This window comes from Acinetobacter sp. OYA S30 (assembly GCF_033599315.1).
Classification (GTDB): Bacteria; Pseudomonadota; Gammaproteobacteria; order Pseudomonadales; family Moraxellaceae; genus Acinetobacter; species Acinetobacter baumannii.
In genome coordinates this window covers 57672-166683 of the sequence record NZ_JAWVAV010000004.1, presented here as the reverse complement: position 1 = coordinate 166683, position 109012 = coordinate 57672, and the positions used below count along the sequence as shown (strand labels likewise).

92 protein-coding genes, 1 pseudogene and 1 riboswitch (1 of these 94 running past the window's edge) are annotated in these 109012 nt (G+C 39.8%); of the genes and pseudogenes, 58 read left to right on the top strand and 35 right to left on the bottom strand.

The features are described from left to right. Window position 1: 1 nt before the first annotated feature. Window positions 2-1147 (top strand): alpha/beta fold hydrolase, encoded by a 1146-nt coding sequence (locus R5R67_RS03780; protein WP_318754756.1) that lies wholly within the window; start codon window positions 2-4, stop codon window positions 1145-1147. 69 nt (window positions 1148-1216) lie between these two features. Here the strand turns inward: R5R67_RS03780 and phoR are convergent, their stop codons facing one another. From phoR to R5R67_RS03765, 3 genes are all read right to left on the bottom strand, one after another. Beyond that, window positions 1217-2575: a phosphate regulon sensor histidine kinase PhoR gene (gene phoR / locus R5R67_RS03775; RefSeq protein ID WP_000273191.1), complete on the bottom strand. Its 1359-nt coding sequence runs from the start codon at window positions 2573-2575 to the stop codon at window positions 1217-1219. Window positions 2576-2584: 9 nt separating this feature from the next. Beyond that, window positions 2585-3295: a phosphate regulon transcriptional regulator PhoB gene (gene phoB, locus R5R67_RS03770; protein WP_000650776.1), complete on the bottom strand. Its 711-nt coding sequence runs from the start codon at window positions 3293-3295 to the stop codon at window positions 2585-2587. 255 nt (window positions 3296-3550) lie between these two features. Continuing rightward, window positions 3551-4222 carry a TetR/AcrR family transcriptional regulator gene (locus R5R67_RS03765; protein WP_000224581.1) on the bottom strand — a complete coding sequence of 224 codons (672 nt, stop codon included), beginning with the start codon at window positions 4220-4222 and terminating at the stop codon, window positions 3551-3553. 196 nt (window positions 4223-4418) lie between these two features. Between R5R67_RS03765 and R5R67_RS03760 the strand changes: the two genes are divergently transcribed. Beyond that, the gene (locus R5R67_RS03760; protein WP_000787753.1) at window positions 4419-5252 is read left to right on the top strand and encodes an SDR family NAD(P)-dependent oxidoreductase; all 834 of its coding nucleotides are present in this window, start codon (window positions 4419-4421) and stop codon (window positions 5250-5252) included. Between the two features lie 55 nt (window positions 5253-5307). Here R5R67_RS03760 and R5R67_RS03755 read toward each other — a convergent pair whose 3' ends face one another. The 5 genes from R5R67_RS03755 to R5R67_RS03735 form a co-directional block, all read right to left on the bottom strand. After that, window positions 5308-6675, bottom strand: a complete 1368-nt coding sequence (locus R5R67_RS03755) for an MATE family efflux transporter (RefSeq protein ID WP_001135125.1) — start codon at window positions 6673-6675, stop codon at window positions 5308-5310. Window positions 6676-6781: 106 nt separating this feature from the next. Beyond that, window positions 6782-7936, bottom strand: a complete 1155-nt coding sequence (locus tag R5R67_RS03750; RefSeq protein ID WP_000939856.1) for a pyridoxal phosphate-dependent aminotransferase — start codon at window positions 7934-7936, stop codon at window positions 6782-6784. Window positions 7937-7963: 27 nt separating this feature from the next. Next, window positions 7964-9274: a DUF445 domain-containing protein gene (locus tag R5R67_RS03745; protein ID WP_001055481.1), complete on the bottom strand. Its 1311-nt coding sequence runs from the start codon at window positions 9272-9274 to the stop codon at window positions 7964-7966. A gap of 13 nt (window positions 9275-9287) precedes the next feature. Continuing rightward, entirely contained in the window at window positions 9288-9851 is a 564-nt protein-coding gene (locus R5R67_RS03740) for a CC0125/CC1285 family lipoprotein (RefSeq protein WP_000876371.1), read from the bottom strand. A gap of 59 nt (window positions 9852-9910) precedes the next feature. Beyond that, window positions 9911-10450, bottom strand: a complete 540-nt coding sequence (locus tag R5R67_RS03735; protein ID WP_000999587.1) for a DUF924 family protein — start codon at window positions 10448-10450, stop codon at window positions 9911-9913. A gap of 168 nt (window positions 10451-10618) precedes the next feature. Between R5R67_RS03735 and gshA the strand changes: the two genes are divergently transcribed. The 6 genes from gshA (at window position 10619) to R5R67_RS03705 (ending at window position 19430) form a co-directional block, all read left to right on the top strand. Then, complete coding sequence (gene gshA / locus R5R67_RS03730; protein WP_000082281.1) at window positions 10619-12196, top strand: glutamate--cysteine ligase; 1578 nt, start codon at window positions 10619-10621, stop codon at window positions 12194-12196. Window positions 12197-12210: 14 nt separating this feature from the next. Beyond that, on the top strand, window positions 12211-12726 hold the full coding sequence (locus R5R67_RS03725; RefSeq protein ID WP_001240041.1) for a disulfide bond formation protein B: 516 nt from the start codon (window positions 12211-12213) through the stop codon (window positions 12724-12726). Window positions 12727-12891: 165 nt separating this feature from the next. Beyond that, window positions 12892-16206, top strand: coding sequence for a type VI secretion system Vgr family protein (locus tag R5R67_RS03720; protein WP_000898349.1), 3315 nt, complete (start codon window positions 12892-12894; stop codon window positions 16204-16206). After that, window positions 16199-16762 carry a hypothetical protein gene (locus tag R5R67_RS03715; protein WP_002040406.1) on the top strand — a complete coding sequence of 188 codons (564 nt, stop codon included), beginning with the start codon at window positions 16199-16201 and terminating at the stop codon, window positions 16760-16762. Before R5R67_RS03720 ends, R5R67_RS03715 begins: the two co-directional genes overlap by 8 nt. Beyond that, the gene (locus R5R67_RS03710) at window positions 16762-18708 is read left to right on the top strand and encodes a LysM peptidoglycan-binding domain-containing protein (protein ID WP_000502517.1); all 1947 of its coding nucleotides are present in this window, start codon (window positions 16762-16764) and stop codon (window positions 18706-18708) included. Before R5R67_RS03715 ends, R5R67_RS03710 begins: the two co-directional genes overlap by 1 nt. After that, the gene (locus R5R67_RS03705; protein WP_000744395.1) at window positions 18705-19430 is read left to right on the top strand and encodes an SH3 domain-containing protein; all 726 of its coding nucleotides are present in this window, start codon (window positions 18705-18707) and stop codon (window positions 19428-19430) included. The genes R5R67_RS03710 and R5R67_RS03705 overlap by 4 nt, the downstream gene beginning before the upstream one ends. A gap of 64 nt (window positions 19431-19494) precedes the next feature. Here the strand turns inward: R5R67_RS03705 and R5R67_RS03700 are convergent, their stop codons facing one another. Beyond that, complete coding sequence (locus tag R5R67_RS03700; protein ID WP_001139637.1) at window positions 19495-20838, bottom strand: alpha/beta fold hydrolase; 1344 nt, start codon at window positions 20836-20838, stop codon at window positions 19495-19497. A 210-nt stretch (window positions 20839-21048) separates the two neighbouring features. Between R5R67_RS03700 and R5R67_RS03695 the strand changes: the two genes are divergently transcribed. From R5R67_RS03695 to R5R67_RS03685, 3 genes are all read left to right on the top strand, one after another. Beyond that, window positions 21049-21630 (top strand): YqiA/YcfP family alpha/beta fold hydrolase, encoded by a 582-nt coding sequence (locus tag R5R67_RS03695; RefSeq protein ID WP_001021728.1) that lies wholly within the window; start codon window positions 21049-21051, stop codon window positions 21628-21630. Between the two features lie 14 nt (window positions 21631-21644). Then, a complete protein-coding gene (gene parE / locus R5R67_RS03690) occupies window positions 21645-23528 on the top strand; it encodes a DNA topoisomerase IV subunit B (protein WP_000195974.1) in 1884 nt (627 codons plus the stop codon). Between the two features lie 458 nt (window positions 23529-23986). Further along, complete coding sequence (locus R5R67_RS03685) at window positions 23987-24781, top strand: SDR family NAD(P)-dependent oxidoreductase (RefSeq protein ID WP_000365662.1); 795 nt, start codon at window positions 23987-23989, stop codon at window positions 24779-24781. Window positions 24782-24884: 103 nt separating this feature from the next. Here R5R67_RS03685 and R5R67_RS03680 read toward each other — a convergent pair whose 3' ends face one another. Together R5R67_RS03680 and alc are read right to left on the bottom strand one after the other, a co-directional pair. After that, window positions 24885-25388 (bottom strand): ureidoglycolate lyase, encoded by a 504-nt coding sequence (locus R5R67_RS03680; protein WP_000605517.1) that lies wholly within the window; start codon window positions 25386-25388, stop codon window positions 24885-24887. Next, a complete protein-coding gene (gene alc / locus R5R67_RS03675; RefSeq protein WP_000212408.1) occupies window positions 25385-26395 on the bottom strand; it encodes an allantoicase in 1011 nt (336 codons plus the stop codon). The genes R5R67_RS03680 and alc overlap by 4 nt, the downstream gene beginning before the upstream one ends. A 199-nt stretch (window positions 26396-26594) precedes the next feature. On the opposite strand from alc, the gene hpxO reads away from it, so the two are divergent. Beyond that, a complete protein-coding gene (gene hpxO / locus R5R67_RS03670) occupies window positions 26595-27752 on the top strand; it encodes an FAD-dependent urate hydroxylase HpxO (RefSeq protein WP_318754755.1) in 1158 nt (385 codons plus the stop codon). Window positions 27753-27805: 53 nt separating this feature from the next. On the opposite strand, the gene R5R67_RS03665 is transcribed toward hpxO, so the two are convergent. The 5 genes from R5R67_RS03665 to puuE form a co-directional block, all read right to left on the bottom strand. After that, a complete protein-coding gene (locus R5R67_RS03665) occupies window positions 27806-28531 on the bottom strand; it encodes an outer membrane protein OmpK (protein ID WP_001176270.1) in 726 nt (241 codons plus the stop codon). Between the two features lie 121 nt (window positions 28532-28652). Then, window positions 28653-30020, bottom strand: a complete 1368-nt coding sequence (locus R5R67_RS03660) for a nucleobase:cation symporter-2 family protein (protein ID WP_001016445.1) — start codon at window positions 30018-30020, stop codon at window positions 28653-28655. A 24-nt stretch (window positions 30021-30044) separates the two neighbouring features. Beyond that, the gene (gene uraH, locus R5R67_RS03655) at window positions 30045-30368 is read right to left on the bottom strand and encodes a hydroxyisourate hydrolase (protein WP_000626018.1); all 324 of its coding nucleotides are present in this window, start codon (window positions 30366-30368) and stop codon (window positions 30045-30047) included. After that, window positions 30365-30868, bottom strand: a complete 504-nt coding sequence (gene uraD / locus R5R67_RS03650) for a 2-oxo-4-hydroxy-4-carboxy-5-ureidoimidazoline decarboxylase (protein ID WP_000477679.1) — start codon at window positions 30866-30868, stop codon at window positions 30365-30367. The genes uraH and uraD overlap by 4 nt, the downstream gene beginning before the upstream one ends. Before the next feature lie 99 nt (window positions 30869-30967). After that, window positions 30968-31933: an allantoinase PuuE gene (gene puuE / locus R5R67_RS03645; RefSeq protein WP_000004720.1), complete on the bottom strand. Its 966-nt coding sequence runs from the start codon at window positions 31931-31933 to the stop codon at window positions 30968-30970. A 252-nt stretch (window positions 31934-32185) separates the two neighbouring features. On the opposite strand from puuE, the gene R5R67_RS03640 reads away from it, so the two are divergent. The 4 genes from R5R67_RS03640 (at window position 32186) to dsbD (ending at window position 35863) form a co-directional block, all read left to right on the top strand. Next, window positions 32186-32536, top strand: coding sequence for an HPF/RaiA family ribosome-associated protein (locus R5R67_RS03640; protein ID WP_001019316.1), 351 nt, complete (start codon window positions 32186-32188; stop codon window positions 32534-32536). A 158-nt stretch (window positions 32537-32694) separates the two neighbouring features. Continuing rightward, window positions 32695-33240: an ankyrin repeat domain-containing protein gene (locus tag R5R67_RS03635; RefSeq protein ID WP_000958427.1), complete on the top strand. Its 546-nt coding sequence runs from the start codon at window positions 32695-32697 to the stop codon at window positions 33238-33240. A 12-nt stretch (window positions 33241-33252) separates the two neighbouring features. Continuing rightward, window positions 33253-34020, top strand: a complete 768-nt coding sequence (locus R5R67_RS03630) for a transporter (protein ID WP_001258752.1) — start codon at window positions 33253-33255, stop codon at window positions 34018-34020. 28 nt (window positions 34021-34048) lie between these two features. Beyond that, window positions 34049-35863, top strand: a complete 1815-nt coding sequence (gene dsbD, locus R5R67_RS03625) for a protein-disulfide reductase DsbD (RefSeq protein WP_000733818.1) — start codon at window positions 34049-34051, stop codon at window positions 35861-35863. Here the strand turns inward: dsbD and R5R67_RS03620 are convergent. Together R5R67_RS03620 and R5R67_RS03615 are read right to left on the bottom strand one after the other, a co-directional pair. Then, complete coding sequence (locus R5R67_RS03620; RefSeq protein ID WP_000702289.1) at window positions 35855-37048, bottom strand: GGDEF domain-containing protein; 1194 nt, start codon at window positions 37046-37048, stop codon at window positions 35855-35857. The two genes, dsbD and R5R67_RS03620, sit on opposite strands and share 9 nt — an antisense overlap. A gap of 172 nt (window positions 37049-37220) precedes the next feature. Further along, a complete protein-coding gene (locus R5R67_RS03615; protein WP_001025109.1) occupies window positions 37221-38132 on the bottom strand; it encodes an alpha/beta hydrolase in 912 nt (303 codons plus the stop codon). Window positions 38133-38281: 149 nt separating this feature from the next. Here R5R67_RS03615 and R5R67_RS03610 point away from each other — a divergent pair, with 149 nt between their 5' ends. Then, a complete protein-coding gene (locus R5R67_RS03610; protein WP_000717015.1) occupies window positions 38282-38719 on the top strand; it encodes a DUF2147 domain-containing protein in 438 nt (145 codons plus the stop codon). 37 nt (window positions 38720-38756) lie between these two features. On the opposite strand, the gene R5R67_RS03605 is transcribed toward R5R67_RS03610, so the two are convergent. Both R5R67_RS03605 and R5R67_RS03600 read right to left on the bottom strand, forming a co-directional pair. Beyond that, the gene (locus R5R67_RS03605) at window positions 38757-39107 is read right to left on the bottom strand and encodes an arsenate reductase (RefSeq protein ID WP_000913165.1); all 351 of its coding nucleotides are present in this window, start codon (window positions 39105-39107) and stop codon (window positions 38757-38759) included. Between the two features lie 455 nt (window positions 39108-39562). Next, a complete protein-coding gene (locus tag R5R67_RS03600) occupies window positions 39563-40387 on the bottom strand; it encodes an exodeoxyribonuclease III (protein WP_000612365.1) in 825 nt (274 codons plus the stop codon). Between the two features lie 38 nt (window positions 40388-40425). On the opposite strand from R5R67_RS03600, the gene pyrE reads away from it, so the two are divergent. Beyond that, window positions 40426-41076 (top strand): orotate phosphoribosyltransferase, encoded by a 651-nt coding sequence (gene pyrE, locus R5R67_RS03595; protein ID WP_000211304.1) that lies wholly within the window; start codon window positions 40426-40428, stop codon window positions 41074-41076. A 47-nt stretch (window positions 41077-41123) separates the two neighbouring features. Here the strand turns inward: pyrE and R5R67_RS03590 are convergent, their stop codons facing one another. Both R5R67_RS03590 and R5R67_RS03585 read right to left on the bottom strand, forming a co-directional pair. Continuing rightward, window positions 41124-43313, bottom strand: coding sequence for a TonB-dependent receptor (locus R5R67_RS03590; RefSeq protein WP_031950520.1), 2190 nt, complete (start codon window positions 43311-43313; stop codon window positions 41124-41126). Between the two features lie 229 nt (window positions 43314-43542). Next, window positions 43543-43755, bottom strand: coding sequence for a DUF1737 domain-containing protein (locus R5R67_RS03585; RefSeq protein WP_000781168.1), 213 nt, complete (start codon window positions 43753-43755; stop codon window positions 43543-43545). 160 nt (window positions 43756-43915) lie between these two features. Here R5R67_RS03585 and gshB point away from each other — a divergent pair, with 160 nt between their 5' ends. From gshB to lpxC, 8 genes are all read left to right on the top strand, one after another. Then, window positions 43916-44860 carry a glutathione synthase gene (gene gshB, locus R5R67_RS03580; protein ID WP_001265491.1) on the top strand — a complete coding sequence of 315 codons (945 nt, stop codon included), beginning with the start codon at window positions 43916-43918 and terminating at the stop codon, window positions 44858-44860. Window positions 44861-45097: 237 nt separating this feature from the next. Then, window positions 45098-46195 (top strand): undecaprenyldiphospho-muramoylpentapeptide beta-N-acetylglucosaminyltransferase, encoded by a 1098-nt coding sequence (gene murG, locus R5R67_RS03575; RefSeq protein WP_000132437.1) that lies wholly within the window; start codon window positions 45098-45100, stop codon window positions 46193-46195. Between the two features lie 11 nt (window positions 46196-46206). Further along, the gene (gene murC, locus R5R67_RS03570; protein ID WP_000075472.1) at window positions 46207-47655 is read left to right on the top strand and encodes a UDP-N-acetylmuramate--L-alanine ligase; all 1449 of its coding nucleotides are present in this window, start codon (window positions 46207-46209) and stop codon (window positions 47653-47655) included. A gap of 37 nt (window positions 47656-47692) precedes the next feature. After that, entirely contained in the window at window positions 47693-48619 is a 927-nt protein-coding gene (locus R5R67_RS03565) for a D-alanine--D-alanine ligase (RefSeq protein ID WP_000063661.1), read from the top strand. A 2-nt stretch (window positions 48620-48621) separates the two neighbouring features. After that, entirely contained in the window at window positions 48622-49476 is an 855-nt protein-coding gene (locus R5R67_RS03560) for a cell division protein FtsQ/DivIB (RefSeq protein WP_000057904.1), read from the top strand. Between the two features lie 60 nt (window positions 49477-49536). Then, on the top strand, window positions 49537-50799 hold the full coding sequence (ftsA, locus tag R5R67_RS03555) for a cell division protein FtsA (RefSeq protein WP_001287630.1): 1263 nt from the start codon (window positions 49537-49539) through the stop codon (window positions 50797-50799). Between the two features lie 164 nt (window positions 50800-50963). Further along, window positions 50964-52139, top strand: a complete 1176-nt coding sequence (gene ftsZ / locus R5R67_RS03550; protein WP_000135734.1) for a cell division protein FtsZ — start codon at window positions 50964-50966, stop codon at window positions 52137-52139. Between the two features lie 110 nt (window positions 52140-52249). Next, window positions 52250-53152 (top strand): UDP-3-O-acyl-N-acetylglucosamine deacetylase, encoded by a 903-nt coding sequence (gene lpxC / locus R5R67_RS03545; RefSeq protein WP_000240700.1) that lies wholly within the window; start codon window positions 52250-52252, stop codon window positions 53150-53152. 97 nt (window positions 53153-53249) lie between these two features. Here lpxC and R5R67_RS03540 read toward each other — a convergent pair whose 3' ends face one another. Next, window positions 53250-53690, bottom strand: coding sequence for a DciA family protein (locus R5R67_RS03540; RefSeq protein ID WP_000042455.1), 441 nt, complete (start codon window positions 53688-53690; stop codon window positions 53250-53252). Window positions 53691-53797: 107 nt separating this feature from the next. Between R5R67_RS03540 and R5R67_RS03535 the strand changes: the two genes are divergently transcribed. The 5 genes and pseudogenes from R5R67_RS03535 (at window position 53798) to R5R67_RS03515 (ending at window position 60685) form a co-directional block, all read left to right on the top strand. After that, window positions 53798-54490 carry a M23 family metallopeptidase gene (locus R5R67_RS03535; protein WP_000557460.1) on the top strand — a complete coding sequence of 231 codons (693 nt, stop codon included), beginning with the start codon at window positions 53798-53800 and terminating at the stop codon, window positions 54488-54490. A 250-nt stretch (window positions 54491-54740) separates the two neighbouring features. Further along, window positions 54741-57458, top strand: a complete 2718-nt coding sequence (aceE, locus tag R5R67_RS03530) for a pyruvate dehydrogenase (acetyl-transferring), homodimeric type (protein WP_000896433.1) — start codon at window positions 54741-54743, stop codon at window positions 57456-57458. Window positions 57459-57460: 2 nt separating this feature from the next. Next, window positions 57461-59440, top strand: coding sequence for a 2-oxo acid dehydrogenase subunit E2 (locus R5R67_RS03525; RefSeq protein WP_001166122.1), 1980 nt, complete (start codon window positions 57461-57463; stop codon window positions 59438-59440). A gap of 148 nt (window positions 59441-59588) precedes the next feature. Further along, window positions 59589-59861 (top strand): annotated as a pseudogene (locus R5R67_RS03520) (hypothetical protein). 36 nt (window positions 59862-59897) lie between these two features. Further along, window positions 59898-60094, top strand: a riboswitch (yybP-ykoY riboswitch). 15 nt (window positions 60095-60109) lie between these two features. Next, entirely contained in the window at window positions 60110-60685 is a 576-nt protein-coding gene (locus R5R67_RS03515; RefSeq protein ID WP_001154981.1) for a TMEM165/GDT1 family protein, read from the top strand. Window positions 60686-60744: 59 nt separating this feature from the next. Here the strand turns inward: R5R67_RS03515 and R5R67_RS03510 are convergent, their stop codons facing one another. After that, window positions 60745-62901: a TonB-dependent siderophore receptor gene (locus R5R67_RS03510; protein WP_000194062.1), complete on the bottom strand. Its 2157-nt coding sequence runs from the start codon at window positions 62899-62901 to the stop codon at window positions 60745-60747. A 228-nt stretch (window positions 62902-63129) separates the two neighbouring features. Here R5R67_RS03510 and R5R67_RS03505 point away from each other — a divergent pair, with 228 nt between their 5' ends. The 6 genes from R5R67_RS03505 to recJ all read left to right on the top strand — a co-directional run bounded on the left by R5R67_RS03505 (window position 63130) and on the right by recJ (window position 69841). Next, the gene (locus tag R5R67_RS03505; protein ID WP_000505318.1) at window positions 63130-63927 is read left to right on the top strand and encodes an MBL fold metallo-hydrolase; all 798 of its coding nucleotides are present in this window, start codon (window positions 63130-63132) and stop codon (window positions 63925-63927) included. A gap of 91 nt (window positions 63928-64018) precedes the next feature. Continuing rightward, entirely contained in the window at window positions 64019-64384 is a 366-nt protein-coding gene (locus R5R67_RS03500) for a YkgJ family cysteine cluster protein (protein WP_000952249.1), read from the top strand. 135 nt (window positions 64385-64519) lie between these two features. After that, complete coding sequence (gene guaB, locus R5R67_RS03495) at window positions 64520-65986, top strand: IMP dehydrogenase (protein WP_000956023.1); 1467 nt, start codon at window positions 64520-64522, stop codon at window positions 65984-65986. Window positions 65987-66135: 149 nt separating this feature from the next. Continuing rightward, window positions 66136-67473 carry a phosphoglucosamine mutase gene (gene glmM / locus R5R67_RS03490; protein ID WP_000119869.1) on the top strand — a complete coding sequence of 446 codons (1338 nt, stop codon included), beginning with the start codon at window positions 66136-66138 and terminating at the stop codon, window positions 67471-67473. 10 nt (window positions 67474-67483) lie between these two features. Further along, window positions 67484-68140, top strand: a complete 657-nt coding sequence (gene pdxH / locus R5R67_RS03485; protein WP_001286115.1) for a pyridoxamine 5'-phosphate oxidase — start codon at window positions 67484-67486, stop codon at window positions 68138-68140. Further along, a complete protein-coding gene (recJ, locus tag R5R67_RS03480; protein ID WP_000161606.1) occupies window positions 68141-69841 on the top strand; it encodes a single-stranded-DNA-specific exonuclease RecJ in 1701 nt (566 codons plus the stop codon). A gap of 44 nt (window positions 69842-69885) precedes the next feature. Here the strand turns inward: recJ and R5R67_RS03475 are convergent, their stop codons facing one another. Next, complete coding sequence (locus R5R67_RS03475) at window positions 69886-70653, bottom strand: putative porin (RefSeq protein ID WP_000731728.1); 768 nt, start codon at window positions 70651-70653, stop codon at window positions 69886-69888. 392 nt (window positions 70654-71045) lie between these two features. Between R5R67_RS03475 and prfB the strand changes: the two genes are divergently transcribed. The 5 genes from prfB (at window position 71046) to R5R67_RS03450 (ending at window position 75895) form a co-directional block, all read left to right on the top strand. Next, a protein-coding gene (gene prfB / locus R5R67_RS03470) for a peptide chain release factor 2 (RefSeq protein ID WP_096640204.1) occupies window positions 71046-72141 on the top strand; the annotation gives its coding sequence in 2 pieces (ribosomal slippage) (window positions 71046-71117 and window positions 71119-72141; 1095 coding nt in all). Between the two features lie 199 nt (window positions 72142-72340). Further along, window positions 72341-72643, top strand: a complete 303-nt coding sequence (locus tag R5R67_RS03465; RefSeq protein ID WP_000350419.1) for an ArsR/SmtB family transcription factor — start codon at window positions 72341-72343, stop codon at window positions 72641-72643. A gap of 28 nt (window positions 72644-72671) precedes the next feature. Beyond that, window positions 72672-73730 (top strand): alkene reductase, encoded by a 1059-nt coding sequence (locus R5R67_RS03460; RefSeq protein WP_000819048.1) that lies wholly within the window; start codon window positions 72672-72674, stop codon window positions 73728-73730. Window positions 73731-73898: 168 nt separating this feature from the next. Beyond that, window positions 73899-75191 carry a 3-deoxy-D-manno-octulosonic acid transferase gene (locus R5R67_RS03455; protein WP_000224860.1) on the top strand — a complete coding sequence of 431 codons (1293 nt, stop codon included), beginning with the start codon at window positions 73899-73901 and terminating at the stop codon, window positions 75189-75191. Next, window positions 75188-75895 carry a 16S rRNA (uracil(1498)-N(3))-methyltransferase gene (locus tag R5R67_RS03450; protein WP_001028409.1) on the top strand — a complete coding sequence of 236 codons (708 nt, stop codon included), beginning with the start codon at window positions 75188-75190 and terminating at the stop codon, window positions 75893-75895. The genes R5R67_RS03455 and R5R67_RS03450 overlap by 4 nt, the downstream gene beginning before the upstream one ends. On the opposite strand, the gene R5R67_RS03445 is transcribed toward R5R67_RS03450, so the two are convergent. Both R5R67_RS03445 and R5R67_RS03440 read right to left on the bottom strand, forming a co-directional pair. Further along, window positions 75875-76855, bottom strand: a complete 981-nt coding sequence (locus R5R67_RS03445) for a mechanosensitive ion channel family protein (RefSeq protein ID WP_000752853.1) — start codon at window positions 76853-76855, stop codon at window positions 75875-75877. The two genes, R5R67_RS03450 and R5R67_RS03445, sit on opposite strands and share 21 nt — an antisense overlap. A 112-nt stretch (window positions 76856-76967) precedes the next feature. Continuing rightward, window positions 76968-77543 (bottom strand): DUF805 domain-containing protein, encoded by a 576-nt coding sequence (locus R5R67_RS03440; protein ID WP_000457175.1) that lies wholly within the window; start codon window positions 77541-77543, stop codon window positions 76968-76970. Window positions 77544-77837: 294 nt separating this feature from the next. On the opposite strand from R5R67_RS03440, the gene acs reads away from it, so the two are divergent. Continuing rightward, a complete protein-coding gene (gene acs, locus R5R67_RS03435; RefSeq protein WP_001002965.1) occupies window positions 77838-79787 on the top strand; it encodes an acetate--CoA ligase in 1950 nt (649 codons plus the stop codon). Window positions 79788-79832: 45 nt separating this feature from the next. On the opposite strand, the gene R5R67_RS03430 is transcribed toward acs, so the two are convergent. Further along, window positions 79833-80375: a cysteine hydrolase family protein gene (locus R5R67_RS03430; protein WP_000806369.1), complete on the bottom strand. Its 543-nt coding sequence runs from the start codon at window positions 80373-80375 to the stop codon at window positions 79833-79835. Between the two features lie 105 nt (window positions 80376-80480). Between R5R67_RS03430 and R5R67_RS03425 the strand changes: the two genes are divergently transcribed. Next, window positions 80481-80894, top strand: coding sequence for an Lrp/AsnC family transcriptional regulator (locus tag R5R67_RS03425; protein WP_001019413.1), 414 nt, complete (start codon window positions 80481-80483; stop codon window positions 80892-80894). 91 nt (window positions 80895-80985) lie between these two features. Here R5R67_RS03425 and sfnG read toward each other — a convergent pair whose 3' ends face one another. Both sfnG and msuE read right to left on the bottom strand, forming a co-directional pair. Beyond that, a complete protein-coding gene (gene sfnG / locus R5R67_RS03420) occupies window positions 80986-82098 on the bottom strand; it encodes a dimethylsulfone monooxygenase SfnG (RefSeq protein ID WP_000192762.1) in 1113 nt (370 codons plus the stop codon). A 44-nt stretch (window positions 82099-82142) separates the two neighbouring features. Beyond that, complete coding sequence (gene msuE, locus R5R67_RS03415) at window positions 82143-82880, bottom strand: FMN reductase (protein WP_000145704.1); 738 nt, start codon at window positions 82878-82880, stop codon at window positions 82143-82145. 376 nt (window positions 82881-83256) lie between these two features. Between msuE and R5R67_RS03410 the strand changes: the two genes are divergently transcribed. Beyond that, window positions 83257-83907 carry a response regulator gene (locus R5R67_RS03410; RefSeq protein ID WP_001023261.1) on the top strand — a complete coding sequence of 217 codons (651 nt, stop codon included), beginning with the start codon at window positions 83257-83259 and terminating at the stop codon, window positions 83905-83907. Window positions 83908-83949: 42 nt separating this feature from the next. Here the strand turns inward: R5R67_RS03410 and R5R67_RS03405 are convergent, their stop codons facing one another. Next, window positions 83950-84717 carry a hypothetical protein gene (locus R5R67_RS03405; protein ID WP_001026740.1) on the bottom strand — a complete coding sequence of 256 codons (768 nt, stop codon included), beginning with the start codon at window positions 84715-84717 and terminating at the stop codon, window positions 83950-83952. A 392-nt stretch (window positions 84718-85109) separates the two neighbouring features. Further along, entirely contained in the window at window positions 85110-88607 is a 3498-nt protein-coding gene (locus R5R67_RS03400; RefSeq protein WP_001089744.1) for a PAS domain-containing hybrid sensor histidine kinase/response regulator, read from the bottom strand. Window positions 88608-88790: 183 nt separating this feature from the next. Between R5R67_RS03400 and R5R67_RS03395 the strand changes: the two genes are divergently transcribed. The 4 genes from R5R67_RS03395 (at window position 88791) to R5R67_RS03380 (ending at window position 93835) form a co-directional block, all read left to right on the top strand. Then, the gene (locus tag R5R67_RS03395; RefSeq protein ID WP_000372818.1) at window positions 88791-89123 is read left to right on the top strand and encodes a DUF485 domain-containing protein; all 333 of its coding nucleotides are present in this window, start codon (window positions 88791-88793) and stop codon (window positions 89121-89123) included. Between the two features lies 1 nt (window position 89124). Continuing rightward, complete coding sequence (locus R5R67_RS03390) at window positions 89125-90840, top strand: cation acetate symporter (protein ID WP_000871878.1); 1716 nt, start codon at window positions 89125-89127, stop codon at window positions 90838-90840. Window positions 90841-91009: 169 nt separating this feature from the next. Next, the gene (locus tag R5R67_RS03385) at window positions 91010-91702 is read left to right on the top strand and encodes an ion channel (protein WP_001256565.1); all 693 of its coding nucleotides are present in this window, start codon (window positions 91010-91012) and stop codon (window positions 91700-91702) included. A gap of 165 nt (window positions 91703-91867) precedes the next feature. Continuing rightward, window positions 91868-93835, top strand: a complete 1968-nt coding sequence (locus R5R67_RS03380) for a BCCT family transporter (RefSeq protein ID WP_001139472.1) — start codon at window positions 91868-91870, stop codon at window positions 93833-93835. Between the two features lie 58 nt (window positions 93836-93893). Here R5R67_RS03380 and omp33-36 read toward each other — a convergent pair whose 3' ends face one another. Further along, window positions 93894-94793, bottom strand: a complete 900-nt coding sequence (gene omp33-36, locus R5R67_RS03375; RefSeq protein ID WP_000733005.1) for a porin Omp33-36 — start codon at window positions 94791-94793, stop codon at window positions 93894-93896. A gap of 992 nt (window positions 94794-95785) precedes the next feature. Here omp33-36 and R5R67_RS03370 point away from each other — a divergent pair. Together R5R67_RS03370 and R5R67_RS03365 are read left to right on the top strand one after the other, a co-directional pair. Beyond that, window positions 95786-97492, top strand: coding sequence for a GGDEF domain-containing protein (locus R5R67_RS03370; RefSeq protein WP_000016110.1), 1707 nt, complete (start codon window positions 95786-95788; stop codon window positions 97490-97492). An 84-nt stretch (window positions 97493-97576) separates the two neighbouring features. Beyond that, window positions 97577-99283, top strand: a complete 1707-nt coding sequence (locus R5R67_RS03365) for a hypothetical protein (protein WP_001101472.1) — start codon at window positions 97577-97579, stop codon at window positions 99281-99283. A gap of 79 nt (window positions 99284-99362) precedes the next feature. On the opposite strand, the gene uvrA is transcribed toward R5R67_RS03365, so the two are convergent. Then, on the bottom strand, window positions 99363-102194 hold the full coding sequence (uvrA, locus tag R5R67_RS03360; RefSeq protein ID WP_000083358.1) for an excinuclease ABC subunit UvrA: 2832 nt from the start codon (window positions 102192-102194) through the stop codon (window positions 99363-99365). 296 nt (window positions 102195-102490) lie between these two features. On the opposite strand from uvrA, the gene R5R67_RS03355 reads away from it, so the two are divergent. The 4 genes from R5R67_RS03355 to R5R67_RS03340 all read left to right on the top strand — a co-directional run bounded on the left by R5R67_RS03355 (window position 102491) and on the right by R5R67_RS03340 (window position 104887). Next, window positions 102491-103093, top strand: coding sequence for a TetR/AcrR family transcriptional regulator (locus tag R5R67_RS03355; RefSeq protein WP_000826320.1), 603 nt, complete (start codon window positions 102491-102493; stop codon window positions 103091-103093). Window positions 103094-103096: 3 nt separating this feature from the next. Then, window positions 103097-104074: a zinc-binding dehydrogenase gene (locus R5R67_RS03350; RefSeq protein ID WP_001256579.1), complete on the top strand. Its 978-nt coding sequence runs from the start codon at window positions 103097-103099 to the stop codon at window positions 104072-104074. A gap of 65 nt (window positions 104075-104139) precedes the next feature. Further along, on the top strand, window positions 104140-104493 hold the full coding sequence (locus R5R67_RS03345) for a DUF1304 domain-containing protein (protein WP_000580165.1): 354 nt from the start codon (window positions 104140-104142) through the stop codon (window positions 104491-104493). Between the two features lie 52 nt (window positions 104494-104545). Next, the gene (locus R5R67_RS03340; protein WP_000263329.1) at window positions 104546-104887 is read left to right on the top strand and encodes a GlpM family protein; all 342 of its coding nucleotides are present in this window, start codon (window positions 104546-104548) and stop codon (window positions 104885-104887) included. A gap of 49 nt (window positions 104888-104936) precedes the next feature. On the opposite strand, the gene tenA is transcribed toward R5R67_RS03340, so the two are convergent. Next, on the bottom strand, window positions 104937-105611 hold the full coding sequence (tenA, locus tag R5R67_RS03335) for a thiaminase II (RefSeq protein WP_000899418.1): 675 nt from the start codon (window positions 105609-105611) through the stop codon (window positions 104937-104939). Window positions 105612-105873: 262 nt separating this feature from the next. Here tenA and R5R67_RS03330 point away from each other — a divergent pair, with 262 nt between their 5' ends. The 3 genes from R5R67_RS03330 to ssb form a co-directional block, all read left to right on the top strand. Next, window positions 105874-106956, top strand: a complete 1083-nt coding sequence (locus R5R67_RS03330) for a DUF475 domain-containing protein (protein ID WP_000680213.1) — start codon at window positions 105874-105876, stop codon at window positions 106954-106956. Between the two features lie 146 nt (window positions 106957-107102). Then, window positions 107103-108467 carry an MFS transporter gene (locus R5R67_RS03325; RefSeq protein WP_000980460.1) on the top strand — a complete coding sequence of 455 codons (1365 nt, stop codon included), beginning with the start codon at window positions 107103-107105 and terminating at the stop codon, window positions 108465-108467. A 51-nt stretch (window positions 108468-108518) separates the two neighbouring features. Continuing rightward, on the top strand, window positions 108519-109012 hold the 5' portion of the coding sequence (gene ssb, locus R5R67_RS03320) for a single-stranded DNA-binding protein (protein WP_001215080.1). It continues 88 nt past the right edge of the window; 494 of the gene's 582 nt are visible here — the first part of the coding sequence; the start codon lies at window positions 108519-108521; the stop codon falls past the right edge of the window.

Here is a 109012-nt window from a genome sequence, read left to right as displayed (position 1 = left end):
TTTGATATCTGGTTCTGCTATGGCTGCTCCAATTACAGATTTGAGTAAGCAAATTGTGAGTGAAAAACCGGGCTCAATACTTTCTATAGCACAACAAGATGTGACGGATTTATTTCCTCATGCAGATCAGCGCTTATTAGTAAATTATCGTAGTCGAGGTGTGAATAACGAGCCTATCGTTGCCTCAGCGTTTATTTTATTACCGAAAGGAACACCACCAAAAAATGGCTGGCCCGTACTAGCTTGGGCGCATGGTACGACAGGAGTAGCCGATACTTGTGCACCTTCGGGTGATTATGCCGGTGGACCAGTTCATTCATATCAGGAAGTTGCTTCAAAAGCGTTAGATGGTTGGCTTGCACGAGGCTATGCAGTAGTCGCACCTGATTATCAAGGTCTGGGTACTTTAGGTGCACATCCTTATATGAATGCAAAGAGCCAATTGCATACAGTAGTAGATGCAGTGCGGGCGTTACATATGCTTAAGCCAAAAGATTTTAATAAACAGTGGTTGGTGATGGGGCATAGCCAAGGCGGTGCTGCTGCTATTACCGTGGCGGCTTATGGTCAAAAAGATGCTCCCGAACTAGATTTAAAAGGGGCAATTGCTCTTGCGCCAGGTGGCTATCAATATGAAGGCATTGCAGAATATGTGAAAACTAATCCGAGTCCAGAACCAAGTGTGGCAGCATTTTTCCCAATTGTGTTATTGGGAGCGCAAGCAGCAGAGCCAAGTATTATTCCTGAAAATTTAGTCAGTCCAGAAATGGGCAATGTGCTGACTCAAGCACGTAGCCGCTGTTTATCTGAACTTCAATCTGATTTGAAAAAATCTCCTTCTAACATATTTCGACCTAATACAGATTTAAAACCTCTTTTGACTTATCTTAAAGAACAGTCAATTGAAAACATGGTACCGACTGTACCGTTAATGATTGTTCAAGGTACTAAAGATCATTTAGTCGACCCTAGAGGAACATACGCTTATTACCAACAGCTATGTAAATTAAAAAAACCAACCATTTATCAAACAATTGATGGTGGAGATCATCGCGATGCACTACGTCAGAGTCATACTTTTGCCACTCACTTTTTAAATGTCATAGAGAAAAAACAGGCGAAATCTTATTGTTCAAATTTTAAATAAATAGGTTTAAATGCTACAAAAAAGCCGACTTTTCATAAGTCGGCTTTTTATATTTGAAAAAAGATGATTTTAGGTCATGTTATAGAGTCTTTCTTTTGGAAAAACTGCGGTAAAGGTTGATCCTTCATTTTCTTTAGATTGCACGTCTAAGTAGGCGCCGTGTTGCATGAGTACATGTTTTACAATCGCCAAGCCTAAACCAGTTCCACCGGTTTGACGACTACGGTCGCTGTCCACACGATAGAAGCGTTCAGTCAGACGCGGCAAATGTTTAGGGTTAATGCCGATACCGGTATCTTGTACGCTAAAGTAAGCATGCTCACCGTCATCGTGCCAGCCAATGGTAATGGTTCCACCTTTTGGTGTGTACTTAATGGCATTGGTAATTAAATTACTAAATGCGCTGGCAATTTCCATGTCTGAACCGATGAGGTCACAGTGGCTATCAATATGTAAATTGAGTGTATGCCCATAATCGGCATTGTAGGCCTGCGCATCATCAAATAATTGATTCATTAAGCTCGGCATTTCAATAATCTGATTTTTTGCGATTTTCTTATTATTTTCTAAATTTGATAACAGTAGTAAATCATTAACCAACGCATTCATACGTTTGGTTTGAGATTGCATCTGGTCAAATGCACGTTTCCAGCGCGGGTTAATATCTTCTTGGTCGGTAAATGTTTCGATATAACCACTCAGGACGGTTAATGGTGTGCGCAGTTCATGTGAAATATTATCGACGAAGTCTTTACGCATTTGCTCAAGATTGTGCATACGAGTCACATCGTATGCCACAAGTAAGCGGCTTTCCCCACCAAATCGTGTGAGCTTAACCTGTACATAACGGTCATCATCAAGATTTGAATGGAGCTTAATCCCATCAGGTGCCTGATCGATATTGTTAAAATATTCAATAAAAGTTGGCTGGCGCAAAATGGTTAATAAGTTACGACCACGGTCAAGTGGACTAATTCCTAGTAAACGCTCTGCGGCTGGGTTCCACCATTCAATTTGATGTTGATCATCAATCAAGACTACCGCTTCGGCAAGTGCAACTAATGAAGATTGAGCGCGGTCAATAAGTCCTACCATTTCCGCTTGAACAATACGTTCTTGGCGCTGGGCACGGTAAACGTTAAATAATAATGCCCCCCAAATTCCGTTGAGGTTCGGAGGGACATCGTATGGATTATTGGCAATCCAGTCATTGACCAAATATAAAGAACGCAACTGAAGTGTAAAAAACACCACAAAGGCAATAAAAATACAGCTCCAGAAATACCCAATTCCTAAACCGACTAAACCTGCAATAATCAGGAAAAATAATAAAAGTCGTAAATCTTGTTTAGCAAACGTCCATAAACTACTGTAGCGGGAAAGCTTTTGTTCACGTACCTGTTCGGGGACGGGGTAGGGTTCATACATAAATTTTGGTTAACCTGCGGCTAAATCTGCACGTGTTGAGAAACGATAACCTGTACCACGTACAGTCTGAACAAATCGATCTACACCAAAAGGTTCTAAGACTTTACGCAAACGACGGATATGCACATCGATAGTACGGTCTTCGATGTATACATTACCGCCCCACACCTGATCGAGCAACTGGGCACGTGTATAGGCACGTTCCGGATGGGTCATAAAAAATGCAAGCAGACGGTATTCTGTTGGTCCCATATCTAAAATACTATTACCAAAGCTTACGCGTTGGCTTACAGGATCAAGAATTAAACCATTGGCATCAATTGTTTTTTCACCGCTTAATGCATTTGCGCGGCGTAGAACAGCTTTAATACGAGAAACCAATTCACGGGTTGAAAATGGTTTGGTCATATAGTCATCTGCACCAGCATCCAGACCTTGTACTTTGTGGTCTTCTTCACCGCGAGCGGTCAACATAATGACTGGAATTTCTGCTAAGTTTTCATCACGTTTTAAACGGCGACATAAGTCGACCCCACTTACGCCCCCGGGTAACATCCAATCGAGCAAGATAAGCGCCGGACGTTGGTCGACGATAATTTGATGAGCCTGTTTGGCATCTTCTGCCTGTAAACACTGAAAGCCTGCCATGTCCAAAGAGGTATGGATCATTTCGCGGATAGGAAGCTCATCATCGACAATTAAAATATAGTCATCTTTCACAGCGTAATACCTTGTAGATTTTAACGGTGAACCGTTTTGTAGTTATGACAGGCTTATTACAAAGATTAATTATGACAATTTCATTGCAGAAAAGTCTATAAAATCGAATTTAGCAATAATTTGTGACAAAAATACGGCAAGCGCATGACCAAATGATGACAGGTAGGTATAAATTTTCTTAAAACCATTCAGTGTGTTACAAGCTTATCTCAAACGAAGTTTTTACAACAAAAACAATGTCAAAAAACTTTAATATTATTTTGAAACTTTCGCGAGCAAAGCTAAAAAAACAATACGGCAGGCTGCTAAAACTTGCTCTAGAGACTGCTTAAACCCACCCATTACCCATCGAACGGCAATTTGTGTCACATATCCATTTAAACCAGTAGCGATTAATGAGAGTTCATTTTCGTTATGCTGGATTTGCGGCATGGTTAGCATCACAAAAGCTTGAATCATACGATCAAACTGGGCGAGAGTTTCCTGAATGGTGGCTTGATTATGTAATTCTTGGACCAAAATTGCATCGACATACACAATACGAGCCAAACGAGGGTCGTCTTTTAAAGTACTCAGTAGAGCACGTAAACCAGCATCGACCATTTGCTCAGGGTCTGGAGCCGCTTTAATGACGGCTTGCATCAAGTTTTGCTGTAATTCTTCAATCATTTTTAAAAAGATAGTCTGGAATAAATCTTCACTCTTTTTAAATGATTCATAAAAATAACGTTCGGTGAGTTTTGCTTCTTGGCAGACATCTTTTACCGTCACGGAAAAAAAGCCAAGGGTTCCATAAGTTGCAATACCGGCTTCAATGAGTTTTTCGCGGCGTGCCTCTTTGCGCTCAGACAGAGATAACCCTTTGAACTGACGTTCTTTACTCACAGTTTTTGTTTTCTTTTTACTGGTTGAGTCGTTTGTCGCCATAAATAAATGGTTTCCTAATTTATCGGTTTTTCGGCAAATATGAGCCCTATGATAAAGCCGTCAGCAGAATTGTGCCAATCTATCTGAAATTACAGTGTACTATATTGACAATGTATATTGTCAAAATTATATTGAAAGAGTCTAAATTGCACATGCAATGAACCAGTTGTGCAAATCGAAAAACAAAGGATGGACAATGAAAAATTTTAAAAACAAAGTCGCTGCAATTACGGGTGCGGGTTCTGGCATTGGGCAACAATTAGCAATTCTTCTGGCAAAGCAGGGCTGCCATCTTTCATTAAGTGACATTAATGAAAAGGGCTTAGAGAAAACTGTTGAGCTATTAAAACCCTACAGTAACATTACTGTAACAACCAAGAAGTTAGATGTTTCTGACCGTGAGGCTGTAAAGCAGTGGGCACAGGAAACTGTTCAAGATCATGGCTGTGTTAACCTGATTTTTAACAATGCTGGTGTAGCTTTAGGCTCAACTGTAGAAGGCGCGACTTACGAAGATTTAGAGTGGATTGTGGGAATTAACTTCTGGGGCGTGGTTTACGGTACTAAAGAATTCTTACCGTTCATTAAGCAAACACAAGATGGCCATATTATTAATATTTCCAGCTTATTTGGTTTAACGGCTCAGCCAACCCAGTCTGGCTATAACGCGACCAAATTTGCGGTACGTGGTTTTACTGAGTCATTGCGTCAAGAGTTAGATATTGAAAAATGCGGCGTAAGTTCGCTATGTGTACATCCGGGCGGTATTCGTACTAATATCGCTAAAGCTGCAAAAATGAGTGATAGCTTGAGTAGCTTGGGTATGGACCCAACTAAATCGATTCAAAACTTTGACAAGTTATTGCGTACCCCACCAGAGGAAGCAGCTCGTCAAATTTTAGATGCAGTTTTGAAAAATAAACGCCGTTTACTCATCGGTAGCGATGCAAAAATTCTGGATGCATTCCAGCGTTTATTCCCAACGGGATATCAACGTGCTTCAACCATTGTAACCAAATGGATGAAATAAGGTTTAAAAGAAAAAAGCCATCAATTGATGGCTTTTTTATAAGGTTTAATGCATTCTAAATAAGAACTTTGATCTTCTTTTTCTTCCAGATAAATTGATAATACAAGCCTTGAATAATACATAAACTGATAAATGCCAAGGCATAGGCGACCCAAATGCCTTTAAGCCCCCACATCGAACTAAACCAGTAAGCGCATGGCATTTCAATAAATAAAATGGCAGAGATGTTAATCAGCATTGGTACGGTTACAGTCCCACTGGCACGCATAATTGATGCAAAAATGGCACCTGCACCAAAGAATAAAATTGCCCAAAGTACAATAAATAAAAGCTGTTGCCCTAACACCACCACAGTTGGATCTGTGATGAATAAAGCCATCAAATATTTTGAAAATAGATAGCCAAGTGCAATTAAGGTACCTGTAAATAAAAAGTTCATTCCCAAAGCAGTGCGTGTAACACGTGCGAGTAGGTCCGACTTACCAGCACCAATCGCTTGTGCTGCAAAGATTGAAGCCGCGATGGAGATCGAAATCGCTGGAAATTGAATATAGTTGAGTACCTGATTCACGGCACCATACGCAGCTGTGGCATGAGCTCCGAAACGGTTCACTAAACCCACAATGACTAAACCGGCCATTGAAGTGGTAATCATTTGAATACCGGTTGGAACACCTAGGCGTAAAATGATTTTACTTAATGCCGAATTATGACGGATATGTTGCAAAAGCTGACGATTTGGCCGAAGTGGATGCTTTTTCTTATTTAGATAAATCGCAAGAAAAATTAAGATAGCAATATAACTAATAATTGATGCTATAGCTGGTGCAATAATACCGAGGGCAGGAAAGCCAAAATAACCTTTCAGCAGAATTGGCGTAATAATTACGCCGATCACGCTGGTTAAAGCCAGTGCAAGTAAAGGGGTAGTACTGTCTCCTACACCGCGTAAAATTGAGGTATAGATAATATAAACAAAGAGAAGAGGACTACCTGCTAACATCCATTGCACATAAGGCAAAGAGAGGTGCATCACCTTCGGGTCCGTACCTAAAAGTTCTAAAATGTCGTGGGCAAAAAACACACCAATGATTGCGGTAATGATACCGCCAATGATGGTCATAAATAGGGTAGAACCCACCACACTTTGAACCTTTTCTATGTCTTGTGCACCCCAAGCCTGTCCCACTAAAACAGTAGTACCCGTTGAAATACCGATAATAAACGCAAGCAGTAAAAACAAAATGGGGAAATATACAGAAACTGCAGCGATGGCATCGACCCCCATCATTTGTCCAACAAAGATGGTGTTAATGGTACCGGACAGGTTTTGCAAGATATTGGTTGCAATCAGGGGCAATAAGAAAACAAAAAATGTTTTCCAAAGATTTTGCTGATGAATTAAAGACTGTCTTGGTGGCATGTATTCTCCATCGCCCATCTCTCTGATGAGCGGGTCGGATATTCAACTTAGCATAATTGTAGGGAACTTCTTGTAGTATTTTTACAATGCTAAGTGACTAAATTTATTAACATTGATTCAGAATTTCTCCTGCTTTTTGCAGTGTTTCATCATTTTTTGCAAAGCAGAACCGTATTAGGCGTAAAGACTCTGGGGCTTGTTGGTAAAACACCGAAACAGGAATAGCCACAATCTTATGTTGCTCGGCAAGAAACTGGCACATTTCCACATCGTTTAAGTCAGGTCTAATCTGGCTGTAATCAAGGTTTTGGAAATAAGTTCCTTGCGATGGTTTAAGCAAAAAACGGCTATTGTGGATCGCCTGATTAAATCGGTCTCGTTTAGTCTGATAAAACTGTGAAAGTTCCTGAATATGTTCTGGGTGTTGCTGCATATATTGCGCAAGTGCAATCTGACATGGTGTTGTGCCACAGAAATTAACATATTGATAAATCTGGCGGAACAAACGCATTAAATCAGGTGAAGCAACACAGTAACCGGTTTTCCAGCCTGTGACATGGAAGGTTTTTCCAAAAGAACCAATCACAAAACTACGTTCTCTGAGCTCAGGGAAATGCAACGCGCTAAAGTGCTGTTGACCATCAAAAACTAAGTGTTCGTAGACTTCATCAGATAAAACTACAATATTTTTATCCTGAATTAGTTCAATGAGTTCTAACCAGTCTTGTTTGGACCAGATTGTACCTGTTGGATTGTGGGGAGTATTTACCACAATCATACGGGTTTTATCGTTAATTCGATCTTTAACTTGTTGCCAGTTCACCTTAAAGTCAGGTGCTTGCAAGGCAATATGCACCGCTTTACCACCTGCTAACTCGACAGAAGGTCCATAGCTGTCATAACTCGGGTCAAAAATAATGACTTCATCACCTGTGTTGATGCAGGCTTGTATGGCACAGAAAATTGCTATGGTTGCACCGGGCGTAATCGTGATTTGAGTTACAGGATCAAGTTGAAGATGATCACGTTGTTGAAATTGTAAAGCGAGCTGTTCACGCAGTGCGAGAATGCCATCACCAGGTGGGTACTGATTGTGTCCAGCCAAAGTTGCCTGAGATAGGGCTTCGAGCAAAGCAGGGGGTGCAGGAAAATCCGGGAAACCCTGTGAAAGGTTAAGTGCACCCAAGCGCTGTGCCATTGCCGTCATTGTACTAAAAATAGTCACCCCTTGTGCGGGCAATTTGGACTGAAGCTGTAGCATATTGTTCTCTTAAGGAAATTATTAACGTTATAAAATTGATTCAATCGCTGCTCGTATTACACCTAGAGTTAAGCCGATAAATGCACCTACCACAACGCCATTCACACGAATCATGTGTAAGTCGCCACCGACTTCGTTTTCAATTTTTCCAATCATTTCACGTGAGTCCCACTCATGAATGCGCTCACTCACATAGCGTATGATTTTATGGCTATATTGGTCCGTAAAGTTCATGGCAAGTCCTGTCATTTCTTTGTTGAGAACTTCACGTACTTTTACATTTTGGACAAGGTTTTCACCCAACTGCTGAATGGCAGCTCTGAGGTTCATTGCAATACCAGAGTCTTCTTTCATTAAATCTTCTTTAATGGCATCGCATAAAATAGTGACAGCACCACTAATGAAATTTAGAACTTGAGGACTATCTAGCAACGCATCTTTGCCACTATTTAGACGTTGGCTGGCAATACTCTCAGGGTTTGCCAACTCCAGCATGAGCGAGTGGGCAATAGTTTCAATTTCCTGTCGCCATGGGTGTTCATGGTCAGCCAGCATTGATTCTACTTTTTCAACCAATGAATCAATGGTGCGCTGCTGAACATCAATACCGATCCAGCTTGCACCTTTTGCAAGAGACCAGACACCCAGCGCTTTAAACATTTTTCTTGTCAATTCGCGAGTTTTATCCGGATTTTGTACCACCCACTCATGCGCGATATCGAGACCACGTTGCAGTACATCTTGGTGGAAATCATTTTCCAATACTGCACGCAGCATTTCACTCGCAAGTTTATTGACTTGAGTGTTACGCACCCATTGCACACTGTTGTTTTGCACGAAATTGGCAATTTGTTCTTGGCTAACAAATTCAAAAACTTTAGGTACAGTTTGCTGAATGAGTTGTACCACTTGAGTATTGTTTTGTGGACTAGCAAGCCATTGGCCAATGGCAAGACTTAAATCGGTTTTTTCTAGGCTTCGTTCGACCACCTGAGGCGACAGGAAGTTTTCTTGCACAAATCGACCCATTGATTCGGCAATACGTGCCTTATTACGTGGAATAATTTCGGTATGATCACGCAAAAACTTAGGGATGGGAAGCTTACCAAATGGGTTTCGAAACAGAACGGTAATCGCATACCAATCTGCTAGTCCACCCACTACACCAGCTTCGGCACCTAGCATTAAAATATGAATTAAGTCTGTGTACTCTGGCAGAAAGCGATTGGCGATCAATAACCCAATCCACAGCACCACCACAATAATAAGTGCCATCGTAGCGAAATATTTGCTGCGCTTCAGATTGGGTGCATGGTGTACTTCTTCTGCCATATTCATACGGTCATCCTATTCATTTTTGTTTTACTGGCGGCTCAGGTGGCGGCAACAATTCTCCTGTCGGGCTTAAACCATATTTTTGTCCGATAGATTTGAGAATTAACGTTGCATCAAAGGCATCTTGAGGAGCCTGCTTTTGATCCCGATAACATTCAATAGTATACGACACTTGAACAGGGTCGATATTGACCACTTGTGGGAAATCATAGAACGGATCATGCCAGAAACCCGGATAGCGGCGGTAGTAACCATACGGGTAAAAGCTTGGTGCAGATGGGTAAACTACAGCTTGACGCGGTGGCTTTTGGCTTTGATTACTTGGGTCGTTGAGCACTTTAAAAAAGCGGAAACCTTTTTGTACTGTAGTCTGTGCTGATTTCACCAAAGTGATTTCTTCGGCTGCTCCATAGCTCATGTTTGGATCAGCCTGAAAGCTGATTCGAAACGTTTGAGCATTTAAGGGATAGGCCGAAAACTGGCCAAGCTGATCGAAAGTTTTTGGTTTGCTGGGTACAGTTGAACAAGCACTTAAAGTTATGGCAGTGCCTAAAGCTAAACAAAGAGAGAGATATTTCATGGTGAACTCCCAGCTGAGCATAAAAGAATGGATGCGTCAGCATTAAAAATAGAGAAGTCTTAAAAACTACTGTTCGGTTCTAATAAAAATTCGGTTTCCTCTGGTGTTGAGACACGTCCAAGGATGGCATTGCGATGAGGATAACGTCCAAAGCGATCTATAATCACTTTATGTTTTTTCTCAAAGCTTAAATTAATTTCATTGCCGAGGCGTTGAAATAATTTTAAAGCAAACTCATGAATTAGCTTCGATTCACTATGCATAAATGGCATGTACAAAAACGAGCGCTGTTCTGGGTTAAGTTGTGCATCGAGTTGCAAACTAATTGCTTCTTGTGACAAGGCTAAAGCAAGTCCGTCATAAGCAAAAGATTCGGGTTGATCACGATAAATGTTGCGAGAAAACTGATCTAGCACAATAATCTCTGCAAGACGACCTTCTGGTGTTTTCCGCCAAGACCAAAGTTCTGCTCGAGTTGCCTGTCGATGAACGTCTGCAAATTGATCACGAATTTTTGCGTCAAAATCCTCACTTTTTGCAAACCAGAGTGAACGGTGTTCAGGTGAAAACCAGAAGTTTAAAATGTCTTGATCGTTCATGATATTGACAACTCTTTAGCAATTATTCTTCAATAAAATCACAATTCTTTCGTGTCTTAAATAACAAGATTGTGATAAAAATTGCCAAACTGAAATGATGTGATCATATCAATAGCCGTATCATGTCACGATTTTGTATATAGTGATCTTTTATAAGCGAGCAAATGCATGAGTCAACCCACTACACCATCTCAATCAGTTATTCCTGCTTGGGTGGATTCGTCGCTACTACAAGGCATGTTACGTGGAATAGAACGTGAAAGCCTACGTATGCAAAGTAATGGGTTCTTATCACAAGAGTTACATCCAAAGGCATTAGGTTCAGCTTTAACACATCCGAAAATCACCACAGATTATTCTGAAGCGTTGATGGAGTTTATTACTTCACCACAGCCAACCATTGGTGATGCCTTGCATGAGCTCACCGATATTCATGCGGTTGTGCACCGTCATTTAGAAAATGGTGAAAAGCTCTGGCCGTTGTCTATGCCATGTATGCTAGATGACAATGAAGAACGTATTCGTCTAGCTCAATATGGCACTTCTAATATTGGCCGTTTCAAGACGCTTTATCGCCGTGGTTTAGGTATTCGTTATGGTCGCCGTATGCAGACGATTTCGGGCGTACACTATAATTTATCTTTCCCTGATTCTCTTTTTTCTGCTTTGCAGGCACATGAAACTGACGAAAAATTAAAAGCACTTAGTCTGCAAGATTATCGTAGTCATCGCTATTTTGGACTTATCCGTAACTTTATTCGTTTAACGCCACTGGTTATGTTTTTAGTGGGAGCGAGCCCATCGGTTTGCCGTTGTTTTCTGACGGGTCATGAACATCATTTGTTGCCTTTAATCAAAGGGTCATATTATTTACCGTATGCTACAGCTCTGCGTATGGGACGTTTAGGCTACCAAAACTCGGCACAAAAAAGTTTAGGCATTCACTATAACAACTTAACTGGTTATTTGGATGGTTTACAAAAAGCAGTACATTCTCCATACCCGCCATTTAGCCGTTTAGGGTTAAATGATGCCTCTGGTGAACCATTGCAAATTAATGATCATGTTTTACAAATCGAGAATGAATATTACAGTCTCGTGCGTCCAAAACAAGTTCCTCAAGCGGGTGAAACACCGTCTCAGGCCTTGAAAAATCGAGGAGTGGGTTATGTTGAACTTCGTGCAGTGGACGTAAATCCATATTCGGCAATTGGCGTCAATGAAACAACAGCAGGTTTCCTTGAGGCATTAGCGCTTTATTGTTTATTAAGCGATAGTCCTGAACTGTTATGCCCTGAGCAAGATTTGATTGAGAAAAACCAGACAGAAGTGGTTAATCGTGGTCGAGCACCAAACGCAACCATTACTGATTTAAACGGGTCTTACCATATTGAAGATTGGGCACGTCAGCATATTTCTAAAATGCAGGATTGTGCTCGCTTACTCGATCAGACCTATGCAACAGATCTATACAGCTCGGCTTTGGCTGTGATGCAAGAACGTATTGATGAAGTAGATGAAACATTATCTGCTCATGTGATTGATGACACATTAAAGCATGGTGGAACCTGGAGCTTTGGTAGTCATATGGCACAGTTACATGCTGAAACTTATGAAAAGCATGAGATTAGTGCAGAGACTTTGCAATATTTTGAACAATTGGCTGTGCAATCTTTACAGCAGCAAGAACAACTTGAGCAAGATAGTCAGATCAGTTTTGATCAATATCTTGAACAATATAGATAAAAACGAGGTTTTACATGCGATTAAGTTACCGTTTGGTGAGTGGACTGCTTGTTCTGGCAAGCATTGTCGGCATGTCTTTTGCGTTGTATTTGGAACATGTAAAAGGGTTAGAGCCATGTCCGCTCTGTATTTTTCAACGTGTTGGCTTAATGGCAATGGGTTTTGTGGCTCTTATTGCGTTTTTGCATAACCCCGTTTCCAATGCGATTAAACGCTTTTATGCATTTTTGGCAGGCGTTGCAATTTTATGGTCAGTGGGAGTGGCGGGCCGACATGTTTGGCTACAGCATTTACCACCAGATCAAGTACCAAGCTGTGGTCCGGGTTTAAATTACCTCATTGATGCTTTACCAATGAAAACCGTTTTACAAGAAGTACTTTCTGGCTCAGGTGAGTGTGCGGCAATTGACTGGACTTTTTTAGGTCAGTCTTTACCAGTTTGGTCATTGGTCTATTTCCTTTTACTATTACTGGTTTGTTTATGGCAGTTATTCCGTTTTTATCCAGTGTTTAAGACGGCTAAAAAGTAAGTTTAAAGTAATTAAAAAAGGCTCAACTTAAGTTGGGCTTTTTTTATAACTTTCGAATAAGTGAAAATATAAAAAAATTGATAGAAATAGCGCATAATTTTGTAGACAGATAGTTCTGTTTTTTATAAAGTGCAGCCGTTTATATATCCTTATGATTATAAAAAAATGCTTTTTAATATATTTAGTGTCTTGGAAAAAATAGGGCTAAATGCTCAGAAACGTGCTATTCACGTACAATTTTCTAATGAACTACTCAATCATCAAGTATTCTTACAACGTATAGAAGGCCAACATCAGCTAAATGGTGGCCTAATGGCAGAATTGATCTGCCTTTCAACCAATGCCCAAATTGCATTGAAGCAATTTATTGGTGTTCAAGTCGCTGTTGATCAGGTCACTGATTCGGGGCAATTGTTCCGAACTACAGGTATTGTGACTGAGGCCAGTTATGGACAAAGTGATGGCGCTTTAACGCTTTATAAGCTGACTTTAGAAGATGCGACAAATTTATGGCACAAACGCCGTAATAGTCGTGTTTTTATGAATAAAAGTATCGTAGAAATTACCGAAGTTCTATTTAAAGAATGGCAAGAAAAAAGTCCACTGTTTGCTGCGAGTTTAAGTCTTGATTTGGGTGGGTTAAGTCAAAACTATGATATTCGTCCGTTCACTATGCAGCACAACGAGACTGACTATGACTTTCTCACACGTCTGTGGCGAAGTGAGGGGGTTAGTTGGCTCATTGATGAATCAGAGCTTTTTGTCCCTCATTTTACTGCACCAATACAAGCTCAAAAACTAAGATTAATTGATGACAATAACCAATACCAAGCTTTAGCGCGTCGTAGTATTCGCTATCACAGAAGTAGCGCAACCGAATATCAAGATAGTATTACAGGCTTTGTTGCAGTGCGAAGTCTGCAACCGACTGCCGTACATGTACAGCGTTGGCAGCCCGATGCGTTAGCGCAAGAAGAGGGTAATGGTTCAGTTGTTACTACTCATACACACTCAGATAACTTTGATTCGGCTACTTTAAGTCTTGAGCAAGCATGGCACGTAAGCCCCGCCTGGATGCAAGATTTAAAAGGGGAAGATCAGGCAACCGCTTCAAGCAGTAGCCAATTAGAAAAATTAAATCAGCACTTCACTGACATGCATGCGAGTCGGGCCAAATACTTTAAAGCCTACAGTAGTGTGCGCGATACCCAAGTCGGCTATTGGTTTAATCTACGCGAACACCCTGAAATTGATCAGCATGAAGGAGCAGATCAAGAGTTTCTGATTATTGCCAAAAATTTCTATAACCAAAATAACTTACCTAAAGATTTACATCAGCAAGTTAGCCAGTTATTAACCCAAAGTCGTTGGGATCAACATGGTTATGATGATATCGAACGTCAAAGTAATGAGCTGACCTTAATACGCCGTCAAATCAAAACGGCACCTGAATACAATCCAGAACAGCATCGCCCAATTGCTTACCCACAAAGAGCGAAAGTCGTGGGACCTGAGGGAGAAACTATTCATGTCGATGAATGGGGACGCATTAAAGTACGTTTTCTATTTACTCGTAGTGATGATCATGGCCATGATGGTGGCGCAGGTAGTAATGACAATGATACCGACTCGGCTTGGGTGGATGTACTGACTCCTTGGGCAGGAGAAGGTTATGGTGCACGTTTCTTACCACGTATTGGTGAAGTGGTTGTCATTGACTTTTTTGATGGCAATATCGACCGTCCATTTGTGACGGGCCGAATCCATGAAGCGCAGCGTTCACCAACTAAATTCGATGTAAAAGGGCAACTTCCTGATACTAAAAAGCTAAGTGGCATACGCAGTCAGGAAATCAATGGAAGTGGCTTCAACCAATTACGCTTTGATGACACAACTGGACAAATCAGTACTCAACTCCAAAGTAGTCATGCGGCAACACAGCTGAATTTGGGTAATTTAAGCCATCCAAAAGAACAAGAGACGAGCCAAGGCCGTGGTGAAGGCTTTGAGCTCAGAACAGATGCTTGGGGAGCTGTGCGTGCGGGTAAAGGCATGCTCATTAGTACCTATGCACAAGAGCAAGCGATTGCAGATCATTTAGAGGCTGCACAAGCACAATCTTTACTTTCACAAGGCTATGAAAGCATGAAAATGCTCAGTGAAGTTGCAGCCAAGCAACAAACTGATGCTTTAAACGTAATTAATCGCTTACCCAAATTCATCCAGTCTCTTGAGTTAAAAACCACAGGGCAGGCATTAAATAGTACGGTAAACCTATTCAAAGAAGGAATTAATAACGATCCTATCCATGCCCTAAAAGACTGCGGTGGCTTTATTCAAGACATCGGTGCACTAGGGGGAAATGCAAAAGGCATTGTAGATGAATTTAATTCTTTCTTTAGCGATGCTAAAGATGCAGTAGAAAATTTAAAAGCATTTATCGAAAACGTTGAAGAACATGGCCCTGATATTGTTAAAGGAAAACTCGCAAGTATTAAAGACCGAATTCATAAAAATCCATTTGAAAGTATTCAAGAGGTCGGGAAAGTCTTAGCAAATGTCGAGACTAAAGACTTTGATTTGATGAGTACGTGCGGAACTTTTAGTAAAGGCAGTAAATTGGAAGTATCACCTTCTAAAGCATTGAGTTCTTTACAAGGCTTTATGGAGGGTTATACCCAAGGTTTAGAAAGCAGTTCCGATACTAAACAGCAAGAGCAAGGTAAGATCTTCAGACAAGCCCTTATGTTGTTAGCATCACCAAATGGTATTGCTTTGACGACGCCTGAAAATATTATTCTACAAGCTTCGCAAGATATTGCCGAAAGTGCCAGCGGTTCAATTAATTTGAGTGCTCAGAAAAATATTATTGGGCATGCACAAGACAAAATTAGTTTGTTTGCTGCGCAAAAGGGTCTAAGTGCGTTTGCCGCTAAGGGGCCAATCAAAGTGCAAGCTCAAACAGAGGGCATTGAAATGCTCTCAAGAAAAAATATTAAAATTCTTTCTGTTGAAGATAAGATTGAAATAGTTGGACAGAAAGAAATTGTATTAAATGCTGGTGGTAGTCAATTAACTATTTCAGATAAAGGAGTTTTTATTAATACTCCTAGATTATTTCACGCTAAAGCAGGTCAGCATAAATTTGATGCAGGTGCTATTATAAATTATTCTTTTCCAAATTTACCAAGTATGTATTACGGTAATTTTAATATTAGGGATAAAAATAATAATCCTATAGGCGGTCAAAAATATAAGATGACGCTACCAAGTGGAAAAGAAATTCTAGGATTTACTGATGAAAATGGTAACACAGTTACTGGATATTCTGGTGAAGATAACCAAAATTTAAAATTAGAAATTATTGAGGATTTATATCAAGATATTTGGTATCAGCCAAACTCTACATATGAATATGAAACAATTGATGATTTAGAGTTGCCTGTAAATTTTGATAAAGAGGTTGATGAAGATGAATAAAATATATATTAGTTTACCGATGATTTTTATTCTTAATATGAGTGGTTGCGCTACAGTAGCTCAAAGTGCTCCTCTATATGAGAAATATGAATCTCAAAATTTAAAATGTGGTGAAGCTAATGTTAAAGTAATTTCTTATTGTTATGATCCTGAAAAAGGGCTTGAAGATAGAGGTAGTGGTGGTATTGTCAGAGAGTGTAAAAGTAGTGTAATTAAAATAAATAATACACAAGAAATAAATATACCAGTAATGGCAGAAAACCAAAAAAAATTATTAGAGAAACAAGGATATGATTTCTCAGGAAAACTTGAAGAAGGAAAGTGGAGCTTAGTTAGTTTTGCGTGTATTAAAAATAATCAAGATTCTTTTCTTTTATTAAATCAAGCTACCTCTAATGATATAAATATGATGGATCATAGTAAAGGATCATTGTGGGATAATCCAGTATTATTAGATCTTAAAGGTAATATAATTAAAAATGGAAATAAAGAAATATTAAAAAATAGTAAAAAAGGAAAAGCAATTTCAGCTAATGCAGTTTATGGGAATGAGTGATGGGTGATATTTATCAGTTGCTAAAACCCAAAAAGGGATATGCATATACTAAGGAACAAATAATAGATGCCTCATTAGTAAATTTACCTATACCTACAGGGAAAAAGTTAAAAGGTAATTCTAGAGTTATAGGCGATGTAGATGAGGAAACCTTCAAAATTATCGTTGATACAATTATTTCTTTATGTTCTAGATTTAATCTAGAATATCAAGAAATGGCTTATACACTATTAATTTGTTTAGCTGAATCTGGTTTCAATCCAGATGCAGCTGCTGGAACCACAAGTGCATCAGGCCTTGCTCAATATACAAGATCAACAGCAGATGCTTTTAAAGCAAGATCAAAATCAATACTAGGTTTTGAAATAGACATGAGCGGAACAAATGTCTTTGATGCAAATATAGGTTGTTATGGTGTTTTAGTCGCTTTTTTATTTAATAAGAATTTGGCTCTGAAATGGGGTTTTAAACCTAATGATGATAAATATTGGCAATTGATCTATATGCTTCATCATGATGGTCCTGGTTATTATGAAGATGACCGAGGAAAAGAACGCGCATTGAGATTTAAATGGCGAAAAGATGCTATAGATACTTATGAGCGGGTTTTTAAGAAAAATTTACTTTTATTAACTGCATTGTTAAAACAAAAAGTTGAAACAAAGTTAAAACTTACGGATCATGAAGGTAAAGCAATTGAAAATAAAAATTATATTATAGCTACAGTTAAGAGTCCTGATAGAAAAAAGCCTACTCACTTGTCAATGAATAGAAATGAAAAGAAAGAGATAAATGTAGTATTTGGCAAAACCAATTCCAATGGTGAGTCATCTCCAGTTCATTCGAGAATTGGAGACGAAATTATTACTCTTTTATTACCAGATAATTTTAAGAAATTAATTAATACAAAATCAGCGGGGAATTATGTAGTTAAAAAGGGAGATACTTTAGAAAAGATTGCAAAAAGAAATGGTACTAGTGTCGAGCAGCTTGCCAAGGATAATAATTTAAAAGATAAAAATAAAATATCTATTGGGCAACAACTTAAAGTAAACTCTGATGTAAAATATATAGTAAAGCAAGGAGATACTTTAGAAAGTATTGCAAAAAGAAATGGCACTACTGTTGAGCAGCTTGCCAAGGATAATAATTTAAAAAATATTAATAGAATAGCCATTGGACAAGAACTTAGAGTACATAAATTCCTAAGACATAAACCATCTAATAGCGCTTTAAAGGATATTTTTGGTTCTTTAGGATTAGATAATATAAATTTAGATTTAATAACATTTTCCAAAAATCATACAGCTAAGCCTAAAGGTAGTTCTAGTAATACAACTAGTAAAAGTAAATCAAATTTAATAGAGTTGAGAACACCGGTAAGTGCTGAAGCTGTAAAGCCTAAAAAACAAACTAAACCTGTTATAGAACAAAATAAAACACAATCAAACGGGAATAATAAGACTGTAAAAGTAGATGTAACAGATGGTATGGCTGTTATTTATACATTTCAAGATACTGAATATGGACCACATGATGCACCAAAGGTCGGTTATACAGTTTTTTATGATCACTTAGGTAATAAATTATACAGTTTTAAAACTGGTAGTAGAGTATCAAGTAAATCTAAAAAAAATGCAGATGGCCCTTTTAGTGGTTTCTATACATATATTGCTGGAGGAAGGCGAAATAGTAAGTTGGGAGCTGCCTATGGAACTACAAAAATTATGACCACAGATAGCCGTGCAAGATGGGTACATGGCGGGGGAAGCGGTTTAAGTGATCCATATGCTGAGAAACAAGGTTGGAGAGTCACTATGGGATGCACAAGAGCACAAAATATAGATGTTGAAAATTTGGCAAAAAAAATTACAGAATTTAAAAAGCAATATCCTAAAATAAAGATCAAATATATTCGAGATAGTAAAGGAACTTATCCTAAATGAAGAAACAACTTAAGTTTATAATTTTTACTTTTCTAATGATTGGTCCTATAGTATCTTCATATGCTGACTTTGGTTTTATTCAAGATAAGGATGGGTACGTTAATGTACGAGGAAATTCAAGTTTAAATTCTAAAGTTACGTCCAAATTAAATAATAATGAAATTGTTTCTTGTGTGATGGATGAAGAGACAAATAATTTTTGTTTAGTTAATGCAAGCAATGGTGTAACTGGATTTGTCTATAAAAATAGAGTAAATAATTTTAGTGGTTACAATTCTATTAAGCTATCTCAATATTCTCGAGAAAAAGCTGTTTATAATGATAAAAATATAATAGTAGAAGTGTATGCAAAAAAAGCTATTTTAGATCCTAAACTTTATAAAACTTTTAAAGGTGAATATAAGTATTTTAATAATAAAAAATTCTTTGGTACTGATGGTACTTTACCTAATAATGATTTTTTACAACTTGATAAAATCATTATTAAGAGTAAAGATAAGAAAATAGAAATTGGTAAAAATGATATAGAGCAATACTTTTTTCCTAAAAATGGTATAGACGGTGACAAGAACGAGCTTGCTGATTTTAAAATATATTACTTAAATAATAATATTTTTATTTTAAATACTTTTAATAATAGTGGTGCAGCAGCCTATAATATCGTTTTAAATATAAAAAATGGAAAACTAGTTGCCAATAAAGCTTGGAAGGTTGAAATTTAAAAATATTTTCTTTCTTCTACAAAAGCTAATTAATTAAAGAAGCCCAACATAAGTTGGGCTTTTTTTACGTCTCTACAATTCCTTCTAAATCTTCGAGCGTATAGTTCGGCATATCAATAATATGGGTTTGAATACCTTCTTGCACATAATCATTCACATGAGGATATAGCCAGCGAGTAATCTGTTCGGCAACACTTGAGTGATATTGAATTTCAAAGTGATTTAAGCCATAAAACACCGCTTTATGTGAGTCTGGAACTTTAAGCTGAAAACGTGGATTAGGATGTTCACCTAGTGCGCTTTTTACACTCACTAAGTAATCGCCAATCACGGTAAGCGCTTTATTACGCACCTTTTCAAACTCGAGTGTTCCTGCCACTAAAAAGGTATTGATATGGGAAGGTAGAGGAGCCGGAGCACGGTTGTCATCCATCATACCAATACGGGCATCCATGTATTCCCAGTCATCATCTCGAACACTACCATGGCGTAGGTCTAAAATCCCATTACTACGGATGTTAACCAACTGACCAATTAGGCCAACAAATGGAAAAGCGCCTAGCCGATCTTGTAGTGCAAATCCAAAACGCTCAAGTACTGCACCGTGGTGGGGAGATCCAATACAGACGAGGTTTTCGACCATATGAATCCATTGGTACATATTTTGTTTACCGTAAAACAGTGCGCTACGGGAAACCAGTCCACCCATACTATGACCAATTAAATCAATGCTGGTAATTCTTGGATTACGCTGTACTAAATCCTCTAATAAATTTGAGAAACTGCGGCCATTGGCTGAAATACGGCGGCCTGTATTGTAATTTAAATACAGCATCGTGTTGTGATCACGCTGCGCTAACAAACGCTCACCAATCCCGCCATAATGTGCATTTGACCAAGTAAGATGGTTCATGCACAAACCATGAACTAAAATTACAATACGGCCTGCAAGTTCGCCTTGTTGGATTGCACCGTAGTGGTCGTATAGAACCATTGGCAAGGCGAGGGGACTGTGCTGTTTAAGTAGATAGTCTCCGAAAATACCATTTAACACTCCTACTAAAAAATGAAGGGTTGGTGTTAATGGCTTCTCATGAAGGGTTGGAAATTTTTCAATAATGCGACGCAGCCCTGGTGCTAAAAAACAACTACCATATTTTTGTAAGGCACCATAAGAAAACTGATATGCCTTTTGGACAGAGGGCCGTTTTTGGAAATTTTTAGCATTTTGGGCACTAATACCAAAAGCATTTTTTAATACTTCAATATTAATGACTTGTATTAATTCATGTACACCATTTAAGCTGGTACTGAACAGTTGAGCTAAACCTTCTAGTACGTCGGCCTGACTAGGTGGCGTACGATCCCATTTACAATAAGTTTCATGTAACGGTGTTAAGCTCGGCATATCTTTTCCCCATTTACGTTATAACCGACGTTTTAAGCTGTACTTTTTATGAACGGCAGCTAACGTTTCCATCTTAGTAGTTTAAATAACACATGTTTTTAAAATACTGATGAATGGTAAGTTGAGTGGTTTTTCTTGTCTGACAATAGTGTTTTTATATACAAACTGAGAACAAAAATGTGAGTTTATTCTCAATTTAGAGGGAAATATATGAATATTATCTACCTCCATGGCTTTAATAGTAGCTCTTCTTCAATTAAAGGGCTCAGCCTTAAGCAGTATTGTAGCGAATTGGGCATAAATGTGCATTTGCCAGATTTAAATAGATCTCCGGAACAGGTAGTAGCACAGGTTTCAGAGCTGATTGAGTCTTTACAAGAGGTGGCTTTAGTCGGCAGTAGTCTTGGTGGATTTTTTGCGACATATTTTGTCGCGAAATATAATATTCCGGCTGTACTGATTAACCCTGCTATGCAACCATGGAAGCTGTTTGATGAGTTATTTCAAGTTGAAAGCATGCCTTATAAGGTGAATGATCAATGGTCAATTGATCATGTTCAGTTACGACAGTTAGAACAACTGGAACTGAAACAGCCTGTAAATGCTGACAAAATACTCGTCTTGTTGCAACAAGGCGACGAAATTTTGGATTATCGTCAAGCACAACGCTATTATAGTGCTGCAACACCATCCTCATTGATTTTGACGGATGCTCATGGCAATCATGCCATGGAAGATTTTGAAGAAAAATTACCCTTAGTGATCGAATTCTTTGCGCACACCATCAAATAAGGAAAACGTACAACGTGACACAATATACGGCTCAATCGCTTGAAGTTCTTTCCGGTTTAGACCCTGTTCGTCGTCGCCCGGGGATGTATACCGATACTTCTCGTCCTAACCATTTAGCCCAAGAAGTTATTGATAATGCTGTCGATGAAGCCTTAGCCGGTCATGCCGACAAAATCTGTGTCACGGTTTATAAAGATGGTTCATTGTCAGTTGAAGATAATGGCCGTGGTATGCCAGTCGATATTCACCCTGAATATGGCCAAAGTGGTATCGAAATCATTTTAACCAAGCTGCATGCTGGCGGTAAGTTTAGTACTGATAACTATCAGTTTTCAGGTGGTTTACATGGTGTGGGGATTTCGGTTGTAAACGCTTTATCTACACGTGTTGAAGTAGAAGTTCAGCGTCAGGGTAATTTATACCAGATGGCATTTGAGCAAGGTGAACCCGTTGCTCCTTTAGCGGTATTAGAAGGTAAAGCACCTAAACGTGCGACAGGAACTACTGTACGTTTCTGGCCTGAAGCTAAATATTTTGATAGCCCAAAATTTGCTTTAAAAGCACTCAAACATAATTTAAAAGCCAAAGCTGTTCTAGCTGCTGGTTTAAAAATCACTTATATCGATCAAATTAATGATGAAAAAATCGAATGGCAATTTGAAAATGGTCTTGTCGATTATTTGATGGATGAATTACAAGACCGCGAAATTTTGCCAAACCCTGCATTTGTAAGCAGTGGGCAAGCAGACCGTGCGGCATGTGAATTTGCGATTTGCTGGAATGTAGAGGGTGGCGAACAGGTTCAAGAAAGTTATGTCAACCTGATTCCAACTGCACAAGGTGGTACTCATGTGAACGGTTTGCGTTCGGGGGTGACTGAAGCGCTACGTGAATTCTGTGAGTTACGTAATTTATTACCACGTAATCTTAAACTTTCGGCTGAAGATGTTTGGGATGGCGTGAACTATATTTTATCGCTTAAGTTCCAAGAACCACAGTTCTCTGGTCAAACCAAAGAGCGTCTTTCGAGTCGTGAAGCTGCCAATATAGTTTTAAATATTGCTAAAGATGCGTTTGCGCTCTGGCTAAACCAGCATGCTGAAATTGCCATGCAACTTGCGGAAATGGCAATTTCTAAAGCAGGGCGCCGTTTAAAAGCTGCGAAAAAAGTTGAGCGTAAAAAGATTGTTTCTGGCCCGGCTTTACCGGGTAAGCTGGCGGACTGCGTGGGCCAAACGCGTGAAGAAAGTGAACTCTTTATTGTTGAGGGTGACTCTGCGGGCGGTAGTGCCAAGCAGGCGCGTGATAAGAACTTTCAGGCCATCATGCCAATTCGTGGAAAAATCTTAAATACATGGGAAGTTTCTTCAGATGAAGTACTTGCTTCTCAGGAAGTTCACGACATTGCGATTGCAATTGGTGTAGACCCAGGTAGTGATGATTTATCTGAATTACGTTACGGCAAAATCTGTATTTTGGCCGATGCCGACTCGGATGGTTTACACATTGCGACTTTGCTTTGCGCTTTATTCGTTAAACATTTTCCAGCATTGGTTGAAGAAGGGCATTTGTATGTAGCAATGCCACCATTGTTCCGTATCGACATTGGTAAAGATGTCCATTACGCGCTAGATGATGAAGAGCTTGAAACCATTTTGAAAAATGTTAAAGGCAATAAGAACCCGCAAATTACCCGATTCAAAGGGTTGGGTGAGATGAACGCAATTCAACTACGTGAAACAACAATGGATCCGAACACCCGTCGTTTGGTTCAGCTTGATCTAGATGATGCACATTTAACGGCAGGTTTACTCGACAAGCTCCTTGCAAAAAAACGTGCAGCAGACCGTAAGCAATGGCTTGAGCAGAAGGGTAACTTAGCTGATATCACTGTTTAATTAAAGTGTGCAGGATAATTTTTTATAAAATTATCCTGCACCTGACAACTCATATACTTTATTGAAAATAACTAATTTATGAGTAATTTTCTTAATTTTAGGCAATCCTTTATCTTTTGATAGCCATACTTCTAAAAAAGTTGTCTTATTCTGTTCTTTAAAGAACAAATGTTTTCCTTTGGCGGTTGTTTATCCCCTCTGCTGCTAACCATACACTTCATATAAATCATCGTTATGGTGTTTAAGTCATCTCAGTTTTTCCATGAATTTATGTAATTAATTTGCAAAACGTATTGGAACAGGATGAAAGGGAATTTAGTAATACTTTAGCTCTCTTTACATCTCATGTGGTGACTCATCGCTAATAGGCCCTTGATCCGAACTTGGCTAGATCTGGTATAGCCAAAGAATGATTAAAGCGTCTGCACACCATCTTTAAATATGAAAAGGAAAAAGCTATGGATCTCCAACTGAAAGGTAAAACAGCTATTGTAACTGCGGCAACAGCAGGCATCGGTCTAGCAATTGCGAAAATTCTGGCTAAAGAAGGATCTGATGTCATCATTACGGGCCGGACCCAAGACAAATTGGCGGCGGCGGTAGCCGAGATAGAAGCAAATGCTCCCTTGGGCAAAGTATGTGGGTTTTTAGCTGATCTTAGTACATCAGAGGGAGTTGAGACATTAATTTCACAACACCCTTACACTGATATTTTAGTAAATAACTTGGGATATTATGAAGCTAAACCATTTACTGAGATTACAGACGAAGACTGGTGGCATATGCTTAATGTGAATGTTATGTCAGGTGTGCGCTTATCTCGTCACTACTTTCCAAAAATGTTAGAAAATAATTGGGGAAGAGTGATTTTTATGTCGAGTGAGGTAGGAGCATTCACACCACCAGATATGGTGCATTATGGCGTAAGTAAATCTGCTCTATTGGCTGTATCACGTGGAATGGCCGAGTTAACAAAAGGCACAGGAGTGACGGTGAACAGTGTACTTCCTTCTGCAACACGTTCCGAAGGTATCATGGACTATTTACGTCAAACTGCTCCTCGTCCCGACATGACAGATCAGCAGATTGAAGCACATTTTTTTGAGACATATCGTCCAAGCTCATTGATTGCAAGAATGATTGAAGCTGATGAAATCGCATCTATGGTTGCGTTGTTAGCAAGTCCCTTGGGATCAGCATCTAATGGCGCAGCAGTTCGTGTTGAAGGCGGAACCTTCCGTTCCATTCTGTAATACTCAAAGCTTAGGTTGGCGTTTGAAGCGCACGACTCTGTTCTTACGCGGCCATTGGCATTTTGATCACTAAATTAAAATAGACAGATTTGTCTATTTTAATTTAGACAGTAATTTTTATAGCTTCTGGAAATTGAAAAACATCACAATTTGCGCCGTTACCAATTCGATCCACCACTGCAAAATCACTCGGCGCTTCAAAGGTAAGCAAAGGATGATGCCAAGTACCTGCCCGATAATTGATACTTTGCTTGCCATCCGAAACAAAAGCACATAGTTTTGAAATATCAGGAGTATTTTCGTCTAAAGCAGGTGCCACAATAATTAAAAATTTTTGTTGCTGTAATGGAATGAATGCTTGAGAGCCTTTCGGATGGCGCTCTAGCATTGAAATTTCCATAGGTAACACACTGGCCTTAATATTTCGGAATATACTGATTCCTGCCTTTGCTTCGCCCTCAATTTCAGTTTCAACGAGTGCATGGTAGCGTTCGGTGTGTGCATCATTAATATGAAAAAAATCATGCCCGTCACAACAAATGACTTCTCCGAAGGGCTGAAAGTTCTCAATGGTTAAAGGCTGAATTTGAACATTCTTCATGATCATGACTTGGCAATTTTTCCCCATAAACGGACACGGCTAATACCACCATCCGGAATCATATTAATACGGATATGCGAGACTTTTTCATGCTGTAAAATTTCATTCATATATTCATGAATATGGTCCATTTGCATAGGTTGGGCTTTAAGTAAGTAAGACCAAAACATACTTTGTGGAATCAGCTGTGCATCGGTTGCATTTTCAAGGTAGACCGCCTGAATAGAAACTTCAGCAGGAAAGTTACCTTTAAAATGCGCCGTATCAATTTCAATTTTTTCAATTTTTCCGCTTTTACCCAATGCAAGAATACACCAGTCATAACCTGGTGCGCGGCGGCGTTTGGTTTCCCACCCATCTCCCATGTTGACGCCACGGCCTGGGTTAATCAAATTACGTGGATGTCCAAAGTGCGCATCGCTATAAGCAATTACACGACCGCCATTTTCTAAGGCCAATAAATCGAGAGTCTGCTCGTGGTCGGTCACCTGAATATGAACGTCACCATAAACGCGTAAACGGGCAACACCACCATCTGGGAAAATATTGAGGCGTATATGCGTGAAAATTGCATCATTATTGACCATAAAAATATGATGTTGACTCGGCCCCAGCTCGGTATTTTCTAAAATACTCTGCCACTTTGCCCCAGTAAGGTCACCATTTGGTGCATAACATGCCTCTAATGAGGCAGAAGCAGGATAATTTCCTGTAAAAAACGTGGTATCGATATCAAGTGCACTGATTTTTCCACTCACACCTAGTTTCACAATACACCAGTCATAGCCTGCATGTCGCTTACGGCGGGTCTCCCAACCGTCCATCCATTTGCCATGATCATCAAATTTATCTTCAACAAAAATAGGTGCTTCAAATTGCAGCATACGCTTTGCTTCTGCAAAGAAATCATCTGAACACTCAATTACTTGTGCACCAATTCGGGCATCTGCCAAATTTGTTTTAGTATTCAAAATTTCAGGAAGTTCAAAAGCTGGAGCGTGCAATGTTGCCATAATGGGGTATCCGTATTTCTTGTTGAAAACATGATTTTTCATTTAAAACTGCACTCACACTGAGCGTGTTGAGATGAGTTTTATACATAAATATATAAGCATGGTGCATGCCAGTTTTGTGGAAAAGCTAAATAAATTTTGAACGATGGCATGTTTTTAGCATAAGCACCCTATAGGAGAATATCTATAGGAGCGTGTTATGAATGTGGTGATTATTGGTGCGGGAATGGGAGGTCTAACCACAGGCATTGCATTAAAGAAATTTGGTCACCAAGTTCGTATTTTTGAGCAAACTGAAAAGATTCTTCCGGTCGGCGCGGCAATTTCGCTGTGGTCGAATGGGGTGAAATGTCTGAACTATCTGGGATTAACTGACAAAATCGCCAAACTTGGTGGACAAATGGATGACTTGGCCTATGTAGATGGTTTAACTGGAGATGTGATGACACAATTCAGTTTACGACCATTAATTGAAGAAGTAGGACAACGCCCTTATCCGGTTGCACGTGCCGATTTACAAAATATGTTAATGGATGAGTTTGGTCGAGATCAGATTTATTTAGGCAAAAAAATGGTAGGCCTTGAAGATAAAGCTGATTTTGTAGAGGTTCATTTTGCTGATGGTAGCTCAACACAGGCTGATTTACTCATAGGGGCAGATGGTACGCATTCAATGACTCGGGCCTATGTGTTAGGTCAGCAGGTACAACGTCGCTATGCAGGTTATGTGAACTGGAATGGTCTGGTTGAAATATCCGAAGATTTAGCGCCAGCTCAGCAATGGACGACTTATGTAGGAGAGGGCAAGCGCGTGTCTCTGATGCCAGTTGCGGATGGACGTTTTTATTTCTTTTTAGATGTACCTTTACCAGCAGGGTTAGAGAATAATCGGGATGAATATAAAAAACTTTTAAAACAATATTTTGCTGATTGGTGTCAGCCAGTGCAGCAGCTTATTGAACGCTTAGACCCGCAAAAAACCAATCGGGTAGAAATCCATGATATTGAACCGTTCACACAGTTTTATAAAGGTCGTGTGGTGATTTTAGGTGATGCTGCACATAGCACGACACCTGATATTGGGCAAGGCGGTTGCCAAGCTATGGAAGACGCGATTTATTTAGCGCGGTCTTTGCAAATTAACACTTTGGGACTAGAAGATGCTTTACGCCGCTATCAAAACAAGCGTAATGAACGTGCTAATGAATTGGTGCTTCGTGCGCGCAAACGCTGTGACGTAACGCATATGAAAGATGAAACGGTCACGCAGGCATGGTATGCAGAACTACGCCGTGAACAAGGCGGACATATTATGCAGGGGATTATTAGCAATATTGTGGGTAATCCACTCGATTAAAAACAAAAACAGCAAGGAGTTTTCCTTGCTGTTTTATCTTCTAAATAAAAATTTTAGAAGTGGTATTTAACCAAAGCACTGACGTTATTTTCGTCGGCCCCTTTAATACCAAATTTGTTATTCCACACAGAGTGCTCGATACCGAGGTATAGACGTGTATCAGGAGAAATGTGTTTACCTACATTCCATTTCCATTGAGTGGTCCAGTTCAACTCGCTTGCATGGTCATCTTCAGCGGTTGACCAGTCAAGGAAACCATCTACCAAGAAATCTTCAGATCCTAATTTTAATGGGATGCCGTAAACGAATGTCATTTGATAATCGTCGTCAGTTTTCTCATTATTCGCACGGTAGAAGTTTAAATTCGCATATTGGAAATATGGGATATCTAAATCAACTGCAAAACCATAAAGGAAGTTGTCGAAGTTATTGCCGTTTTGAGAGTTACTCTCCCAAGTGGTACTAATGAGCACATCTTTAATTGGGCCGTACGCCAGTTTTTTGCCAGAAACTTCACCTAAGCTTAAACGTGGTGATAACTCAAAGTAAGTACTTTTATAGTCATCTTCGCCACGCATGCGGTCCATAAAGAAAAATACATCAGCATATTTAACTTTTGCTGCATATTCCAAAGTAATCGTAGTTTCTTTGTCATCTACAACTTCATAGTTTTCACCATAAAGTCCAGTCACGCTAAAATCTTGCCAGATTGGTTTTGCCTGAACCATGGCAGTTGCAGATAACAAGGCACAAGTCGCCGCAAGTTGCTTTAATTGCATTTAAATGATCTCCCCCCAAATAAAGCACGCTAAGGATACAGGGTCTTAAGCAAAAATGAAGCCAAATTTGATCAACGGTTAAAAAAAAGCCCACCGAAGTGGGGCGCTAAAAACTAACTCATTAATGTGTATTTCGTGTGTTTATTGTTTGGCTTAAATGAGGGGTACGCGAGCTGCGAAATGAAGGTAAGTGATTAAATAACAAATTCAATAAGATAGCAAAGATACAAGTCGAACTAATACCCGAATGGAACAAAGTTTGTACCCAAACTGGGAAATGAGCATAAAATTCATGGTTAATAATTGGAATCATCCCAGCTGATAAAGCAGTTGCCACAATAATCAAATTTTTCTGATCGTTATAATCAATTTTTGCCAATGTACGAATACCACTCGCTGCAACCGACCCAAATAAGACCAAACCCGCACCACCAAGTACTGGCATAGGAATTGCCGCAATAAGGCGGCCCATAACAGGTAATAGACCTAAAATAATCAGAATGACACCGCCTGCTGCCACGACAAAGCGGCTTTTGATGCCTGTAATTGCCACTAGTCCAACATTTTGGGCAAAAGCACTTTGCATGAATGAACCAAAGATAGGAGCAATAGCGCTTGAAAACATATCTGCACGTACACCGTTGGCGATACGTTTTGAATCGACTTCGGTTCCTACAATATCTCCGACAGCAATAATATCGGCTGTAGTTTCCGTCATAATCACCAAAGTAACGATTAGCATCGATAAAATTGCACTTAGCTCGAAAGTTGGTAAACCAAATGCAAATAAGTGTGGAAATTGCAGCCATGCGCCTGAGCTCACCTGACTAAAATCTCCAAAACCCATAAAGTAGGCAAGGATAGTACCAGCAACAATAGCCAACAAAATTGATAAACGGCGAATACTTGCTTGTGGCAGTATATTTAGAATAATCACAATGCCTAAGGTCAGCAAAGCTAAAGAGATATTCTCGACGCTACCCCAATCAGGTGCTTTGTTGTTACCACCCATCATCCAGCGAATCGCAACGGGTAACAGAGATAACCCAATAATCGTGATGACACATCCCGTCACAACAGGTGGAAAAAAACGAATAATTTTTGAAAAGTAAGGCGCAAGGCATAGTCCAATTAAAGATGCGGCAATAACCGCGCCATAGACAGCAGGTAAACCACCGCCTGTAGTGATAATAGCAACCATGGTTGCCACACCAGCAAAAGACACACCTTGCACCAGAGGTAATTTTGCCCCTAAATATTTGGTTCCGATGGTTTGTATGAGAGTTGCCAACCCGCCTACAAATAGGGCCGCTGCAATAAGCATTCCGACTTGTGCTGCGCTTAAGCCAGCTGCCGTTCCAATAATCAGTGGCGGGGCTACAATGCCCCCATACATGGTGAGCACATGCTGTAAGCCGTAAGCAAAACTTTTGGAAATTCCTAAATATTCATGCTCTGGAGAAATCGCATTCTTTTGCTGATGATTCATATTTTTCTCCTATTTATATTTGAGTTAGCTGCCGCGATAAGTGGAATAAGCAAACGGACTAATAAGTAATGGAATGTGGTAATGCTGATTGGTGTCTTCTATGAAAAATTGAATACAAACACGGGGGAAAAAAGTTTTGATTTGCTGTGATGAAAAATAAGGGGCAACTTCAAATTCAAGTTGATAAGCACCTTTACCTAAGTTTTTTATTCCAAAATCACTCACTCGCCCATCTTGGTTGGTAATTGCAGTCGCTATCAGTTCATGAGTGGCTGCATGAAACAACTTCACTTCGACCTGTGCCGCCGGTTTACCTAAATTCGTATCTAAAATATGAGTGCTGATCATGCTTGTACTTCCTGAGATAGACGTAATAGAGCAATTGCAGCGAGTTGCTCATGTACAATTGTTTTTTCAATAGCTAAGTTGTTTTGAAGACGTTGATGGAGTTTTTTTAAAATCTCGTCGCTACTGAGGCCTGCGGCTTTAATTAGAAAAATAAAACCAAACTTCTGCTCATACTCGATATTACCTTGCAGCAGGGCTTGTTGTGTTTGTTCATCTAAGGAAATGCCAGCTTGTTCTTGGGCTGAAAAATTTTGCTCTTTTGCATTGAGCTGTTTTTTTGCCTGTCTTTCACCAATTTTTGGATGGGTGGCTAATGCGGCCTGAATCTCTTGCCATGACCATGTGTGGCTTAATTGTTCTGCATACCCTAAAAGAACTGAAGTTGATGAGTAGGGACGTTCTGAAATAATTTTTTCGGCCCATACAGGAATATGGACGCAGTTGTTTAACAGAGTCTTGAGTTGGTCGGGTGGGGTTTGATTAAACTCGGCTAAAAACACTGTTATTCCTAAACTCATTGTCGTGATATAGAGTTTTAGCAATAACAGTGCCAAGAGTGATGTGAGATTTGCTTAAGAATTTGGAAAATTAATAATCAATTATTGATTTATGTGATTTTTATACCAATATTCTGCAATATCCTGACGGCGACATACCCAAACACGATCATGCATTTCAATATAGTCTAGGAATCTTTGTAATGCTTTAAAACGACCCGGACGCCCTAAAATACGGCAGTGCATTCCAATAGACATCATTTTTGGTGCAGTTTCTCCCTCGGCATACAACACATCAAAACTATCTTTTAAATATTGAAAAAAATGTTCTGAGCTATTAAATCCACCTGGTGAGCAGAACTTCATATCGTTACATTCCAAAGTATAAGGAATAATCAGATGAGGTCGTGATGCACCCGCCGTATCGGTAAGTGTGGTCCAAAAAGGCAGGTCATCACCATAATAATCAGAGTCGTATTGTATTTGCGGGAACTCTGCAAGCAACTGACGCGTATTGGGGCTATCACGTCCGGTGTACCAACCTATTGTTTTATTTCCAAACAAGTTTTCTAAAACAGATAAGGCTTGCTCCATATGCTGTTTTTCGACTTCACGATCTGTCTCTTGATAATGAAGCCAGCGGTAGCCATGAGAAACCACATCGTAATCGGCCTGTTTAATTGCCTCTACAATATAAGGGTTGCGAACAAGCGCCATTGCTACTCCGAAAATGGTCATGGGGAGCTTGCGCCGTTGAAACTCACTATGAATGCGCCAAAAACCAGCACGTGAACCATATTCGTACATAGAGTCCATCGACATATGTTTGGCTGGGTAACTTGCAGCGCCAATAATCTCGGATAAAAACTGCTCTGAACCTTCGTCGCCGTGTTCAATATGTTTTTCGCCACCTTCTTCATAATTCAGCACAAATTGCACGGCAACCTTAGCATTATTAGGCCATTTCACCTCTGGAGGCTGTCCGTGATAACCGATTAAATCACGTGAATAAGGAGACTTTTGAATCTGCTCAATAAGTTCTGCTCCAGATAGATAAGATTCGGACACAATTGCTCTCCTTTTGTTCAATTTTTCATAAAAATTTAAAAAATCAGCTTGCATATTTTTATAGATGGACTGATATTGAAGGTATGAAGATCTTCAAAATAAATTAAAAGCAGTACGTTTAAGTCAGGAGATAACAAACCATTACACCATCAAAATGTACAATTGAAGTCAGTTCATGCATGCTTAAAACATGCCAACATAAAAAAGTTTTGCATAGAAAAGATCCACAGTAAGAAAGAGAGGATGGTATTTATGAATATTGAAATCCGCACAGATAAAAACATCCATAATAGTGAACGTTTAATTACTTATGTACGTGCAGAACTTACTCAAGAATTCCAACGTCATAGCGAACGTATTACACATTTCTCGGTTCATTTTAGTGATGAAAATGGGGACAAAGGTGGAGACAAAGATATCCACTGTATGATCGAAGCACGTCCTTCTGGCTTAAAACCAGTTGCAGTGCACCATAAAGCAGGAAATATTGACGCTTCAATTCATGGCGCGATTGAAAAGCTAAAACGTAGCCTTGAACATACCTTTGAGAAAAAAGAACACCCGAGAGGTGGTCAACCAGAATTCATTGATGATGAAGTTTAAAAAACACTAAAAAGCCCTTCGGGGCTTTTTTTATGAAGACATAAAAAGACCAATAAAAACTCTTCACAACTTTAGGTTTGCAATGCAATAGCGTTGACCTCTAAAATCTTCAGTAGAGATTAGGCATAATAGCGCTAATATATTTTTGAGAGATGGTCATGTTAACCACCCAACAGCAGGCTTTAATTAAAGCCATAGAAGAATTAGAACTCGCGCAAGTACAAAAATTACTTGCTGAGGGTCTTGATCCGAATTTTATTGATCCGGAACAAGGACCGCCAGTGTCCATTATTTGTGATGGAATTTTTAAATGGTGGGAAGACGTCTCTGAAGCGTATGAAGCGGGAACTCCATTATCACAAGAAGAAAAACAGCAAGCCCTGCAAGTTTATCTCGATATTCTTGAAGCCCTCATTCAGGCAAAGGCAAATGTTCATCTTTGGGATGCAGAAGAGTTTTATGGTCCATTATGGGATGCAGCAAGTTCGGCATGTGCACCAGCAGTTCAGCGCTTGCTAGATGAAAAAGTTGATCCAAACACACGTGATGAAGAAGGACTCACCATTTTATCTTCAATCAGTCAGTTGTTCTTTGATTGTGATTTTGATGAAATAGATTGGTCAGAAGCGCTTCAAGAAGAGCGTGAAACACTAGAGTTATTGCGCCGTCATGGAGCAAAAATGTCAAAAGAATTAACTACTTGATTGGATAATAGAATGAGAACATTTCAAATTTTAACTTTTGCTCTGACCGCTATTGCTGCAGGAAGTACTTTTGCCGCAGAGTTCTCGTTTGATCGTCCGGGTTCAGGCTTTGGAACAGGCATTACGCCAGTTGGTAAATTAGCATGGGAACAAGGTTTACCAAGTGCAACCTATACAGAAACAACTGTTGATGGCGTTAAAGAAAAAACAGTTACTGTAAATGAGGATATGTTATTCCGTACAGGTTTAGCTGATGGTTTGGAATTACAATTAGGCTGGCAAGGACCGGCATGGACTCAAACTAAACGTGCGGGTAAAAAAACGGATAACTCAGGTTTTGGCGATGTAAGCATCGGCTTAAAAAAAGCGATTGATTTAAATGATGAAAATTTAACAATGGCTGTATTGGCTGAAGCTGTCATTGCAACAGGTAATGATGAGTTTACTGCCCATGACGATATATATAGTTTAAGTTCAGCAGTAGCTTATAAATATAATGATTTGTTGGATACTTCTATTACCATGCGTTATGAAGTACAAAACAGTAACTGGGCAGTGACTGCAATTCCAACCATCAATTATAAGATTGCGGGCAAACTCTCAGGATATTCTGAATTTGTTTATCGTAAAGCTGAAAGCCAAGACTACCAATATGGTTTAGGAACAGGTTTAGTTTACGCAGTAAATAACCGCACTCAACTTGATGCAAATATTGGTGTGGACTTAGAAGGTCAAGATAAGAGCTACAAAGGTGGCTTAGGCATGGCATTCTTATTCTGATCAGACTAACTTGAACTCATTATTATTGATGAAAAAGCTTATTTCTCAGGGAATTATTTATTTTCTAGTAGCCGCTACTTTTGTATTGAGTCAGTTTGTCTTTGCAGAAGATAAGTTATTGTCACCTGAACAGGCTTTTTCATTTTCGGTTGAATCGCCACAATCGCATACCGCAAAGTTATCGTGGCAGATTCAGCCGAATTATTATTTATATCAACATAAATTTACCGTACAACAGGGCAATCAGCCTTTAACTTTAAATTTGCCTAAAGCAGTTTCTCAATATGATGAGAACTATGGCCAAAGCGAAGTTTATTACCATCAAGTCAACTTCCAGATTAAAACCAAGCCTTCAGAGCACTACACAGTAACTTGGCAAGGCTGTGCCAAAGACCGTATTTGTTATCCTCCACAAACTATTGAGTTTCAAACTGACGCAGATGGTCTGGTCGGTCTGCAAAATCAGGCAGGTGCAGCACCAAAACGCTTATTAGATTTGGCAAATACCCAAGCATCAAACTCTACGGAGCCTTTAGAAAATCAGAGTTCAGCTACTCAAGCTGAAGGAGCTGCTCCAGAGATTGCCCAAGATCAGGTTTGGTCAGCAAAGTTAATTGAACACTCGCTTTGGTATGGTGTTTTATTATTTTTAGGTTTAGGCATGCTGCTTGCATTTACGCCATGCTCTTTACCAATGCTGCCGATTTTAACTTCATTAATTATCCGAGATCACAAAGGTTTAAAAGCTTGGACGATTGCACTTACTTTTGTGTGTAGTATGGCATTGGTCTATGCAGGTCTAGGCTTGATTGCTTCTTCAGCGGGTTTAAATTTCCAACGCTGGCTACAACAGCCTGCTACTCTTATTGCGTTTAGTTTGTTGTTTGTGGTTTTTGCGCTAAATCTGTTTGGGCTTTTTGAGCTTCGGTTACCGCAAACTTGGTTAAATCGCCTTGATCGTATTCAGTCTATGCAACAAGGCGGCACTTTAGTTGGTGCAGGCGTTATGGGCGTGGTTTCTGCGCTCTTGGTTGGCCCATGCATGACTGCGCCTTTGGCTGGAACTTTATTATTTATTTCTCAAACCCAGAACCAATGGCAAGGTGCTTTGCTTTTATTCTGTCTCGGTTTTGGCATGGGAATACCTTTACTCATCGCGAGTGTTTTAGGTGCAAAGTTCTTACCTAAAGCGGGCGACTGGATGCATCAGATTAAAGTGATTTTTGCTTTTCTGATGTTGGGGTTAAGCCTTTATTTCATTCGCCCTTTATTGCCAGATTGGGGTATGCAAGCACTTAGTTTTATACTTGGGTTGGCTTTTATTATCTATGCGCTGTATCAGTTCTTTTGGAAAAAAGGGCAGTTACAGTGGCTTTATGCGCTCCTGCTTTTATTGGTAACGCCATTTGTGGTTTATAACCAGTATCAACATATTCAAAATCGTAGCTTACAAAATTCTGAGCATATGGCTGAGTGGCATGTGGCGACCACGGCAGCAGACTTTCAAAAGATTTTAGCAGCAGCTCCTGCTGATCGGGCTATTGTTGTTGATGTCTATGCTGATTGGTGCGTGGCTTGTCAGCCTATTGAACATCGTATTTTAAAAGCACCTGAGGTTCAGGCGGCTCTTGCGCCTTACTATCTCATTAAGCTTGATTTGAGTCATTATGACCAATCACATGAAGCTCTACTCAAACAATGGAATATTCTTGGGCCTCCTACGTATCTCTTTTTAAACAAGCAACAGCAAGAAATTCGTTCTTTACGTTTAACAGGCGCATTTAGTCAGCAAGAGCTTTTACAACAGCTGGTGAGCTTATCAAAAGCTAAAGATTCAAATTGATTTGATCTGAGGTAGTTGGTGAAAAGTGCGTACTTGATTACGCCCAGAGGCCTTTACCGCATAGAGCGCTTGATCGGCTTGTCTAATCACAAGATAGGGGTCATTTGCAAATGTGGAACTGCTGATGCCAAAGCTGGCACTTACATGAATTTGGATATTTTGATTATTGAAGATAGTCAATTCTTGTAAAGCTTGCCGGCAACGTTCAGCAATTTTTTCTGCTTGAATAATATCGGTATGAGGAAGTAATAAAATAAATTCTTCTCCACCAAAACGTCCAATAATATCTTCATTACGTAAGTTTTCAGAAAGACACTGAGCAATTTCAATCAAAACCTGATCACCTTGGTGATGTCCGTATATATCATTAATTTTTTTAAAATGATCGATATCAAGAAGTATCACGGCATAATCAAATTGCTGTTCATGAAGTGCTTCAAGATGGGTGTTTAAGCTTCGTCTATTTAAGACATTAGTTAATGGGTCGATTTGGCTTAAACGTTGAATATAGGTTTCTCGTTGACGCCATTGGGTCAGCAATATTTCAAATAAAATAAAACACGCCACTAAAATGGGCATAATAAAAAACAGCATACTTCCTAGCCAAAATGGATTGGTTTGGGCATGACGCATCGCTGTAAAATTAAATAGGGGAGCATATGAAATAACCCCCGTCATACTTAAATATGTACATACCGCTAGAATAATAGTTGCAGGTATAAAAGCGCTATAAACAATTTTTCTTTCAAATAAAACCAAACCTACGCCAATAGTGCCTACGTAACCCACCATTGTGGCAGGGCTGATACTACCAATTAAATATCCATCGTGGCACAACATCAGCATAAAGGCTTGTACACTAATTAAAGGCACAATTTTTTGCGCCCAAGCTTGGTCTTTGTAGCGATAACAAGGAATAATGAGTACAGCTAATAAAAATAAGGTCAGTAAATTCAGCCAGATTTGTGATTCAACTAAAGATAGGTTTGCCCATTGCCAAACACTAGGAGTAATTAAAATATAGCCTTTCCATAAAATCCAACTGAAATTCATTGCGCAGGCGAGGGTAAGCATTAGTGCACTTTTTTGTAATGGGGTCCAGTTAATAATGTGATTGTGATGGATGAAATCGAGAATCACCTGTTTTATTTTATTTATAGGACGAGTGATTAAACGAATTTTCATAATAATAAAGGAACTCCTAAATAGAGATGTCTCTTCGTCAGATCATCCTAAAGAGGGAGAGTTTGAAGGATTCATAACCTAAACATACCATGATTCATAAATTAAACCTCATGATTTGGATTTTGAAAAATAAGAAGTGACAAATTTTAAATTTGTCACTTCTTCATTTTGATTAAGTCTTATCAAGTTCATGAGCAAACTCAGCAATATCCGCCATCGCCTGTTTTGCTTCTTCGAACCAAGCATTAAACATTTGGAAGTTATGCCACATGCCTGTGTAAAGTTTAAAATGCACTTTGACACCTGCTTCTTCAGCTTTCTCTCTAAAACGTTTGGCATCGTCTAATAAAATTTCTTTTGAACCGACCTGAACTAATGTTGGCGGTAAACCTTCTAAGTTGTCGAAAATAGGCGAAACACGCGGGTCATCTGCAGCAATATGGTTGCCAATATAATGTTGAATACCTATTTGCAGGGCTTCAAGAGAAAGCAAGGCATCATGTTTTTGGTTAAATCTTAAAGACTCACTGGTTAGGGTTAAATCTAGAAAAGGTGACATTAAAATCAGGCCACTTGGCATAAGTTCGGGTTGTTCTTTTAAACGTAAGCAAAGTGCCAAAGCCAAATTAGCTCCACAAGAGTCACCAGATAAAATAATATCTTTAGGCTGGATACCTTGAACTAATAATGATTGATAGACATCATATAAGGCCTCAGTCGCCTCAGGATATGGATGCTCGGGTGCAAGTGGATAGTCCACATGAATAATTTGCATTTGGGTACGAGCAGCCAAATCTGTCATGAACGCATGATGTGTTTTTAAACTTCCTAAAAAAAAGGCGCCGCCGTGAATATGAAAAATAAGCTGGGTCGCTGAATCTTGGGCTTTAATTTCTTCACCCTTAATGCCAGCAAGTCGGATTGGTCGAACGGTTACATTTTTTTGTTTTGGAAATGCTCGGCAAAGTTGTTCAAGCATAGGGCGCAGAGCAGTTGGAGGTAAATTCAACTGACTTGGTTTGCGAATTGCTGTTTTAAGAAATGTTTCTGTGAAATAATATTTTAAAACATTAGGTATATTCATATAGTATCCGCTTATGTTAATTACTTGTTTCCCTATAAATTTTATTTTTCAAGGTTACAAGGTTACACGAAACAGTCACATTCAAAAATTGCAATATCGTTGCGAGTTTTGAATACTGAAGTCTTGGAAGACCCAAGGATATTACAAAAATGAAAAAGATTGCTTTAGCTTTAGGACTTGTTGGTATGGCTGCATTTGCCAATGCGGCTGACCCACTAAACGGAACGGTATGGAAAACGATTGATGACCAAACCAATAAGCCCAAAGCCGTAGTAAAGTTTACGGAACAGAAGGATGGAACCTTAACTGCAACCATTCAAAACATTTTGACACCAGGTGAAGAAAATGCTTGTACAAAATGTGAAGGTCCGTATAAAAACAAACCGCTTAAAGGTGTGACCATTGTACATAATCTAAAAAATGTAGGTGGTAACAGTTATGAAAACGGTACAATTTTAGACCCGAAATCTGGCAAAACTTACAAATTAAAAGGTGAGTTGGCTGAGGGCGGTAAGAAGCTTAAATTACGTGGTTATATTGGCGTTTCAGCATTGGGCCGTAACCAAACTTGGATTCGTGCGAACTAAAAGCTTAAATAAAAAACGAGCCATTGGGCTCGTTTTTTTATGCGCTTAAGTTTTGATAGGCCGTTTCATCAAAGCCCACAAGAAACCCTTTAGAGGTTTGTAGAACTGGTCGCTTGATTAAGCTTGGCTGAGCAATTAGCGCCTCAATAAGATGATCTTCACTGCTTAAAGCACGCGTTTGTTCTTCTTCAGATAGTTTTTTCCACGTAGTACCTTTCTTGTTGAGCACCGTATCTTGTCCAATTTCTTTTAGCCAGATTTTTAGAGTATCAGCATCGATCCCTTGTTTTTTATAATCGTGAAATTCGTAGCTCAAACCTTTTGCTTGTAAAGCATCAAATGCTTTTTTCATCGAGTTACAGTTTTTAATACCATAAATTTTTAACATTTTATCGGACCATGTCAAAAAGAAAGAACACACAGCCTAACCCAAAATGCATTTGAGCACTACTTTATACAGATACTTTTAAAACAAATGAAAAATAATGATTAAAACAATAAAGAATGTCATGTTATTGTCATAAGACAAGGTAATAATGAGCTTAATAAGAATAAATTAAAAACTAAAAGAACGTAGCGCAAAAAATAAGAGATAGAAAAGAGAAAACCCGCATTTAATCATCCTGATCATGCGGGTCTCATTTCAACGTCCATTGTCACATCCTTGCAAATAAACTTATCTTAAGTTTATTTTATCTTCCTACGGCGTCCTATCCTTTTGCGTCATCCTGACTGCTTCCCTGTGCCGTGGGGCTATAATGCCGTTAAACATGTGTAAGAAAAATACTCAAAAGCGACATGTGTTGTAAGCAAAAACGACAATGTAAGTGAACATGTGTTCACTTATTCTTGAATTTTATAGTCGATAATAACTGGAGCATGGTCACTAAACCATTGATCTTTATAGACCCATGCATTTACAGTGCGCGCTTTCCAGTCTGGTGAACATGCGTGGTAGTCAATACGCCAACCTACATTTTTCGCACGCGCTTGTCCGCGATTTGACCACCATGAATATAATTCGGCTTCTGTTCTTACAACACGGAAAGTATCTACATAACCAAGTTCATCATAAATATGGTCAAGCCATGCACGCTCATGTGGTAAACAGCCAGACGACTTTTGGTTGCCAGACCAGTTTTTAATATCAATTCGTTTATGAACGATGTTGTAATCACCACAAATAATGATGGACTTATTCTCATCACGCCATTGTTTCAAGATTTTGGCGTATTCACCTAAAAATAAATCTTTACGTGCTTGCGCTTCTTCACCACTTGAGCCTGAAGGTAAGTATAATGATGCAATATGTACGGGATGTGACAAACCTAAATCGAATTCGGCAGAAATGAAGCGGCCTTGACTATCGGCCAATTCAAACCCTAAACCATCTTTAATAGAGACAAAGGGTAAGCGGCTATAAATTGCAGTACCTGCGTAGCCTGCACGCTCTGCTGGAAAGAGATGGGTATGCCATCCCTCGGGTCTAAATTTCTCAGTCCATTGTTCATGGGTAATGCGGCTTTCCTGCATGCATACGACATCGGCATCTGATTGTTCTAACCATTCAAGTAAGCCTTTCGTCACTGAAGAACGTAAGCCATTTACGTTAATGGAAACGACTCGAAGAATTTTTACATCACTTGGATACTGATCCTTTGGTATCATGCGAAAATTTAACCTCAATTGTGAATTTGGAGCACCTCATGACAACGCCTGTGTCATTTCACCCGCAAGCATTTATCGAACTCGCATTATCACGCGGTGTGCTTAAATTTGGTGAGTTTACTTTAAAATCTGGACGCGTGAGTCCTTATTTTTTTAATGCAGGCCTACTCAACGATGGTGAAGCTTTATCTCTTTTAGCACAAGGCTATGCCGATAAATTAACACAATGTGAAAATGTTGATGTGATTTTTGGACCAGCTTACAAAGGTATTCCATTTGTAGCTGCGACTGCTGTTGCTTTATCGCAAACACATAACAAGAGCGTGCCATGGGGCTTTAACCGTAAAGAAGCAAAAGATCACGGTGAAGGCGGTGTTTTAGTCGGTGCTGCGGTTGAAGGTAAAAAAGTCTGGATCATTGATGACGTGATTACCGCAGGCACAGCGATTCGCGAAGTGGTAACGATTTTGAAAAATGCCGGTGCAACTATTGCGGGTGTGTTGGTTGCGCTAGATCGTCAAGAACGTGGGCAAGGTGAACTTTCTGCAATTCAAGAAGTTCAAAAAGAATTAGAAATTCCTGTGCATGCACTGATTACCATGAAAGATTTAATGGATTATTTAGAGGTGAAAGGCGAAAAAGAAGCGCTAGCTAACATGCAAGCTTATCGTGAAAAATATGGTATCTAAAAACAAAAAGGCATACCTAAAATAGGGTATGCCTTTTTAATATTTACTTAAAACTGATAATTCAAACGCAATAACACATTACGTGGTGTGCCTGGCATGCTGTCCGAACGCCAGTACTCTTTATTGGTTAAATTGTTCACCGCAAGTGTGACATTCCAAGGGTTGGCACTGTAGCCAATTGCTGCATCGACACGATTGAAGCCTTCCATTTTTACTTGATTATTAATATTTGGATAATAAGAACCCACATAGGTCACGCCCACTTCGGTATACCACTGTTCAGTTGGTAAATAGCGAACAAATAAATTACCTGTATTTTTAGAAGTGTTGGCTAAATAATTGCCTTCTCGCTCAGGGTTTTGATTGTCTTCTTTAACTTTGGCATCGGTATAGCCATACCCACCACGAACAAAGACATTATCAAGTACACGGCCAATAAAACTAAATTCGAGACCACGAGATTGATGTTGACCAGCAGTTGCCCATACCTCTGGTTCACTGTCAGGGTTCGGTTTATAGCGAATATTATTTTTACGAATATCAAAGACAGAAAATTGAGTATTTAAACGATTATCGAACCATTCACTTTTTACACCAACTTCATATTGCTCGTTATATTGAGGCTCTTTATCCATTTTCGCGACATCGGTACTTCCAGTAACTTGGTTGACACCCATTTGTCCACCAAACGGTGCGAAGCTTTTAGAGTAAGACGTATAAAAGCTATGTTCAGGAACTGGTTGCCATACCAAGCCAACATTTGGGCTAAAAGTACTGTCTTTTACATTACGATGTTCATTGTTAATTTTGTTAGTAGTTGAAAAGTCGAAGTAATCGTAGCGGAGTCCCATCATAAGTTTAAGTTGGTCATTTAGACCAATTAAATCTTGAATAAATACGCCGTAAGTTGTGCCTTCATTATAGTTATGCTGACTAATCTTTAATGGGCCATTGCCACGACTGTACTCTCGTTCACCAGTGATTGGATTAACGTAACCATAAATAGCTGACCCATTTTGAGTTTTATTGGCTAGACGTGGCTCTCGTTGTTCATAAGTCCAGTCTGTACCAACCATAATTTGGTGTTCAAGCTGGCCTGTCTTGAACTTTCCTTTAATATCAAATGTATTGGTGGTGGTCTTATTGCTGGTTTGTTGCCAGTAGTAAATTTGATCGATGTAACCTTTTTTTGTACAAGCCTCATTCTTTGAGTTTTTTCCATCTAAACCACAATAATTTCCAAAATAAAAGTGGTCAAAGTTCTGTTCTGCTTGTCGGTAACTTGCCGCCCAGTGGAAGCTCCAATCAGGCGCATATTCATAATTCACATCGGTACGAACGACTTTCAAAATATCATCAACATAATCACCGTCTTGGGCAAATCCCATTTTAATTGAAGTTCCCGCAGGCAAGTTGTCACGTGTTGGCCCACGGTCAGGTACACGATTTAATTTGTCATAGGTATATTGTGTGGTCCAGGTCAGCTTTCCATCGTCATTCTTATAGGTAAAGCTTGGGGAAAACATCTCAATCTTATTTTCAATACCAGAGCGGAAGCTGCCTGCCTCGCCATATTCTCCAGTCAAACGCACTGCTAAATTGTCATTAAGTACTTGGTTGATGTCAGCGGTTGTTCCGTAGTTATCGTATGAACCCGCATATGCGCCAACTGAACTTTTAGAGTCAAAATTGGCGAATTTACTCACCATATTTACAACCCCGCCGCCAGCACTACGGCCATATAAAACCGAAGCAGGGCCTTTTAAAATTTCTATACGTTCGATATTGGCTGTACTGCGGCGTACTTGTCCGCTTTCACGTATGCCATCACGGTAAATATCACCTGTATCAGCACCAAAACCACGAATCGTGATCCCATCACCACGCATATCGTAACTGGTTGATACCCCTGGTGTACCTTGCAGCATGACGCTTAAGTCATTCGATCCATAAATTTTATATTTCTGAACATCAATGGTATCAACGGTTTGAGGGATATCTTTTTTATCTAAACCATTACGAGTGACATTGGCTTTGTCATAATCGATATAGCTTTTAATCGGGTCGAGCTCACTCATGGCCTCGATTTTTATGGTTGGCATGGTGGCTGCGGCTTTTGATGAGAATTCAATCAATTCCTCGGCGTTAGCACCTTGAATATTTAAAATCATTAAACTGAGTAAGCTGAGCGGGAATGAACCCTTAATTTGGGGAGATGATATAGATATTCTTAACATAAAAATAAAATCAATTAACAAAAATAAAAGTATAAATGATAATTATAATCATTTAATTGTTTAGAATAAAAGAACTATTAACTTAAAAAAAGGCATATTTATTTTTTATTAACTGATTTTTAGGTAATTAATTAGCAAATTAAAGGACTTGTTGAGTTGACTCATTAGTTTTTCTTGCTAATTAGGTTTTAGAGGGGGCTTTTTATTGATAAAAATGCCCCCTCTAAAATCACGCATTATTTTTGAGAACATCTAAAATATCCATTTCTGGATCATAATTTTCATCAATTGTTTTGCAAATCGCTTGGCCTACAAGGACTTGAGAGCCATTAAAAGTCATAGTAGGTGCTTCATAGAGCTCCCAACCATGATTAAGTGCTTTAGTCACTCGTGCACAAAAAGCAGAGTCATCAGGTCCGGTTAAATAGCGATAAAGTTTCATCTTTAGCCTTTAAAAATAATATTTTATGGGAGTAGTTTAACTGAATTTACCTTAATTCAAGATAAAGAAATAACCGATAAGGTTTTACTAAAATTAAGAAAAACGAGTGAAAAATCTCAGCTATACTCATGCTAATTTAAATTTTAAGAAGAGCTTGAGCATGCGTGTACTTGTCGTCATGGATCCGATTGAAACCGTAAATCTGAAAAAGGATTCAACCATGGCAATGTTGTGGGCGGCGAGCCGTCGTGGACATGAGTTAGGTTATGCATTACAACAAGATTTATATATCGATCAAGGTAAGGCTTACGGTCTCATCTCTCCGTTAAAAGTTTTCGAAGATTACAACCATTATTATGAGTTAGGCGAAAAGAAAAAAGAATCAATCGCGGCTTATGATGTTGTCCTCATGCGTAAAGATCCGCCTTTTGACATGAACTTTGTCTACACAACTTACGTGCTTGAACAAGCTGAACGTGAAGGTTCATGGATTATTAATAAGCCCCAATCACTGCGTGACTGCAATGAAAAATTGTTTGCTACGCAATTTCCTGAATTACAAGTGCCAACACTTGTAACATCGCAGCAGAGTTTGATTCGCGAATTTATTACCGAGCACGGTGATGTGATCGTTAAGCCACTTGATGGTATGGGTGGTATGGGTATTTTCCGTTTATACCAAGACGGTGTAAATATTGGTTCTACCTTAGAAATGCTTACAGAATTAGGCACCCGTCCAATTATGGCTCAGCGTTATATTCCTGAAATTGTAGAAGGGGATAAACGAATTTTAATGGTAAATGGCGAGCCTATTCCTTACTGTCTGGCACGTATTCCGCAAAATGGTGAAGTACGCGGTAACTTGGCAGCTGGTGGCTTAGGTCAAGCGCGTCCACTCACAGAAAATGACAAACTCATTGCTGCTAAAGTTGGCCCTTTCTTACGTGAAAAAGGTTTGGTATTTGTAGGTCTTGATGTAATTGGTAATTATGTCACTGAAATTAATGTGACAAGTCCAACCTGTATTCGTGAAATTGATGCGCAATTTGGTACATCAATTGCCGATGACCTATTTGATGTATTAGAAGCCGGTCGTCCAGCATAATGGTCTAGTTCGGGTGGTTTCCTAAGCTTATTATTGGAAATCACCCGAAAATATATGAATTAATAAAATCACAATATGAAATACGCTAGCGCTTTGTAGGCATATTTTCAAAAAAGCACATCTTTCTGTTATAAACGAGTGAAATTCGCTTTTCGTTAATGAAGCTTTAGGATTAAAATAAACGGCTACAAAAATAGATGACAATTTCCATTGTTTTTTGAGTTGAAGAATTAGACCGTGACCGATTCACAGCAAAGCAAACCTAAACATGTCATGATGATGGCTGCCGGTACTGGTGGACATGTTTTTCCAGCCCTCGCCGTAGCCAAACAACTTCAACAACAAGGTTGTCAAGTTTCATGGTTAGCCACGCCAACAGGTATGGAAAATCGTTTATTAAAAGATCAAAATATTCCAATTTATCAAATTGATATTCAAGGTGTGCGTGGAAACGGAGTGATCCGTAAACTTGCTGCACCTTTTAAAATTTTAAAAGCAACTTTTAGTGCAATGCGCTATATGAAACAGCTTAAAGTGGATGCTGTTGCAGGCTTTGGGGGATATGTGGCAGGCCCGGGTGGGCTAGCAGCGCGTTTATTAGGTATTCCTGTTCTCATCCATGAGCAAAATGCGGTTGCAGGATTTACCAATGCACAGTTATCCCGTGTTGCTAAAGTGGTATGTGAAGCTTTTCCAAATACATTTCCTGCTAGCGAAAAAGTAGTGACAACCGGAAATCCGGTACGTCGTGAAATCACTGATATCTTAAGCCCAAAGTGGCGCTATGATGAACGCGAGCAAGCGGGTAAGCCGTTAAATATTTTAATTGTGGGCGGATCTTTAGGTGCAAAAGCACTGAATGAACGCTTACCTCCGGCATTAAAACAACTTCAGGTTCCACTGAATATTTTCCATCAATGTGGTCAGCAACAGGTTGAAGCAACTCAAGCTTTGTACGCAGACGCACCAGCAAATTTGACCGTACAGGTTTTGCCGTTTATTGAAGATATGGCGAAAGCTTATAGCGAAGCAGACCTGATTATTTGCCGTGCTGGTGCTTTAACTGTGACAGAAGTAGCAACAGCTGGTGTTGCAGCAGTTTTTGTACCGCTTCCTATTGCAGTGGATGACCATCAAACTGCAAATGCCAAATTTCTGGCCGATGTCGGTGCTGCAAAAATTTGCCAGCAATCGACTATGACACCAGAAGTTTTAAATCAATTGTTTACTACGCTGATGAATCGCCAATTACTTACAGAAATGGCAGTGAAAGCGCGTCAACATGCCCAACCAAATGCAACTCAGCATGTGGTTGATCTTATCCAAAAAATGTAATCGGATTTACTATGTCTCCAACAACAGCTGCGAACCAAGCAAAAAAACTGATTAAAGTGCCTGAAATGCGCCGTATCAAACACATTCATTTTGTGGGAATTGGCGGTGCAGGTATGTGTGGTATTGCTGAGGTGTTAGCTAACCAAGGATATAAAATTTCCGGTTCAGATATTAAGGCATCAAAAACCACACAACAATTAGAAGAAAATGGCATTAAGGTCTATATCGGACACGAAGCAGAAAATATTAAAAATGCAAATGTGCTTGTCGTGTCAACAGCAATTGACCCGGAAAATCCGGAAGTTAAAGCTGCCATTGAACAACGTATTCCGATTGTACGTCGTGCAGAAATGCTCGGTGAACTTATGCGTTACCGTCATGGTATTGCTGTGGCAGGTACACATGGTAAAACTACAACCACAAGTCTTTTGACGACAATGTTGGCGGAAGAAAACCTCGACCCAACTTATGTGATCGGTGGTTTACTTAACAGTACAGGTGTAAATGCAGCGCTTGGTGAAAGCCGCTTTATTGTTGCTGAAGCTGACGAATCGGACGCATCTTTCCTTTATTTACAACCAATGGCAGCGATTGTAACAAACATTGATGCTGACCATATGGATACTTATGAAGGCAGTTTCGATAAATTAAAAGATACCTTCGTACAGTTCCTTCATAACTTACCATTCTACGGCTTGGCTGTGGTTTGTGGCGATGATGCGAACATCCGCGAGATTTTGCCACGTGTAGGCCGTCCGGTTATTACTTATGGTTTTAATGAAGATAATGACATCCGTGCGATTGATGTAGAGCAAGATGGTATGCGTTCGCACTTTACTGTATTACGTAAAGGACGTGAGCCGTTACGTCTAACCATTAATCAACCGGGTTTACATAACGTTTTAAATGCTTTGGCTGCAATTGGTGTTGCAACTGATGAAGGCGTTTCGGATGAAGCAATTAGCCGTGCATTAAAAGGTTTTAGTGGTGTTGGACGTCGCTTCCAAGTACAAGGTGAATTTGAGCTTGGTGAAGGGAATGTAAAATTAGTCGATGACTATGGGCATCATCCTAAAGAAGTGGAAGCTACGATTAAAGCTGCTCGTCAGAGCCATCCTGATCGTCGTTTAGTTATGCTTTTCCAACCACACCGTTACTCTCGTACACGTGATTGTTTTGATGACTTTATTGAAGTTTTATCTCAAGTCGACCAATTATTATTACTAGAAGTTTATCCGGCTGGGGAAAAACCAATTGTTGGCGCAGATAGCCGTACTTTGGCGCGTAGTATTCGCTTGCGTGGTCAGGTTGAACCGATTTTGATTGATCCGGTTGAAGGTAATTTGCAAAACATCATGCAAAATGTGTTACAACCAAATGACTTGTTATTAACGCAAGGTGCAGGTAACGTGGGAGCAATTTCAGTAGAACTTGCACAGCACCATTTGTATGTGAAATAAACAAAAAGTATTGAATTATCGGGTTAAGGATTTAAACGTGTCAAATGCTACAAAATTCGGCAAAGTTGCCGTGTTACTTGGTGGGAAATCGGCTGAGCGTGCTGTGTCTTTAGATAGTGGTCAGGCAGTTTTGGACGCTTTGTTACGTTCAGGTGTTCAGGCTGAGGCATTTGATCCGCAAGACCGTAGCGTAACTGAACTTGTAAACTATGACCGTGCATTTATTGTATTGCATGGTCGTGGTGGCGAAGACGGTCAAATCCAAGGTGTGCTTGAGTGGTTGAACATCCCTTATACAGGAACGGGTGTACAAGGTTCTGCCATTGGTATGGATAAAGTCAAAACCAAGCAAATCTGGCAAGGTAGTGATTTACCAACCGCACCGTATCGCATTATTACTAAAGAAACTGACTTGGATTCAGTGATTGCTGAATTGGGGTTGCCTGTCATTATCAAGCCTGTACATGAAGGTTCAAGTGTAGGCATGAGTAAGGTTGAGAAAGCTGAAGATTTTGCGGCAGCAATTGAAAAGGCAACTCAGCACGATGCTGTAGTTATGGCAGAAAAATGGATTACAGGACGCGAATTTACGATTTCATTCTTAAATGGTCAGCCTTTACCAGTTATTCGTTTGCAGCCACCAGCAGATGTTGCTTTCTATGACTACGAAGCAAAATATCAACGTAATGATGTTGAGTATGGCATTCCTTGTGGTCTTAGCGAAACTGAAGAGAAAAAACTACAAGCTCTATGTTTACGCGCTTTCCAAGCCGTAGGTGCAGAAGGCTGGGGACGTATTGATGCAATGCAGGATGAGCAAGGTAATTTCTGGCTTTTAGAAGTAAATACTGTGCCAGGCATGACCAGCCATTCGCTTGTACCAAAGGCTGCTAAAGCAGTAGGTTATAGCTTTGATGAATTGTGTGTTGCAATTCTTGAGCAAACATTGGAAGGTACGGCTTAAATATGGCACAACTTCCGGCATCCATGCGCCGTAAACGTGCGGCAATTACCTCCATTCATGAAAAACCGCCTACGCGCAAGCAAAAACTTGCCAATGCCGGCGGATGGGTGTTGCTGGTTATTGCCTTTTTAGTCTTGGCGGTCGGAATTTACGGACTATATAAAGTTATTACTGATGCAACTGTTGCAAAACTTGAAGTTGTAGGTTCAACAACTCCAGTTGAGACTCAGCAAGTGATGCGATATGTGCAGCCGATTGTAAAAGATAACTACTTTACATCTGATTTAGAGCAGATTCGTGATAAAGCATTAGAAATTTCATGGGTAGACCGAGTCGTCGTATCTCGTGCTTGGCCCAATGGTATTCGCGTTCGTGTTATGCCTCGACATGCTATCGCCCGTTGGGGAACAGGTCGCTTATTGAGCGATGGTGGCGATGTATTTAGTGAAGCAGAGCCGAGACTTCATCCTGAGCTTCCGTTACTACACGGTCCGGTAAGTCAGTCTAAAATGATGATGCGACGCTATAATGAAATTAATCAGTTATTCCATCCTGTTAATTTGCGTTTAAAAGAGTTATATCTAACAGAGCGAATGACTTGGTTTATGCAGTTTGACTCTGGTTTACGAATTATTGTTGACCAAGATCAAACAATGAATAAATTGCAACGTTTAAGTCACTTGGCACAATCTGACCTAAAACCTGTGTGGACGAAAATCTCAGCCATTGATTTGCGATATCGTAATGGATTATCTATTCAATGGAAGAATGCAACCCCACCTAAAATCGTGAATGGTCAGTTTGTTGTAACGAGTGATGACACAAGCATTGCAGGTGGTACAAAAGCAAAGCCATAATACGTGGCTTTAAAATAGGCAATTTGCCTGGTATTAGACAACAAAGAAATGGTATGAGTGATGAGTGAAGCTGTTCCCTCAGTTGTTGCGATTGACATTGGGACGCATAAAGTTTCAGTTTTGATTGGAAAAATTCATGCGCCGGATAACATTCAGGTTATCGGTATGGCAACTGCTCGCAATCGAGGCATGAACAAAGGAAAAATTGTAAGTCTCGATAAAGTCATTGCTGCGATTAAAAACGCTGTTGCTGAAGCGGAAAATATGGCCGAATGTCGCATTCATAGTGCGTGGGTATCTATTCCGAGTACCGAGCTACAAAGTTTCTATGCTTCTGGACGCACACCTGTTGCTAACCCGGCACATGTGATTACAACCAATGAAGTTGTACGTGCATTAGAGTTGGCAAAAGCAAGCCATGTGACTTCTGACTATTATCTAGCGAGTGCAGTCCCATTAGGATTTGAATTAGGCGACTCATCTGAATGGGTTCAAAACCCAATCAATATGACCGCTCACAGCATGACTGGTCATTATCAGCTTATGATGATGCCGATTGCCACTATGCAAAACCTTGATCGTGCCATGAAAGGCGCGAACATTGGAGTTGAGAAAATGGTGGTTTCTTGCTTGGCTACGGCTGAGGCAAGTTTGCTTAAAGATGAAAAAGAATATGGTGTCTGTCTTGTCGATATTGGTGCAGGTATTACCAATCTGGCAGTTTATTTAGATGGCCGTTTGGCTTTAGCACGCACCTTGCAGCGTGGTGGTGAGCATGTAACACGTGATATTGCTGCCGTGTTACAAACAACCACTGAAGAAGCTGAACGTATTAAGATTCTGCATGGCTGCGTTGATCTAAGTGCTGTTAAGCCTGACCATATGATTCAAGTACAGGGTATTGATGGTCCGCAAACGATTAGCCGAATTGAGTTAGCGGAAATTATTATTGCTCGTTATGAAGAGATTTTCAGCCAGATTCGCGAAGAACTCGAACAAAGCGGTGCAATCCATGGTCTATATCATGGTGTTGTATTGACTGGTGATGCTTGCCAGATTGAAGGTATGGTAAGTTTGGCGCGTCGTATGTTAGGTGTGTCTGCCCATCTAGGTAATCCGCCATTACAGGTGTATGCTGATGATCAGCATCAAGCTGCATTACGCCGCTCAATGTATGCAACAGCAGCTGGTTTACTTATGTTTAGCCAAAGTGAATTACAGGAAGCTGTTGAGGAGCCTGAAGAGGGAAATGACCGTTCGGTATGGGAACGAATGGTGAATGGCTGGAATGCTTTTAATAGCAAACTTAAAGCCATTTTTTAGGATGTATGTATTTATTGGTAGAATTGTTAGGAAGTTGTAAGAGAAAACCACTGTACTTGACAAGGTTGGTATTGCACAGCATTCTTAAAATTAGTTATTTTTGAAAATCAAGGCAGTATACGGGCTGAAGTGACTGCCATAATGTATTAGGAACCCTAAAGGTCATGGCCTCATTTGAATTTATAGAAGATGAACTAAACGATGGCAACGGTCAAGCCCGTTTCACTGTATTTGGTGTAGGTGGCGGTGGCGGTAATGCCGTTCAGCACATGGTACAGTCTGATATTCAGGGTGTTAAATTCGTTTGTGCTAATACAGATAAACAAGCACTTGACTGTATGAATGCCCCTTTCAAAATTCAGTTAGGTGAGCAAAGTACACGCGGTCTAGGTGCAGGTGCTAACCCTGAAGTAGGCCAGGTAGCAGCAGAAGAAAGCCGTGAAATTATTCGTCAGCACCTTGAAGGGACTGACATGGTGTTTGTAACCGCTGGTATGGGTGGTGGTACAGGTACTGGTGCAGCTCCGGTTGTTGCCGAAGTTGCTAAAGAAATGGGGATTTTGACTGTTGGTGTTGTAACAACTCCATTTAACTTTGAAGGCCGTCGCCGTCAAAAGTCTGCTGAGCGTGGTATTGAAGCGCTGGAAGCTCATGTTGATTCATTGATTATTATTCCTAACCAACGTTTATTAAGCGTTTATGGTGATATTTCAATGAAAGATGCCTATAAAAAGGCAGATGACGTATTGTTAAACGCTGTACGCAGTATCTTTGATCTTGTAGTTAACCGTGGTCACATTAACCTTGACTTCGCGGACTTGAAAACTGCAATGAGTACTCGTGGTTACGCAATGATGGGTGCTGGTTTGGGTCGTGGTGAAGACCGTGCGCGTCAAGCAGCTGAACAAGCTATCCGTAGCCCATTGCTTGATAATGTAAATATTATTAATGCGAAAGGTGTGTTAATTAACATTACTGGTGGCGATGACATCACATTACGTGAAACAGAAATCATTACTGACGTTGTTAACCAGATTGTTGACCTCGATGAAGGTGAAATCTTCTACGGTACAGTATTTGACCCAGACGCACGTGATGAATTACGCGTAACTGTGATTGCAACTGGTTTAACACGTAATGCAGCTGATGCAGAGCCAAGAAAGCGTAATACAGTTAGCCATACATCAACTCAATCTGCACAATCTGTAGATGAAGATGACGTTCCTGCAATTAATAAACGTCAAAATGCTGAAAATGACGTGAATAATGCGCCAAGTTCAACACCGCGTTCTTCGCCAATGAGTATTCAAGATTACTTGAAAAATCAGCAACGTAAGTAATTTAGCGTACAATCTATCGAAAGGCAGTGTATAAACACTGCCTTTTTTTATTTTTGATCAATGACTAAATATGCTAACGTATAGCGGTTTTAAAAAAGAAGTTACAAAGCATGGTGAAACAGCGTACTCTCAATCGTGTGGTAAAAGCGAGTGGAATAGGTCTTCATAGCGGTCAAAAAGTGATGATCAATTTCATTCCACATACCGTGGATGGAGGTATTGTATTTCGCCGTATCGATTTGGATCCACCTGTCGATATTCCTGCTAATGCATTGCTGATTCAAGAAGCATTTATGTGTTCAAATCTTGTCACTGGCGATATTAAAGTCGGGACAATCGAACATGTGATGAGTGCGATTGCCGGTTTAGGAATCGATAACTTAATTGTGGAAGTGTCTGCTTCTGAAGTTCCAATTATGGATGGTAGTGCTGGTCCATTTATTTATTTGCTCATGCAAGGTGGCTTGCGTGAACAAGATGCTCCTAAGAAATTTATAAAAATATTAAAGCCAGTTGAGGCTTTAATTGATGATAAAAAAGCAATATTCAGCCCGCATAATGGCTTTCAGCTTAACTTTACGATTGATTTTGATCATCCTGCATTTGCCAAAGAATATCAGTCTGCAACTATCGATTTTTCTACTGAAACGTTTGTGTATGAAGTCAGTGAGGCACGAACTTTTGGTTTTATGAAAGACTTGGATTATCTCAAAGCAAATAATTTAGCTTTAGGAGCAAGTCTAGATAATGCAATTGGTGTAGATGATACGGGTGTGGTGAACGAAGAAGGTTTACGATTTGCCGATGAGTTTGTTCGTCACAAAATTTTAGATGCAGTTGGTGATTTGTATTTACTTGGTCATCAAATTATTGCCAAGTTTGATGGCTATAAATCAGGACATGCCTTAAATAATCAGCTATTACGCAATGTTCAAAGCGATCCGAGTAATTATGAAATTGTAACATTTGATGACGAGAAAGACTGTCCAATTCCATACGTGAGTGTGACATAAGTCATTGTCTTTATTTGGCTATGTTATAATGTAACATTAATAAGTGTGATTTTTATCACATATTAAGAACGATTCTAATTAAGAAATAGAAAGCTCATCATTTTTTATTGCTTGCCAAACGTAGTAAAGCTTGGCTAAGCTTAGGGTCGCTCACGAAGTCGGCGGCACTACGTAACATTTCTTGTGTTTCCGGGGGGATGGATTTAGAAGGCTCAGATGAGGTCGTTACAGGAATAGTTTTATTTCTTAAGCGAACTTGAATTCTTTGTAAGTCTTTTAATCCTTCAAGTTGAGATAATTTAGATACATATTGGCTCTGTAAATAGCTGAGTTGACTAATCATTGCCTGATTTTCACCAGTAATAATTAAAGAGCCATTTTGATAACACACGACTTGCCATTGTTCCGGTTGGGGCAATAAGGGTTGGATTATTTTCGTAAGTCTTTGCCATTGCGCGACTTGCGTTGTTAGAAACGTAAGGTTTCCTGTTTTTATGTGTTTTCCGGTTTGTTGAAAAACGTTATCGGGTTTAGACATTGATCATTCTCAAATGGTTTCTTGTCCTAATCTTAAGCGTTCATTTCAACCGATATCAAGGAAGAGATCATAAGGAACTTGAGTAAGAACAGTTTCAAGAGGTTTTTATGCACACGCGTCGTATTTTATTAGCGTTTTCACTTGCCGCTTCGGCAGCATCGGTTGCTTTTGCAGATTATCAAAATATTAACCAATCTACTGATTCAGATCGATTGGAACAGTTATCAAAAACACTATCTCAAGGCTCATATACTCATCCTGATGATTTAGATCTTCCGGCGAGTGCAAAAGTTTCAGTGACTTTACGTGAGAAAACAGTTGAACTCAACAATGATTCACTGGCAAAGAAATACGGCACTACGACAGCTAAAAACTCATTTAAAACCTCTTCTTCAAATCCTTATTCTTGGTTAGTTTCTCATCCTCTTCCTGATACAGTACGTGTTTCTTCTAACTTTGGTGGTCGTACCATGGGTGGTCGTGCAGAGCATCATGGTGGTTTAGATATGGCTGCACCAAGTGGTACGCCAATCTATGCGACTGGCCCGGGTATTGTGACTAAATCAGGCTGGGGCACAGGTTATGGCCAATATGTTGAAATTAACCATGGTAATGGTTATTTAACACGTTACGCGCATGCTTCACGCTTAATGGTTCGAGTAGGTGATCAGGTTTCTGCGGGTGACCATATTGCTAATGTCGGTTGTACAGGCCGTTGTACTGGTCCACATTTACATTATGAAGTAGTTAAAGATGGTCAACGTAAGAATCCATCAACTTATTTGGCAATGTTGCCTTAATTGCATTGCCTCTAAGGTCAAGGTTATTAAATTTATGAATTTGAAATTAACTTAAACCTTTTTTAACGTAATGATTGTATAAAAAAACGCCTTTATTGGCGTTTTTTTGTTATTTTGTTTACTGTTCGGTCAATGACTATTCATTCAGAAAATAATAGGCCCCCCCCACATTCACCCGTGGCAATAACTTGAAAGGGGTAAAACGTGGTAAAAATACAAAGTAGATTAGAGAACAAGGAACAGGTGAATTATGGCGTTTTACGGTGACTCCGACGCACAAGAAACCCAAGAATGGCAAGATGCATTCGATTCAGTTTTACAACACATGGGAACTGAGCGAGCGGCATTCTTGTTGGAAAAACTTTACCAACAAGCAATTGCTAAGCATGTTCCAATTCAACGTCTCAATACACCTTACTTAAATACAATTTCTGTTGAAGAGCAACCTGCAATGCCAGGCGACCAAGATATGGAACGCCGTATTCGTGCATTGATTCGTTGGAATGCCTTAGCAATGGTACTTCGCGCGAATAAAACAGGTGATGATTTAGGTGGTCACTTGGCGAGCTTCGCATCAAGTGCAACATTATATGACGTAGGTTTTAACCATTTCTTCCGCGCTAACAGTGATAACTTTGGCGGAGATATGATTTATTACCAAGGACACTGTGCTCCTGGTATTTATGCACGTTCATTCCTTGAAGGACGTTTAACTGAAGAACAGTTAAGTAATTTCCGCCGTGAAGTTGGCGGTAACGGTTTACCAAGCTATCCACATCCATATTTAATGCCAGACTATTGGCAATTCCCAACTGTATCAATGGGTCTTGGTCCAATCATGTCGATTTATCAAGCGCACATTCAAAAATATTTGATGAACCGTGGCTTGATCAAAGAAGAAGATCGTAAAGTTTGGGCATATCTCGGCGATGGCGAGATGGATGAGCCAGAAAGCTTAGGCGCGATCTCACTAGCTGGTCGTGAGAAGCTTGATAACTTAATTTGGGTAGTTAACTGTAACTTACAGCGTCTAGATGGTCCTGTACGTGGTAACGGTAAAATTATTCAAGAACTTGAATCAATCTTCCGTGGCGCAGGCTGGCGTGTCATTAAAGTAGTATGGGGTCGTCATTGGGATCCATTACTAGCTAAGGACACAAGTGGCGCATTAAAAGCACGTATGGAAGAAGCTGTTGATGGCGACTATCAGCGCTATCAGGTAAAAGGCGGCGCATATACACGCGAAAAATTCTTTGGTAAGTACCCTGAAGCTGCGGAACTTGTAAAAGATTTAAGCGATGAAGATATCGATAATCTTAACCGTGGTGGTCATGACCCTTACAAAGTTTTTGCTGCATATGCAGAAGCGATGAAAGCAAAAGGTCAACCAACAGTAATCTTGGCGAAAACTATTAAAGGTTACGGTTTATCTGAAGAAATTGAAGCGGTGAACAAAACTCACCAAATCAAAAAGATGCAAATTGACTCTTTAAGATATGTACGTGACCGTTTCAATCTTCCATTCACAGATGAGCAATTAGAAGAGCTTCCATTCTATCGCCCAAGTGAAAACTCTCCAGAAATGAAATATATGAAAGCGCGTCGTGAAGCGTTAGGTGGTTACTTACCTGCACGTCGTCGTGAGAGTGAATCTTTAGCGATTCCTGATCTATCTGTATTTGATGCAGTGTTGAAAGGTTCGGGTGGCAAAGAGCAATCAACCACTATGGTGATGGTTCGTTTAATTGCTGCTTTACTTAAAGAAAAAGCAATTAAAGACCGCGTAGTGCCAATCGTTCCGGATGAAGCACGTACTTTTGGTTTAGAGGGTATGTTCCGTCAGCTTGGTATTTATGCCGCTCACGGTCAAAAATATACACCGGAAGACCAAGAGCAGTTAATGCATTACCGTGAAGCAAAAGACGGTCACATGTTACAAGAAGGGATTAACGAAGCAGGTGCGATGAGTGCATGGGCTGCGTTAGCGACAAGTTATTCAACCAATAACTTGCCAATGATTCCAATGTACATGTACTACTCAATGTTTGGTTTCCAACGTATTGGTGATATTGCATGGGCTGCGGGTGACGCACAAGCTCAAGGTTTCTTGTTAGGTGCGACTGCTGGCCGTACAACATTGAACGGTGAAGGCTTGCAGCACCAAGACGGTCATTCTCACATCTTGGCGAACACGATTCCAAACTGCGTATCTTATGACCCATGTTTTGGTTATGAGTTGGCTGTCATCGTACATGACGGTTTACAACGTATGTATGTGAACCAAGAGCGTGTGTTCTATTACTTAACGGTAATGAATGAAAACTACGAGCATCCTGCAATGCCAGAAGGCGTTGAAGAAGGCATTAAACGTGGTATGTATTTATTCGAGAAAGATGAAAAAGCAACTGTTCAGTTACTTGGTTCAGGTGTAATCCTTCGCGAAGTGATTAAAGCTGCGAAAATCTTACGTGATGAATACCAAATCCATTCAAACGTTTGGAGTGTAACAAGCTTCAATGAATTGGCACGTGATGGTATGGCATGTGAAGAATACAACCGCCTACACCCACTTGCTGAAGAAGTTAAAGAATCTTGGGTATCTAAACAATTACGTGGTACGGAAGGTATCGTAGTTTCTGCGACCGACCATATGCGTGCTTACAGTGAACAAATCCGTGCTTATCTTCCAGATGGTCGCCCATTTGTTGCATTGGGTACAGATGGTTACGGCCGTTCAGATACACGTGCGAACTTACGTAGTTTCTTTGGTGTTGATGCTGCGCACATCGTTGTTGCTACCTTGAAAAAATTAGCTGACGAAGGTGAAGTAGACGCACGTTTAGTGAAAGATGCAATTTCTAACTTTGAGCTAGATACTGACCGTCCGGTTGCATGGGCGCCGCAAGCACATCCGGAAGTTCAGCCAGTTGCTGAATACAATGAAACACAAACAGGTGAGGGGAACTAAGCATGCAAATTAAGACCCCTGATATTGGTGTAGATAAAGCAAACGTCGCTGAAATTTTAGTAAAAGTTGGCGACCGTGTTGAAGTTGACGACAGTATCGTTGTGCTTGAGTCTGATAAAGCAACTGTTGAAGTGCCTAGCACTTCAGCAGGTGTCGTAAAAAGTATCTTGATTAATCAAGGTGATGATGTGACTGAAGGTGTTGCTTTGATTGAGATCGAAGCAGAAGGTGCGGCACAAGCAGCACCGGAACCAACACCAGCTCCTGCGGCTGAAAAGCCAGCTGCTCCAGCACCGGCGCAACAAACTCAGGCTTCAGCTCAACCTGCTGCTACATCAACTGCAACTGTTGAAGTGACTGTACCTGACATCGGTGTTGAAAAAGCATTGGTTGGTGAAATCCTCGTTAAAGTGGGTGACCAGATCGATGTCGAACAAAGTATTGTGGTTGTAGAGTCGGATAAAGCGACTGTAGAAGTTCCAAGTAGTGTTGCTGGTACTGTAGAAAGTATTCAAGTGAAAGAAGGCGATACCGTTAAAGAAGGTGTTGTTCTTATTCAAGTGAAAACAGCAGCTGCATCTAATGCGCAAGCAGAAGCTCCTACTACTACACCAGCTCCAGCTGCGGTAGCAGAACCGGTTGCTGCAAAGCAAGAAACTGTGGCAGCGGTTCCAGCTCAGTCTGGTTCAGTTGATATCAATGTTCCTGACTTGGGTGTAGACAAAGCTGTTGTTGCTGAAATCTTGGTTCAAGTTGGCGATAAAGTTGATGTAGACCAAAGCCTTGTTGTTGTTGAGTCAGATAAAGCAACTGTGGAAGTTCCAAGTACCGTTGCTGGTGTTGTAAAAGCAATTCACTTGCAAGCAGGCCAACAAGTTTCACAAGGTGTATTGCTTGCAACAATTGAAGCTGAAGGCCAAGCACCTGCTGCTGCACCAGCGGCAAAAGCAGAAGCAGCCCCAGCTCCACAGGCAGCAGCACCTAAAGCAGCCGCTCCTGTTGCAACTCAGTCTGCACCTGCGGCGTCTACATCTGGTACTGATAAGTTAACGAAAGAGCAAGAAGCAGAAAACGCTAAAGTGTATGCTGGTCCTGCTGTTCGTAAGCTGGCTCGTGAACTTGGTGTGATCTTGTCACAAGTTAAAACTTCTGGTGAGCATGGCCGTGTTGTTAAAGAAGATATCTTTGCTTATGTGAAGAGTCGTTTAACTGCACCGCAAGCTGCACCAGTAGCTCAAGCTACTGCTGCTCCGGCTGGATTGCCGTCATTACCTGACTTTACTGCTTTTGGTGGCGGTGAAGTAAAACCAATGACGCGTTTACAGCAAGTTTCTGTACCACAGTTGTCTTTAAACAACTACATTCCACAAGTAACTCAGTTTGACCTTGCGGATATTACTGAGCTAGAGGCTTGGCGTGGTGAGTTGAAAGACGGCTTTAAGAAACAAGGTGTGAGCCTAACAATTTTGGCATTTATTGCAAAAGCAGTAGCACACTTGTTGAAAGAAGAGCCTTATTTCGCGGGTCACTTAGCAGATGATCAGAAATCTGTATTACTCCGTAATGAAATCCATATGGGTATTGCGGTTGCAACTCCAGATGGTTTGACAGTGCCTGTACTACGTAATCCTGACCAAAAATCAATTAAGCAAATTGCTGTTGAATTAGGTGAGTTGAGTAAAAAAGCGCGTGATAAGAAATTAACACCGAAAGATTTACAAGGTGCTAACTTCACGATCACAAGCTTGGGCTCAATTGGCGGTACAGCATTTACGCCACTAGTTAACTGGCCACAAGTTGCAATTTTGGGTATTTCACCTGCAACGATGCAGCCTGTATGGAATGGTAAAGACTTTGATCCACGCTTAATGTTGCCGTTGTCATTGTCTTATGACCACCGTGTAATTAATGGTGCGGATGCAGCGCGCTTTACAAATAAACTTACGAAACTTCTTAAAGATATTCGTACTTTATTAATCTAATGCTTTGAAAGAACATACTAAAACCTCGCTTCGGCGGGGTTTTGTTTTAATGTCTATTTGACTTAATTTTAGGTTAATCTACAGATTAAGCAGGACTTATCGAGAGTGAGGAGACATTTCTCGTTATTACGTAAAGGAGAAATAGTAAATGTTGGGTTTTCTGAAAATTATGTTGCCCTTGTTGTTGGTTGTATTTTTATTGATGGGAATATGGGTCAGTATTTTGCACTTCCCTTGGGAGTGAATGACTTATGTTGTCATGGGGATTGAAGTGTTTGTCGCTACTCTGATTTTACCCCTTGAATATCAAACTGGAACAAGTAGCAGCCATATTGGTTTTATCAGTATAAGTGCTTGTCTTGCAGTGCTGTTAGGAATAGCCCGTTTATTCGTATGGACATGGGTAAAATTTTTTGCCTGAATATTTGAAAAATAGATTTAGTCGAATATAATAAGCCCATACTTCATTGGGGAGTAGCCGCTATTCACAGCAAATGTGAATAGGTGATGGTCAACATAATTGTTCAACAGAACATGGTCATCATAGCTTAAACGTCTCATCGTTCCTGAGTTGGCAAGACCTTTGATTTACCACTCTGCAATCATTTTATGATATTTGGCTAGCAGGAGGGGTAGGTCATAGGCATTTATGCTAGCCAGAGAACCGACATGCAAGAATTTCTGATTTCTACCTCGATTGTTGCCCTCGCTGAAATGGGCGATAAAACTCAATTGTTGGCACTTTTATTATCTGCACGTTTTCGTAAGCCAATCCCTATTTTAATCGCGATTCTTTTAGCAACTTTAATTAACCATGGTATTTCTGCTGTGCTTGGGCAGTGGATTACAACGGTTTTAAGCCCTGCAATCTTAGTCTGGGTACTTGCGGTTGGTTTCATTGGTATGGCGTTCTGGATGCTTATTCCAGATGAGCTTGATGATGAAACGGCGAGTATTAATAAATGGCAAAAGTTTGGCGTTTTTGGCGCAACTTTTATTTTGTTTTTCTTGGCAGAAATTGGTGATAAGACCCAAATTGCAACAGTCGCTTTAGCTGCACGTTATGACAGCATTTTCTGGGTAATGTTAGGCACAACTTTAGGAATGATGATTGCCAATGCACCTGCTGTATTTATTGGCAATAAGTTGGCTGAACGTTTGTCTATTGCGCTCATTCATAAAATTGGCGCAGCTATTTTCTTCATTGTAGGTGTTTCTACGCTCGTACAGCATTACTTCTTTTAAATGATTTTAAGCTTATAAAAAAACGCACTCATTAAGAGTGCGTTTTTTTATAGGTAATTTTAATAGTTAAATTTCACAGTAAAGTTAATTTGACGTGGATTACCTAAAGTCACCAAATTTTCGTTGAGAGCACCTGCATAGTAATCTTTATCAAATAGATTGCGGATCGCAAGTTGGGCACCCCAACGCTCAGCATCATAACCCGCTTCGGTATCGAATACTGTATAGCCTGGAACATGCACATCTAAACCATCAACGGTTTTATAAGTTTCACCTCGGAAACCACCACCTACATACCAACCAAGTTTTGATGATGGATCAAATTTGTAACGAGCTGACAAGCTATAAGCGTGTTCAGGAATATTGTCGAGCGCTTTCCCTACATTGCTTGCATTTGCATCTTTACTAATTTCTGCATCAATTGTGTAGGTATATGCAGCCGTTAATTTTAAACCTTCTAAAATTTCTGCACTAAGTTCAGTTTCAATACCGCGAGTTAACTGTTCACCACGTTGTACTTTATAGCCACTATTCGCAGTATCAGTAACCAAAACATTCTGACGTTTTAGATCATACCAAGCGATAGCACCTTGAATTCGTTGACCCGGACTTTGTAATTTCATCCCGACCTCAACCTGCTTTCCTTTTTCTGGCTTAAATGGGTTGCTATTTACGTCAGTACCACTATTTGGAGTAAATGATGTAGCGTAGCTCACATAAGGTGCCACAATATCATTGAGGGTATACATGACAGAAGCACTGCCCGTAAATGCATTATCTGATTGTTTACTCGCATTGCCAGTTACTAAACTTGTAGTTTGGGTTTGTGCCCAATCTTGACGTCCTGATAAGCTTAAAAGTAATTGATCATTAAGCTGAATACGGTCGCGTAAATAGAGCCCTAGATATTTGAGACGATTGATATCACGTACATTTTGCTTCAATGTCACGTTCTGACCATAGATAGGGTTATAGATATTTAAATCACCAATATCATATTTATCATTGGTGTAATCACTTTTTTCCTGAAAAGCATCGACTCCAATATTAATGTCGTGCTGCATGCCATATAGATCAAACTGTTTATTTAAACGGTTATCGATGGCGAAGCTTAAGTTATCAATAACTTGGTGTCGGCTGTTATTTCTACGGCTGATAGTCGTGTAATCAATTTCACCTTGTTTATCTTTTGCCCAAAAGTTACTACCTGTACGAGCAAAGACTGCTTTGCCATCCATTTCGGTTTTTTGTACGGCAAAATTCTGGTTAAAGTTCCAGCCATTATCAAAAGTATGTTTAAACGTATAACCAGTGCGATAAACATCTGCCTCATATTTACCGAAATTAGGATCGCCAATATATAAACTACGATCTATAGGTCCATTAGGGTTGTCTTTTAATGTACCAATTACAGGTAAACCTTGCTGACGAATATATTCGCGGTGTTGATAGCTTGCGATTATAGAGAGGTCGGTGTTATCACCGAGGTCAAAATTATAAGAAGGCGAGATATAAAAATTTTTAAAATAAACATAATCGGTCGGATCATCTTGATCAGAGATACGTCCATTTAAACGGAAAGCACCTTTTTCACTATTGTTTGGGCTGTAGTTTAAATCGAATGTTCCTTCTTTAAGGCTGTAACTACCATAAGTCATGCTAGCACGTGCAAAGCTTTCTGCTTCTGGTCTTTTAGTCACTAAATTGACCATACCACCCGGAGCAACTAAACCGAAATTAATAGAAGCAGGACCTTTTAAAATTTGTACCTGATCCATGCCCGATAGTTCGGTGGCAACATAAGTATTTTGGCCTACCCTTAAACCATCGACATAGACCGAATCAGAAGAAGTTTGCCCACGGATAATGAAATCATCCCAACCGCGGCGACCAAGTTTCCCAGCTTCTACGCCTGCAACACCTTCAAGTGCATCTGCTAAAGTTCTTGCTTGTTTTTGGTCAAGTTGTTCACGGGTGACGACAGAAACTGATTGAGCAGTTTTAAATAGAGGTGCATCTGATTTTAAAGCTGAATTTGCTTTTGTTGCGACATAAGAAGTGGGGTTTTCTTTTTGTGCTTGAATAGAAATAGTGGGTAACACATTGGTTGAATTTTGCTGTTCTGCCGGTTCTTCAGCATGACTTGTTGTCATTGAAGTAAAAATAGCAACTGCTAACAAAGTTTTTGAAGTTGAAAAAGCAAAGCGTTGAGTCATGGGAGGCCTAAACAGCGCAAAAAGTAAATTTGATAATGAGAATTATTTTAATTTATTGCAGTTTAATTTTAAATAACATTATGATTCATTTATAAAATAAGAAAACCAAAATCAATTTTAAAATATTATGAGAAAAATAAAGTAATTCATTGCATGAGTGATTGAATCCCATTATTTTATTATGGAAATAAAAATATCTAATATTTAAAGTTTTTTTTGGGGAATTTTATGGGGTTTGAAAAAACAACATCACAGATATTATTTGATAATGGCGTACACAAATGTATCAGTTTTACCAGTTTGGTCAAAGGGGAAGGCATACAAGCCAATCAATTTTTAATTATTGATCATGAGCGTGCTGCCGTGATCGACCCGGGTGGTGATTTGACCTATGTTCCGTTGACAATGGAACTTAATAAATATACGCGCCTTAAAAATCTTGATTATGTGATGGCTTCGCATCAGGATCCAGACATTATCACCTCAATGCCCCGCTGGTTAGTCTATACCGATGCTAAAGTGGTGGCCTCAAAATTATGGGCACGTTTTTTACCTCACTTAAATTCATCATTTATGAGTGAGCGTATGAAAGGGAATTGGGAAGACCGTTTGATTGAGCTGCCTGATCGTGGTCAAGTGATTCAATTAGGTGAATCGAAACTTGTAATTATTCCAGCGCATTTCCTACATTCGGTGGGTAATTTTCAGTTTTATGATCCCGTTGCTAAAATTTTGTTTTCGGGCGATATGGGAGCATCCATCGTAGATGATGCAAGTCAGCCTCTAAAAGATTTTGATAGCCATGTGATGAAAATGAAAGCTTTTCATCAACGTTATATGTGTTCAAATAAAGTCATTCGCTTATGGGTCAACATGGTTCGTCAGATGGATATTGAAATGATTGTCCCTCAGCACGGTAGTCCATTTATTGGTAAAGAGATGATTAATCAGTTTTTAGACTGGATTGAAACATTACCATGCGGTGTTGATTTAATGACAGAACAAATTTTTAGCTGTCCAACATAAAAAATAATGTTCGACATATTGAGTCCAATTTGAAATTTTTTTAGGATTTCGCGTCGCAGAAAAATTTTTGATGACGAGAATTTGAATAAAAATGTTATCTCAAGTTGCGACTCCAGATGAATGCCTACGCTGTGGGGCATGTTGTGCACATTTTCGGGTTTCATTTTACTGGGCTGAGGCCGAGTTAATGGAAGAACATCTAGTTGAACCTTTGACACCTGTCTATTCATGTATGCGTGGAACCAATCAGCCTGAGCCCCGATGTCAGGCTTTGACGGGTGAAATTGGTAAAGAGGTGGGTTGTTCCATCTATGCGGTGCGTAGTTCTACCTGTAGAGAAGTGCAGATTGCTGATGAGCAGTGTAATAAAGCTCGTTTAGCGCACCAGCTTATTCCTCTTATTCAAGTTAGCCCGGCAGATTCAGAGAATGATCACGACTATGATCAGGTGAGTTAAATATAAGCTAACACAATAATAAGTGGGAAATATTTAGAGTAGGCGAATATCTATTGCTGAAAAAGGCAAAGATAATATGAAAATTGCATCGAAATTTGTTTATAATAGCTCACGGAATTTACCAGTGAGATTGTTATGCTGACCATCGTTCAAGAAGCGCTAACCTTCGATGATGTCTTATTACTTCCTGCCTACTCTACTGTTCTCCCAAAAGATGTCTCTCTAAAGACACGTTTAACTCGCGGCATTTATTTAAATATCCCATTAGTTTCAGCTGCAATGGATACAGTGACTGAGTCACGTATGGCGATTGCAATGGCGCAAAATGGTGGTATCGGGATTTTGCACAAAAACATGGATATTGCTGCTCAAGCTGCAGAAGTACGCCGTGTGAAAAAATTCGAAGCGGGTATGGTGAAAGACCCTATCACTGTAAGCCCTGAAACTACAGTACGTGAACTGATTGCAATTACCTCTGCTAATAACATTAGTGGTGTACCTGTTGTTAAAGACGGCAAGGTTGTTGGTATTGTGACAGGCCGTGATACGCGTTTTGAAACCAATTTAGAACAACCTGTTAGCAACATCATGACAGGCCAAGATCGTTTAGTCACTGTACGTGAAGGCGAGTCTAAAGAAAATATTCAAGCATTATTGCAAAAACACCGTATTGAAAAAGTCTTGGTCGTTGGCGAGAGCAACGAACTTAAAGGCTTAATTACAGTAACTGACTTCCGCAAAGCTGAGAGCTATCCAAACAGTTGTAAAGATGATCTTGGTCGTTTACGTGTTGGTGCTGCGGTAGGTACAGGTGCTGATACACCAAGTCGTGTGGAAGCATTGGTTGAAGCTGGTGTTGACGTCATTGTTGTTGATACAGCACATGGCCACTCTGCTGGTGTAATTGAACGTGTACGTTGGGTGAAACAAAACTTCCCTCAAGTACAAGTGATTGGTGGCAACATTGCAACTGGTGATGCTGCATTAGCATTATTAGATGCAGGTGCAGATGCTGTAAAAGTGGGTATTGGTCCTGGTTCTATCTGTACAACACGTATTGTGGCTGGTATCGGTATGCCACAAATTTCTGCAATTGACAGCGTTGCTAGTGCACTAAAAGATCAAATTCCTTTAATTGCAGATGGCGGTATCCGCTTCTCTGGCGATATGGCAAAAGCGATCGGTGCGGGTGCAAGTACGATCATGGTTGGTTCATTACTTGCAGGTACTGAAGAAGCGCCGGGCGAAGTTGAGTTTTTCCAAGGTCGTTACTACAAAGCATATCGTGGTATGGGTTCATTAGGTGCAATGGCGGGAGCAACTGGTTCTGCTGACCGTTATTTCCAAGATTCAAAAGCGGGTGCTGAGAAGTTAGTACCAGAAGGAATCGAAGGCCGCGTTCCATATAAAGGCCCAATGGGTAATATCGTTCATCAAATGATGGGTGGTTTACGTTCATCGATGGGTTATACAGGTTCAGCTGTGATTGAAGATCTTCGCCAAAATGCGAAATTTGTGAAAATTACTTCAGCAGGCATGTCTGAGTCACATGTTCATGATGTAACGATTACTAAAGAAGCTCCGAACTATCGTGTTGGTTAGATTTTGGTAACCAAAACAATCAAGAAAGCCGTCAGTACACTGACGGCTTTTTGTTTTTGGTGTAAAGTAAATCCGATGAAAAGAGATATGGCGGAATAGCCATATATGAAATGAGCCACGGCTGAAGTGGCGTAAAAATGAGATAAGCTATGAGTTATTTTGGAACGGATGGTATTCGTGGAAAATTTGGGCAAATGCCGATTACGCCAGAGTTTGCTTTAAAACTCGGTTTTGCTGCAGGGAAGGTATTAAAACGAACGAGTCCGAAAAATAAACCACTTGTTGTATTAGGAAAAGATACTCGTTTATCCGGTTATATTTTAGAGTCTGCTTTGCAGGCGGGATTAAATGCTGCTGGTGTATATGTTCACTTACTTGGACCATTACCGACACCGGCAATTGCACATCTTACCCGTGCCTTACATGCACATGCAGGGATTGTTATTTCTGCATCACATAACCCATATTTTGATAACGGGATTAAGTTCTTCTCAAGTGAAGGTAAAAAATTACCAGATTCATTGCAGGAAGAAATTAATAAAGAATTAGAAAAAGATTTATTTATCGAAGACACTGCAAACTTAGGTAAAAGTGTTCGTGTGACCGATGCAAATGGTCGTTATATCGAATTTTGTAAATCTACATTCCCATATCATTTTGATTTAAATAATTTAAAAATTGTTGTGGATTGTGCTCACGGCGCTGCTTACAGCGTTGGCCCTTCGGTTTTCCGTGAACTCGGCGCTAAAGTTGTCGCTTTATACAATGAGCCAGATGGTTTAAATATTAATGAAAACTGTGGTTCAACTCATCCAGAGAGCTTACAAAAGGCGGTTGTGGAACATGGGGCTGACTTAGGTATTGCCTTTGATGGTGATGCTGACCGTGTAGTGATGGTTGATAAGTTCGGTAACTTAATTGACGGTGACCACATCTTATATATTTTAGCGACTCAGGCAAAAAACAAGCCAGCAGGTGTTGTTGGTACGGTAATGAGTAACATGGCACTTGAAGTGGCACTTGAAAAAGCAAATGTTGGCTTTGTTCGTGCAAAAGTCGGTGACCGTTATGTATTACAAGCCCTAGAAGAAAATGGATGGGTAACAGGTGGTGAGCCTTCTGGCCATATTCTGACTTTAGACAAGAGCACAACAGGTGATGCGATTATTGCAGCATTACAAGTGTTAACCGTGATGGTTGAGCAGAACAAAGCGCTGCACGAATTGGTTCACGGCTTTAAACTGTACCCACAAGTTCTTGTAAATGTACGTTTGGAACAAATGCTTGATCCATATTCTATTCCTGCATTAGTTGCTGAGTTTAATAAAGCTGAAGAGCAGCTCAAAGGACGTGGACGTATTTTAATTCGTAAGTCTGGAACTGAGCCAGTCATTCGTGTCATGGTTGAAGGTGATAACGAGCAAGAAGTGAAAACTTTAGCTGAACATTTAGCAAATGCAGTTCGTTCACAGGCACAAGTCGCATAAGGTGTATGGCATGAGTGATGTCATTAAAGATTTAAGTGAATTGCGCTTAAGCTATGAACAAGGCGAGTTGTATGAGACTCAAGTTGCTAGCAATCCCCACGAGCAATTTCTAGGTTGGTTTAATCATGCCTTAGCAGCTAACTTGCATGAACCGTATGCAATGTCATTAGCAACTGCGAGTGCTAGTGGTCGTCCGCATGTCAGAACTGTGTTGTTACGCGGTGCGACAGAAGCAGGTTATGATTTCTATACCAACTATGACAGTCAAAAAGGTATAGATTTGGCAGAAAATCCATATGCTGAATTGTTATTTTATTGGCCAAGTCTAGAGCGTCAGGTACGAGTAGGTGGGCATGTTGTAAAAATTCCTGAACAGGAATCTACAGACTACTATCATAAACGTCCACGTGATAGCCAGATTGCAGCTCATATCAGTACTCCTCAAAGTGGCAAAATTGAAAGTCGCGAATTGTTACAACAGCGTTTTCAAGACTTGCAACAACAGGTTCAAAGCCGTGAAGTACTCGATAAGCCGGAGTTCTGGGGTGGATACCGTCTACAGCCAGATTATTATGAGTTCTGGCAAGGGCGACCAAATCGTTTACATGACCGCTTGAGTTATGAAAAAATCGACGGTCAATGGACGTTGCACCGACTGATGCCTTAAATGACAAAAATACAAATTAAACAAAGACCTTTATTGACACGCCCTGAACAGTTTCAGGGCGTGCCTCCGTTTATTGCCGAAATTTTGGCAAGACGGGGCGTACAATCCGAGCAAGAACTAGAGTTAAAGCTTAAGAATTTATTGGCTCCTGAACTCAAGGGGTTGGACGCTGCTGTAGCATTAATGGATCAAGCCATCGATGAGCAGAAAAAAATAGTTATTGTGGGGGACTATGATGCTGATGGCGCAACCAGCACTGCTTTAATGATGCTCGTGCTTCGCGATATGGGAGCACAAGTCGACTATTTGGTACCGGATCGTTTCAAATATGGCTATGGTCTTACTCCTGCCATTGCTGAGCTTGCTCATCACACCTATCAACCCGATCTATTAATTACAGTAGATAATGGAATTTCTAGCCATGCTGGTGTTGATGCAGCACATGCTCTAGGCATGCAAGTGATTATTACTGATCATCACTTAACGACCAAAGAAACCCCACTTGCTGAGGCGGTGGTAAACCCAAACCAATTAGGATGTGAGTTTCCAAGTAAGGCACTTGCCGGTGTTGGCGTTGCTTTTTATGTACTTGCCAATTTGGCGAGTCTACGCAATAGACAGGGTAAAAGCACAAGTAAAGTGACTCAATATTTAGATTTAGTCGCTTTGGGAACTTATGCCGATGTTGCTGTTTTGGATTATAACAACCGTATTTTGGTTGATGCCGGTGTAAAACGTATTCAGCAACATCAGTGTCGAGTGGGAATCTTAGCCTTACTCGATATCGCTGGTCGGGAAGCTACTTCAATACGTGCTCAAGATTTAGGTTTTGTGCTCGGACCGCGCATTAATGCTGCTGGACGTATGGAGAGTATGCGTATTGGGATCGAGTGTTTATTAGCTGATACGATGGAAACTGCATACCCCATTGCTCAGCAATTAAATCAGTTAAATATCGATCGCCGTCAAATTGAAGGGGAGATGAAGCAACAAGCTTTATCTGCTTTAGACAGTTTACAACTCTCACAACAAGATATTCCCGCGGCGCTTGTTCTGTTTGAAGAAAACTGGCACCAAGGTGTCATCGGGATTGTCGCGGGACGTTTAAAAGAACAGTTTCATCGCCCAACGATTGTGTTTGCTCCAGATGAAGATGGTATTCATATTAAAGGCGCAGCACGTTCCATTGATGGGGTGCATATTCGAGATACCATTGAACAAGTTGCCGAACAACATCCTGAGCTGGTGAGTCATTTTGGTGGACATGCGGCAGCGGCAGGCTTAACGATTCGTAAAGAAAACTTTGAAGCTTTTAAAACCGTATTTAATGATTGTGTAGCTGCTATGGATGAATCAATCTTTCAAGCGACATTATGGACCGATGGTGAGCTACCTGTCTCTGCTTTGCAATTAGATACCTTAAACTGGATTGAGCAATTAGGTCCGTGGGGACAAAAATTTCCACTGCCTCAATTTGAAGGATATTTTAAAGTTATCGATTTTCGTTGGCTCAAAGAGACACATTTAAAGCTTAGATTAGCGATAGACCAATATAGTTTCGATGCTATTGCTTTTAATGCAGCAGGTCGCTTCGAGTTTGATCCGATGCGTGACCATGTGCATTTGGTTTATGAAATAGACCGTAATGTCTTTAATGGTAATGTGAGCTTACAGCTACGCATTGTGCATTTAAATCAATAAAAAAATCCGCTCAATTGAGCGGATTTTTTTTAATCTAGGTTAGATTAGAAGCGGTATGCTGCACGAACACCATAAGTGTTGTCGTTATCACCGAATCCAACACGACCTTCAACACTTACTTGCTGATTTAAGAATTTTTTAGCATTGATACCAAATTCATCTTTATCAGTTAAGTCGTTATTGTAGTAGTCCACACCTAAACTTAAAGTTTTATCGATGTAGTAGTCACCGCGAACTTTATATTCGTCAAGGTCACCAAACGCACCATAAGCTTCAAGGTTTACGTCATGTTGACCAACTTGAGTTACATACTTAGCACGAACGGTAGGATCTGCACCGTCTTTACCGTCTTTCTCGTCGTAACCTTTAACACCTAGAGCAAGTAATAAACCAGGAGCTGGTAAATAACCTACTTCTGCAGCATAAGTAGTCACTTTACTGTCGATATTAGTGTTGTCGATTTCACGTTCGTTTCTGCCTACATCACCGCTAAGGTAAAAGTCAGAGTTAGGAACGAAGTACTCAACGCCTACGCCATATTGAGTGTCTTTTGTGCCGCTGTTATCGCCATAGTTAACATGTGCGTTAACGTTACTTGCACGGTTTAAGAATGCTGCTTCTGCAAGCGGTGCATTACGTGTTTGAACAGGGTTGAAATAATAAGTCCCATCAACACCGAATTTGCTTACGCTGCTGCCGTTATCTGGATCAAGATAATTGTAAGAACCACCAACTTCAGCTTGGTAAGCGTTTGCTGCGCCACTTACTGCAAGAGCAGATAAAAGAGCTGATGCAATTGCTAGTTTTTTCATGGAATCTCTCCCCTCTAAAAACGATTTTATAAATGTTTTGTTACAACTTTTAGTCTAGAGCAAAATCATTTACCGTCAATCTTGTCCAAGTAACTGGACTGTAACCATGTGCTTTTTATGTAACTATATTTAATTTAATATATTGATTTTAAATAATAAAAAAACAATGTTTTATTTTATTAAAAATGAGGAGATTTTGTGTAGAAACTTAAAAATGCTGGAAAAGTACCCAATTTTGTATGGGGATGTTACAAGTTAAGCTTAAAATCTACTGAAAGAAAATTAGCAAACTTATTCAATGAAATAAGAGTTAGCGATTAAAGCAGGTTCGAAGATAACCGTAGCTATGATAAAATATTCGACTGTTTATCTGCTTTTATGGGAACACTCGCGTGGAAATTAATCCTTATCTAAACCAATTGAAAGACTTAACTGATCGTAGCCAAACACTACGGGGGTATCTTTGACTACGATCTAAAAAAAGAACGTTTAGAAGAAGTTTTACGTGAGTTAGAAGACCCTGCGATCTGGAATGATCAAAACCGTGCTCAGGCAATGGCGAAAGAAAAGGGCGAACTAGAAAACGTTATTAATGTATTAGATGGCTTATCTACACAGCTTGAAGATGCAAAAGCAATGTTGGATTTGGCTGTAGAAGCTGATGATGAAAGCTTGCTTGAAGATGTTCAGTCTGAACTGAGTACTGCTGAAGAAGAATTAGCAAAACTTGAATTCCGCCGTATGTTTAGCAATCCAATGGACCCGAATCCTTGCTATGTCGAGATTCAGGCGGGTTCAGGTGGTACAGAAGCACAAGATTGGGCTTCAATGCTATTACGTATGTATATGCGCTGGATTGAACGTCATGGTTTTAAAGCAGAACTTATGGAAGTGTCTGACGGTGATGTGGCTGGTATCAAATCTGCAACGATTCGTGTTGAAGGTGAATATGCGTATGGTTGGTTACGTACAGAATCTGGTGTACACCGTTTAGTACGTAAATCACCATTTGACAGTGGTAACCGTCGTCATACTTCTTTCTCTGCGGTATTTATTTCTCCAGAAGTCGATGACAATATCGAAATTGATATTAATCCTTCAGATGTTCGTACTGATACTTACCGTGCATCTGGTGCAGGTGGTCAGCACATTAACAAAACCGATTCGGCAGTACGTTTGACGCATATTCCGACTGGTATTGTAGTGGCATGTCAGAACCAGCGTTCACAGCATGCGAACCGTGATCATGCATGGAAACAGTTACGTGCAAAATTGTATGAATTAGAAATGCAAAAACGTAATGAAGCCGCTCAAGCACTTGAAGACTCGAAGTCTGATATTGGTTGGGGTAGCCAAATTCGTTCTTATGTACTTGATGACTCTCGAATCAAGGATTTACGTACGGGTGTTGAAAATTCAAATACTGGTGCGGTTCTTGATGGTGACCTTGATCGTTTTATTGAAGCGAGTTTAAAACAGGGGTTATAAGAGTCTTTTGAACTTTTAATTCTCTATAACTCTTAAATTTTTAGCGATTAAAACGGCAAAGCAGTTCAGTGTTTGGAAGTTAATCGGAAAAATACGATATGAATATCGAAAAAAATAGATATGAATATCGTAAAAATACGATATTATGTTTCCGAAATGCTGAACAAAGCTTTGTTCGTTTACAAGACGTGTTGAGCCTATGGATATTGATGCAATTAGCAAAGCCCTAGCCAATCCTCTGCGTCGGCAGATTCTGCAATGGTTAAAAGAGCCGGAGCATTATTTACCAGTAGAAGAGTGTGGTGGTAGTTTTGAAAAAGGGGTTTGCGCAGGTCATATTGAACGTTTGGGTAAAGTAGCTCAGTCTACGATGTCCAATCATTTGTCTGTATTACAGCAGGCGGGTCTCATTCAGGTCCAAAAATATGGACAATGGTCTTATTTTTCACGTAACGAAGCTTTGATTCAGCAATATATCGAACATTTAAAACAAACACTTTAAAACAAATAAAGTGTAAGTCGAGGCGATCATGGCTGAACTCAATACTCCCTTAACAGTTGGTGATTTTGAAATTAAAAATCGACTGGTAATGGCCCCATTAACACGTGCGCGTAGTGGCGAAAGCCGTGTTCCAAACGATTTAATGGTGGAATATTATCAGCAACGTGCAAATGCCGGTCTCATTCTCACTGAAGCAACAGTGATTGGTTCAAAAACCGTAGGTTATGCAGATACTCCGGGACTATGGTCACAAGAGCAAGCACAAGCATGGAATAAGATTATTGAAGCAGTTCATGCTCAAGGTTCAAAAATTGTAGTTCAACTGTGGCATGTGGGTCGTATTTCACATCCAGAGCTTTTAGATGGTGATATTCCTGTTGCACCGAGTGCGATTCAACCTGCGGGTGAAGTAAGTTTATTACGCCCTAAACGTCCATATGTAACGCCACGTGCGCTTTCAATTGAAGAAATTCAGGAAATTGTTGCTCAATATAAGCATTCAGCTGAATTGGCTAAAGCAGCAGGTTTTGATGGCGTTGAGTTACATGCAGCAAATGGTTATTTAATTGACCAGTTCCTTCAAAGTAATACTAACCAGCGTGATGATGAATATGGTGGTCCGGTTGAAAACCGAGCTCGTTTGTTATTAGAAGTAGTTGATGCCTTTATTGAAGTGTGGGGAGCTGGCCGAGTAGGTGTGCATATTGCACCGCGTGGCGACTCGCATGATATGGGTGATGAAAACCCGCTAGCGACATTTGGTTATGTGGTTGAACAACTCAGCCAACGTAATGTGGCTTTCATTTTCTCTCGTGAATATGAAGCAGCTGATAGTATTAGCCCACAATTACGTAAAAAATTTAATGGTGTATGGATTGCCAATGAAAATCTGACACCAGAGTCAGCAAAACGTATCTTGCGTGAAGGTCAAGCAGATGCTGTATCTTTTGGTAAAGCATATATCGCTAATCCAGATCTTTTACAGCGTTTAGAACAAGGCTTACCATTAAATGAACTTCAACCAACGACTTTATATGCTAAAGGCGCTGAAGGATATACAGACTATCCGGCTTTAGAAGCTTCATAAGTTCATAATATTATTAAAATTTACTATGTGCTGAACTTGCTCTTTCGTGAGTTCAGTAAATGACTTTTCTTGTATATGGTAGAGTTTAGGTATCGAAACTCTGCCATTTTTTTTATCTATGTTATATTTTCCGCAGTTTTTGAATTTTGACTATTTGAGGCAAACCGCTTGGCGACCCCATTTTGGTACAATACCGCACTTCATTTATTAAAACCGTTTTATCGTTGGCGGATAAAAAGACGTGCACAAAGTCTAGAATTATATCAGCAGGAATGTCTGGAAAGATTTGGGCCGTTTGAAGCACCGAAGAATGTAAAAGCGATCTGGTTTCATGCTGTTTCAGTCGGGGAAACCAATGCTGCACAGCCTTTAATTGAGTATTATCTAAAACTTGGGCAGCCAGTCTTAGTGACCAATACCACGAAAACAGGTCAGGCTCGTGCCAAGTCACTTTTTCTAAAAGAACCTTATTTAGATTTATTTCAAGCCGTTTATTTGCCTGTAGACCAGAAGCCTCTTTTAAAAAAATTTTTTGAGTTATATCAGCCAAAGCTTTTAGCGCTGGTTGAAACTGAACTCTGGCCAAATTTAATCGATCAAGCCAAGTTACAGCATGTACCTTGTTTGCTGCTTAATGCTCGGTTGTCAGAAAAATCTGCAAAAGGATATGGTAAAGTCTCGGGTTTAACCGCAGGTATGTTAAAACAGCTGGACTGGGTGTTAGCGCAAGATAGTGCAACTCGTCAGCGTTATGTTGAGCTTGGTTTAGACGAACACAAAAGTCAGGTCGTTGGTAATATTAAATTTGATATCCATGCACCAGAGGCTTTTATTAAACAAGCTGCCCAATTGCATCAGCAGTGGTATCTGGAAAATCGGCAGGTTGTGACGATTGCCAGTACACATGCACCCGAAGAACAACAAATTTTGGAAGCACTCGCACCTTATTTAAATTCAGATCGTAAGTTGGTGTGTATTGTGGTGCCTCGTCATCCTGAGCGTTTCGATGAAGTATTTGAAATTTGCCAAAATTTAAATTTAATTACGCATCGTAGAAGTATGGGCCAAAGTATTCATGCCAGCACGCAAGTTTATCTCGCTGACAGTATGGGTGAGCTCTGGTTATGGTATGCCTTAAGTCAGGTGTGTTTTGTAGGCGGTTCTTTAAATGAGCCGGGTGGTGGGCATAATATTTTAGAACCTATGGTTTTAAATGTACCTACTGTAGTTGGACCGCGTTATTTTAACTTTCAAACGATTGTCGATGAGTTCATTGATGAAAATGCTGTGCTTATTGCTCAAGATGCACAGCAGGTCGTTGATATCTGGTTAGCATGTCTGGCAGAACCTGAGGCGACTGAACAGTTAGTGGCACAGGCGCATAAAGTGTTGCAACGTAATCAAGGTTCCTTACAAAAACATATCGGGGTGATTAATCGCTATCTGGCCGAAAAATCATGAATATTGTTTTACTAGAGTCTGAAGATGTTCAATCGGATACATGGTCTATCCATTCAAAACGTCAATTACAACATTTGCATGAACATCTTGATATTACAGTCGGCCAGAACCTGAAAGTTGGTATTCGCAACGGCGCCCGTTATATCACTGAAATTGTTTCAATGAATGAGCATGAAGTCCGTATACGGCCTATTCGTGAAGAACCACTACCAGCAAAACTTCCGGTTCATTTAATTGTAGCTTTACCAAGACCTAAAGTTTTACGCCGTCTAATTATGGACAGTGTGACTTTAGGTGTTGAGAAGATAAGCCTGATTCATAGTTATCGTGTTGATAAAAGCTATTGGCAAACACCTTTTTTACAGCAAGTAGACAACTACGTTACGCTGGGACTTGAGCAAGCAGGCGATACAATTGTTCCTGAAATTCAACTCTATAAACGCTTTAAACCTTTTGTTGAAGACATCTTGCCAAACTTAATTACGCAGGAAACACCTGCCTATGTGGCTCATCCTTATGCTGAGCAACGTATGCCAATTAATATTAGCCATGCTTGTAGTGTAGTGGTCGGGCCGGAAGGGGGATTTATTCCTTACGAAGTAGATTTGCTCATAAAAAACGGCTGCCAAGCTATGAGCTTAGGCAACCGTATTTTAAGAACCGAAACGTCTATTTCTTATATTTTAGGTCGTTTGTTTAGCTGATGTTTCAGGGTTTAAAGCTGGTGGATTAGATACCATTTTTAATTCCTGAATTGGGTAAGGAATATCAATATCATTTTCATTGAAAGCTTGTTTTACTTGAGCTTGAATATTACTAATAGATGAAGAAATATCAGTTTCAGTGGTATCAACCCACCAGCGTACAGTCAGGTTAACCGAGAAATCTGCTAAAGCTGTGACATTAACCGAAAACGCAGGCTGACTCAGTACATTTCGGTCATTGTTGAGAATATCTAAAATAATCTGTTTTGCTTTTTGCTCATCATCGTCATAGCCAATTCCGACTACAAACTCGCAGCGTCGTTGTTGATAAGCAGTATTAACAGTTAAGGCACTTGTATAAACCGTTGCATTTGGAATAACAATACGGCGACCATCCGGTGAGCGTAGGAAGGTTGCACGGATCTGGATGTCTTCTACAGTTCCTTCAAGTGAATTCACCACAATTGAATCGCCAATACGGAATGGCTCGCTCAATAAAATCAAAATACCTGAAAGCAGGTTTTGAAAAATATCTTTAAATGCAAAACCAATGGCGACCGAACCGATACCTAGCGCACTCATGAGCTGGCCTGGTGTGAACCCTGGAATCATAATGACAAGGGCTATTAAGAAACCAAAGAACAAGATCGCTGTACTACCGACACGGTTTAAAACTAAAACTAGATTTTGACGAGTATAAGAGCGATTTTCTAAAGTCTTACGAACAAAGAACTTAAATAATTTGGTCAGTAGCCAAAAAATAAGAAAAACAACAATTGCAATGCAGATATAAGGTACACGTTCCCAAAAACTATCTACGATTTTGTCGATAGTGGTATAGGCATCATGGTATTTCTCGGTATGCGCTAAAACTGTTTGAGTGGTTTTAGTACCTGCTTCTTGCAAAAGTTCGCCTGTATTTTTTGCAACATCCGTTAAGGATTTTTGTTCATCAGCCACGACAAGTCTCTAATTGAATAAATTCAGAAAGCCTTTTCAGCTTCCATCATAGTAGGAGATAAAATGTGCGCCTACTATAATGAGTTCATCTAAATAATAAAGTGTTTTTTAATTAAAAGTATTCCGTTCCTTTTTGTAAGATTTGTGTCGGGGTTTGAATAGTATCGGTACCAGAGAAGTAGTAAAAAAAGCCTGCTGTAGAAATAAGGCTAATTAAAATAGCGATTAAAATAAGCCAAGCCATCAGTTTTTCTATAAACGTTGAAGGCCGAACGGGACCATATTGATTAGTGCCCGCTGTACCAGAAGCAAGCAGTAAATAAAGCATAAAAAAGAACTGAACGACTGGAATAAATAACAGTAGTCCCATCCAGCCACTTTTATTTAAATCATGTAGGCGTCGAACGACCAAAATAATGTTGAGATAGATCAGAAATAGCCAGAAAGCCCAGACCATTAAAGCACTTATACCGGAGAGAGAGCTGTAAAACTCAAAATTAAATAGATCACTTGAAAGCTGAAAACTTCCAAGAAACGAAGCCAGTATAAAATAGCCCACGATTGTGACTAAATAAATCAGGCCATATCCACCTAAATAACTCATTCGGTTAAAGCGGCCATGAATTGAAAAAGGGCTGTCTTTAAACGGGAGTTGAGGTGGACGTGAAGAGGGAGTTTCGGCAAACATCTTATTTTATTCCTGCACTGCTTCTAAAAGCTAAAATAAACTTTGTTGATGGTCAAAACCATCAAAACTTAAAAAAATTATAAAAGTAAAAGCTATAGACAAATGTTTTAAATCAACTTAATTTTATAAAAATGTTCACAATTTCGTATGCTTGAGTAAGTGATTAATATATGACCAAAGTCGCATTGTCTAGGCTTTGAAAGAGTCATCATACTGAAAAGGCAAACAAATAAGATCCAGTAAAATAATAGCCACAGTCTCGAGATGGGATGCACAAGATCAAGGAAGTTGCGTATGAATGAGATCTATCCAGTACCAGAGGAATTTAAAAAAACTGCTCGTACTGTTGAAGCAGACTACTTTAAACGTTATCAACACTCTATCGAGAACCCAGATGAATTCTGGGCAGAGCAAGCTAAAATTGTCGATTGGATAAAGCCATTTACCCAAGTTAAAAATACCAGTTTTGACAAAGACAATTTCAAGATTGAATGGTTTGCTGATGGTGAGTTGAACGTATCAGCAAACTGCTTGGACAGGCATCTTAAAGAACACCCTCACAAACCTGCAATTATTTGGGAAGGTGATCATCCTTCTCGTCATAAAATCGTTTCTTATAAAGAATTACACGACGAAGTCTGCCGTTTCGCCAACGTTTTAAAGAAATATGGCATTGGTAAAGGTGACCGCGTTGTGCTGTATATGCCAATGGTGACTGAGGCTGCAATTGCCATGTTAGCCTGTGCCCGTATTGGTGCGGTGCACTGCGTGGTATTTGGTGGTTTCTCACCAGACTCGTTGGCGAGTCGTATTGAAGATAGCCAAGCTAAACTTGTGATTACGGCTGACTCAAGCCTACGTGCCGGTAAGTTGTTACCACTTAAAGAAAATGTTGATTTGGCTCTAGCATTGCCGGGCACAGAGTGCGTTGAAAACGTGATTGTGGTTTACCGTAATGCAAACCCAATCGAGATGAAGCCGGGTCGTGATTTGTGGTATCACCTTATTATTATGGAGGTGGATGCAAACTGTCCTCCAGAACCAATGAAGGCCGAAGACCCTTTATTTATTCTTTATACCTCTGGCTCGACGGGTAAACCTAAAGGAGTGTTGCATACTACAGGTGGTTATCTGGTGTATGTGGCGAGTACCTTTAAAGAAGTTTTTGATTTAAAACAAGATGATGTGTACTGGTGTACCGCTGATGTCGGCTGGATTACAGGCCATAGTTATCTAATCTATGGGCCACTGGCAAATGGTACGACGACCTTAATGTTCGAAGGTGTGCCTCAGTATCCAACATGGGCACGTCTTGGTCATGTGGTCGATAAACATAAAGTCTCTATTTTATATACAGCGCCAACCGCGATTCGTGCCATGATGCGAGAAGGTGATTCGTATGTACGCGAAAGTAACCGTAGTAGTTTGCGTTTGTTAGGTTCAGTGGGTGAACCTATTAACCCAGAGGCTTGGAACTGGTATTACAACGTTGTTGGTGAAGGCCGCTGTCCAATTGTTGATACATGGTGGCAAACCGAAACAGGTGGTATTTTGATTGCACCATTACCGGGGGCAACAGCTTTAAAACCAGGTTCGGCAACGCGTCCTTTATTTGGTATCCAACCAGCTATTGTAGATGGTGAAGGCAATGAACTAGAAGGCGCTGCCGAAGGTAACCTTGTGATTAAAGATTCATGGCCGGGCCAGATGCGTACCATTTGGGGTGACCCAGATCGCTTTATTGAAGCTTACTTCTCGACCTTTAAAAATACTTATTTTACAGGTGATGGCGCCCGCCGTGATGAAGATGGCTATTACTGGATCACAGGCCGTGTTGACGATGTCTTAAACGTTTCAGGCCATCGTCTAGGTACGGCTGAAATTGAAAGTGCTCTTGTATCGCATGAATCGGTGGCAGAGGCTGCTGTTGTAGGTATGCCGCATGATATTAAAGGGCAGGGTATTTGTACTTTTGTGACCTTGCAGGCGGGAGTTCCCGAGTCGGAAGAACTGCGAAAAGAGTTAATTAGTTGGGTACGTAAAGTACTTGGACCAGTGGCTTCACCAGATGCATTGCACTGGGCACCTGCATTACCTAAAACCCGTTCGGGTAAAATCATGCGCCGTATTTTAAGAAAAATTGCAGCGAATGAACTGGATAGTTTGGGCGATACCTCAACCCTAGCTGAACCGGCAGTGGTGGATCAACTGATTGCGACAGTTTATCCTGATAGACAAAAATAACGTTTTAATAAAAAAGCCCCTATCGGGGCTTTTTTATTAGCCTGTTTAAGATTTTGCTAGAAAGTCAGCAGTATTTTGTACGCTTGCAAACATACCAAGAGCAGCTAAAAAAGCAGTTTGTACATCTTCGGCTTTAACAGTTTTTCCGTTATGGTTTAAATCACGGGTCGCAGTGGCATCTCCAATTAAGATGGGTTGATAACCTAACTCTTTGGCTGCACGTGTGCCAGAATCAATACAAATATGTGTCATCATGCCTGTGATCACGAGTTGTTCAATTTGATGTGCTTTTAAAAGTTCTTTTAAATTGGTTTCTAAAAAACTGTTTGGATAATGCTTTGTCACGATTAATGAATCACTGCCAGCACTGAGTTTTGGATGAAGTAACACACCTTCAGTATTTTCTTGAAAGAAGCTGGCTTGTGGCGGGTTAATATGTTGCACATAAATAATTGGTAAATCTTTTTCATTAAAATATTGCTCGAGCTGTTTTATTTTATCGAGCGCTTGATCTGGTCCAACCAATTCCATTTTGCCATTTTTAAAATAATCATTTTGTACATCGATAACTAATAGTGCTTGTTTCATGAGAATACTCTTGTTGGTATAAGATAAAACAAGGTTATTCTCTGCCCACAAAATCGGCTATAGTCCTATGAAAGCATTATCGCCAGTTTTCTTTCGTTATGAAAAATGAATATTGAATTAGACCCTATTGATCTAAAAATTATTGCATTGCTTAAGCAAGATTCTCGCTTAACAAATAAAGAAATTGGGCAGCGTGTCCATCGGACAGGACAGGCAGTAGGTGCTCGAATTGCTCAGTTAATGGATGCAGGTGTTATTAAAAATTACACCATTGCCGTGCAATACAGGCATAAACAATTTATTCATTTGCATTTAAATGAACTGCGCTCCTTTGAAGAAATTGAAAATTTAGTAAAGCAATATGAACAAATCGATGAGTGCTTTAAGGTTATGGGTAATGCGTGTTATATGATCGTTAGTCATTTCGAACCAGCAGAACTCAATGCTTTTATTGAAGTCCTCTCAAAATGGTGTCGTTACTCAGTTGAAACTGTTATTCGAGAAGTAGAGAAAGCTTAAAAAATAAAAGCTCCAAGCCGAGTCTTGGAGCCAATATGTCTTTATTTTTATTTATTGTTTTTATTGTCTTGCGCTGTTTTAACTGGAGGTTTTAGGCTGATTTAGCTTGAATTTCTACCTCCTTTTCCTGTTGTAGTTCTAACTGACGAACGAGTGGCAGAACTTTTTCACCAAAGTATTCCACCTCTTCAATAAAGTGTAAGAAACCTGAAAGAACCAAGTCGACACCTACATTTTTAAGCGCCACAATCCGCTCTGCAATTTGCTGAGGTGTACCAATTAGATTGGTTTTAAAACCATCGTTATATTGAACTAAATCTTCAAAAGTTGATTTTGCCCAGTTGCCTTCTTGTTCTGGTGAAGCAGCACCCGCTTCACGAGTTGCATCGCCAAACGCGTTGACTGCTTCAGTGTTGGCTTTATCAATAATTTCTTGAAGTACTGCTTTAGCTTCTTCTTCGGTATCTCGAGCAATAATGAAAGCGTTCACCCCAATTTTAACTTGATGGTTATTGGCTTTTGCTTTAGTACGAATATCTTCGATCTGTTTTTGAATTTCTTCTACAGTATTACCATTGGTGAAATACCAGTCAGACACTCGAGAGGCCATGTCACGTGCGGCACGTGAACTACCACCTTGAAAGACTTCAATATGTGGTTTTTGCAGAGGTTTTGGCTTAAGTGTGTAGTTCTGGAATTGGTAATACTTACCATCGAAACTATAGTTATCTGTGGTCCAGATTCCTTTTAGCGTACGAATAAACTCTTCAGAGCGAACATAACGCTCATCATGCTCAGGCCACTCTTCACCAATCGCATCAAACTCGCCTCTGAACCAGCCACTTACCACATTAATGGCAATACGACCTTGAGTTAGATAATCAATCGTAGCCAACTGTTTAGCTGCAAGTGCCGGTTTCCAAGGGCCGGGCAGAATAGCCGCAATCACTTTAAGTTTCTCAGTTTTTGCAAGTAATGCATGACTGAAACTCACAGACTCATGCTGGTTTTCTGCCCCGTACCCTGCCGTAAAACGAATTTGGGTGAGCGCATATTCAAAACCATTGTTTTCGGCTGCCTGTGCAAGTCGAACATTGTAGTCATAACTCCAGTCTGTACGCTGTTCGATGTTACTTACGACAAGGCCACCGCTTACATTTGGTACCCAATAAGCAAATTTAATTGGTTGTTGTAATTGCGTCATGGTGCTCTCTCCCCATTCGTTATTTTTATTTAGCTATATTGCATTTAGGCAACATGCGTTAATGATTTACCGGACTTATGATGCAAACGAGATTCTGCTGCATCGAGATTTGGTACAGCTGCTGAAGGCAATACTTCTTCTTGCTCAATTTGCTTGTTAATACCGAGCTCTTGATTCGCTTGCTGAGATTTAGGTTTAACCACTTCAGCACGTTTACCTTTCGCTGGCGCCCATTCTAAAATTGGCAATGCGCGTGCTACTGCTAGCGTAATGCGGTCAGATAACTGTTCACTTTTCACCGTATATTCAGGAGTAAAGTCGCGATCTGTTGCGTATACGCCAATTGGTAAAGTTTGCGCCTGAAAGAAGCTAAACAATGGGCGAAGCTGATGCTCTAGTACGAGTGCATGACGATCACTACCACCTGATGCAGCTAAAAGTACAGGTACATCTACTAAAGCAGTTTGTTCAACGAAGTCAAAAAAGTGTTTGAAAAGGCCTGTAAAAGAAGCACGGTAAACAGGCGTACCAACAATTAAGGCATCTGCTGCTTCAACTGCTGCAAGGTCATCTTGTACGCGCTGCGGAAGCTGGTTGCGATAAAATGCGCCGCCTAATAAGGGCCCGATTTCGCTCAATTTAATAAAGTGAACTTTAATATCAATTGCTTCAGATAACTCATCAAGAATGGCCTGAACCAGACTTTCGGTTTTAGATGGCGTATTCAAACCACCAGAAACAGCAACAATATTTAAGGGTTTTGATGATGCGATACCAGTCATGATTTGGTTCCTAAGCCTAAAAAAGAAGATTGGACTTATTAATCAACAATGCTGGCGAACTGTAAAATAACGAAATTGGTCAACCTTATCAGTTTTAAATATAAAACCCGAATAGTTGATTTTTATTTTTTAGTAGTAAGTTAAATGTCTGTTTTTATTTTATATAATTATTGGTGATATATTTTTTAGAATAAAAATAAAGCTTATATAAAAAACAGATTAATTTTGATTAAAAGGTAAAAAACATCTGAAAATCGAAGCAAAGGTCTGTATTTAACAACATTTTGCATAAAAATGGATAAGATGAGCATATCTTTCATCTAAATAGTAGGGTTACAATAGGCCATACTTATGCTCAAGATTACTTTAATCGCTTATGAATATTTTAATCGTTGATGATCATCCTTTGTTTCGTCATGCTTTGATTCAAGCAGTACGTTATAGCCTGCCGCAGGCACAAATTCATGAAACAGCTTCGGTTGATGAGTTTTATGAGCGTTTGGAAAATGGGGCAGAACCTGATCTGGTATTACTCGATTTAAACTTACCGGGTGCTTCAGGCTTTTCGGCTCTGGTCTATGTAAGAGCACAATATCCATCTATTCCTATTATTGTGGTTTCTGCACACGAAGAAGCGTCAATTATTCAACGTGCAATTGCGCATGGTGCAATGGGTTATATTCCTAAATCGGCTCATCCAAGTCATATTGGCGAAGCAATCCGTCAAGTGTTAGATGGGGAAATCTGGTTACCGCCAAACTTGCCATCAAATATTAATCTTGATCCGAGAGCGGCAGATGAAACTGCTTTGGCTGAACGTATTCAGTCGTTAACGCCTCAGCAATTCCGTGTTTTGATGATGGTTGCAGAGGGTTTATTAAATAAACAAATTGCTTATGAACTCGATGTTTCAGAGGCTACCATTAAAGCGCATGTAACGGCTATTTTTAGAAAACTAGGCGTACAAAATCGTACACAGGCTGTATTGGCAATTAGTGCATTAAATATTGAAGATAAAAAAATCTAAAATAAAAAAGACCTCAATTGAGGTCTTTTTTATATGTTCCACTTAGGCAAGGCAATCTTGCTTAGGTGTTAGGCTGTCGCAGTACAGTGGGTTAAGCGCACATTGCAAATCATCAATTTGTTCTTGGGTCACATAGCCCTTGCTTTTTAAATATTCAGCTACACGGTCATCACGCAAGCTTAAGAAAGCTGCATCATAAACACCTAAATCAACAAAGAGAGCTGCGGTTTCTAGGCTATTGAATCGGTCAAGGAAAATATCATTGCCATACATTAAGAAGATATGGTCAAGTTTTGCTTTTTCATCTACATGTAAACGTTCAGCAAGTTGATGTGGAGGTGTCTTAATAAACAGCAAGTCAGAAAGCTCATCGAACTGAGTCATATCTAACTGGTTTTCTCCGAGTTTGACATGACCAAGCCAAGCCTTGAAAACCAGAACAGCACCACCGCGTAGAAGCATACTCCAGATTTGATGGCGTGTTTCATGATCAAGGTTTTCACTTTCAGCAGTAAGGACTTTTAAGAAGTTCTCTTCTTGTTGCGCTAATTTATCAAATAAACCTAAGCCTTGCGGATGATATGCAGCAGGCACAAATACATCAAAATTTAGATCATGAAATACATTGAGTGCGAGAGGTACAGCACACTGATAAATAGTATTGAGTGCTTTGATATGTGTTTCGCTAAGCTTGCTATGCGGAAAAATACTTTGCCAATCTAACTCAGGAAGTAAGGCATTGGCACTGTATTGACGATAAAATTGTTGAGACGAGAGTTGCCCTTGTGGGGTGTTATCAGAAATATTCATGGCAGTTATCCTTTGCATTCATTCTAGAGCAGTGAAGCTATATAGATTGGAAATCGATTTGATAATTCGTTATACAATTTAAAAATTCGTTTTGAATATTTATGTGTCATGAAGAATGCAAGTAGAATACGACTAAAGTCTTATAAGGTGATTTTTTTAAATAATCTATTATAAAAACAATGATTTATTAAATTGTAACTAAGTATACAAGTGTTCACTTACAAAAAAGGTGGGCTTTGCCATAGAAAAAAAGGTATTGGAAATTTTGGTCAATGATTTAATGGGTAAAAGTAGACTTTTTGAGCAGTTCTGCCTATTGGCTTAAATTCAGTCAAACATTTTTGCCAAGAACCGCTCCCCAAACTTATCAAAGGTTGGGAAGCGATAAATGATTAGTCTGTCGTGCTGGCAATTTTAAGCCCAGATAACCATGCTCTTAATGAAGCAGGTTTTAACGGTTTTTTGAGTAAAACAATATTCAGTTCTTTTAATTGCTGCGGTAATTCAGGGTGCGAGTCCGCTGTAATTAAGGCAACAGGAACATCTTCTTGACGATTTTGAGTAATAAAATCAACGCCAAGTTGATTGTGGTTTAAGTGCTGGTCAATGAGCCAAACCTGAATATTCTCTTTTTGAATAATTTCTAGCGCCTGTTCAGGTTCAGTCGCTTTGAAAACTTGATAACCCCATCGTCCTAATAAACTACTCATTCCTTCAAGAATAGTTTCATCATTGTCTAGGCACAAAATACGGTAGGCTTTAGTTTTTAAAGGTACGGCTTGTACAGCTGGTGTTGCAACTTTTGGTGGCTCGACAATAGGTACTTCAATCATAAAGCATGAGCCTTTGCCCAACTCTGAGTAAACATGAACAGGGTAATTTAGCAAACCTGTCATACGTTGTACGATGGCAAGTCCTAGCCCTAAACCTTGTTCACCCCAAGGTGATAAATGCCCGCAACGTTCAAACTCTTGGAATAGCTTAATCCGTTGTTCTTCAGCAATCCCTGGTCCAGTATCCCAAACCCCAATTCGAATATGTCCAGACTGCTGCGCAGAGCGGAGTACACCCACCACCACTCGACCTTTAGCGGTATAACGCAAAGCATTACTGACAAAGTTCTGAATAATACGACGAATCCACTGCGGGTCGGTATCGATCCAGAAAGACACATCGTGGACTTTCAGTGAGATATTTCGCTGAGCAGCGATCGATTTAAACTGCAACTCAAGATCACTGAGCAAATCATGCAACGGATAAGGTTGTCTCTTTGGTTGTATGGTGCCGCCTTCCAAACGTGCAATATCGAGTAGGGCAGAGAGCATACTTTCTGCTCCATAGAGTGCTCGGTCAAGTTGTTGTAGGGTCTGGCGGTCTTCTTCGGTCGAAATACTTTGCTCAAGAACGGTACTAAACAGACGAGCAGCATGCATAGGCTGTAATAGATCGTGACTTGCCGCGGCAATAAATCGACTTTTTGACATATTGGCCATATCAGCTTGTTCACGTGCAAGCTGTTGTTCAGTTAAGGCATCGGCAAGCTGTTGTGTTCTATCTTTTACGCGGGCTTCAAGCACGGCTTCGTTCGCACGGAAGGCCGTAATATCGGCAAATGTCGTTACAAAGCCTCCACCTGCGATTGGATTTCCTCGCATTTGAATTACACGGCCATCTTTACGAATACGTTCAAATTCGTGAGCACTTCCCACTTTCATCCAGTGAAGACGTTTACGCACATGTTCTTCAACTGAACCGGGACCACATTCACCGCGCTCGGCGTTATAACGAATGAGATCGGCAATTGGGCAGCCTACATAAACGAGGTCTTTTGGATAACCAAACAGTTTTAAATATTGGTTGTTCCATGCGACCAAACACATATTTTTATCAACCACGCTTACCCCTTGGGTCATGTGGTCAATCATGGTCATAAGAAGGTTCTGATTAAAACGTTGCCACTGCGATGCTTGGTCTAAAATATTAGCCACTTGCCCTAAAGCGAGGCCGTTATTAATCATTGCTGTTGTGAGCAATGTACGTGCAGAAGCGGCACCGATAATACCCGCCAGATATTGCTCGGTAAAACGCCACCACATGCCATTGGCAATACTATTTGGGTTGAGGGTGAGGTGATTTTGCTCACAAAAATTTTCGAACGCTTGCGTAGTGGGTTGCTCACCCGTAATTCTTTTGGCTAGGGCAAATAAATCACCCACTTTTAAGCGGGCCGCATCATGCGGAAGATAGGTTAAATCAGTAGATGTGTGCGGTGATGGTAAAGGCTTTGTTTCATAATAAAAGAAGCTTTCTGCCTGAATTTGTTCAGCGACGCTTGGCCGATAAATTTTTGAAATCCAGATATATAAAACAATATTTAAACCGAGTGACCAAATAACACCGTGAGTTAAAGGTGCAAATGACTCAAAACCAAATAAAGATTCCGGGCGTAGGGCATTAATGCCGAAAGGACCGAAAAGTAAAATACTTTGAGCAGTTTCCTGATAGGCTTCAGGCAAGCTACGCAAAATAGTTGGAAATAGTAATGTATAACTCCACATTAAAAATCCAATAATAAGTCCTGCATAGACACCTTGACGACTTCCGCCACGCCAATACAAACCACCAATCAGGGCAGGTGCAAACTGTGCTACAGCACTAAAGGCCAATAAGCCGAAAACTGAAAGTTGGTTAATGTCATTAAAGAAATGGAAGAATAAAAAGCCAAGTAGCATCACCGCAACAATACTGATACGGCGGCTAAATTTAAGAACTTTAGGTAAATGCTTATCGTGACGTGACAGCAACTTAAATCGCCATAGAGCAGGCATAATCAAGTCGTTACTGAGCATAATAGACAATGCTACTGATGACACCAGTAACATGCCTGTTGATGCAGAGAATCCGCCTAAAAAGGCCAGTAATGCCAGCCACTCTTGGTTATAACTTAAAGGCAATGACAGCACAGCTACATCAGGCACGGTCAGAAACTTTGGTGCGGCATGCAAAGCCCAGCTTGCGATCGGAATAATGGCAAGAATAGTTAAAATGAGATAAACCGCGAACCATTTACGGGCACCTCGAATATGCTTCTCATCGCGTAGCTCGACCACCGCCACGTGGAACTGACGTGGTAAGCAAATAATGGCTAAACCCGCCAATAATGTTTGAATCCAGAAGGTTTCGGGTACACCAAAGAGCTGAACTTCCTGAAAAGTCTGGTTTACATCAGAGGTCATTTGGCTCAGGTTGGCCGGTGATTCAAAAATAAAAAATAAAGCGACACAAAGTAAGGCAAATAACTTCACAAATGACTCAAATGCAACTGCAAGCATGAGGCCGCCGTGTTGCTCCGTGTTTGCAATCTGCCGTGTACCAAAAATCATGGCTAAAATCGCAAGCACACTGGTGAGCAATAACACGCTGTTGGTCGTCGTATGAATATGCGAGCTTTGCTCCATAATGACTGAGGTACTTAAAGCAATCGCACGGAGCTGTAACGCGAGGTAGGGGATAATCGCAATAACGGCAAGAATAGTCACCAACGATGCGAGTACACCACTTTTACCATAGCGTGCCGCGACAAAGTCAGCGATTGACGAAATCGCATGATGCTGACGAACTCGACCTAGACGCCGCCAGATATCATAACCAAACCAGACAAATAACAGTGGACCTAAATAAATAGGTAAGAAGATAACGCCTTCACGTACGGCAGCCCCAGTTGCCCCATAGAATGTCCAAGAGGAACAATAGACACCTAAAGTTAAGCTAAATAAAAACATACGGCCACGCGTGCTAAGACGACTGGCATGCTTCTCACCAAAAAAAGCACAGACGAATAAAAGCGCAATATAAAGAGTGAGCACCCCAATAATCAGCCAGCTGTTCATATGACCTACATAAATGAAACCTTATGCCTATCATAACCCAAGCCGAAACAAAGCTATAAATTGATTAAATTTTAACGACCAAAGTCTAAGTTACGACTGAGCTGGAATCTTGCTAACTTTAATAATGAAAAAATACATTAAAAAAAAGTGACCAAGGTTGGGCACTATGTAAGGAGTTTGGTTATGGATCAAAGCCAAGTAGAACAGATTCTACGTAATCCAAAGTTTCAAAAAATGGTCAAGAAAAAAAGTGCATTAAGCTGGACGCTCACAATCATCATGTTAGTGCTTTATGTGGGCTTTATGCTACTTGTGGGCTACAACAAAGAATTTTTGATGAGTTCCTTTAGTGGTGGTGTAACGACATGGGGGATCCCGCTAGGTTTAGGAATTATTGTTTTATCTTTCCTACTTTGTGGTGTGTATTCCTATATCGCAAATAATACCCTTGACCAATTGAGTGAAGAAGCGTTGAAGGAAGTTGAAGCCATCACGCATGAGAAAGGACTACACTAATATGAAATGGAATTCATTCAAAGCGAAAGCCTTATTGGCAGCAGCATCGCTATATTCAACTGTTGCTATGGCAAGCCCGGACTTAGGTGAAGCAGAACAGCAAGCCACCAACTGGCATGCCATTATCATGTTTATCATCTTTGTTGGCTTTACCTTATTTATTACCAAATGGGCGGCTAAACAAACTCAATCGGCCCAAGACTTCTATACTGCTGGTGGTGGGATCAGTGGTTTCCAAAACGGTTTGGCGATTGCGGGTGACTATATGTCAGCAGCGTCATTCCTTGGTATTTCTGCAATGGTGTTTAGCTCAGGTTTTGACGGCTTGCTCTATTCACTCGGGTTCATGGTTGGTTGGCCAATCGTTTTATTCTTGGTGGCAGAACGCTTACGTAACCTTGGTAAATATAACCTTTCAGACGTAGTGTCATTCCGTCTTGAAGAAAAACCAGTTCGTACTTTAGCTGCTTTCAGCTCGCTTGTTGTAGTCGCGTTCTATTTGATTGCACAAATGGTAGGGGCAGGTCAGCTCATCAAACTATTATTTGGTTTGAACTATAACATTGCAGTTGTGATTGTCGGCTTGCTCATGATGGCATACGTGATTTTCGGCGGAATGCTAGCAACCACATGGGTACAAATCATTAAAGCAGTGATGTTATTAAGTGGTGCAACATTCATGGCCTTTATGGTGATGAAAGCGGTTGGTTTCAGCTTTAGTAACATGTTCACCCAATCAATTGAAGTGTTCAGTAAAGTTCATGATGTAAGCTTTGAAGATGCTGCAAAAATTATGGGACCAGGTAAACTTGCCGCAAACCCGATTGATGCCTTATCTCTTGGCTTAGCACTCATGTTTGGTACAGCAGGTCTTCCACACATTCTTATGCGTTTCTTCACGGTAAAAGACGCAAAAGAAGCGCGTAAATCGGTTGTCGTTGCAACAGGTTTTATTGGTTACTTCTATCTTTTAACTTTCATTATTGGTTTCGGTGCGATCCTTTTCGTATCAAACAACCCGCAATTCCTTGATGTTGCGAAAATGGCAATGACCGGCAAACTTGAGCTTGTTGGTGGTAACAATATGGCAGCCGTGCATTTAAGTGACGCTTTAGGCGGTGACTTATTCATGGGCTTCATTTCAGCAGTAGCGTTCGCAACGATTCTTGCTGTTGTTGCTGGTTTAACGCTTTCAGGTGCATCTGCGATCTCACACGATTTATACGCTAACGTATTTAAAAAAGGTCAAACCACTCCAGCTTCAGAGCTTCGCATGTCAAAAATCGCGACGCTTGGTTTAGCAATCTTTGCCATGATTTTAGGTATTTTGTTTGAAAAGCAAAACGTAGCATTCATGGTAGGTTTAGCATTCTCTGTAGCGTGTTGTGCAAACTTCCCAATTCTTGTTCTTTCAATGTTCTGGAAAGGTTTAACAACTCGTGGTGCGGTCATTGGTGGCGTAGTTGGTCTTGTAACAGCGGTTGTACTCATTATTCTGTCTAAAGCAGTATGGGTAGATACTTTAAAAATCTCTGACACCCCAATTAACCCGTTCAATGGTCCTGCATTATTTGCAATGCCTTTGTCGTTCCTTTGCTGCTGGTTCTTCTCGGTAACTGACAGCTCAGCACGTGCGAAAAAAGAACGCGCTTCTTTCGATGCTCAATATGTTCGTTCAATGACAGGTATTGGTGCTTCTGGCGCATCAGACCACTAAAATCAAAACCACTTGAACATCTCAAAAAAGCCCTACGGGGCTTTTTTTATTTATCTTATAAAGTGTATTGAAAGAAGCTCCTTAATAAAGAACAACTTGTTTATCCTATTTTTTGTACAGTATGATTTTCTATAATCCAAAACATAATGAAAAAATGGAAAATAATTAAATGCGATCTATCATTGAATTCTGGTCGAGCTTTCGATTGTTGCCTTCTGCATGGCTGCTGTTGGTGCAATTCATTTTACTTATTCTGGCTATGCTGACTTTTGATAATGAGGCTTACAGGACCTTAACTTGGGCGCTAGGGGTACTTGCATTACTCATTATTGCTAAAGTTATTCGCCAAACACCCATGTTCACTTTTCTCGGTCTCGCATTTGTCAGTGGGGCAATTATAGCTTCGGTCTTTATTTTATTAGGCTATAGCAATTTAACCATCCAGATTTTTGCCCATAGCTGTGAAGCCTTAGCTTACTTTTCGGCTGCTTATGGTTTATTTCGCTATATGTTTGCCGACCGATATTTAACCCGCGATGAGTTGTTTGCAGCTGCCGCAGTTTTTACCTTGCTGGCTTGGGGATTTGCATTTTTATATAACATTTGTCAGTTACTCATTCCTAATAGCTTTCAAAATCCAAACCACATCCATCACTTACAAACTTGGTTAGATTTACTGTTTTTAAGCTTTAGTTTGCAGTCAGCTACGGGACTGTCTGACTTAATGCCCCTTAGTCCACCAGCACGTGTTTTAGCGATGTTACAGATGTTTTGTGGTGTGATGTATTTGGCCCTAATAGTTACGCGTTTAATCGCTTTACAATATATCAAGCACACGCCTAAAAAGAATTCTGATAAATAAAGAAGGAGGTGTTTTAATTTATTTACACCTTTGTAACTGCAATATTATTTAAGTTTATTTAAAGTATTATCGGCTTTCTCTATTGAAAGATAAAACTTTGTTCATTCCTGAATGTCTTTATTGGCTTTAAGCCTGTCATTTTCATTAAAATAACATGGAGGATTTATGCCTTCCAAACAAGCGAGTTGGTTCGCAAATGTTAATCCCAATGTCTTTTTGGGTACGGTCATTATTATTGCTTTGTTCTTAGCAGTTGTTGTGATCGCTCCGAGTTCTTTTGAACTTCTCACGCAACAGTTAAAGCAGTGGATCACTGATTCTTTTAGTTGGTTCTATGTCTTATCGGTTGCCTTCTTTCTTATCCTACTCATTTATATTGCCTGTTCTGCGATTGGACGTATTAAATTAGGCCCTGACCATAGCCAGCCCGAATATAGTAACGGATCATGGTTTGCCATGTTGTTTACTGCGGGTATGGGTATTGGCTTAATGTTCTTTGGTGTGGCTGAACCTGTCATGCACTATGTCAACCCACCAAGTGGTGAGCCACAGACAATTGAGGCAGCACAACAAGCTTTACGTGTAACCTTTTTCCACTGGGGCTTACATGCATGGGCAATTTACGCCGTGGTCGGTTTAGCATTAGCTTATTTTGCTTATCGGCATAATTTACCGCTCAAAACCCGTTCAGCACTGTATCCACTAATTGGTAAAAAGATTTATGGACCCTGGGGCGACAGCATCGATATATTTGCGACCATTGGTACGGTATTTGGTGTAGCGACTTCTCTCGGATTTGGTGTTACCCAGATTAACTCTGGTTTACATTATCTATTTGGTATTGAGCAAAGCACCACTACTCAGGTTTTACTCATTATTTTTGTGAGTATTCTCGCTTCATTATCTGTGTTCTTAGGACTAGATAAAGGGGTCAAACGTTTATCAGAGCTAAACTTAGTATTAGCTTTAATATTATTAGTATTCGTTTTTATCGCTGGCCCTAGTATTTATTTACTTCAGACCACTATTCAAAACACTGGGCAGTATATCTCTAACCTTTTTACCATGACATTCAATTTATATGCTTATCAGCCGAATGGATGGATTGGGGGATGGACGATTTTATATTGGGCTTGGTGGATTTCTTGGTCGCCATTTGTAGGTATGTTTATCGCAAGGGTTTCACGTGGTCGTACCATTCGAGAATTTATTGTCGGGGTACTCCTCATTCCAACAGGCTTTACCATTATCTGGATGGGCTTTTTAGGAAATGCTGCGTTATTTAGCATTATCCATGAACATCAAACCACTTTGATTCAGGCTGTTCAGCAAGACTCGTCAGTTGCTCTATTTGAGTTTTTAGGACACTTGCCATGGTCAGGTGTCATGAATATTCTGGCGACTATTTTGGTGGTTTTATTCTTTGTGACTTCTGCTGACTCAGGGGCATTGGTTACTGACTACTTAACAGCAAAAACAGAAAATTCACCTACTTGGCAGCGCCTGTTCTGGACAGTGCTTATGGCGGTGTTGGCTATTATTTTACTCTTGGTGGGCGGTCTTGCGGCGCTTCAGTCTTCAATCATTATGAGTGCGTTGCCTTTTACCGTAGTCATGCTGCTAATGAGTTGGGGCTTAATAAAAGCCTTGCATCTTGATGTCACTAAAATGATAGCAATTCAAGAAGCTCGCATTACACCACGCGCCATTCATAACCCTAGAAGCTGGCAGCAGCGCCTTGGTTTAATCATGCATTATCCTCATAGTGAAGAAGAGGTGAAGCAATATATTGAAAAGCAGGTTTCACGTGCTTTTGAAAATATTCAGCATGAGTTTAGACGCCGTCATCTTGAGGTGTCGATTAGTGAAGTGGAAGATGGTATGCAGCTTCGAGTCGATCATCATCATGAAATTAATTTTATTTATAAAGTTGTTTCACGTGAAACAGTACCTCCAAGTTTTTTAATTGGTCGTACAGAAGCAGAAGACGGTCAATATTTTCAAGCTGAGGTATTTTTGAGAGAAGGCGGACAAAACTATGATGTAATGGACTGGACTCAGGAAGATTTGATTCAGGATATTATTGATCAGTACGAACGTCATTTACATTTCTTAAATATCGTACGCAGTTAATAGCCATAAAAAAAGGACTCAATTGAGTCCTTTTTTTTAATTCAATTTCTAAATTAAATTAGAAACGGAATTTAGCATTTAAGCCGATAGTTTGTGTATCGTAGCTAGACTTTTTAACGTCAGCTTTCATGTAAGATGCACCAACTGCTAAAGCAGGAGTGATGAAGTAGTTTACGTTACCACCCCAAGCTTGGCGGAATTCACCAAGGTCATTACCTTTGATGTCAGCTTCGCCATCGTTACCCACGAAAGTAGCGCCAACACTTAACTTAGGAGTCAAGTAAAGGTCAGTTTTTAAACCGTATTGGTTTTCTTGACCGAATGCACCAGCAGCTTCAAAACCGATTGCCATGTTAGTTCCATCGATTGGACCAACATATTTAGCACGTGCTGTAACAGCATCTTGGTCGTTTTGGATAGCAGCAGTTTGGTTAACAGCAGAGTAGATACCGTTACCGATGATACCGAAGTTATCTAAAGCGAATTGGTTAGCAACACTTGTATAACCAACAGTCATTAAGAAGTTAGGTAACAACATAGCACCAACTTCTAATGCATAACGGTCACCGTTGTCATCTTTAGAGAAGTTGTTTTTACCATCAACATCAGTGTGGTTGTAAGTTGCGCTAGCATATACAGGAAGGTAAGGAGTTGGAACGTATGCCTCACCTTTAACACCGTATGTACCAATGTGGTAGTTTACGTTGTTTTGGTCATATTGTTGATAGCTATAACCTAAAGACACGCTAGAAGCTTGGTTTAAGAAAGCTGCTTCAGCTAAAGGACCCTTAGCTGTATCAACATTTTTCAAATAGAATGTACCAGCAACGTCACCAGTGAAGTTTTTATCATTTGCAGTTGTGTCAACATATTCAGATTGACCTTGAACTTCAAATTGATAAGCATGAGCACCGGTCATGGCTAATAATACAGCAGTGGCTAAACCAAGTTTTTTCATAATCATTTCCAGCATTAACAAGAGATAAAGCTGGGGTCATTGTATTGTAACAATTTATGAAGTCAATAATAGATGAAACGTAATGTTAAGGAAATTTGACACTTATGTTAAAAATGGTTAAAAAAACAACAATTGAAGTGTATTATGTCAACCTGCTAAAAAAATGAACATTAACAAGAGTCTAAACCTTAAGTTTCATAGGGAATTGACACTAAATAGTTTAAAAATAATTACATTTACAATTGGAAAAAGCGATTTTATTAATCGGTTTTAACGTTAATTTATTTGTCGACTTGTTTAATAAATAGCCACTCAAACATTATTCTTTTTTCAATTTTGCTGTATTTTGAGTAATAGTTAACACTATTTTGATAAGTTCATCTAAATAATCTATCTATTTTGAATTATTATATAATTGAATAAAGCAAAGAAAACATGTTTTTAAACTAAAAAAACGATTAAAAAATTAATTCTGATCAATTTAATCAACTTTACAAAATTAGAGATAAGTCACACAATTCAATTGCAAAGTTCACTATCTAACATTTTTAGAGTTGGAAGTGCTTTCCCAGATACGATGTGTTATCACATCAGACTTTACGAGCTCAGCTTTCCCCAAGGTTGAGCTTTTTTTTATCTATAAGAAAACATTAATATTTATTAAAAAAAATACATGAAATTTCTTCTATTGAGTGTGTATAAAAAAGAACCCAGCTGAGGGCTGGGTTTAGGATGCTGGGAGAAACATCCAAGAGGAAAAAGAAGCTAATTATAGGATTGCGAAATTTACATCATCTGTAAAATGGAGTTTTGCTATAGCCATCATTTGCTCTTTCGATCAAATTTTTAAGAAATAGAAAAGATGAAAGCGTATATTGCGTTAATCGAACTTTGTTGCTGAACTTCTGTTCAGTAAAGTGCTAGGATGCGGATTAATTACTTCATTCTATAGTAGTGATCATGGTAGGACATTTACGGAGTACCAGCTAGAAATGTCAGGATTACGTTCAGAACATATCAGTAATCGACTGTTTTTCTTCATGTTGGTCATTATTTTGTCCTTACTGTTTATGGCGGTTCCGCTTATTGTCAGCAGTTATCAAGAGTACTTAAAAACTAAACAGGCTTTGGTTGAAATTAAAAGCTTAAGATCAATTGCTGAAGTTGCAAATAAAGTATCTAAAGAACGTGCGCCCGCAAATAAATTAATGTCGAGTAACGCTGCCGACTTTTTAAAAAATCAAAAAAACTTAAAAGAATATCGCCTCTCTGTTGATCGCCAACTTAATGAAACTATTCATATTTTAAAAGAAGAAGGTTATACCGATTTAGCAAATACTTTAGATACTAAATTTAGAGATGATTTAAAACAGGCTCGTGCTGTAGTTGACTATTATGTTGCAACTCCTGAACAAGCGAGAAGCTCTATACAATTCGATAATGCAATTTTGGCTATGTTTGGAGCTTGGGATAGCTGCCGAGAAGTTTTACAAAATTTGATGCTACAGTTAAAAAGTAAAGATAGCCAAATTAACAATTACTTTACTTTGATTGTGGTGTTGACCGATATGCGGGATCAAGCTGGTCGTACCGCATCTAATGTTATTGCGCCTGTGACCTTTAAAGAAACCATACCTAATGATAATCGGGCGCGGTCTTTGCAGACTCAGCAGCAAGCACGCTACTTATGGGCACTTGTAGACACACTACAGTCAGAGCAAGCTAAAACTCCGGAATATCATCGCCTTTACTCAAGGGTTAAAACTGAATTTTTAGATAAAGGCGTACCTATTGTGGGTCAGCTTTTAGATGAAAGCCAAAAGCACCAAGCCTATCATTTAAACGGAACAGAACTGACAGACCAAATCGTTGATAAATTTACCACGGTTATTGATTTGCAAAAGTTTTTACTTAATAAAAGCGTCTTGATTGCATCTCAAGAAAACTATTTGGCAAAAAAGAAGTTTTTCCTTACTTTGCTCATTTCAAGCATATCCTTAGCAGCAGCGTTACTTACACTAATTTATGCAAAGAGAAGGGTGTTTGAGCCTCTTATTCAGGCTCGTACCTTAATTCTTGATTTATCTCATAGCACAGATTACCCAATAGATGAGTTGAAACCTAAAAAAGGCGAATTTATTTCGTTGTTCGAAGCTATTGACCGTTTACAAAGGATGCTCAAGCAGCGAGATGCTTTTGAATTCCAGCTTAAAAATATTGCCAATACAGATCCATTAACGGGTGTATCCAATCGTTTGGCTTTATCTGAGTATTTAAAAATTGTTGAGAGTTACCCTCAAAAATTTTCTCAAACATGTTTGATGATTATTGATATTGATCGCTTTAAACACGTGAATGATCAATATGGTCATATTGTGGGTGACCAAGTGATTCGGCGTATCGCAGATCAATTAAAAGCAAATGTACGGGCTTCTGATTTAATTGTTCGTTATGGTGGTGATGAGTTTTTAATTTTGTTAGAACAAGTGCAGTTTTTAGATGCACGTCTCTTGGCCGAAAAAATTCGTATTGCGATTTCTTTAGAGGAAATTGATCTATCTAGTACGCAAGAAAAATTGCATGTATCGGTCAGTATTGGGTTTGCGATTGGAGCGACAAGCTGGATGGAGTTATTAGAGAACGCTGATCGTTCACTCTTAAGAGCTAAAGCTCGGGGACGAAATGTAGTAGAGGGATAGTTTTAAACCTTTGTAAACCTTATTTTGAAAAATCAAATTATTTATGTTTTATTAGGAGTTTATTGGATTGAAATATACTGAATTATGAATGTATTAGATAAAGAAAAAAGATTAAAAGAATTATTAGAAAATAATATAAAGAATGAAAAAATTGGTGCTGTAATTGCAATTACAGGATCTTGGGGCATTGGTAAAACTTTTTTTTGGAGAAATTTTTTAGATAAACAATTATCTGATGAACGAGTTTATAAAAAAGATAATGTATTCAATCGGAAATATGCTTATGTATCACTCTTTGGATTAGAATCTTTAAGCGATCTCAAAACTCAAATTTATAGCAATATAGAAAGTTATCACTCATCAATAGAAATTCCTAAATGGATTAAAAGTCTACCTTCAATTTTTAAAGATACTCGTATTACACAATTAGGAATCAATGCGCCAGTTAAGTTGATTGATAGTTTAATGTTTGCACAAGTCAAAGATGCCATCATTTGCTTTGATGACTTTGAACGTATGTCTAATAAGCTAGATATTAAAGATGTTATGGGCTTGGCAAACTATCTAAAATTAGAAAAAAATTGTCAAATTATTCTAATTTTAGATGAAGATAAAACAGAGGCCGAAAATAAGAATAAATATGGTGATTACAAAGAGAAGTTAGTTGATGAGACAATAATCTTAAACTCTGTTGAACCTTTGATTCGGGAGAATACTAAAGGTATCGATGAGAAATTAATTAACCTAATGATTGATTTTTCTGAAAAATTAGAAATTCATAATTTTCGTTTTTTTCAAAAAGTGATTAAATTATTTCGACACTTTCTTACTGAGCTAACAAAAGATATTGCCTATTCAACAAAAGAAATTATCTTAATTCGGATTTTACAAGGTTACTTAATTCAAGATTTTCCAAACTTTGAATATAGTTGGGATGATTGTAAATATGTTACCGAAAAGGAGAGAGAAGCTTGGAGCCCTATAAAGAAAAAAATTTATGGAAAATTACAAAATATATCTTACTCATTCAATCGTGAGGATGAGTGGCTTATCGAATTTAAAAAATGGTTCGAGCAGAGAGATGTAATTAACTTTAGTGAATTGAGTAAGTTAGCTAACTCAGAATTAATATCTGAGGAAAATCAAAATGTACGTAATAAGATTTGGAGAATTTTTGAAAAAAGACATAATTTGGAATTGAATGAAAAAGATCTAGAGTATATTGCGTCTTTAGAACCTAAATATTTAGGAATAGAGGGATTTCGCAATTCTGCATTTATGTATGAAATTCTACGTAAATATCTACCAATCGAAGAGAAAGCTGAGAAATTTAAAGCAGGAATTATAAGTTATATTCACTCAGACTTAACAAGAGCGATTGCCCAAGCAAATAAAGAGCGGCAATTATGGGGATATGAAAGTAATATTTTTTATGAGTATATTGATGATTTAGCTAAAGATTATGTTGAAGAAAAAACTATAAGTAATATTGCATCTTATTTTTTAAAGTGGGGTAATTTTGAGAGTGAAAATGATAAGGATCTGTTGCGAAAATTTTCATTTGATGAATGGTTTAAATATTTGACTGAAGAAATTTATAAGGAACCTTTTTTTATAGAGGGGGATGATAGCCTGATACAGTATTTAAAAAGATTATATTTAATAACCAGAGAAGATGATTCTATAGATTCAATAATTATAAGGGTTCTACAGAAAATTGGTCAGGAATCAGAATTTAATAAAAGATATATGCAGGATATTATTGAAAATCATTTAATGACAAAGACTTAAACTTTTTAAATAATTGATTATCCATTTTCTTCTAACCTCATCCATTAAAGAATGAAATTAGAAGAAAAGGAGTAGAAAATCACTTCAACATCGGTTTCAAGAAGCGGCCAGTATGAGAAATTTCAACCTCGGCTACTTGTTCAGGTGTACCTTCAGCAATGATCATACCACCGCCCGAACCACCTTCTGGACCTAAGTCGACAACCCAGTCTGCTGTTTTAATGACATCAAGGTTATGTTCAATCACCACAATGGTATTACCCTTGTTGCGTAGCTCATGCAAAATATCGAGTAACTTGGCAATATCATGGAAATGCAGACCTGTTGTTGGTTCATCCAAGATATAAAGCGTTTTACCCGTATCACGTTTCGCTAACTCACGAGCCAGTTTGACACGCTGTGCTTCACCACCAGATAAAGTAGTAGCCGCCTGACCTAAACGAATATAGCCTAGACCTACCTGAGTTAAGGTTTCTAAACGACGGTAAATAACTGGAATGGCACTAAAGAACTCAGCAGCATCTTCAACCGTCATTTCTAAAACATCAGAAATGTTTTTGCCTTTATAGCCGACTTCAAGTGTTTCACGGTTATAGCGCTTACCATGACAAGCATCGCAAGGTACATACATGTCTGGTAAGAAGTGCATTGCGACTTTAATCATGCCGTCGCCTTCACAGGCTTCACAGCGTCCGCCTTTTACGTTAAACGAGAAGCGACCCGCACTATAACCACGCGCTTTCGCTTCTGGGGTTTGAGCAAATAATTCACGAATTGGTGTAAATAGTCCCGTATAGGTCGCTGGGTTAGAGCGCGGTGTACGGCCAATTGGGCTTTGGTCAATATCAACGACTTTGTCCAGATGTTGTAGACCATCAATCGAGTCGAACTTTTCAGCTGTTAAGGTTGTTGCACCGTTGAGCTGTGTTGCAGCCAGTGGAAGTAACGTACGGTTAATCAGTGTTGATTTACCTGAACCTGAAACACCCGTAACACAAGTCATAATGCCAAGTGGGATGGTTAAATCGACATTTTTTAAGTTATGACCCGCTGCACCTGAAAGTTTAATTTTTTCTTCAGGTTTAGGTGGTTGAGTTCGCTGTTTTGGCACTTCAATTTTGAGTTTGCCTGAAAGATATTGACCTGTGAGTGAGTCGGCATGTTTAGCCAGCTCATCATACGTACCTTCAGCAATGACAACACCACCATGCACGCCAGCACCAGGGCCGATATCAATAATATGGTCAGCTGCACGGATTGCATCTTCATCGTGTTCCACGACTAATACCGTATTGCCCAAATCACGTAAGCGAATTAGCGTTTGTAATAAACGGTCATTATCACGTTGATGGAGACCAATTGATGGTTCATCAAGGACGTACATGACACCCATCAAACCTGCACCAATTTGCGAAGCTAGACGGATACGCTGGGCTTCACCACCCGATAATGTTTCGGCTGAGCGAGCCAGACTTAAATAGTTCAGGCCAACACTCACTAAGAAGTGCAAACGCTCACGAATCTCTTTAAAGATTTTATCTGCAATTTCACCTTTGGCACCTTCAAGGTTTATACCTTGATAGTAACTTTCGGCATCTCCAATCGACATGCGGGTAATGTCGGCAATGGTTTTATCTTTTACACGAACATGACGTGAAATTTCATTGAGACGTGAACCACCACATGCATCACAAGCTGCATTAGACAAATATTGTGCTAAATCATCACGTACATAGTTACTTTCAGTTTCACGATAGCGACGTTCAAGGTGTGGCAAAATTCCTTCAAAAGGTTGCACGCGTGTATGTTTACGGCCGCGTTCATCGATATAACTTAAATCGATTTTTTCTTTGCCAGTACCTTGTAAGAATTTCTTTTGCGTGTCTTTATCTAACTGATTCCAAGGTGTATCAAGTTGAAAACCAAAATGGTCGGCAACTTTTTGCAGCATTGAATAGTAATAAGGACGTTGACGATCCCAACCACGAATAGCACCTTCACTAATTGCCAGCTCAGGGTTAGGAATGAGTTTTTCAGGACTGAAATGGCTACGTGTACCTAAGCCATCACAGACAGGGCACGCACCAAACGGGTTGTTAAATGAAAATAAACGTGGCTCAAGCTCTGCGACTGCGCGATCACATTCAGGGCATGAGTGTTTTGCAGAAAAAACACGATCTGGGTGTTCGCCATTCATCCACGATAAAACTGCAATATCGCCACCTAAACGTAGTGCAGTCTCAAATGATTCAGCAATACGGTTGCCTAAGTCATCACGTACTTTAAAGCGGTCAACAACGACTTCAATGGTATGTTTTTTCTTTTTGTCGAGTTCCGGTGGCGTATCAATATCAATGATTTCGCCATCAACACGGGCACGAACAAAACCTTGACCTTGTAGTTGTTCGAACAAGTTGCTGTATTCACCTTTACGCTCACGAACAACAGGGGCAAGCAACATGAGTGCAGTGCCTTCCTCAAGGTTTTTTACTGCATCGACCATTTCAGAAACAGTTTGCGCAACCATAGGTAAGTCGTGTTCAGGACAGTAGGGCGTGCCGACACGTGCATAAAGCAAACGTAAATAGTCATAAATTTCGGTAATCGTACCAACCGTTGAACGTGGGTTATGACTGGTAGACTTTTGCTCAATCGCAATGGCTGGCGATAAACCTTCAATCGAGTCAACTTCAGGTTTTTCCATTTGCGATAAGAACTGGCGGGCATACGCTGAAAGTGATTCGACGTAACGGCGCTGTCCTTCGGCATACAAGGTATCAAAGGCAAGAGAAGATTTTCCTGAACCTGATAGCCCCGTAATTACCACAAATTTGTCGCGTGGAATATCGAGTGACACATTTTTTAAGTTATGGGTGCGTGCGCCTCGAATACGGATATGACTTTGGCTCATAAAACATCTCAATTGTGTATTGATGAAAATTTAGGTGTTGAGTGATCAGCCGCAGGGAGGTGTGACTGGTTATAAACAACAGACCCTATATATGATAACGATTTAAAATTGTTCAAGTGGTATAAAATGATTTAAAGCGACAAATTGTGACGGTTAAACGACAAACGACAAAATTTGTTTAATTAAGCAGGTTGTATTTTTAACATTCCTCATTCTACATTTCTACTCTAAGCAAATTTTAACCAGCAACATAATTTTACTAGACGACTGGTCTAATAGTTATTTATGATGAATGCATGAAACGATTAAATAAAAGCGAAACCACACGACAACACATTCTAGATACCAGTTTTGAACTGGTACTACATAAAGGTTTTGTCGGTGTTGGTTTGCAAGAAATTTTAAAGGCTTGTGACGTACCTAAAGGTTCGTTCTATCACTACTTTGCTTCAAAAGAGGCGTTTGGCTGTGCGTTGCTCGAGCAATACATGGCCAATTATAAAGTCCGTATGGAACAGCTTTGGCAGCACAGTGAGCAAAGTGCCCATGCCCGTTTAATGGCTTTATGGCAAGCGTGGATTGATGATCCGGTACATGGTAGCTGGGCTGAAAACTGCTTGATTGTGAAATTGGCAGCCGAAGTTTCGGACTTGTCAGAAGATATGCGCCAAATTCTAAATGACGGTGTGCACAAACTAACCCAACGTTTGGCTTTGCTACTCAAAGAAGGGCAACAAGAAGGATCAATTCCAAAACATATTGAACCTTTGAAAACTGCGCAAGTCATGTATCAGTTATGGTTAGGTGCTGCTTTACTCACAAAATTGTCGCAAGACAAAGCACATCTACATCTAGCCTTAGAAACCACCCAACAACTCTTAAAACCGATAGAGGAATAAAGCATGCGAAGTATTATCCATCGTAATTTTGGCGAACCTGTAGACGTTTTAGAGCAGGCGGATATGCCAAAGCCTGAGCCAAAAGCAGGCGAAGTGCGTATTAAAACCATCATGTCTCCGATCCATAATCATGATGTATGGACAGTACGAGGAAGTTATGGCTATAAACCAACCTTACCTGCGATTGGTGGCAGTGAGGCAGTTGGTATTGTAGATGCGTTAGGTGAAGGTGTTGAACATGTACAGGTAGGGCAACGTATTGCTGTTGCGGCTGTGCATGGCAGTTGGGCTGAATACTTTATTGCGCCTGCTCAAGGTATTATTCCACTCAATAATGAAATTGATGATGAAACAGCAGCACAACTGATTGGTATGCCAATTAGTGCACTCATGCTACTCGACTTTGTTAACGTTCAACCGGGTCAATGGCTCATTCAAAACACGGCGAATGGTGCAGTCGGTAAAACAGTTGCCATGATTGCACAGGCACGTGGTTTACCTGTGATTAATCTGGTTCGCCGTAGTGATGCAATTGCCGAGATGCAAGCATTAGGTATTCAACATGTTGTGGCAACTGATCAGCCGAACTGGAAAGAGCAAGTTAAACAGATTCATGGTGACCAACCTCTTATTGCCGGTGTGGACTCGATTGGTGGAAGTGCAAGTGGCGAAATGCTGAATTTACTCAGTGAAAATAGCCTGCTCGTTTCGTTCGGTAGTATGACTGGCGAAACCATGCAGATTTCATCGGGTGATCTAATTTTCAAACAAGCGACAGTAAAAGGTTTCTGGGCGAGTGTGGTTAATAAAGAAATGCCTGCCGAACGGAAAAAAGAACTCATTGTTGAGTTATTAACTTTAGCGACTCAGAAAAAATTAATCTTGCCTGTAGAAGGTGTATTTAGTTTTGATGAGATTAAAACTGCCGCTCAAAGAGCAACGCAAGGTGCTCGTCAAGGCAAAGTGTTGTTAAAGCCGTAAAACACTAAAAGATCAGTCGAGAGGCTGATCTTTTTTCATGTCTTTAAAATAAAAAGGAAAATTGTATGATTGGACAAATATTGATTGCGCTTATTGCGATATTACATGTTTATATTTTAGTGTTAGAGATGTTTTTGTGGGACAAACCTTATGGCATGAAAGCCTTTGGAAATAATGCCGAAAAAGCAAAACTCACCAAAGTCATGGCACAGAACCAAGGTCTTTATAATGGCTTCTTAGCAGCAGGTTTATTTTGGTCTTTATTGGCTGATGCACCATTTGCAACATCAATTGCCAACTTCTTTTTAGGCTGTGTACTGATTGCTGGTATTTATGGTGGTCTGACTGCCAGTAAAAAGATTATTTATATTCAGGCGGTTCCGGCATTGATTGCTTTAGTCGCTGTTAATTTTCTTTAAAAAGCGCAAAATACAGCGTTTTGAAATGGATATGACCAGATAGGATCAGCGCATGTGGGCGTTATTTTTAAAGTGTATGTTGGGGGCTGGGGTTGTCCTCATAATTTCGATTTTATCGAAAAGTAAGGCATTTTATATTGCAGGTTTAGTCCCGCTTTTTCCTACCTTCGCTTTAATTGCTCATGTGATTGTCTATCAGCAAAAAGGAGCCGAAGCATTACAGAAAACGGCTTTATTTGGTCTATGGTCACTGATTCCTTATGCCATTTATTTAGCTGCTGTTTATGTGCTGGCAACGCGTATGTCGATGTGGTCTTGTTTAGGAGTCGCAACGCTATGCTGGGTTGTGGCTGCGGCAGGTTTGATTTACGGCTGGCAATTGTTTCAAAGTTAAATTAAACACTGACCATTTAATGAACTAAATGGTCAGAACTCATCTTATTTTAGATCTGATCTAAACCTAACCATTGTCTTTGATGGTAGGCACTATCCCAAAATAACCATTCAAGTTTTGCACCCATGGTATAGGCTGCATGCATTTTCTCTAAAGTATCTGCATCACAACGTGCGGCAACTTTATCTACCGTCGCAATCACATTACGAACCGCTGTATGGAACTCTTCACCTGCGTAGGTATCGATCCATGCCTGATAAGGATTGTTCGGGACAGACTTACTCACAATGTCTTTACCGACTTCGGCATAAATCCAGAAGCAAGGTAAAAGTGCAGCAAGTACAACAGGGTAGCTTTCAGACCAAGCAGTTGCTGTCAAAAATGAAGTGTAGTGATGGCCTGCCAAAGTCAATGGGGTATTTTTAAATTCTTCTTTGGTGACACCAAAGTTTTTCATAAAGTCATCATGCAAACTGCGCTCGACCACAATTGCAATTTTAGCTGCATCTGAAAACTGCATAATATCGTCAGCATCAAAAGCTTTAGCTGCTGCAACAGCCAACACACGGCCATAGGCCACTAAATATTGAGCATCTTGAATAACATAATGACAAAAAGCTTCTTTATCTAAAGTACCGTTAGCAAGTTCCTGATTAAAAGGCAGGTCGAGAATTTTTTGATATAAATTTAAATTACGTTGCCAGAGTTCTTGAGAAAAAAGCATAAAAACATTCCATTTAAAATAAGACAGCTAAACCCGATTTTAAATCAATTTTAAAATACAAAAATAATAATGATAGATATATCGCAAGAAAATATTTAATACGATTAATAAGTTAATGAAATATTATAAATTTCTTTATTAAACAGTGAGATAAAGTAAAGTGAATAACGGCACAAAACAACATCGTTTTGTGGTTAATTATCGATATAATAGCCGCGGTTTTAAGAAAGATTAAATTTAGTTCTTGGCATAGGTCTGATCCATGAAGCATTTCCGATTTTCGATATTTTTTACGGTGGTGTGTTTAGCACTATCCGCTTACTGGGGTTTTACCCATGGACCTGAAGCGGGCGTGTCAACCATGCTTAAAGCTTTAACCATTACCGCGATTTTAGCTGTGATGGAAGTTTCTTTATCTTTTGACAATGCGGTCGTGAATGCATCGGTTCTACGTAATTGGGACCCGTTCTGGAAAATGATCTTTTTAACGGTAGGTATTTTAATCGCCGTTTTTGGTATGCGTCTGATTTTCCCAGTCGTGATTGTTGCAGTGACTGCTGATATGGGTGTGGTTGAAGTAGCCAAAATGGCACTTAATGATCCGAAAACCTACTCTGAACGTTTAATGGCACATCACGCTGAAATTTCGGCTTTTGGTGGAACATTCCTATTACTGGTGTTCTTAAACTTTTTCTTTGATGACGAAAAAGAAACGCATTGGTTTAGATGGCTTGAATCTAAACTTGCAAGCTTGGCAAGCGTACCGGCAATGTCTGTATTTCTTGCTTTGATTGCCTTAATTGTGATGGCAGGTTATGTCGATGACCATCAACGTTTAGCTGTAACTATGGCCGGTATTTGGGGCATTGTGGTTTATATTGGCGTTGAAGTGCTCAGTCATTTGTTAGGTGGTGAGCCTGAAATTGATGAAAATGGTAATGCTGTATTACAAGATGGATCAGGCGCCGCTTCTGGTGTTGTAAAAGCCGGTTTAGGTGGTTTCTTATATCTTGAAGTGTTAGATGCATCATTTAGTTTTGATGGCGTAATTGGCGCATTTGCCATTACTAGCGACGTTGTCGTGATTATGCTCGGTCTTGCAATTGGTGCTATTTTCGTCCGTTCAATGACAGTTTATCTTGTAGAAAAAGGTACGTTAGATGCCTATGTGTTCTTGGAACATGGCGCGCATTATGCGATCGGTGCTTTAGCATTCATTATGATTGCAAGTGGTACAGGCGTGCATGTACCGGAAGTTGTTACAGGTTTAATTGGTGTAGCGTTCATTGTTTGGGCGGTTATCGCTTCAATTCAATATTCGAAGCGCGAGCAACAGTCGCCTTAAGCTAATTTTCAGCAAACTTCGATAAACTAAAGAGGCTAAACGCCTCTTTATTTTTTTAAGCCCAAATCGTTATTTTAAATAAGGTGTCCCGTATTTTTAGAAACGAATCGGCTTATAATTTACTTAGTTTTATAACGTGTATTGATATGATGAATGCTTTGGAACGTCGCTCAACTTTTGCCTTAAGTAGTATTTTTGCACTACGCATGTTGGGCTTGTTCATGATTATTCCTGTCTTTTCTGTAGTTGGGCAGTCATATCAATATGCGACTCCAGCACTCATTGGTTTGGCTGTAGGTATTTATGGTTTAAGTCAGGCCATTTTACAAATTCCATTTAGCTTACTTGCTGACCGTTTTAGCCGTAAACCGCTTGTGGTCTTTGGTCTATTGCTCTTTGCTATTGGTGGTGCAATTGCCGGACTATCTGACACCATTTATGGCGTGATTATTGGCCGTGCTATCGCTGGGGCGGGTGCAGTTTCGGCAGTAGTTATGGCACTTTTAGCCGATGTGACGCGTGAAGAGCAGCGTACTAAAGCCATGGCTGCCATGGGTATGAGTATTGGCTTATCTTTTGTGGTCGCTTTTAGTCTTGGGCCTTGGCTCACAAGCCTTGTAGGTATTTCTGGTTTGTTCTTTGTGACAACCATCATGGGTTTGATTGCGATTGCGATGTTATTGCTGGTGCCTAAAGTCACTCGTCACCATCGTAATTATCAGCAAGGCTACATGGCACAGCTTAAGCAAGTTATTCAAATGGGTGATTTAAACCGTTTACACGTTTCGGTTTTTGCATTGCATTTATTGCTGACCGCCATGTTTATTTATGTGCCGTCACAGCTTATCGAGTTTGCGCACATTCCTTTGGCGAGCCACGGTTTGGTGTATTTGCCACTTTTGGTTATTAGTCTGTTTTTTGCATTTCCTAGCATTATCATCGCTGAAAAATATCGCAAAATGCGCGGCATTTTCTTAACAGCCATTACAGGCATTATCGCAGGTTTACTATTACTGATATTTGGTTATCAGTCTAAATATGTCTTGCTTGCAGGCTTAGGTATTTTCTTTATTGCATTTAATGTCATGGAGGCTTTATTACCTTCTTGGCTGTCAAAATCAGCTCCAATCCAGTCGAAAGCCACCGCTATGGGGGTAAATGCCAGTAGCCAGTTCTTAGGTGCTTTTTTTGGTGGCACACTAGGTGGTCAATTATTGATGTTACATAATACTGCGATTGGATGGAGTGTCTTAGCAGGGATTGCTATAATATGGCTGCTAATTAGTTTTGGTTTAGCTCAGCCGCGGTATTTGTCATCTATTGTGCTGCCATTGCCGCAAGTGCAACAGGTGAATGAGTGGACCACACAACTATTGGCAATTCGTGGTATCGAAGAAGTTGTGGTGATGCCTGACCAGCAAGTTGCTTATATTAAAGTCGATAAACAGTCTCTTGATGACGCTTCGCGACGTGATTTAACGCAGTTGTTCGGTAAAGAGGTAGCCATTTAAGCATAACTCTTATAAAGTAAAACATAGAAATGTATAGGATGAAGACAGCTAATGCGTGGTGTAAATAAGGTTATTTTGGTTGGTACTTTGGGTCGTGATCCTGAAACAAAAACTTTTCCAAATGGGGGCTCGTTGACCCAGTTTTCTATCGCAACAAGTGAAGTTTGGACCGATAAAAATACAGGTGAACGTAAAGAACAAACAGAATGGCACCGTATTGTTTTGCATAACCGTTTAGGGGAAATTGCTCAGCAGTTTTTACGTAAAGGTTCTAAGGTTTATATCGAAGGTTCATTACGTACACGTCAGTGGACAGACCAAAATGGTCAAGAACGTTACACTACAGAAATCCGTGGCGACCAGATGCAAATGTTAGATGCTCGTCAACAAGGTGAACAAGGTTTTGCTGGCGGTAATGATTTTAACCAACCACGTTTTAACGCGCCTCAACAAGGTGGCGGCTATCAAAATAACAACCAAGGTGGTGGCTACGGCCAAAACAATGGTGGTTATGGTGGCCAAGGCGGTTTCGGTAATGGTGGCAA

Coding starts and splice junctions, on each gene's coding strand:
- phoR (WP_000273191.1), bottom strand. CDS start 2,575: ATGTATGAACCCTACCCCGTCCCCGAACAGGTACGTGAACAAAAGCTT.
- R5R67_RS03765 (WP_000224581.1), bottom strand. CDS start 4,222: ATGGCGACAAACGACTCAACCAGTAAAAAGAAAACAAAAACTGTGAGT.
- R5R67_RS03760 (WP_000787753.1), top strand. CDS start 4,419: ATGAAAAATTTTAAAAACAAAGTCGCTGCAATTACGGGTGCGGGTTCT.
- R5R67_RS03755 (WP_001135125.1), bottom strand. CDS start 6,675: ATGCCACCAAGACAGTCTTTAATTCATCAGCAAAATCTTTGGAAAACA.
- R5R67_RS03750 (WP_000939856.1), bottom strand. CDS start 7,936: ATGCTACAGCTTCAGTCCAAATTGCCCGCACAAGGGGTGACTATTTTT.
- R5R67_RS03745 (WP_001055481.1), bottom strand. CDS start 9,274: ATGAATATGGCAGAAGAAGTACACCATGCACCCAATCTGAAGCGCAGC.
- R5R67_RS03740 (WP_000876371.1), bottom strand. CDS start 9,851: ATGAAATATCTCTCTCTTTGTTTAGCTTTAGGCACTGCCATAACTTTA.
- R5R67_RS03735 (WP_000999587.1), bottom strand. CDS start 10,450: ATGAACGATCAAGACATTTTAAACTTCTGGTTTTCACCTGAACACCGT.
- gshA (WP_000082281.1), top strand. CDS start 10,619: ATGAGTCAACCCACTACACCATCTCAATCAGTTATTCCTGCTTGGGTG.
- R5R67_RS03725 (WP_001240041.1), top strand. CDS start 12,211: ATGCGATTAAGTTACCGTTTGGTGAGTGGACTGCTTGTTCTGGCAAGC.
- R5R67_RS03720 (WP_000898349.1), top strand. CDS start 12,892: ATGCTTTTTAATATATTTAGTGTCTTGGAAAAAATAGGGCTAAATGCT.
- R5R67_RS03715 (WP_002040406.1), top strand. CDS start 16,199: ATGAATAAAATATATATTAGTTTACCGATGATTTTTATTCTTAATATG.
- R5R67_RS03710 (WP_000502517.1), top strand. CDS start 16,762: ATGGGTGATATTTATCAGTTGCTAAAACCCAAAAAGGGATATGCATAT.
- R5R67_RS03705 (WP_000744395.1), top strand. CDS start 18,705: ATGAAGAAACAACTTAAGTTTATAATTTTTACTTTTCTAATGATTGGT.
- R5R67_RS03700 (WP_001139637.1), bottom strand. CDS start 20,838: ATGCCGAGCTTAACACCGTTACATGAAACTTATTGTAAATGGGATCGT.
- R5R67_RS03695 (WP_001021728.1), top strand. CDS start 21,049: ATGAATATTATCTACCTCCATGGCTTTAATAGTAGCTCTTCTTCAATT.
- R5R67_RS03685 (WP_000365662.1), top strand. CDS start 23,987: ATGGATCTCCAACTGAAAGGTAAAACAGCTATTGTAACTGCGGCAACA.
- R5R67_RS03680 (WP_000605517.1), bottom strand. CDS start 25,388: ATGATCATGAAGAATGTTCAAATTCAGCCTTTAACCATTGAGAACTTT.
- alc (WP_000212408.1), bottom strand. CDS start 26,395: ATGGCAACATTGCACGCTCCAGCTTTTGAACTTCCTGAAATTTTGAAT.
- hpxO (WP_318754755.1), top strand. CDS start 26,595: ATGAATGTGGTGATTATTGGTGCGGGAATGGGAGGTCTAACCACAGGC.
- R5R67_RS03665 (WP_001176270.1), bottom strand. CDS start 28,531: ATGCAATTAAAGCAACTTGCGGCGACTTGTGCCTTGTTATCTGCAACT.
- R5R67_RS03660 (WP_001016445.1), bottom strand. CDS start 30,020: ATGAATCATCAGCAAAAGAATGCGATTTCTCCAGAGCATGAATATTTA.
- uraH (WP_000626018.1), bottom strand. CDS start 30,368: ATGATCAGCACTCATATTTTAGATACGAATTTAGGTAAACCGGCGGCA.
- R5R67_RS03640 (WP_001019316.1), top strand. CDS start 32,186: ATGAATATTGAAATCCGCACAGATAAAAACATCCATAATAGTGAACGT.
- R5R67_RS03635 (WP_000958427.1), top strand. CDS start 32,695: ATGTTAACCACCCAACAGCAGGCTTTAATTAAAGCCATAGAAGAATTA.
- R5R67_RS03630 (WP_001258752.1), top strand. CDS start 33,253: ATGAGAACATTTCAAATTTTAACTTTTGCTCTGACCGCTATTGCTGCA.
- dsbD (WP_000733818.1), top strand. CDS start 34,049: ATGAAAAAGCTTATTTCTCAGGGAATTATTTATTTTCTAGTAGCCGCT.
- R5R67_RS03620 (WP_000702289.1), bottom strand. CDS start 37,048: ATGAAAATTCGTTTAATCACTCGTCCTATAAATAAAATAAAACAGGTG.
- R5R67_RS03615 (WP_001025109.1), bottom strand. CDS start 38,132: ATGAATATACCTAATGTTTTAAAATATTATTTCACAGAAACATTTCTT.
- R5R67_RS03610 (WP_000717015.1), top strand. CDS start 38,282: ATGAAAAAGATTGCTTTAGCTTTAGGACTTGTTGGTATGGCTGCATTT.
- R5R67_RS03605 (WP_000913165.1), bottom strand. CDS start 39,107: ATGTTAAAAATTTATGGTATTAAAAACTGTAACTCGATGAAAAAAGCA.
- R5R67_RS03600 (WP_000612365.1), bottom strand. CDS start 40,387: ATGATACCAAAGGATCAGTATCCAAGTGATGTAAAAATTCTTCGAGTC.
- pyrE (WP_000211304.1), top strand. CDS start 40,426: ATGACAACGCCTGTGTCATTTCACCCGCAAGCATTTATCGAACTCGCA.
- R5R67_RS03590 (WP_031950520.1), bottom strand. CDS start 43,313: ATGTTAAGAATATCTATATCATCTCCCCAAATTAAGGGTTCATTCCCG.
- R5R67_RS03585 (WP_000781168.1), bottom strand. CDS start 43,755: ATGAAACTTTATCGCTATTTAACCGGACCTGATGACTCTGCTTTTTGT.
- gshB (WP_001265491.1), top strand. CDS start 43,916: ATGCGTGTACTTGTCGTCATGGATCCGATTGAAACCGTAAATCTGAAA.
- murC (WP_000075472.1), top strand. CDS start 46,207: ATGTCTCCAACAACAGCTGCGAACCAAGCAAAAAAACTGATTAAAGTG.
- R5R67_RS03560 (WP_000057904.1), top strand. CDS start 48,622: ATGGCACAACTTCCGGCATCCATGCGCCGTAAACGTGCGGCAATTACC.
- ftsA (WP_001287630.1), top strand. CDS start 49,537: ATGAGTGAAGCTGTTCCCTCAGTTGTTGCGATTGACATTGGGACGCAT.
- ftsZ (WP_000135734.1), top strand. CDS start 50,964: ATGGCCTCATTTGAATTTATAGAAGATGAACTAAACGATGGCAACGGT.
- lpxC (WP_000240700.1), top strand. CDS start 52,250: ATGGTGAAACAGCGTACTCTCAATCGTGTGGTAAAAGCGAGTGGAATA.
- R5R67_RS03540 (WP_000042455.1), bottom strand. CDS start 53,690: ATGTCTAAACCCGATAACGTTTTTCAACAAACCGGAAAACACATAAAA.
- R5R67_RS03535 (WP_000557460.1), top strand. CDS start 53,798: ATGCACACGCGTCGTATTTTATTAGCGTTTTCACTTGCCGCTTCGGCA.
- aceE (WP_000896433.1), top strand. CDS start 54,741: ATGGCGTTTTACGGTGACTCCGACGCACAAGAAACCCAAGAATGGCAA.
- R5R67_RS03525 (WP_001166122.1), top strand. CDS start 57,461: ATGCAAATTAAGACCCCTGATATTGGTGTAGATAAAGCAAACGTCGCT.
- R5R67_RS03515 (WP_001154981.1), top strand. CDS start 60,110: ATGCAAGAATTTCTGATTTCTACCTCGATTGTTGCCCTCGCTGAAATG.
- R5R67_RS03510 (WP_000194062.1), bottom strand. CDS start 62,901: ATGACTCAACGCTTTGCTTTTTCAACTTCAAAAACTTTGTTAGCAGTT.
- R5R67_RS03505 (WP_000505318.1), top strand. CDS start 63,130: ATGGGGTTTGAAAAAACAACATCACAGATATTATTTGATAATGGCGTA.
- R5R67_RS03500 (WP_000952249.1), top strand. CDS start 64,019: ATGTTATCTCAAGTTGCGACTCCAGATGAATGCCTACGCTGTGGGGCA.
- guaB (WP_000956023.1), top strand. CDS start 64,520: ATGCTGACCATCGTTCAAGAAGCGCTAACCTTCGATGATGTCTTATTA.
- glmM (WP_000119869.1), top strand. CDS start 66,136: ATGAGTTATTTTGGAACGGATGGTATTCGTGGAAAATTTGGGCAAATG.
- pdxH (WP_001286115.1), top strand. CDS start 67,484: ATGAGTGATGTCATTAAAGATTTAAGTGAATTGCGCTTAAGCTATGAA.
- recJ (WP_000161606.1), top strand. CDS start 68,141: ATGACAAAAATACAAATTAAACAAAGACCTTTATTGACACGCCCTGAA.
- R5R67_RS03475 (WP_000731728.1), bottom strand. CDS start 70,653: ATGAAAAAACTAGCAATTGCATCAGCTCTTTTATCTGCTCTTGCAGTA.
- R5R67_RS03465 (WP_000350419.1), top strand. CDS start 72,341: ATGGATATTGATGCAATTAGCAAAGCCCTAGCCAATCCTCTGCGTCGG.
- R5R67_RS03460 (WP_000819048.1), top strand. CDS start 72,672: ATGGCTGAACTCAATACTCCCTTAACAGTTGGTGATTTTGAAATTAAA.
- R5R67_RS03450 (WP_001028409.1), top strand. CDS start 75,188: ATGAATATTGTTTTACTAGAGTCTGAAGATGTTCAATCGGATACATGG.
- R5R67_RS03440 (WP_000457175.1), bottom strand. CDS start 77,543: ATGTTTGCCGAAACTCCCTCTTCACGTCCACCTCAACTCCCGTTTAAA.
- acs (WP_001002965.1), top strand. CDS start 77,838: ATGAATGAGATCTATCCAGTACCAGAGGAATTTAAAAAAACTGCTCGT.
- R5R67_RS03430 (WP_000806369.1), bottom strand. CDS start 80,375: ATGAAACAAGCACTATTAGTTATCGATGTACAAAATGATTATTTTAAA.
- R5R67_RS03425 (WP_001019413.1), top strand. CDS start 80,481: ATGAATATTGAATTAGACCCTATTGATCTAAAAATTATTGCATTGCTT.
- sfnG (WP_000192762.1), bottom strand. CDS start 82,098: ATGACGCAATTACAACAACCAATTAAATTTGCTTATTGGGTACCAAAT.
- msuE (WP_000145704.1), bottom strand. CDS start 82,880: ATGACTGGTATCGCATCATCAAAACCCTTAAATATTGTTGCTGTTTCT.
- R5R67_RS03410 (WP_001023261.1), top strand. CDS start 83,257: ATGAATATTTTAATCGTTGATGATCATCCTTTGTTTCGTCATGCTTTG.
- R5R67_RS03405 (WP_001026740.1), bottom strand. CDS start 84,717: ATGAATATTTCTGATAACACCCCACAAGGGCAACTCTCGTCTCAACAA.
- R5R67_RS03400 (WP_001089744.1), bottom strand. CDS start 88,607: ATGAACAGCTGGCTGATTATTGGGGTGCTCACTCTTTATATTGCGCTT.
- R5R67_RS03395 (WP_000372818.1), top strand. CDS start 88,791: ATGGATCAAAGCCAAGTAGAACAGATTCTACGTAATCCAAAGTTTCAA.
- R5R67_RS03390 (WP_000871878.1), top strand. CDS start 89,125: ATGAAATGGAATTCATTCAAAGCGAAAGCCTTATTGGCAGCAGCATCG.
- R5R67_RS03385 (WP_001256565.1), top strand. CDS start 91,010: ATGCGATCTATCATTGAATTCTGGTCGAGCTTTCGATTGTTGCCTTCT.
- R5R67_RS03380 (WP_001139472.1), top strand. CDS start 91,868: ATGCCTTCCAAACAAGCGAGTTGGTTCGCAAATGTTAATCCCAATGTC.
- omp33-36 (WP_000733005.1), bottom strand. CDS start 94,793: ATGAAAAAACTTGGTTTAGCCACTGCTGTATTATTAGCCATGACCGGT.
- R5R67_RS03370 (WP_000016110.1), top strand. CDS start 95,786: ATGTCAGGATTACGTTCAGAACATATCAGTAATCGACTGTTTTTCTTC.
- R5R67_RS03365 (WP_001101472.1), top strand. CDS start 97,577: ATGAATGTATTAGATAAAGAAAAAAGATTAAAAGAATTATTAGAAAAT.
- uvrA (WP_000083358.1), bottom strand. CDS start 102,194: ATGAGCCAAAGTCATATCCGTATTCGAGGCGCACGCACCCATAACTTA.
- R5R67_RS03355 (WP_000826320.1), top strand. CDS start 102,491: ATGAAACGATTAAATAAAAGCGAAACCACACGACAACACATTCTAGAT.
- R5R67_RS03350 (WP_001256579.1), top strand. CDS start 103,097: ATGCGAAGTATTATCCATCGTAATTTTGGCGAACCTGTAGACGTTTTA.
- R5R67_RS03345 (WP_000580165.1), top strand. CDS start 104,140: ATGATTGGACAAATATTGATTGCGCTTATTGCGATATTACATGTTTAT.
- R5R67_RS03340 (WP_000263329.1), top strand. CDS start 104,546: ATGTGGGCGTTATTTTTAAAGTGTATGTTGGGGGCTGGGGTTGTCCTC.
- tenA (WP_000899418.1), bottom strand. CDS start 105,611: ATGCTTTTTTCTCAAGAACTCTGGCAACGTAATTTAAATTTATATCAA.
- R5R67_RS03330 (WP_000680213.1), top strand. CDS start 105,874: ATGAAGCATTTCCGATTTTCGATATTTTTTACGGTGGTGTGTTTAGCA.
- R5R67_RS03325 (WP_000980460.1), top strand. CDS start 107,103: ATGATGAATGCTTTGGAACGTCGCTCAACTTTTGCCTTAAGTAGTATT.